Here is a 115,343-nt window from a genome sequence, read left to right as displayed (position 1 = left end):
TACAGTTCGAAAATGCTTAGTTATAATTGGCCGGGAAATGTTGAAGAATTAAAAAATATAGTTAAGCTTATTGTAAATACAGAAATGATGCCTATAGGTTATTTTAATGAAAAAGATTGTGAAATAGTAAAACTATTAGACTTAAATAAAGAGCATTTAAAGTTTGACTATATAGAAAAACAGCATATTTTAAAGGTTTTAAAAATATTTAAAGGCAATATTACTCATGCCGCAGAAATACTTGGAATGCAGCGAAACACCCTATATAATAAAATAAAAAAGCATGAAATTAACATATCTAATTTAGGATAATAAATCTTTTGAGTGAATTTTAGAATTTAGAATATAAGATTACAAGGCGAAAATATAGGGTTATAAGTTTCGAGCTTATAACCCTATATTTTATTCCGCCATTTTCTTTAAAGTTGCTGCCAGAGAATTTAAATTCTGCAAAGCAGCATCCATTTGCTGAATTCTCGATAACTGTTCCTTAAAAGTGTCCGTAGTAGAGGTAATACTTTGGGCAATGCTGTTTACCGAAGTTTCTATTTTTGTAAGAGTATTATTTATTTCATTTATAGATTGACTGCTGGAATTAGATAACTTTCTAATTTCATTGGCTACTACAGAGAAGCCTCGTCCATGCTCTCCTGCTCTGGAAGCTTCTATAGCAGCATTTAACCCTAAAAGGTTTGTTTGAGATGCTACATTTCTTACAAAACTTAATACTTCATCTGTATTCTTTGCATTACTTGCCGCTTCATGTACTTCAGATAAGACCAGATCGTTAGAATGTACAGCTTCTTCTATGCCACAAGAAATTAATCCAGAGGCTTGGGAGATCTCATCTAAAGATTCTGATAAAGTTTTAGATAAACTTAATATTTCATTATATCTTTTTAAACTTTTCACTAGAACAATACTTCCTACTATAGTGCCACGGTCATCTTTTACTGGAATACCTATGGCTTTAATGGCAACTCCAAATACTTCTTTTGGGACTATAAGTGTAAGTGGCTTTTTAGCTTTAATACATTCATAAGCAGCACCACCAGGTCTCAGTGGATCGCCAGGTTTAGCGTTCATATTTATATTTGTACTATTAACTACTTTTATAAAATGGTCTGTAGTTGACATAGTAAAGGCTATTTCATCCTCAAAAAAATACTGCATGTAAGGTATTAATTCATTGAAAGCTTCATGTAACTTGTTTTTGATAATAAGTTCATCCATAATTATCCCCCTTGATATTGAATTATGAAATTTATATAATTTTACAATGCTCATTAAAATGATTATGAAACATATACAATTATATAATATCACAATACTATAACAATTTTAAAATATAATTTAGAAAATGTAGTAACATCTACAGAGGTATACAAATATAATGTTATTATAGAAGCAGATGAAGAGATTTGTAAAAGATACTTAAGATTTAATACTAAATAAAAAAATACAATTTAAAAAATGTAGTAACAATTACAGATGCATATAAATATAATGTTATTATAGAAACAGATGAAGAAATTTATATTAGATTAATACTAAAAGATAATAAGGAGGGAGACTTTATGGGACACAGACATTGTTGTAGAAGGAGACGCAGACATTGTTGTTGTGAATTTGATGGCGGCTTCGGAGGTAGCAGCATAATTTGTCTAATAATTATATTGATCATATTCTGTGGATGTGGCGGAAGACGCTTCTGCTAAAATATATAAATATAATGTTATTATAGAAGCAGATGAAGAGATTTGTAAAAGATACTTAAGATTTAATACTGATAAAGAAATACAATTTAAAAAATGCAGTAACATTTACAGATGTATATAAATATTATGTTATTGTAGAAGCAGATGAAGAAATTTATATTAGATTTAATACTAAAAGATGATAAGGAGGGAGACTTTATGGGAGGCAGACGCAGAGGTTGCGGATTTGATGGATTTGGATGCGGTTTCGGAGGCAGTGGCATAATTTGGATAATAATTTTATTATGCTTCTGCGGATTTGGAGGAAGAGGACGCTGCTAATATTATAAATACGAATATTAGGGAAACGATAATTTCGTTTCCCATTTTAATTTGATAGAATCTCTTCTAATAATTCCAAATCTAAAATAGTAATAGTGTTTTTAACAAAATCTATTATACCTTCATCTTTCATATTGATTAGTTCTCTTGAGAGAGAAGGGCGTGGAATGCCAAGTTGCTCAGCCATCTCTTTTTTTGTGCAGCTTAATTTAATGGTTAATTTTTGCTGAGATTCATATTCTTCCAAAATATAAGATGCTATTTTCTGTCTTATTGTCTGATAAGATATATTTCTCAATTTATTATTCAGCATAAGTATTTTGTTAGATAGAAGGGTCATGAAGTTATTTAAAAATTTTGAGTTTATACTAGATAATTTTAGTATATTTTCTTTGGATATAAACATAACCTTTGAATTTTCAGGAGAGGCAATTGTTGCGGGGTAGGTGCTTCTGTTTGAGAATATTATTACTTCTCCAAAAATATGACCTTCATTAAGCTTGCTTATTGTTACTGTTTTTCCTGATGCATATATTTTTTGAACTTCTACACTTCCACTAAGTACAATTCCAATGCTTGAACAGTTAGAGCCCTCTAATGCTATAATTTCACCCTTAGAATAGGAATTGACTGAGTAATTTATGTTTTTTAATAGCTCTTCAATGTCATCTTCGCTAAAGCTCTTCATAAGAATACATTGTTTCAATATACTTATTAAGTCTTTCATGATATTACCTCCAAATAATATGTATAATGGAAAAGGCTTGAATAAATAATGTATTTATATATAAGGTAACATATGTTACTGACATATATAAGTGTATTTTATTATAATAAAGACAATAAGACAAGAGGAGGAAATTTATTATGATAAGAAAAATTGTAAATATAGATGAATCAAAATGTAACGGATGCGGACTATGTGTACATGCATGTCATGAAGGAGCCATCGAATTGATAGATGGGAAGGCAGTGCTTATAAGCGATGAATACTGTGATGGTCTTGGAGATTGTCTTCCAGAGTGTCCAACTAATGCTATAACAATTATTGAAAGAGAAAGCAAAGCTTATGATGAAGAGGCTGTAGCTCAAAAAATAGCAGAAAGAATGAAAAAAACTGAAGAGAAGCCTTTACCATGTGGATGTCCAGGTACTGCTGCTAAAATGATAGAAAGAAAGCCTTTAAAAGTAGCATCAACGGTAAAAGCAAGTAATAGAAAAGCAAGTTCAGAGGAGTCATTGTCAGAGTTAAGACAGTGGCCTGTACAACTTAGACTTATAAATACTGAGGCACCATATTTAAAGAATGCTGACCTATTAGTTGCAGCAGACTGTACAGCTTATGCCTATGCAAACTTCCATAGTGATTTTATTAAGGATCATATTACAGTTATAGGATGTCCTAAGCTAGATGATGTAAAGTACTATGAAGAAAAACTTGCTGAAATTCTAAGAAAGAATAATATTAAAAGTATCACAGTAGTTAGAATGGAAGTACCTTGCTGTGGAGGAATAGTAAGTGCAGTTAAAAATGCAATGCTTAACTCACAAACAATAGTGCCATATAAAGAAGTAACCATATCAACTGATGGAAATGTAATATAAGGGTGCAAGGCCGAAAATTGACTTACACCCCGGACTATGTTTCCAAGCTTCAGTCCGTTAAGCAGAGAGCCAAAATCGTAGATTTTGTGCGAATCGCTTACTCCTCTGACGTAAAGAAGAGGAGTTTCATATAAAAGTTTTTAAATCTACCTTCAGCTTTGGAAACATAGCCCTTTGTGTAAGCCAATTTTCTAGTTTGGAACCCTATAGAGGTAAACTAGTTTTTAGTTGTTTACCTCTATATTTTATTTTCAAAGGTTCCAAATACTACAGGTTTATAATTTTCAACCATAACTTTGCCTTTACATAATACTGTATGAGGTTTCAAGTCTTTATCTAAGATAAGCAGATCAGCGTCGTAACCCTCCTCAATTTTACCTTTGTTTTTTAATTTTAAGAATTTAGCAGGGGAAGCTGTCAATGGAATAAGGGTTTCTTCCATTGAAATACCTTTGCTTATGCACTCTCTTATTGTGTCCATGTTCGTTGAAGGGGAGCCTATTGACAGCTTTAATAGTTTACCAGTACTATCAAATATAGGCATGCTGCCGCCAGAGTCTGAACTCATAGTAATGCTATAAGGAGATATACCCTCATCAAGTAGGGTTTTATAAACATCAGAAGCATATACAGCATCGTCGCCTTCAGGTTTAATACCAGTAGTTATGTCTACAAATCCTCCATCTTTAGCATACTCAATTGATTGTTTATAAACTAATGGATTTCTGTTTATATGTGTAGGAAGTAAATTGTCATAAGGAATTTCTGAATCCTTAACCATATCCATTACAGGAATAAGCCCTTTTTTCCCATCACCAATATGCATATGTAAAACACCGCATTTGCCTGAGATCATTCCACCAACCCTAGCTTCACTAGCTAAATGAACTAAATCATTTTCTGATGGATGGCTGCCCCTGTGGTCAGATACTGCTATTTCCCCAACTCCTATAATTTTATCCACAAGAACAATGTCGCCTCTAGCACTATCTGTTATTGTTCTTGTAGGCATCTGATAGCATCCAGTCCAGCAAAAAGTACTTATTCCTTCTTCTTCAAGAGCCCTTGCCTTAGCAATTAGGTTGCCCATGCTTCTTGTGGTTCCATCAGTGCCAAGAAGGCCTATACAGGTAGTGATTCCATTCGTAGTAAGGTTTGTCAGTGTAAGCTCAGGAGCTCTTGTAGTAAAGCCACCTTCGCCACCACCACCAGTAATATGTACATGAAGATCTATTAATCCAGGTACTACAGTTAGACCTTCTCCGTCGATAACTTTAATCTCAGGAAAATTTTTATCCGGTAAATTTACTTCAGAAGAAATATAGGCAATTTTATTGTAAAAAATTAAAATGTTTTTTTTGCCTAGAGATTGAGGAGAAAAAACTTCTATGTTTTTTATCAAAATCATTTAGGTTCACCTTCTTATAATTAGATTTTCATTATCATTATATATTATGATAACCTTATATCAATTTTTATGCAAAACTGCATTAGTTTTTTATAATTATTGAGGTATAAGGCCAAAAATTAGCCTATAAACAATAGATAAAGTAGAACTCTTATGTTAAAATATATGTTGGAATTTTTATATATGAAGTTTGGCACTATATAAGTTATAGAAGTTTTTATCCGATCGCTACCATTGCTAACACCCCCATTTTTGTATGAAACTCCTTCTCCTATTCTCGAAGGAGTAAGCGATTCGCACTAAATCAGCACGCTGTGTAAGCGATCATCTCAAAATCAGCACGCTGTGTAAGCGATCATCTCAAAATCAGCACTCTGTGTAAGTGATCATCTCAAAATCATAGATTTTGGATGCCTACTTAAGATTTTGGATGCCTGCTTAAGATTTAGGCTCTCTGCTTAACTGAGGGATAAGCACTGCTACGCGCCTGGATAAGTTCTTCCCCTAAAGGATAACGTATTCTAAGTGCTAAAGACACTAAGAATACTGTTAATAAGGTTCAGATGGAGAAAATCATCCTTATAAGCAAACTCCATCTGAACCTAAGAATCACTTGATAGTACTAGGAGGTAACAGCAGTGTTTTTTGTAGGTATTTTTGGTATAGAAGATAAGAAAAAAGAGATTAAAACTATTAGAAATTTATCCTGTAAAAATTGTGATGGTGTATCTGGACTTACATTGTTTAAGGTATACTCATGTTTTCATATATTTTTTCTTCCCATATTTAGATGGAATGAAAGATACTACTTAGTTTGCAGTTGCTGCAATTCAATATATGAGATATCAAAGGAGAAGGGGATTAGGGCAGAAAGGGGAGAAGAAGAAGCGATTACCTATTGGGATCTAAAACCCATGGAGTATGGTTATTACAATAATAATATTCAGCATAAATGCAAAAATTGCGGCAGAGAGATAGATAGCAATTTTGAATATTGTCCTTACTGTGGAAAAAGGAGAGAGTAGCTAATATTGTTATGTCTACTGTAGTAATTTTAAATAAATTACTAAATAAATTAAAAAATATGTTGACATATGGGGGAAAATAAGATATTATACTTATTGTGCTCAGTAGGGTATATGTAATAAATATTAATAAGGCCCATTGGTCAAGCGGTCAAGACACCACCCTTTCACGGTGGTAACAGGGGTTCGATTCCCCTATGGGTCACCATAAATGTCAATAAAAATTTTGAAATAACTTGATAAGGCCCTTTGGTCAAGCGGTCAAGACACCACCCTTTCACGGTGGTAACAGGGGTTCGATTCCCCTAAGGGTCACCATAAAAAGCTGCAAACACAATGTGTTTGCAGCTTTTTTAAAATTTCAGCTAATAACAAAGATCTTGTTATTAGCTGTTTTTATAGATTTTTAGCAACCTTTATTGCCGCCAGCAGGAATAACATTAAAGCCTTTTCCAAAAATCCCCTTAGTATAAACTATTTTTGAATTATCGAATAGATAAGAAGAATCCGGTTCAATGGCAAATTTTACACCATTAACAGTTACTATTTCGTCTTCTGCACTTGGCTCATCCAGAGCAACTCCTAAGATAGGGCCACCTCATCCAAAACCTCTAACCATTAATCTAACAGCAGATTTATTTTTTTCTTCCAAGTTTTTTACTAAAGCTTCTTTTGTATTATCATCAAAAATTATATTCATAATACAACCTCCTTACATATACGGGGTATAGGTATATTTTTATTTTATTATATTATTTAATCTTCCACCTGTCAATAAAAATATTTAATGAAAATTATTAATATATTTCCTTTAATAACTTTCAATGAAACAATACATAATAATAGATAGCTATACTTATATATTATTATGAAAATTTATGAGAGGTGAAGAAATGAAGAACATATATGCAAAAGAAGTTAAATCAGGAGAAAATGTAAGTTCAACTTTTATGATAATGAAAAAACTCTTTAGAGACAAAGAGAAGACTATTGCTTATATTGGAGATAAATCGGGAGATGTCAAGGCATCAATAGCAGATTCGATGGATATTTTAAAAGTAGGAGATGTTATAAAGGTAAAAGGTGTATTAGAAAACATATTTGAAATAAAAGAATTTAAAAAAATTGAGGAATTTTTAATGGAAGATTATCTTCCTTATGTAAATAGACCAATAGAAGATATAATGAATGAACTGGAAGAAATGTCACAAGAGGAATTTAAAAGTAAAGAATGTATGGAGTTAAATAACTATTTTTTCAGTAATAAAGAGTTTGTAGAAAAATTTAAAAAAGGTATAGGAGGAGTAAGTCAACATCATAATTATATAGGCGGATTAGCAGAGCATACCTTAAATGTAATGTATCTTACTAAAATGCTTGCGTATAGGTATAATGCTAGAAATAAAGAGATTGCAATATTGGCGGCAAAGCTCCATGACATAGGAAAAACGGTAGAGTATTTTGTTGATGGACCTTTTTCTTTTACTTTAAGAGGAGAGATGGAAGGACATATCGTTATAGGTGTACAAATGTTAGAGGAAGCCTTTAGCAATAATCCAGATTTATATAGTGAAGATTTTAAAGAGAGAATTAAAGGATGCGTAGTTCAGCATCATGGAAAGCTAGAATATGGTTCTCCTAAAAAGCCTAATACAGAAGAAGCACATATTGTACACTTTGCAGATCAGGTAGATGCTTTCCTAAATAAAATAGGGCAAATAAGGGAAGGTGTTGAGCCAAATACTTGGTCTGATTACGATAGAAGAATAGAAGGAAAAATATATGTATAAAGACAAGCAAAGTAGCTTGTCTTTAGTTTACAATACATCTTTAATTATTCTTAATGCATTTTTATAGAATATTTTTTCTATGTCTTCCTCAGAAAAGCTATTTTTTTTCAACTCATCTATAAGTTTTCCCATTTGAGATATATTTTCTATTTCGCTTGGAATGTCTATGCCGTCAAAATCCGAACCTAGTGATATAACTTCAATTCCACCAATGTTTTTTATATGTTTTATGTGTTTTACCATATCAGAGATTCTAGCAGGAGAGTTTGTTCCTAAAAAGGATTCTTCAAAGTTTATACCTATTATACCACCTGCTTCGGATAAAACTTTAATCATATCATCTGTAAGATTTCTTGGATGATTTGTGATAGCACGGGAATTAGAGTGAGAGGCTACAAAAGGTTTTTTAGAAAATTTAGCTACATCATAAAAGCCTTTATCAGATAGATGAGATACGTCAATAAGCATACATAATCTATTCAATTCCTCAACTAATTCTATACCAAAAGTAGTCAACCCTTTATTCATATATTCTTCCTTACAATTAGGGAAACCTATTTCATTTGGAAAATTCCATGTTAAAGTAATCAAGCTAACTCCAAGTCTATGAAAATTTCTTAAGTTATATAAACTCCCATTTAAAGCTTCTCCACCTTCAATGGTAATAAAGGCAGATATTTTATTTTCTAAATTATTCTTAATAATATCATTATAATTAGTTGCTAAAGATAAATGTTTCTTGTTTTTATCCAGCTCTATATAAAATTTGTCCAACATTTTCAAACAAGTATCTAAGGGGTTATTAGTCTCTTCTAAATTAATATATAAAGCAAAAAACTGAGCCAGAGAGCCGCCTTTCTTCATTTTTTCTATGTCTACACTTAGATTATTTTTATATAGGTTTGAATCTTTTTCACTTTTTAGTAATTCATGAATAGTATCACAGTGAAAATCAATTACATGCATATTTTAATCCTCCTAAAAATTTTTAAAATCCTATCTAACCTATGATATTCGCTATAATTTATTATATTACTATATTTACATTATAGTAATAGTGATATAAATTTACCTATTTATATAGAGTAAAGATTAAAAAAGCATTGTTACCTATAAAAGGTATTGTTAGTTGACAATGACTTTAGATTTATAGTATTATTATTGTAAACTGATATATTATTAATGGTTTACAATAATAATTGCATTTATGGAGGAGTTATTATGAAAATTAAAACAAGAGATATTATTTTAGTATCAATGTTCGCAGCATTGTCAGCAATAGGAGCATTTATAAAAATACCTATCGGCTCAGCACCTATAACACTTCAGTTTCTATTTGTAGCTTTATCTGGTATTTTATTAGGCTCAAGGCTTGGAGCTCTTTCGCAGATTGTTTATGTTGTAATAGGACTCATAGGTATTCCGGTATTTACTGCTGGTGGGGGAATTTCATATATATTTAAGCCTACTTTTGGATACTTAATTGGATTTATTGTTGCCTCATATGTTGTAGGAAAAATATCAGAGACTACAGATAGACCAAGTTTAAAAAGATTATTTATTGCTACTTTAATTGGCTTAGTAATATCTTATGCAATAGGAGTTCCTTATCTTTATGTTGTGCTTAAATATGTAGTAGGCGCAAAGATAACAATTTATAGCGCTTTAAAGGCAGGGTGTTTAGTTTTCATTCCAGGAGACTTAGCAAAATGTTTAGTAACAACTGTACTTTCATATAGGATAATACCGACTTTAAAAAGAGCTGCGTTAGTATAGGATTTTAAAAGGCAAACATCTTTTGACAGATGTTTGCCTTTTAAAGTTATAGAGATTTAAGGCGTCTTCAAAAAATAACTAGTATATTTTGAATTGCTATTTTCTTTCAGATGCCTAAATATAAATTCTATATTTTATTAGTTAACAATTCAAATATTATGTAAAGTAATATTAAAAGTAAACTAACTTAACAACTTAAAACTATACATAAATTAAATATAAATAAGATAGAAAATAGAGTATTGGATAAATAGCTTGAATAGCATCTTATTTAATGCAATAATATTTATAGAAATTTATAATGAGTAATTAAATAGGGGATTAGATATGAAAATATATATACTACTAGTATTTTCACATATTGTTGGAGATATATTTCTGCAGAGAAATGCTATTTTAAGTAGGCTTCTTAAAGGAGGAGATCTATCAAAATTAAAGAGACAAGCTTTGAAATATTTAGCTTTACATGCAGCATTATATAGTTTACCAATTGGGTTAACCTTGATATTTTTTCAATCATTTAATATATATAGATTTTTAATAATTTTTCTAAGTCATTTTGCTATTGATTATGTAAAATGCTATATGATTAGATATAAAGAGATGTCTTTAGAATTTGTTATAGTTAACCTAATTGACCAGTTGATGCATATTGGAGTACTATTCGTTGTTGTAAATTTATAAATAAGTTTTTAAGATTTGTGATGGCGTTAAATATAAGATAAAATTTAGATATATGGAATATAATATGCAAACTTTTAAGCCTTATATAGATTTCTTAACTATAAAGTTGACTTATTCCTTCATTAGAAGCCTTGTATATCAATGTATTTAATTAAGAATAAGCCAACTTTTAAGCACATTTATCTATATAGAAGTACTAGGCCGAAAGTTAACTTATACCCCGGGATATGTTTCCAAAGCTTCAGTCCGTTAAAAACTTTTAGCCAATCTAAAGCTTAAGTTTTAGACGACCTAAGACTTAGATAAACTCGCTACGCTCAGACACTATCTAAGTTCTAAGGTTGTCTTAAAACTCTTCGCTAAGATTGGCACAAAGTTTTTAAATCTACCTTCAGCCTTTGGAAACATATCCCTTTATATAAGTTAACTTTCGGTCCCGGTCCTATTACCCTATACTAAGGTGTATAATTTCCATTAAGACCTCTTATAGAAACTTCTCCGCATATTACTTCTTCTACAGACCCATCAGGGTATTGAACTATTAGTTCCCCGGTATTGCTTAAATTAATAGCTTTTCCAAAGTGTTCTTGATTTCTTTTTATAATTCTTACTTCTTTACCAATTAAAATAGAATTTTCTCTACAAATTTTTATAGAACTTTCAATGCTATTTTTATGTATAATCTCATCATATAGAGCTTCAAAATTATTTAATAAATTAGTAACTATTTCTTTTCTGTTTACTTTAGTTCCTATTTCACAACTTAGGGAAGTAGCTATGTTCTTTAATTCTTCAGGAAATTCTTCTTTATCTATATTAACGTTTATACCTATACCCATAACTATATAATTTACCTTATTTATTTCTCCACTCATTTCAGTAAGTATTCCACAAACTTTTTTGCCATTCAAGATTATGTCATTTGGCCATTTAATATAAGTTTGTATACCAAGTTCACTAAGAGTTTTAACTACAGCAGCTGCGCCTATTTGAGTTACCATAGCAACACTCTGTGGATCTATGTCTGGTTTCAACACAATAGACATCCAAATTCCTTTATATTTAGGAGATGTCCAAACACGCCCAAGCCTGCCTCGGCCTAAAGTCTGTTCTTCACTTATAATAACAGTACCATTGCTTAAATGATTTGCCAATTCTTTTGCCTTATTATTTGTTGACTCAATGGTCTGAAAGTACATAATATTTTTTCCTATATACTTGGTATTTAAACTATTACTTATTTCTTCAAAGGTCAATAAGTCTGGAGATGATAGTAGTTTATAACCTCTTTTGGAGATAGATTCTATATGGTATCCCTCTTCTTTTAAAGCATTCATGTATTTCCATATAGCGGTACGGCTAACTCCAAGCTTTTCACTTATTAATTGTCCAGATATAAAATTTTTCTCATTCTCTCTGAGCAAATGGAGAATTTTATCTTTCATAAAAACCACCTCTTTATTTTGTCTAATACATTATACTACAAAAAAGTAGAATATGTCTGCAGAGGAATAGAAAAACAAAGGACATACTTTTTTAAGTATATCCTATATCTTGAAGGTAAATACATATTATATATGAATAGCAATACATTATGTTATATATAACAAGGTTTATTGATTGTGTGATAGTTTGGAACGTTTGGTAAATTTGTTGCCGTTTTCATGGGAACCAATTTTTTCACCATTTATTATTCCTATATTAGCACCATCTTTTGGGTACATTTTTCTAAGTTCAGCATTGGATTTTTGGTCTGTCTTTAAGTGGCTTTTATTGTTATCCATTTGAGCACCTCCACATAAATTATATACAATAATAATTTACCCTTTTGGCTTAAAATATATTCTTTTATTTAGGACAAGTTGGTTCTAAAATAGTAAAATTTGCTATAACTTTTAATAAAAAAGAGTTATAATTGTATTAAGGATTTTCATAACTGAATAGGGGGTTTTCTTATGTTAAATGGCAAAAAAATTCGTGAAATTAGATTAAACCTTGGATATACAACCTTGGATATTCAAAATCTCACGAAAGACAAAAAGTATAAAACTTCTATTTCAAAATCTTATTTAGAAGAACTTGAGAGAGGGGATAAGAAAAATCCGAGTTTTGATAAAGTTGTTGTCCTTGCAAGAATACTAGGATGTAAAGTTGATGATTTGATAATAAGTGCTTAGAAAGCTAGTAGGAAATATATTTGTAAAGCTGCAGTATAAAAATAAAATGCAGCTTTATTTTATTAAATAAAAAATCCTTAATAGTATAAAAGATTTTTCAACGGAAAATCTAATATAAGAAGGAGTTGATTTATTATGAGCAAAAATTATAAAAAAGATTCAAAAACAGATTTTGGAGATTTACCAAGTAACTATATTGTTAATGCTGGCAAAAAAATGATTGAAAATAAAATTATTTCAGAACAGATTAAAGAGGATAAGGATGGTAACTGTACTATAGGTGGATATAAAATAGAAGCTAATGCATGCAGTATGTTAAAGGATGATTATAAAGTTTAAATAATTTAATTTTGAGAGAGGGATAAGTTTATGCTTGATGTTTGTTTACTTGGATGTGGGGGAAGCATGCCTGTACCAAATAGATGTCTTACATCTATGATTGTATCCTACAAAGGTAGAAAAATTTTAATTGATTGTGGTGAAGGTACTCAAGTTAGTTTAAAAATTCTTGGTTGGGGACTTAAATCAATAGATGCTATATTATTTACACATTTTCATGCAGATCATATTGCAGGACTACCAGGATTATTGCTCACAATAGCTAATTCAAATAGAATAGATCCTATCACAATAATAGGGCCACAAGGTTTATGGGAGATAGTAAATGGTCTTAGGGTAATAGCACCTGTACTTCCTTATAAGATTGACTTATTGGAGATGCATGGACAAGGAAAGGCTTCAAAAAGTCTTAATGGGTTCAATATAAATATAATATCTGTTCAGCATACAGTACCTTGTTTTTCATATTCAATAGAGGTGCCAAGGGTTAGAAAATTTGATAAAGATAAGGCTCTTAAAAATAAAATACCAGTAACTCTTTGGAATAGATTGCAAAAGGGTGAAGAGGTTCAAAGCGATGGCAGATGGTTTACACCAGATATGGTTTTAGGAGAAGAGCGAAAAGGGTTAAAAATATCTTATTGTACTGATACGAGACCAGTAGAGGAACTAAAGGAATTTATAAAGAATTCTGATCTTTTTATATGTGAAGGTATGTATGGAGAAGATAGCTATATAGAAAAGGCATTAGAAAATAATCATATGCTTTTTTCAGAAGCTGCAACATTAGCAAAAGAGGGAGAGGTTAAGGAATTGTGGCTTACTCACTACAGTCCGTCTTTAATATCGCCAGAAGATTATATTGAAAATGCGACCAATATTTTTCCAAACACAGTATTGGGAGAAGACAGACTTATTAAACATCTAACATTTGAAGACTAAATATGTAGGATTACTAAATCGAAAGTCAACTGACCGCCTAGTAACTCAATATATGCTATGAGAAAAAGAATAAGTCAGTATATTTTATATGACTTACTCTTTTTATTATAGATGAAAGTTTAAATCAATACGAACATTACATAATAAGATTATATAAAAAAGTATTATATTTAAGTATGTTAGAAAGTAAATGCAAAATATAATTAGTATTTATGGTTAAAACGTTCGTAAAAAATGTTGACTTTTAAATAATCCTTTGCTAATATGTACAAGGACAAAAAATTCTACAAAATATTACAAAGGAGAAATTTATGGAATCATATTTTAAACTTAGAGAAAATGAAACTAATATAAAAACCGAAATTTTAGCAGGTATAACTACATTTATGACTATGGCTTATATATTAGTTGTAAACCCAAGCATTTTATCTCAAACAGGAATGAACTTCGGTGCAGTTTTTACAGCTACAGCATTAGCTGCAATTGTATCAACACTACTTATGGGTATATATGCAAAACTGCCCTTTGCGCAAGCGCCAGGAATGGGGATAAATGCATTTTTTGCATTTACAATAGTAATTGGAATGGGACATACATGGCAGTTCGCTTTAACAGCAGCTTTTTTGGAAGGAATTATATTTATTATTCTTACAATATTTAATGTTCGTGAAGCTATAATTGATTCAATACCGGTAAATGTAAAAAAAGCAATTTCTGTAGGAATAGGATTGTTTATTGCATTTATAGGTCTTGAAAACGCAGGTATAGTTGTACATCCTAAGTCAGGAACAATAGTGTCATTAGGAAATGTAACCAGCGGAACAGCATTACTTGCTATAATAGGTGTTATATTAACTGGAGTGTTACTAGCGAGAAATATAAAGGGAGCATTACTTATAGGTATAGTTGTTACAACAATTATAGGTATACCTATGGGAATAACAAAACTGCCAAATGCAGTTTTTAGCATGCCTCCAAGCATTAGTCCAATATTTTTAAAGTTTGAATGGAATCATATTTTTACTGCAGATATGTTTATAGCATTGTTTACTTTATTGTTTATGGATATGTTTGATACAATCGGAACTTTAGTTGGTGTTGCAACAAAAGCTGGAATGTTAGACGAAAAGGGGAATGTTCCAAGAGCAAAAGAAGCATTGATGTCAGATGCTATAGGAACTACGTTAGGAGCATGTTTTGGTACTAGTACAGTGTGCACTTATGTGGAAAGCGCTTCAGGTGTTGCAGCAGGTGGAAAAACAGGACTAACAGCTGTATCAACTGCTGTAATGTTCATGCTTGCTTTGTTCATATCACCTTTATTTCTCATGATACCATCAGCAGCAACAGCACCGGCATTAATACTAGTGGGACTATTTATGTTATCACCAATAAAGGAACTAGACTTAACAGATTTTACGGAAGCTATACCAGCTTTCTTAACAATAATTATGATGCCTTTAGCTTACAGTATCTCTGATGGTCTTATTTTTGGAATAGTATCATATGTAGCATTAAAGGTACTAGTAGGTAAGGGGAAAGAGGTAACAATAACTACTTATATAATAGCAGCACTGTTTATACTTAAGTTTTTCGTATAATCTAGGGAGTAGGCCGAAAGTCAACTTATGTCGCGGGATATGTTTTAAAATCTACCTTCAGCTTTGGAAACATAGCCCTCTGTATAAGTTGACTTTCTAGTTATTTTCTTTATAAAATAATTTAATGTTTTAGTAAGAATTTTTATATAACAAAGACCTGAAAACCGTAGTTTTCAGGTCTTTGTTATATAAGTAGAATTATTCCACAGTATATGCAGCTTCTTCAAGGTATGCTTGTGCTCTAGCATCAGCTGCTGGTTTAATACCTAAGCTGTCTAATTGTGAATAAAGTCTTTCCATAGTTTCCTCTGATTTATAGTAGAATTGACTTTCTCTTATAATAAAGAATTTCCAGCCAACTCTCTGAAGAGTCATACGTCTATTGTGAATTTCTTCCCAGTTTAGTGCATAAGCTGTATCTTCGCTGCAGCAATCTATTGCAAGCCTACTGTTTAATCCCTCAACCACAAAGTCTATTTTGTACTTGCCAATAGTTACATTGGATTTTACATCATAATTTTTACTCCTCAACAGACTAAATATATCCTTCTTAAAACCAGAAACTAATATGTTTTCATCCCTAGAAGCAAATGTATACTTTTTGCTAGAGTCTAAACAGTAACTAAGCAATTCTGCTCTTACACATTTAGGATTTAAATCTTCCAAATCAACAGAATGGAATAAAAACATTTGGTTTTTAGCTCTGCTGGCTGCAACATTGAATCTTCTTATATCAGACTCTTTGGTTAAAGCTGTGAATTTTGCGTTATTAGCTATAACAAGGGATAAAAACATGATATCTCTCTCATCACCTTGGAATGAATAGGCATCTCCACATATTAATTTTCTTTCAATCATTTTTTCAATACCTATTTTTTCTTTAAGCAAGTTCTCGATTAATTCACTTTGTGACTCACCAAGCAGGGAGATAACACCCATAGTCATGTCTTTGTATCTTGGATCATCGCAGCATTCAACTATCTTTTCTACAAGAGCCTCAGCTTCTTTTTCATTTATATTTTTAGAGTTGTCCTTATTGCCGGATACCTTTATTGCATAAACTTCTGGTTTAAAAGTATGCCTATTTTCAGGACATCTAAGAGGTATAATCTCACCTGAATAACATAAGTTATTGCTGAAACCTATAATGTCAGGTGCACACCTAAAGTGTTCCTTAAGCACCAATCTACTAGGGAAAACTCTTAAAGCAGTGTGGTATAAACTTGTTTTTAAATCAAACCATTCTTTGTGAGGTACATCTCTTAGATATCTATGAATAAGGTTTTCCACCATTTCGTTATCTTTTCCTATAGCTTCAGGGCTTATTTGGCATTCATCACCTACAATAACTGCTCGGGTACCTCTTAATAATGCTGTTATTGCAGATATATCACTTTGGCTGCTCTCATCAACTATAACTACATCAAATATATTCTTTTCAAGCTTAATGTTTTCGATTACTTTATTTAACGGCATAATCCAAACAGGAATAACTTCCTTACAGTTTTCCATCTCTCTTTGGGCTAGCTTTCTGTATTTTGCAGCTTGCTTTCCGGTACCTTTACCTATTCTTTTTATAGATTCTAGCCAGGTGAAAAGACTTCTTTTTTGAGATTCAGTAGTTCTCATTATTTGGCTATACCAGGTCTTTTTAGCTACAATCTCTTTAATTAGCATCTTTTCTCTAAGTTTTTCAGCTTCTATATCTTGTTCTATTTGTTCAGGACTCAATTTATAAACTTCATTTAACAGAGAACTTCCTGAACGCCATTTCCATGCTTCCTCCCAATTATTATACAAAAGGTTTAGAGTATTATTTTCCCATTCATTTAATAGCTTTTTTACAAACAAAGGACAGGTTTCTTCTAATTTATTTAAGTATCTATCTATTTGATCACCGGTATCTTTAAGTTCTCTTAACTGCCATAGGTTATCATATAATTTTCTAACCTTTGTTTTGTCATACTCAGCTATCCAATCAGATGCTTCATTTAATAACTCATTATTTAAAAACATTTTCCTTATATTTTCAATATATTTACTCAAGTCTTCATATTCTCTTATATACTTAATAGATTGAAGTCCTTTTAATAGGTAGTTTATTGAATCTTTTTTACAAAGGTTTAATTCGATAGGGAGTTTAATACCTTCTATAAGCTTATTAATTGGATTTACATACTCTTCTTCCCAGTTTATAATAGCTTCTATTTCTAATACATTTTCCGCAATAACATTTAGAAAATTGCTATCAGAATTATTTACGAGTTTTCCACCATATTCTTTAACAGTGTTGTTCCATAAGTTTTTTAAGCTTCTTTCTAAAAGCTCTTTTTCTAAGGATTTATTGAAAATATTACACTGCTCTTTTGATATAATAGGCCTATAATCCACTTCGCAGCTTTCTAATATATAATTTATATTATTATGAAGGAGCTTAAACATAGCACTAGGTTTACCTTTAGATTCTATGTATTTAGAAATAACTTGGAAATCTGTCTGAAGTTTATATATATCTAAATTGCTTGGAATCTTTATGTTATGTGAATTAATAATTTGTTTTATAACATTAATTTGTTTTATGTGGTTGTTTATATTTAATATAACATCAGGCCAGAACTCCCTTGAGACTTCTGTATTATAATAGGACTTCATTATTGATTTAAGCCAGCTGCTTTCAATTTCTTCAATCTTAGCTTTAGCATTAATACATAGCTTCAATAGTTCTTCGAGATCACTATTATTTATACTGATTTTCCATAAGTCTATAATTCTTCTATACTCTTCAATATTTGATTCTAATTTATTCATTTTATCAAGTTTTATATTCAGTTCTTCATAGGATGGAAGCTTGCATAGTATATCTTTTACCTTATTAAGTTTATCAACCTCTATCTTTTTTGTTGATTTCATATGATGAATTAGTCTATTAAATTCTTCTGATGATAAAGGACATTTAGTTTTTATCTGTATTTCATCATCAATCCAAGAACAAACAGAGCTATTTTCTCTTATCCATCTTGAAAGTTCTGTAAGAGTAAAGGTTTCATTTTTATAATTTACAGTTTTATTTTCGAAAGACTCAGCTTCTTTCAAATCATGCATAAGGTTTGCTATGTGTTCTCTACATTTTTTAAGCTCTTCTTCTAGTGGGACAACTTCCTTTAAAAGAGCGTTAGAATCTAAAGATAAATTTTCTGTAATCTTTCTTACAGATTCATCAAGGTCTTTTAAAGCTTTGGCATCGCTACCAAGCAAGCTAATACATAAAGATTTTATTTCATCCGGTATTTTATCAGATAGAACTTTTAAAGCTTTATCTGTCTGGCTGGTAACAAGGACTCTTTTTCCATGGGCCATAAGATGGCATATTAAATTTGCAATAGTATGGCTTTTACCAGTTCCAGGAGGACCTTGAACTACAACACCAAAATTTTGAGCAAGTCTTCTTGTTATTTCTTCTTGTTCTTCGTTGGCTGGAAGAGGGAATAATACATCCTTACCGACAAGATCCCATTCTCTATTATTTAAATTATTTTCTGTAGCACCACTTTCTTTAACTAAAGCTTCCACAGCTTTAGGAATAGGGTTTCCTTCATCTATATAATCTAGTATATTATTTAATTCTGAATCCCAAAGCCTTGTATCGATGTTTCTGAGTATTATGCATGGAGCATTATAAATTACAGGATTAGTAGATATATCTAATGAAGATAAAGATACAATATCTTCATTTACTATATTTGTTATACCTTCTTTGTTTAAACAATTTAAAAGACTTATTGAAATATCGTGAACTTCACTAAGGTTTAGAACATCTACTCCAGAATTTTTTATTTCTAAATTTAAATCTAATATTTTATGTAAATTAGGTAGGTCTAGCCCTTCTAAAATACCAATCTCTAAATTAGTAATATTATTATAAGGAACTAAACTGAAAACAGCATTTCTTGCATCAAAGTTTAAAGACATCTTTGTTGTAAATATAGGGTGAAGTATCTTTTCGTTATTTACTTCCCAGCTTAAAATGCTATGTCCCCAAACTATCTCTAGGTCTTCACTATTTTTTTCTAACGTAGAGTATATTTTAAAAAGGATATTATAAAGTTCACTGCAGTCTTTATTTACATACAGCCAATTCTCATCTTCTTTTTTGCTTAAGATACATCCTTTTTTATTAAGAAGGTCAGTTTCAGCAATTACTTTTTCATATTTTGAAACATCCCGTATTATTTTCTTGTCCATATTTTTAATACTCAGTAAATATAAAAATATGTTTCTTATTTTGTCTTGTGTACTCAAAATAAAACCTCCATTTAATGTAAAATAGAATTACATTTTATTATATCATATATACAGTAATTTTGGAGAAGTATTTGGCTATAATTTGCATATAATTTTATATAGTCAAAGGAAATAAAAACTTAAAGTTACTGATGTGTTTTTCACAATAATTATTTATTATTTTTTTTATAAGTCCTTAGGGTATTGAAATAGATAAATATAAATTGTAAAATTATAGAAAGGACATATGTCATTTTTATTGACATATATAAAATGTAATAATCATTATAAAGAGACTTTAGAATAACATATATTACGAAGAAATTTTATATGATTTAAAAAAAATTGTATTGAACTTTGTCGTAACATGTTGTATATTAAATATGTAAGCGCTAACATATATTATTATTCATATTTTATATTAATTTATGAAATATAAATAATAATAAATGAACTAAATTTCATAATTGGAAATGAGGTATTTAAGTGTCAGCAACAATTAATGATATTGCTGGAAAAGCGGGAGTATCTTTGACTACAGTATCTAGAGTTTTAAATGATTCTGGATATGTAAAAAAAGAAACCAAGATTAGGGTATTAAAAGCAATTGAAGAATTAAACTACACTCCAAGCGCTATAGCAAGAAGTTTATCTAAAAGCAAGACCAATACTATAGGAGTACTAATACCAGAAATAAATAATCAATTTTATGGTGAAGTTATAAAAGGTGTTAGTCAGGTAGCAGATGAATGTGGATTAAATATAATTCTTTGTAATACTGATGAAAATATACAAAAAGAATTAAAAGCTTTAAAGCTTTTAAAAGAACAGAGAATTCGGGGAATAATAATTGCTCCAACATCTGTGGAGGACGATCAGAATGGTGAGTATTTAAAGACAATTGAACAATTAGGAATTCCTGTAGTCTTGTTAGATGGACATGTAAAGCATTCAGATTTTAGCGGAGTTTTTGTTGATAATATAAAAGGCGCATTTGATGGTACGGAAGCACTAATAAAGGCTGGCCATAAAAAAATAGCTATAATTACTGGTCGTATGAATTCTGATGCGGCACAAAATAGGCTAATAGGATATAAAAAAGCTTTAGCTATTAATAATATAGACATTGATGATAAGTATATTCTGTTTGGAGATTATGGACAAGAATCAGCCTATAGATGTACTAAAGAAATAATAGAGATGGAAGATAGACCAACGGCTATTTTTATATCTAGTAATAAAATGACAATTGGATGTGTTAAAGCAATTCGCAGTCATAAGTTAAGAATACCTGAGGATATTGCGATAGTGGGATTTGATAAAGTAGACATACTAAATTCTCTAGGTATGAATATCAGCTTTATAGATGGACCTACAACAGAATTAGGTATAGCTTCTATGAAAATTTTAGTAGAAAATTTAAAGGGCAAACAAGACTCTAAAGTAAAAAATATTACTCTTATACCAAAACTTGTTCTTAAAGGGTCAGAAAAATTTATAGAAAAGTAGATGTGAATTTGAATAGATTCGCATTTTAAAAAAAATAAGTATGTAAACGCTAACATACTTATTGATATAAAATAATTATATTAATTAAAAACTGTTTCTATGGGAAAAATAAAAAATATATTTTTAATTAATGTACTATAAATTTAGATTTTTAGTACTAGAAAAAGAAAAAAATTAAATCTTTTAATAAATTTTATGTGGAAGGAAGGGAGGATACGGCTATTAATCTATTAATTTTTGGTAGATTATGGCAGTGGGTGCATTATGGAGAAAGTAATAGAAATGAAGGGTATAACTAAGGTTTTTCCCGGGACTATTGCAAATGAAGATGTTGATTTTGATTTGCTAAAGGGTGAAACGCACGTTTTACTTGGAGAAAATGGTGCTGGAAAAACCACACTAATGAATATACTGTATGGTTTATATCAACCAGAAAAAGGTGAGGTATATGTAAATGGTCAACTTGCTAAAATAACAAATCCTAACGATGCTATAAAGCTTGGTATAGGTATGGTTCACCAACATTTTATGCTTGTAAATAACTTTACTGTAGCAGAAAATATAGTTTTAGGAAGAGAACCTAAAAAAGGACTTAAAATTGATATTAATAAGGCAATAAAAGATGTTGAAGAAATATCTAAAAAATATGGATTTTCTATTGATCCTAAGGCTGTTATAGAAAATATATCAGTAGGCCAACAACAGAAGGTTGAAATATTAAAAGCTTTATACAGAGGTGCTCAGATACTAATACTAGACGAACCTACAGCTGTTCTAACACCTCAAGAGATTGATGAACTTGCAGTTATAATAGAAAACCTTAAAAAAGAAGGAAAATCTGTAATTCTTATAACACATAAATTAAAAGAAGTTATGAAAATGAGTAATAGAGTTACTATAATAAGACGTGGTAAGGTTACAGGAATAGTTAAAACTTCAGAAACTAATATAGATCAATTAGCTGAGCTTATGGTAGGAAGAAAGGTTAACTTAGTAGTTGACAAAGAACAAGCAAAGCTAGGTAAAGAAATATTAAGAGTTGAAAATTTAGTTGCCAAAGATAGCAGAGGATTAAATGTAGTAGATGGTGTTGATATTACTGTTAATGCAGGCGAAATAGTAGGTATAGCTGGTGTTGACGGTAATGGGCAATCAGAATTTATTGAAGCTATAACAGGTCTTAGAAAACCTGAAAGTGGAAAAGTAGTGTTAAGCGGCAAAGATATATATGGAAAAAGTACAAGAGAAATTATAGACAGCGGTCTAGGACATATACCAGAAGATAGACATAAAAGGGGACTTATATTAAAATACTCACTATTTGAAAATGGTATATTGGGACTTCAACATAAGAAACCTTTCAGTAAAGGTATAGTAATGGATTATAAGGCTATAAGAAAACACTGTAAAAAACTTATAGAAGAGTTTGATGTTAGAACTCCTAGCGACGAAGTTAATGCTTCAGCATTATCTGGAGGAAATCAACAGAAGTTTATAGCAGCAAGAGAAATATCTAAAGATCCAGAGCTTTTAATTGCATCGCAACCAACAAGAGGGGTGGATGTCGGAGCCATAGAATATATACACAAGAGACTTGTACAGGAAAGAGATAATGGTAAAGCAGTACTCCTAGTTTCACTTGAACTAGACGAAATAATGGCTCTTTCTGATAGAATCGCTGTAATGTATGACGGAAAAGTAGTAGATATTTTAGATAGAAAGGATGCTACGGAACAGAAATTAGGTATACTTATGGCCGGAGGAAGCTTAAGCGAAGCAAAAAGAGAGGTGAAAGATGTTGAATAAAGAAAAAACTAATGCAATTAATAACCCTTTAAGTGATTCACTTAAAGCTATCGCTTTCCCTTTATTTTCTATAATTGTTGCTATATTTGTATCAGTATTTTTCGTTATGTGGGCTAAAGGCTATGGAATAACAGAATACTTCTCAGCTTTAGGAGATCTTTTTAGTACAATATGGAATGGAAGCTTTGGTGATACAAGAAAAACACTTGAAACAATGGTATATGTAACACCACTTATATTTACAGGTATAGCTAATGCTATAGCATTCAAATGTGGACTATTTAACATAGGAGTTGAAGGTCAGTTTGTAATGGGCATGGTTTCAGCAGCTGTAATAGGTTTAATACCAGGATTAAGCCCTATAGTACACATACCACTTATAATAATAGGAGGTATAATAGCAGGAGCAATTTGGGCTGGTATACCTGGGTATTTAAAAGCCAAAATAGGAACAAACGAAGTTATTAATACAATAATGATGAACTATTTAGGATTATATTTAGCAAACTACATTATATTAAGATCAAAATTTGCTGTGCAAGGAGAGGCAAATACTCCGCTAATACAAAAGAGTGCGGAACTTTTAAGATTTAGCGGTATGAGCAGAGCAAATATAGCACTTATAATAGGTATATTAGTTGCAATATTTATTTACTGGTTACTTTGGAAAACAACAGTAGGCTATGAAATAAGAGCCGTTGGAATAAACCCACATGGTGCAGAATACGGCGGAATAAATATATCAAAAAATATAATTTTAGCAATGGTTCTATCTGGAGCTATAGCTGGGGTTGGTGGAGCAACTCATATATCAGGTGTGCTGCATCAAGCACAAGACATGATGGCATTTCCGGGCTTTGGATTTGATGGTATAGCAGTTGCACTTCTTGCGAAGAATAATCCTGTTGCTTGTATACCTTCAGCAATTCTTTTTGGAGCACTTAATAGTTCTTCAAAAATGCTTCAGTTGAATGGAATACCAAAGGAAATAGTTTATTTAATACAATCAATAATAATTATATTTGTTGCAACAGACTATATTGTTAAATACTTCTCAGAGAGAAAGAAGAGGAAGGTGTTAATCAATGGATAGTGTTATGATAATTGGATTAATAGCTGCGACTTTAAGAACAGCAACACCTTTAATATTTGCAGGTCTTGGAGGAGTTTTCTCTGAGAGATCTGGAGTTGTTAACATAGGGCTTGATGGTATGATGACAATGGGTGCTTTCTTTGCAGTATTTGGAACATATGTATCGGGAAGTCCAGAGATAGGTGTAATATGTGCAATACTAGCAGGTATGGCTATATCCTTAGTGCATGCATTTTTAAGTATACATTTAAAAGCGGACCAGGTTATATCTGGTACAGCAATAAACCTTTTTTCATCAGCATTAGCAAGCTTTCTTATATTTAAGATATTTAAAAAGGGTGGTCAAACAGATATAGTTGCAGCCCTTCCATATAATATACCAGCTTCAGTAAAGGCTATTCCTATAATTGGGCCATTACTTGCAAGTATAAACTGGTTTGTTATAATAGCAATAATATTGGTATTTGTATCTCACTATGTATTGTTTAAAACTCCTTTAGGTCTTAGAATAAGATCCGTTGGAGAACATCCAAAAGCAGCAGATACACTAGGAATAAATGTTTATGCTATGAGATATTTATGTGTAATAATATCAGGAGCTTTGGCAGGACTTGGTGGAGCTGCACTTGTTGGAGTAACACCAGTATATAGAGAAGGAATGGTAGCAGGACGTGGATTTATAGCACTAGCGGCTATGATATTTGGTAACTGGAAACCATTTGGTACAATGTGGGCATGTATGTTATTTGCCTTCGGAGGATCCTTCCAAATATTTGCGCAAGGTTTCAGCTGGCACTTACCAACTGAGTTCTATTCAAGTATACCATATATACTTACAATGCTTGCTTTAGCAGGTTTTGTAGGAAAAACAACAGCGCCAGCAGCAGATGGTGTACCATACGAAAAAGGACAGAGATAATTTATAAAGCATAGAGCAGCGAGCTCTATGCTTTTTTAAAATTATTTGAAAAATATATAGGAAAGGATGTATTATATATAATGTAGTAAGTTAATTATGGAGATACATTAGCTTATATAAAATAATAATTAGGGTGAAGTTATGAGGGGAAAGAAAGATCAACAAAGAATTTCAAAAAATGCAGTACTATATTTTTATACTATAGCATTTTATTATATATCCTTGGGAGCTTTCAGTATGCTTCAAGGAATATACATAAAAGAGTTAAATTTAGGAGAAGGCTATCTAGGTTTAATATTAAGTTCAAGAATATTAGCTACAGCGGCCTTTTCAATTCCAGCTGCTGTAATTGTTAATCGATGGGGAAAGAAAAAGGCGATACTTCTTGGAGTGTTTTTAGTTCCTGTAACATCAATGCTTCAAGGGTATTTTGAAAACAGCTTATTAATGATAATATTTGCTGTTATACAGGGATGTGCCATGGCCTTTTTAATGGTTGCAGAGGGGCCATTTTTTATGGAAAACGGAACTCCAAATAACAGGCTGAAACTTTTTAGTTATTCTTTTGCGGATAACGTTTTTGCAACTATGGTAGGATATTTTATTTCTGGACATGTTTCTGAAAAGCTGAATATGATTATGGGCTCTATAGTTTCTCTAAAATATTCAATAGTTTTATCTGCTTTGATGGGTCTAGTAGCTTGTATATTTGCAGCAATGATTAAAGATAAGAAAATAGTAGCTCAGAAAGCAGAAAGTAATTTTTATAAGAATGCTGTAAGTCTTATAAAGGAGAAAGGTCCACTGAGATTTATTATATATAACTTTATAATAGGTTTTGGTGCAGGCCTTGTAGTACCATATTTTAATGTATATTTAAAGTACAAGGTAAATACAAGTACAAATCAAATAGGAATAATTATGTCCTTAGCTGAGGTAGCGATGGGAATAGGGGGGCTTATAACCCCTATAATTGCACAAAAACATGGAAAGGTTAAGACTATAATAGTATGTCAAATAGTTTCTGTTCCATTTTTAATGCTTATAGCAGTACCTCCATCATTAATAGTTGTATCCCTTGCATTATTTGTCAGGAATGCTTTAATGAATATGTCCGGACCAATAGTAAATAATATGGCTATGGAACTAGTACAAGAACATCAAAGATCTGTCTTTGCAAGTATAAATAATATATCTAGTAATTTGAGCAGAGCATTAAGTGCTGTTATTGCTGGATTCATAATGAAATATTTCGCTAACGGATATGAGATACCATATTTTATAACTGCTGTTATGTATGTTGCAGCTACATTATACTTTTATAAATCCTTTAAGACCTTTGATGTCAAGGTTAAGAAGCTTTAAATCATAGGGATAAAGCTGAAAGTTAATTTCCTATGATAGAAACCATTAGTTTAAAAGAATTTAAAATTAATATAATAAAAGTATAAACTAGAAGGTGAAAATGTTATATAATATAGCTTGATATAAAAAATACATCAGTAAAAATCAAAGTTACTAAAGGAGCAAAACAATGTCAGATAAAAATATTGAAATGATGAAAAAAATAATTGAAGCAAAAAAGAATAAAAGTTCTCAGCAAGGGGCTTTAAGACCAGAAAAAAATATTGGTGGAAGCAGAAAAGCTATTAAAAGTGGTAAAACAGGTGGCCTTTTTGATAAATAAAAAAACCCATAAAGGGTTTTTTTATTTATCTATTTTTTGTGACTCAATTTTTTCAGCTAATTCATTTAAATAGGTCCATCTTTCAATTGAATAATCAAGTTTCTCAGATAGCTCTTCCTTTTCAGATAATAGTTTTTGAAGAGCGGCATAGTCACTTCCAGCAGAATTTATTTTATTATCGATATTTACAATTTCATTTTCTAAGGTTGATATTATTTCATCTATTTCATCAAACTCTTTTTGCTCTTTATAAGTGAACTTTAATGGTTTGTTCTTTTTTCTTTCTTCTTTATTCAGATTCTTATCTTCCTTTTTGGTGTTATCTTCTTTTTCATAGGCAGCTTCAGTTTTATACTTTTCCATATACTCAGAGTAATTACAAACGTAGTGATCTATATTGCCATTGCCATCAAAAACCAATAATTTTTCTGATACTTTATCTAAGAAATATCTATCGTGTGATACTACAATTACAGTACCTTCAAATTCTTCTAAATAGTCTTCCAGTATGGTTAAAGTCTGAATGTCTAGGTCGTTGGTTGGTTCGTCTAGTATAAGTACATTAGGTGCTTCCATGAGGGTTCTAAGCAATTGAAGTCTTCTTTTTTCTCCACCAGAAAGCTTGGATATAGGAGTCCACTGCATATAAGAATCAAATAGAAAATTTTCAAGCATTTTAGATGCGCTTATGAGTTCACCTTCAGAATTTTTTATGAACTCGCCGCCTTCTTTCACATATTCAATTGCTCTTAAATTTCCATTAACTTCTATACCTTCTTGAGAAAAATATCCTATTTTAACTGTTTCTCCAACTATAACTTCACCGCTATCCGGTGGGATTTTTCCTATACATATATTAAGTAAAGTGGATTTTCCCATGCCATTAGGTCCTATTATACCAACTCTGTCACCTCGAGAAAAAATATAACTAAAATCTTTTATCAATGTACGTTCTCCAAAGCTTTTGCTTATATGGTTAACTTCCATAACTTTTTTACCAAGTCTTGTACTAGAAGCGGAGATTTCTATTCTGTCTTCTACCATATCGACTTTACTGTTTTGAAGCTCTTCGAATCTTTGTATTCTAGCCTTTTGCTTAGTAGATCTAGCCTTGGCACCTCGCTTAATCCATTCAAGTTCTCTTCTTAAAGTATTTTGACGTTTAGATTCAACAGCTTTTTCAAGCTCTTCTCTCTCTAATTTCTTTTCTAAAAATGTACTATAGTTGCCAGTATAGCTATATATGTTTCCGCTATGAAGCTCCCATATTTTATTTGTTACTCTATCTAAAAAATATCTATCATGAGTTATCATAAGAAGAGAGGATTTTCTGTTATTTAAATACTTCTCAAGCCATGCAACGGTGTCGTTATCAATATGGTTTGTAGGTTCATCTAAAATCAACAGGTCTGAAGGTGTAATTAAAGCAGAAGCTAAGGCTATTCGCTTTTTCTGTCCCCCTGACAAAGTAGATATTTTAGCACTGAAATCATATATTCCAAGCTTAGTAAGTATTGTTTTAGCGTCACTTTCTAACTGCCAGGCATTAAATGCATCCATTTGCGAAGTTAGATTTAAAAGCTTTCTTTGAAGCTCTTCATTCTTTTCATCTTGTTCTAAGGCTTTAACAGTACCTTCATATTCTCTTAAAAGTTTCATTACAGGAGTATCATCTTTAAAAATTTGCTCAATAACAGTAGCATTTTCGTCAAAAAAACTCTGCTGAGGTAAATAACTAATCTTTAAATTATTTGAAGAAATTATATTTCCTTTTTCATAGACTTCGTTGCCAGCAATAATTCTAAGAAGAGTAGATTTTCCAGTACCATTTATACCTATAATACCTATTTTTTCACCTTCATTTATCGCAATAGATATGCTATTTAAAAGCACTTTTTCTCCATAGCTTTTATATATATTTTCTAAAGACATTAAATTCATTAAATCACGTATCCTTTCTCGGCTATATTAAAATCAAATACAATATAAATTATTTAAACAACATATATAAAAGTATATTGCTTAAAACAATTTTTTTCAATCAAATCATTATGAAAAGCGTAAATAATAAAAAGGGGTAAAGTCTACCCCTTTTTCAATCTATTGAAATAGCACCTTCAATAGGTTAAGCTTCTATATCTGATATATTTAAAACAGAGTTAATTCTATTTATAAGTTCTAATTTCTTAACGGGCTTTTTTAAATAGCATTTTATTGATAATTTTTTTGCTTCTAGAATGCTATCAAGTGCAACTTTTTCTGTGAGAATAATTATGGGAATATTATTATATTTAGGATTCATTTTAAGATTTTCAATTAGTTTTAATCCATCCTCATTATGTAAAACTAAATCCATAATAATTAAATCAACAGCTATTCCAAATTCCTCTATTTTGCTAAGCATACCCCATTCACTGCCTGCTTCCACTACAGTTGCACCTTCATGCTCAAGCATGATTTTAATTTGAAGTCTTATAGTACGTGAGTCTTCAACAATCAGTATTTTCTTATTGTTAAGCATGTCCGAATCCTCCAATTTAATTCTAAAGTTCAATGCCATTTTGATGGAAAAATTCTTTTATATCCTTTTCTGCTTCATTAAATAATTCATTAATAGTATTAATTCCACAAGTAGCTTGTTCACATTTATTGTTTTTTAATTGGTTATCCAGGCTTAGAGAAGTATAATATATATCTTTTATATTAAGGCTAATTGAAGTGCCTTTAATATTATGAATTATTCTTTCAAGGCTAGCATAATCTTCTTTAGCACATAGAGTTTCACTTTTATATATATTTTCCTTCATTTCTAAAAAGTATTCTGAGTACAAAGTAGATATTGTAGTTAAATCTACTTCCATATCCTTAGCTAATCCTTCAATATCATATCTACAAGATACAGTTTCCATGTGTGCTGTTCCTCCTATAGTTTACTATATTTTATTTTCCATTTATTGAATATGTCACAAAGATTTTGAATCTTTACTGGTTTAGAGATATAATCATCCATACCAGAAGATAAACACTTTTCTCGATCACCTTCCATAGCATTTGCAGTCATTGCAACTATTATAGGGTGATATCCTAAAGTTGGCTCAAGCTTTCTGATAGCTTTTGTAGTATCGAAGCCATCCAACTCAGGCATTTGGCAATCCATAAACATTAATGAATATCTTTGCGTAGATATCTTATCTAGCGCTTCTTTGCCATTGGAAGCAATGTCAACATTAATTTCAAGTTTCTTTAACTGCATAAAGGCAAGCTTTTGATTTATAGGATTATCCTCAACAAGTAAAATTTTACCTAGAGCTTTTTTTTCATAGTTATTATCAATAACAGCTAACTTACTTATTTGTTTAAGTTTTAAAGACTTTAGTATGTTAGCATCCTTCAACTCTTCAGATGGATGTTTTTCTTTAGCTATGTTTAAGTATTCGAAGGTTATATTGAACTTAAAAGTAGTACCTTTACCTAGTGTGCTCTCTAACATTATGTTACCTTTCATAAGGTCAATAATTCCTTTTGATATGGATAAACCTAGACCAGTACCTCCAAATTTTCTTGTTGTAGAACCATCAGCTTGAATGAAAGGTTTAAATAATTTTTCTATTTTATCTGGCTCAATTCCAATACCTGTATCGCAAACTTCAAAATCAACTACAGCATAGCTTTCAGTTATTTTATTTAAAAAAGCTTTAATAATAACTTCTCCGCTATTTGTAAATTTTATAGCGTTGCCTACTAAGTTTAATAGAATTTGACAAAGTTTATCTCCATCACCTATAATTGTTGGTATTTCAGGAGAAACATGTGTTATTAATGAAAGTTTTTTTTCATAGGCCTTAACAGCCATAATGTCGGCAACACTTTTTATAACAGAATCTAAATTAAACTCAAAGTGGTTTAAAGTCATTTTACCAGCATCAATTTTTGAATAATCTAATATATCATTTATTATATTTAATAACAATCTGCCAGCACCCTCTATTGAAGAAACTATTTCTTTTTGCTTATCATTTAGTTGTGACTTTGTAAGTAATTCTGTCATACCAATTACAGCATTCATAGGAGTTCTTATTTCGTGAGACATATTAGCAAGAAAAATACTTTTTGCTGCATTTGCGCTTTCAGCAGAATCTCTTGCCAGTATTAATTGATTTTCAACTTCCTTTAACTCGGTTATATCTTTAAATAACGCTATGCAATAGTTTTCTTCAGGACAATATGCAGATACAAGATAACACTTATTATTTATTGGTGAATTTAATTCAAACTTAATTTTTTCGCCATTAATTACAGTACGACTTAACAACTCTTCCCAGCTAACTATAGAATTTTCGAATTTAAATTTTATATCTTTAGCTTTTTTGCCAATAATATTTCCTTTTTCTATACCAATTATTTCTTCAAAGGCAGAATTAACTTCCATAAATATATAATCAACAGGATTTTTTTCATTATAAACCACTTTACAATAAACAAAGCCGTCAACTAGGCTTTCAAAGAGATGTCTATACTTATGTTCACTTTTTTGTAATTTACGCTGAAATAGTTCTAATGCTTCCAACATAGCATTTGATATATTCATTAAATAACCTAGTTCATCTTGCCTGCTACTTGGAAATCTAATAGACAAATCCTTACTTTTTGAAATTTTTTTTGCGATATCACTAAAGGATTTTAGCGGTGAAAGCACAGATTTTTCTAAAAATATGAAAATGATTAAACACAATATCATAGCGACAACAAATAGAGAAAATGTAAAAAATTTAATACTTGAAACAGCTTGATTATATATTGGTCTAGGAGTAGTAACTTTTAAAAGTAAAATTGGACTATTATTAATATCTTTAATTATTGAATAACCGGAAATTTTATTCTCATCTAAAGCCTTAATAAAGACTTCTTGTCCCTTTTTCAAGTTGCTATAAGCATAGGAAAAGTCTTTAGGTAAAGAATTATTATATATTTTTTTTATGTCAAGAGATAAGCCAGTAGTATGTGATATTCTTTTTATTTCATCATAATTTAGATATTTGCTCATAACAACAAATCCTCTGCTGGTTCCTGAACCATCACTATGTAGTATAGGCTTGGCGGCAACAAGTGAGGGACCCTGAGAAGTCATAATTATTCCATTTACATTATGATCGCTATTAAGACGGTTAAAAAAGTTATCTGATAAAACAATTTTTTTAAAATCATCTGGAATGTCAAAAGGTTTTTTGTTTTCTAAATCATATCCCTTGCTAAAAACGATATTACCAGAATAATTTATAAATATAATTGAATTAATGTCTAATTGAGTAAAGATAGAATCTCCTAAGTTAGAACGAATATACTGATAATTTTTGTCCTCAATAAACTCATAGGTGTCATCCCAATTTGACCAATCACTTACAGAAATATTGAGGGCGACAACATCATCTTTAAGTACACTCATAGCCTCATAAACATTGTTTTGTATATATTCATTTTCAAGATGAGAAAAACCTCTTCCTATAATATTTGTAGAAATAACGTATAATAATAAAATCAAACATAAAAATGTAAAAGATATAATATAAATAGTTTTTTTACGTAAGCTCATTTTTTTCTCCTTGTGAAATACATTGTAAATTAATAATTCTTTTGATTATAATTTATCATATTTTTTTATGTAAATATACTGGTGTATTTGGATAAAATTAATATAAAAAGAGACTATTTTGATTTTGTATGGTACACTTATTTTTGTTAATCCTAATTAAGTAGCAATAATATATGACGTGAGGTAGAGAAATGGTTGAATTAAATTTTAAATCCTTAAATATAAGTGAAGAAATATTAAAATCTTTAGAAATGCTTGGATATAAATATCCATCAGAAGTGCAAGCACAAGTGATACCGCTAGCGCTTCAAGATAAGGACATAATAGTTAAATCTCAGACAGGAAGTGGAAAAACAGGAGCCTTTGCAATTCCTATTTGTGAAAATATAGAGATAGAACAGAAAAGAGTGCAAGTATTAGTGCTTACACCTACAAGAGAGCTAGCTATACAAGTAAAAGAAGATATAAATAATATAGGCAGATTTAAAAGGATAAGGAGTGTTGCTGTTTTTGGTAAACAGCCAATTAGCGAACAAACAAGGCAATTAAAACAAAGAATTCATGTTATTGTTGGAACCCCAGGAAGAACCTTAGATCATATCGAAAGAAAAAACATTGATTTAAGTGATGTAAAGTATCTAATAATAGATGAAGCTGATGAAATGCTAAACATGGGATTTATTGAGCAAGTAGAAACGGTTATAGATGCTTTACCTAGAGATAGAGTTACTATGCTATTTTCTGCAACGATGCCAGAAGAAATTGAAAGGTTATGTCATAATTATATGGTTAATCCCATTAAAATAGAGATAAATCCTGAAAGCCTTACCGCAGAAAAAATACGTCAGGTATACTATGAGGTTGAAAATAACAAAAAGTTCAATCTTCTCAATAAATTGATATATACAGAAAGGCCAGATAGTTGTATTATTTTCTGCAGTACAAAAGACAACGTGGACAGTTTAGTACAAAGGATGCAAAGCAGGGATTATTCCTGTAATAAGTTACATGGAGGAATGCTTCAAAAGGATAGAATAGATACAATTCAAAAATTTAAAAGAGGCGAGTTTAGTTTTTTAGTAGCTACAGATGTTGCAGCAAGAGGAATTGATGTAGAAAATATTACACACATTATAAATTATGATATACCGATGGAAAAAGAAAGCTATGTTCATAGAATAGGAAGAACGGCCCGTGCTGGAAAACAAGGTAGTGCAATAACTTTTGTAACTTCAAGTGAGTATAGATTTTTAAGGGATATTGAGGATTACATTGATTTAAATATAGATAAAGGGGAAATACCTTCTGAAGAAGCTGTAGAGGAAGGAAAAAACACATTTAATAAAAATGCTAAAAATAAGAAACCGATAAAAGGCAACAAGAGTGATAAGCTAAACAAAGAAATCATGAAGTTGTACATAAATGCTGGAAAAAAGAAAAAAATAAGGGCAGGGGATATTGTTGGCGCAATTACTAGTATAAATGGAGTTACAGCTGAAAATATCGGTATAATAGATATTCAAGATAATTTCTCTTACATTGATATATTGGATGGAAAAGGTAAATTAGTGCTTGATGCACTTCAGCAAACTACTATAAAAGGTAAAAATGTTAGAGTGCAAAAAGCAGCAAAATAAAGTGAAACTAAACTTCAGGTGGTATTAGAGCGGATAGCCATTGAATAAATTTACATAAATTAGGAATGATATCAATGAGTTATATATTTGAATTAAAATATATAAAAAAAGTATAACAAAATTTTCTAAATCAAAAAAAATTTACATTTAACTATTGCGCATTATTTGATAATGTGGTACTATGAATGCGTGTGAGTGATTAGATAAAATCTGAGCACAGAAAAAGATTTAATATGGTGAACAACATTTCCTCTTTTCAGGAATTTATTGTTATCAATTTTTAAATCTTATAATTAAAAGGAGGAATGTTGAAATGGCAGATAAGACATTAGTATGCAAAGATTGTGGAAAAGAATTCGTATTTACAGAGGGCGAGCAAGCTTTCTACAAAGAGAAAGGATTCGAAAATGAGCCACAAAGATGTGCTGATTGTAGAAGAGCTAGAAAGCAACAAAACAACAGCAATAGAGGATTCAGAAGATAATACATTTGAATGTATTAACCCTATAAGGTTTAAACCTTATAGGGTTTTTTATATTATGTGTCCAGTTAAGGCATCTGAAAGAAAATAACAAGTCAAAGATGCGACGGATATTTTGTGTCAGACAAGGAGAAAGGTTCCGCAGATAGCCGACCCTATCTAAGGGTTCTGCCGACGCAGTATGACACAAAATAGACTAGTAGATTGACTAGTTATTTTCTTGAAGATGCCTAATAGTAATTTGGTAAACAATTATTGGATTTTGTTAAATATTTAAGAAATTTTAAAAAAGTTATTGTAGTATTAAAAACATTTTTATATAATGTTATTAATTTTTAAATATTGCATTAATTAGCCGTACAATTTCGTAGGCAATACCAGAAGCAATAAGTGGGCCAACAGGCACTCCGCCTAGAAGTGCTACACCTATAATAGATCCTAATATTACTCCAGTTAAAACATCAACACTGCCTTTTAAGAAGCTAACTCCTTGAGCTGCTAGCATGACAACGGCTACTCCTACAATAAATGATACAAGCCCATTAAGATTTAGTAGACTTTTTATGTTTGGAGTAAGTGAATTTTCAGCTTTAATTAATGGAACAAGCATCCACATCATCAAAAATATCATTCCTATGTCTAGAAAGTATTTTTCGATGAAATATATGGATTTTTGGTTATTGATAAGTGATACTACAAATATAACGAATGCTGCAATGGAGAGGTTTTTGTTTTTAGTAACAAAAGAGATGATAATTAGAAAAAATATCACAACTTTATAAAACATCAGTTACACCTTCAAAATGTTGCTTATGCTTATTATATTATTCTAAACTTATAAATTTGTTAACAGAAATTAGAAAATATAAAAAGATAAGTCAATAGATGATGGAGAAAATAACATGTAAAAGTTTTACAGATAAACTGTTATAATAAAAATTAATATATGATATACTGTAATTACAATAATCTAATTTTACTATTGAAATATGGAGATGATAACATGCAAATGTGTTCTATTTGTAATAAAAATATAGCAACTATATATACAGCAAAGATGGAGAATGGTAAGTCCGAAATGATAGGTGTATGCCTAGAGTGTGCTAAAAAAATGGGTATTCCAATTGTTGATCAATTGATGAAACAAAGCGGTATATCAAAGGACGACATTGAAAATCTATCAGAGCAAATGAATAGCATGCTTCAAGATATAAATATAGAAGACATGGGAAGTAACCCATTTTTAAATTTGTTTAACAATTCAACTTCGCCTACAGATATGGACAGCAAAGAAGTCACTGAAGAAAAGAAAGAAAAGTCTTCTAATAGAGATGAATCATCAAATGTTAAAGCAAAAAGCAGTTTCTTTAATAGAAAGAAAAGAAAGCACCTTGATACTTACGGAACAAATTTAACAGACAAGGCAAAAAATAAGGAAGTTGATAAGGTTGTTGGAAGACACAGAGAAATAGATAGAGTTATACAGATACTAAATAGAAGAACTAAAAACAACCCTATATTAATAGGCGAACCAGGTGTAGGAAAAACAGCAATTGCCGAAGGGTTGGCAGTTAGAATAGCAGAAAAACAGGTACCAACAAAGCTTTATAATGCTGAGGTATATTTACTTGATTTAACAGCAGTTGTAGCTGGAACTCAGTTTAGAGGACAATTTGAAGGACGCATGAAGTCCATCATAGAAGAGGCTAAAGATAATGGAAACATTATCTTGGTAATAGATGAAATTCATAATATAATTGGTGCTGGTGAAGCTCAGGGTGGAGCAATGAATGCTGCTAATATACTAAAACCTGCACTTGCAAGAGGAGAAATTCAAGTAATTGGGGCAACCACTTTAGAAGAGTATAGAAAGCATATAGAAAAGGATTCTGCCCTAGAGCGAAGATTTCAGCCTATACTAGTAGAAGAACCTACAGTAGAGGAAACAATAGAAATTTTAAAAGGTATTAGAGGGTATTACGAAGATTACCATAAAGTAAAAATATGTGATGAGGTAATTGAAGCAGCAGCAAATTTATCTGAAAGATATATAAATGACAGATTTTTGCCAGATAAGGCTATAGACGTAATTGATGAAGCAAGTTCAAGGGCTAATTTAAAAAATCAAGGACTTGTGGAACTGCATGCTTTAAAAGAAGAATTAAATGAAATTCAGAACAAAATGAAAGATGCTGCGGACAATAATGACTATGAGAAAGCGGCACAGTTTAAGACAGATGAATGCAGAGTGCAAGAAAAGATAAAGTCTATAGAAAAAGAATGTGCTTTTGTAAATTTAACTATAGAGGATGTTGCATTTGTAATAGAGGCTTGGACTAAAATTCCTGTGCAAAGTATTACTGAAGAAGAAGCAGAAAAGCTATTAAACCTTGAGGAGAGACTCCATAAAAGAGTAATAGGACAGCACCCAGCGATTGTAAGTTTGTCAAGATCAATAAGAAGAAATCGCTTAGGATTTAGAAAAAAGAAAAAACCATCTTCCTTTATTTTCGTCGGGCCTACTGGTGTAGGTAAAACTGAGCTTGCAAGAGCGCTATCCTGCGAACTTTTTGGAAGTGAAGAGGCTCTTATTCGCCTTGATATGTCAGAGTATATGGAGAAACATACAGCATCTAAGTTAATTGGTGCTCCTCCGGGATATGTTGGATATGACCAAGGTGGCCAGTTAACAGAGAAGATTAGAAGAAAACCTTATTCCGTTATTCTTTTAGATGAAATTGAAAAAGCTCATCCTGATGTATTTAATATGCTGCTGCAAATTCTTGAGGATGGAAGGCTAACAGATAGTCAAGGAAGGACTGTACATTTTGATAACTCTGTAATAATTATGACCTCAAATGCAGGAACTAACTTTAAATCTAATGGAATTGGATTTGCAAAGGAAGGCTATAATATTCTAGAAAATCAAGTAAAGGAAGCACTTAAAGAATTCTTTAGACCAGAATTTCTAAATAGAGTTGATGAAACGATAGTGTTTACACCTCTTGCAAAAGAAGAACTGTACAAAATTATTGATTTAATGTTAAAAGAAGTTATTGATGAAGTTAAAGAAAAGAATATTTTCTTAGATATATCTGATGAGGTAAAGGATTATATATTAAAAGTTGGATATGACGAAAGATATGGGGCAAGACCTCTTAGAAGATCCATTCAAAAATACATTGAAGATGAAATTGCTGAACAATATCTTCAAAAGAAATTTAGAGAGGGATCCCATATTAAAGTTGATTTAGAAGATGATAAAATAGTTTTAAGAGTAAATTAATGTATATTTTATGTCCCCGGGTAAATACCGGGGATTTTATCTTATTCGACAGTATGGAGAAGGAGTTTCATATTAATAATATGTTTAGGAGGTGTTATTATGAGTAAGTATAAGATAGGTGTAATTTCTGATACACACGGATTATTAAGACATGAGGCCTTAGAAATGCTTAAAGGGGTTGAGATGATTATACACGCTGGAGATGTAGGTGATCCTGAAATACTCCAAAAACTAAAGGAAATAGCACCAGTAGTGGCTGTCAGAGGCAATTGTGATAAGGGAGAATGGGCATATAAGCTTAACAAGACAGAAGTAATAAAGTTGGGAGAAGTACTTATATATGTGATTCACAATATCAATGATATTGATATAGATTTAGAAGCTGCAGGTTTTAATATTGTAGTAAGCGGGCATTCACACAAACCATTAAATATAGAAGACAATGGCATATTATTTTTAAACCCAGGAAGTATCGGACCTAGAAGGTTTAATCTACCTATAAGTATGGGCATATTAAATATTAATAAAGAGAAAGTAAATGCAAATTTAATAGAACTAGATTCAAATATATAAGGTATTAATAGTTTATCACTACACAAACTAGTATGGGATTATTACGAAGAGAAGGGTATTACTGATGAAAATTCGTTTAGGATACGTATCAATAGCTTTAAATCTTCCTAAGGTTACAGCCTCAAGTACAGTAACCTACACAAACTATGAAAAGCAAAGTAGTGATGAAAAAAAATTAAATAAGCTGAAGCAGGTAACCTTGTCAAACTTGAATGATTTGTATACCATACTTCAATACAATGTTGAAAAAAACATACATTTTTATAGAATAACTTCACAACTTGTACCTTTAGCTACTCATCCTGAAGTTGATAACTGGAATTATAGAAAAATTTTTAGTAGAGATTTTGAGCGAATTGGTAATTTTATAAAAGTACATAATATGAGAGTAGATACACATCCAGATCAATTTAATGTACTCAACAGTATAAAAGATGAAGTTGTAGAAGTGACTAAAAGAAACCTTTGGTTCCATGTAAATCTCTTTGAGGATTTAGATTATTCTGAAGGAAAAATGGTATTACATATAGGAAGTGGCCAAGGTGGCAAAGAACAGTCTATAAAAAGATTTATTAATAATTTTAACAATTATCCAAAAGAAATAAGCAGCAGATTAATATTAGAAAATGATGATAAAACTTTTACCACTAAAGAAGTATTAAAGATATGTAAGGAACTAGAAGTTCCTATGGTTTTAGATGTTCATCATCATAAGTGTAATAATGATGGCGAGTCGATAGGAGATTTGCTTAAAGATATATTCAGCACTTGGAATAAAGAAATACTTCCTCCTAAAATTCACTTTTCAAGTCCAAGAGAAGGTGAATTCGACAGAAAACATTCAGATTATATAAATCCTAATGATTTTATTGAGTTTGTGGAACTAAGTAAGCTTTTAGAAAGGGATTTTGATATTATGCTAGAAGCAAAACAGAAGGATTTGGCATTATTAAAATTAATAGAGGATATTAAGAGTATCAGAAGTAATTGGAAGTGGATAGATGCAACTACAATAGAAATTTAGCTAAAAAAACAATTAATTTGTAAATTATCAATAGAAAGAAATGTTATTTTGTGATATATTTATTTTTAGTGCAATGAAAAATTTAATATAGACGAGAAGGGAGAAAAAATGGAGAATATAACAAGTTCATCAAATTTTATAAGAAATATAGTAGTTGAAGATTTAGAAGCAGGAAAATATAAAGAAATAGTGACACGTTTTCCACCAGAGCCAAATGGCTATTTACATATTGGTCATGCGAAATCAATAGTATTGAATTTTGAGTTGGCGGATGAATTTAAAGGTAAAACAAATTTACGTTTTGATGATACAAATCCAACTAAAGAGGATACAGAGTATGTTGAATCTATTAAAGAAGACGTTAAGTGGTTAGGTTTTGAATGGGATGAATTATTTTTTGCTTCAAATTACTTTGAAGAAATGTATAATAGAGCTGTTCTGCTAATAAAAAAAGGTTTAGCCTATGTAGATGATTTAAGTGCAGAGCAGATGAGAGAGTATAGAGGAACTTTAACTCAGCCAGGAAAAGAAAGTCCATTTAGAAATAGAAGTATAGAAGAAAATTTAGATTTATTTGAAAGAATGAGAAAAGGCGAATTTAAGGATGGAGAAAAGATATTAAGAGCTAAAATAGATATGGCATCTCCAAATATAACTATGAGAGACCCTGCAATATATCGTATAGCTCATGCGTCACATCATAATACCGGTGATAAATGGTGCATATACCCAATGTATGACTTTGCTCATCCACTTGAAGATGCTATAGAAGGGATAACACATTCTATTTGTACATTAGAATTTGAAGACCACCGTCCATTATATGATTGGGTTGTAAGAGAATGTGAAATGGAAAACACTCCTAAGCAAATTGAATTCGCAAGATTAAACTTAACTAATACAGTAATGAGTAAAAGAAAATTAAAGCAGTTAGTTGATGAAAAATTTGTAGATGCTTGGGATGATCCTCGTGTGCCTACAATTGCAGGTTTAAGAAGAAAAGGATTTACACCGGAATCCATACGTAATTTCTGTAAAGCTATAGGTGTTGCTAAGGCTGCTAGTACGGTAGATGCTCAGATGTTAGAACATTTCCTAAGAGAAGACTTAGAAAAGAAAGCACGTAAAACTATGGCAGTATTGAGACCTATTAAGGTTGTTATTACAAATTATCCAGAAGATCAAGTTGAAATGCTTGAGGTACCGTACAGCGTAGATAATCCAGAGTTTGGAAGTCGTATGATTCCATTTTCAAGAGAATTATATATTGATGAAGATGATTTTATGGAAGATCCTCCAAAGAAATATCATAGATTATATCCAGGAAATGAAGTTAGATTTAAAGAAGCTTATTTCATTAAATGTAACGATGTTATAAAAGACGAAAATGGAAAAATTATAGAATTGCATTGTACTTACGATCCTGAAACTAAGAGTGGAACTGGATTTACAGGAAGAAAAGTTAAAGGTACAATTCACTGGGTAAGTGCTAAACATGCAGTACCAGCAGAAATTAGATTATATGAACCTTTAATATTAGATGAAGAGAAGGAAGAAGGATTAACTTTCTTAGATCAAGTTAATCCAAATTCCTTAGAAATACTCCAAGGATTTGTAGAGCCAAGTATGAAAGATGCAAAAGCTCATGATAAATTTCAATTTATAAGGGTAGGATACTTCAATGTAGATCCTAAGTATACTACTGAAGATAAATTAGTATTTAACAGAATAGTATCCTTAAAGAGTTCATTTAAGATAGAAAAATAAAATATAGAATTTCAAACTAGAAAATTGACCTACACAAAGGATTATAAGTATATTCCGAAGTGTAAGTCAATTTTCAGCATTGAAACCTATACTATTTTCCAGGAGTGAAGCTGCAGTATCCGATTTTATCACATTCTTTTTTCATTTGATTCCATAGCGCTGAGTCTGTAAGTGTTTCCATGGAAGAAGGATAAAGAATATGATTTTCTTTATAAATGTGATCTCTAAGGTTAAAAATTAAATATTTAGCTGCTTCATCTAGTGCTTTTTTAAAATGATTGAAATCTATTTTTGATACTTCAAAAGCAAGTTCTCTTATTTCGTGCTTTTTAGCTCTTAACATATCATGTTCCATTCTCATAATCCTTGTAGGACCAGTAACTCCTCTTGATTCTAATTCAGGAAATAACACATTTTCTTCTCTTTTGTGATGATTTTCAGCATCAATTATGTCATTAGCTGTCTTTAAAAGCATATTGAATTCCACTATATTTTTATCATAGCTATTCATCTTTTGTATTTTACTGTTAATTTCCTCTAATAAAGTTAATAGCTTTAATATTTCATCATGTTCTTGAATTAAAGTAGTAAGCACATGATCAGGAGATAGTTTTAATTTAAGCTTATCTAATTCGCTTTTTAAAACTTCCATATGGATGTCACATAGATGTCTTAAATCCTCAGGTTTAGTTCCTTCTTCAATTAATTTTTGTTCTGCTAAAGATAACTCCAATGGATCTACCTTTGAAACCATTTCTAAAGCCTCTGATCTTAGTGATTCTGTAATTTCTTCAGAATTTAATCTTCTTAATAACTCTACTAATTTATCAGTTTTATTCATAATAAACCCTCCTAAAATACTTCCGTACAATTTTTGTCTTTCTTTGCTTCTATTATAAAATTAGAAGATTTTAATTACTGTGATTACAATCAAAATTTTTCTTAATTAAGATATAAGTGTATATTTAAAATAATATTTTATAATGTATCGAGCATATATTAGGAGAAATAATTAAATTATTAGGGGTTAAGCCTGTTTATACAATAAAAGAAAGCCTAGTAATATCAATAACATAAAGCTGCATATTTAAATAAATTTCATGCAGTTTTTATGGTTATTATATTACTGGCTTTTGTATTTTAATAGAAAGGGTATTTATAATGATTTTATAGTTGTTTCTGAAATTGAACAACATATCAGGATCGATCTTTGAATTTGACACAAAAGTTTTGTCTATTGTTTAACAAAAACAACGTTAATAGCTTTGATTAGGGCCTCAACTGTATCTCCTTCTTTAAATCCTGCATCTTCTAAACTCTCTTTAGTCATCACGGACGTAACTAGTGGAGAATTATTTCATCCATCCACAGTCATCTTGATTTGAGCCATTACATTATCAGCTTTAATTTCTTCAACTTTACCAATTAGCTTATTTCTTACACCAGCTTCCATAGCTTTACCTCCTAACAGTATTAATTCCATGTTAGTATTTTCTATGCATAGATAAACATACATAGTTATTTATAATAAGTATAATCATATTTTGTTATTATAATTAAGGATAAAGCTTGAATTGAATAAGATAATCACTAAATATGAAAACTAAAAACAATTAAGAAAATATTAAGATTTAATTTATACTTTATTAACAATAATAAATTTTATGTAATATATAATATTAATTAAGTGTTATATTTTAGAAGGTGAAGTTATGAAAACAACTAATCAAAAGATAAATAGTAAAAGAAAACATACTATTGCAAATCCAGTAGAAAGGAAAAGGGTATTAGTTACAATATCTTTAGGTATTATTTTCTTAATTGCGGCAGTAATAGTTATAAACAATGCAACTGCGAATTATCTGCCTATGCAAAGCAGAAGCTATAGAGAATTATATAAGAATGCTGCATCTATATCAAGAATATTATTTTTCTTTGTTATAGCCATATATCCTGTATTTTGGCTGTTAAGAAATAAAAGTGATAGGATATTGAATTTAATTGAAAGGTTTAATCTTAAACCAATCTTAAGGTTTTTAGGCAAAATATTAAGACAATGGCATGTACCTATAGCTATGATTGGTGTTTTTACTATTCTTATTCATGTTTATATGGTTCTCATATCTGGTTTCAAGTTTAATACAAAATATATCTCTGGATTAGCAGCACTTATAATATTAATTATACAATGTATATTAGGTGTGTTTAAATATAAAGGAATAGGGAGAAAGTGGCATATATCATTAGGTATACTATTCATAGTTTTAATGCTCATACATGGGTAAATGTTTTTAACTGTGATTCATAATAAAAATTATGCTACACAAAATTTTTATTAGAGGACAGTTGACAGAGGACAATTGACAGTGAAGGTGAGTTTTCTTCCTTACGTCAGAAAACTATTATATTTTTTTAGGCTTGTTTTGCTAATGCAAAACGTCGCTTAAGCAGAGAACCCAAATCTTTGATTTGGTGATAATCGCTTATACAGAGTGAGAGTGTACTCCTGCGAAATAAAAGAGCAGTAGTTTCTTTTAAATTAAAGATTTTTCGTAGTATAGCGGAGAAAAATCCTCCTTCACTGTCCTCTGTCAATTGTCAACTGTCCTCTAAAAATTGTGTCGCAAAATTTTTACTTTATGAATTGCTGATAATATAAGTTAACTTTAGAGTTAGTTTCTCTACATTAACCGCCTATAAAAGCTCCTCCATTTACGTGTATAGTTTGCCCTGTAACATATGATGATTCAGGGGATGCCAGATATACATAAGCGGCTGCCAGTTCTACCGGCTGTGCAGGTCTTCCGATTGGAGTATCAGCCCCAAACTTGCCTACCTGTTCTTTGCTAAATGATGATGGAATAAGAGGAGTCCATACAGGACCAGGAGCAATTGCATTTACTCTTATATTTCTACTTATTAATGAAAGTGCTAAAGAGCGGGTAAGTGTAACTACAGCACCTTTTGTTGCTGAATAATCCAATAGGAGTTCGTCGCCAGCATATGCTGTTATTGAAGCAGTATTTATAATACAACATCCTGGATTGAAATGGGGCATAACTGCACGTATCATATAAAACATACTAAAAACATTAGTTTTAAAGGTTTTTTCTAACTGTTCATTTGTAATATCCTCAATACTGTTTTGTGGATATTGAGCAGCGGCATTATTAACTAAAATATCAATCTTTTTGAATTGTTCCATAATTTTTTGAACTGCAGATTTGCAGAAATTATCATCAGTAATATCTCCAGGCAGTAGTAAACATCTACGACCTTTACTTTCTATTAATTTCTTTGTAGCTTCTGCATCCTCATGTTCATCATAATAGATAATGGCTATATCTGCACCTTCTTTTGCATAGGCGGTAGACACAGCTTTTCCTATACCGCTGTCACCACCAGTAATTACAGCAACTTTTCCTGATAACCTATCGGAGCCTTTATAATTGGGATCCTCAAAAATAGGGTTAGGATTCATCAGAGATTCTATTCCAGGTTGCTTATCCTGTTTTTGTTCAGGAACTGATTTAGGTAAGTTTATATAGAATTGATCGTTCATATTGAATAAAGTCCTCCTTGTAACTTAATATAAATAAACAACTTCGAGTTATCGAAGTTGTTTGATTACATTTAGTATTAGTATTTACGGACTTTATCATTCATAAATGAAACTAAAAAATTGGAGGTGTTACAATAGATAATAATTTTGCTGTTTGTTTTAGAGGATTTTTCCATACATGAGGAATCATAGATGGATAATGCATGGAGTCACCAGCTTTTACAACGTACTCCGTTCCATCTACTTCTACAATAACAGCTCCTTCTAATACATAAATAAATTCTTCACCAGGGTGATTGAATTTATGGCCGTGAGCCTTTTCTGGTGGAATAGAAACAATCATCGGTTCCATAGCTCTATCAGAGAACTTACCACTTAATAGGATAAATTCTGAATTTGAGCCTTCCATCTTTAACACATGTTGCTCTTCGGATTTTACATGGAAGTTATTGTTTTGGCAATCTTCAAAAAAGATATTTATAGAAACACCTAAAGCATCTGCTATTTTTTTAAGAGATGTAATAGCTAATGATGATGTCCCATTCTCTACTTGAGAAAGAAAGCTAACTGATAGGCCAGTTTTCTCACCAAGTTCTTTTAATGTTAAATTATTTTTTCTACGCAAATTACGAATTTTTTCAGAAATTTCATTCATCATTTTATCTTCTATGATCATCACAACCTTATCTAAATATAGAAATTTCTAGTGTTACTTTTAAAATAATATCATAGGAAGTAAATAAATTCAATATTTTATATGCATTTAAAAAATAATTATTAATATTAAGTTTGTTAAGAATAGAAAAAACTAAGTTTTAATATAGAATTTTGGTATATTTAAAAAAAATTAAGTAACACTGTAAAAATAACTATGCATTTTAAGATTATTGTGATAATATTAATTTAGAGTTAAAAATATTCCTTTGCATTATGGAATATATGTCAAAATTTTAAATTTTTTTGTTTTTAAAGATGCCATAAGATTTTATTATGTCATAAAATCTTATATTGTAAACGTTTATTGTGTAACTGAATAAGTTTTAAATTAAAAAAGTTATCATGGAATTTAATCAATATCTTGTACTAAATTGAGAAAGACTATAATTAATGAGTTTAAATTATAAATTAGACAAAGCAAAACTTCATAATTACAAAATTAATATGAGGTTTTTAAATATTATCCAATACTAAGGAGGATGTATTATGAATCAACAAAGATTAGGCAAAGTATTAAGAGAGATGGAAGCTAAAGGATTACCACAAATGTTAGTTTCAGATCCTGCAGCTATATTTTATTTAACAGGAAAATGGATTCACCCTGGTGAAAGAATGTTAGCTTTATACATAAACTTAAAGGGAAACAATAAATTGTTCATTAACGAACTATTCCCTGTACAAGAAGATTTAGGTGTTGAAAAAGTATGGTTTAATGATACTCAAGATGCTGTAGAAATAGTTTCAAAATATGTTGATAAAGAGAGCCCAATGGGAGTTGATAAGAACTGGCCAGCTCGTTTCTTATTAAGACTTATGGAATTAAAAGGCGGAAGCAATTTTGTAAATGGTTCAGCTATTTTAGATAGAGTAAGAATGTGTAAAGATGATCAAGAAAAAGACTTTATGAGAGAAGCTTCAAGACTTAATGATTTAGCAGTGGAAAAAATGATTAAAATTGTTCCAGAAGAGCATACTGAAAAGAAAATGGGACAGATATTAGCAGGAATTTATGAAGAATTAGGTGCAGATGGATTCTCATTTGATCCAATTATAGCTTATGGAGCAAATGCTGCTGACCCACACCATGGACCAGACAATTCAGAAGTTAAAGAAGGGGACAGTGTAATAATAGACATCGGATGTGCAAAAGATTCTTACTGTGCAGATATGACTAGAACTGTATTCTATAAGCATGCATCAGATAAAGCTAGAGAAGTATATAACATTGTTTTAGAAGCTAACTTAAAAGCTATAGCAGCAGTTAAGCCAGGTGCAAGATTCTGTGATATCGATGCTGCAGCAAGAGATCACATTGAAGCTGCTGGATACGGAAAATACTTTACTCATAGAACTGGACACTCAATCGGCATCGAAGTACATGATTTCGGCGATGTTTCTTCAGTAAATACTGACAAACTTAAACCAGGAATGATATTCTCAATTGAGCCAGGTATATATTTACCAGGAGAAGTTGGAGTTAGAATAGAAGACTTAGTATTAGTTACTGAAGATGGTTGCGAAGTACTTAACAACTACAGCAAAGAATTAACTATAATAGGATAATAAAAAAGGCTTATTAACAGCATTTATGTTGTGATAAGCCTTTTTTATTTTACAATAAGTTAACAAGTTTGTCATTAAAGTGTCACAGCACAAAGGTAGTATTTTAAGTATATGGGTTTAACAGTGCTCCACAACGAAGAAAGAATAAAAAGGAAGATAAAGGTTAGAATTTATGATATAATTCTGTTTAATAAGGCATATGAAAGAAAGCAATAACATACGACTGATTATTTTTGAGGATGCCTAAATATAGATTAGGAGATTATAAATATGGCTAAAACTATATTAATAGTAGATGACGAAGAAAGAATGAGAGTTCTTATAGAAGCATATTTAAAAAAAGAAGGCTTTAATGTGCTCCACGCAGAAAATGGTGAAGAGGCCTTAACGGTATTTAAATCAAACGCTGTTGATCTTGTTGTACTTGATATAATGATGCCTATTATGGATGGATGGACAACGTGTAGAGAGCTCAGAAGAATTTCCAATGTTCCTATAATAATGCTGACAGCTAAAAGTGAAGATGAAGACCAATTGTTAGGGTTTAGTTTGGGAACAGATAGTTATGTGACAAAACCCTTTAGCCCTAAAATTTTAGCTGCCAGAATAGTAGCTTTATTAAAAAGGGTTTATCCTGAAAATAATAAAGAAATTAACAGTAATGTTTATGATGGATTATATATCAATGAGCAGTATCGTGAAGTAAAAATAGATGATGTTGATGTTTATTTATCGCCTAAAGAGTATGAGCTTCTATGTTATCTTGTAAAAAATAAAGATTTAGTGCTAAGCAGAGAAAAAATCTTAGACTCTGTTTGGGGATTAGATTATTATGGAGATCTAAGAACAGTTGATACTCATATAAAAAGATTAAGAGAAAAACTTGCAGAAAAGGCTTATCTTGTTGCCACCGTTAGAGGTGTTGGTTATAAATTTGAGGTGAAGAAATGAAGATAAGAAACATAAGACTCAAAGATATAGATATTAAAAAAATAAATTTCAAAAAGATAAATCTGAAAAAGATAAATAAGAGCATAACACTAAAGCTGTTTGTAGTAACAGCTTTAGTGTTTATTGTATTTATAAGCAGCACGCTGGCAATTCAATCCTTGTTTTTTGGCCAATTCTATATGTCAAAAAAGAAAAATGATTTACAAAATGGAATGGAAAAGTTTAGAGTTTCTTACAACAAAACTACGGATGAGCAGAAGATAGCAGAACTTATAAGGGACTTTGAGGATACAAATAATGCTAAAATGCTTATACTAAATAGTAATGGTAAATCAAAATTTATAACCAGACCAGGCAGCGAAAAAACAGAAGCCTTAAGACTTAGGTTAATAAATGACATAATAAAAAAGTGGACAATGGATCCAAGTATAATTATAGATATAAAAGCCAGTAACAAACCAGTAACTATTTTAACTGACAAAAGGGGTAACGAAACCCGATATATGATAAGTGCAGTACCAGACAATAGCAAAGATGAAATTATATTCGCGGTAACCTCACTACAACCTGTAAATGAAGCATCTTCTGTAATTAAGGAATTTTATTTTTATTTTTATATTGTAGCTTTATTTTTAATAGTAATATTATCTTTAATATATTCAAACATGGTAACTAAACCACTATTAGAATTAAACGATTCTGCTTCTAAAATGGCTGACCTAGACTTTTCCAAGAAATGCAATATAAAAAGAGAAGATGAAATAGGAAATTTAGCGGATACTCTAAACTTTCTATCTGAAAATCTGAATAAATCTCTTACATCATTAAAAGAAGCAAATTCTAAACTAGAAGAAGACATAGAAAAAGAAAGAAGATTAGAAAAGATGAGAAAGGAATTTGTTGCAGCAGTATCTCATGAACTTAAAACACCTATAAGCCTTATAGGTGGATACGCAGAAGGACTAAAAGACGATATATTTGAAGGTGAAGAAAAAGATTATTATATTGATGTTATAATAGATGAAAGCAAAAAGATGGCAAACTTAGTCGCAGATATGCTTGATTTATCTCAACTAGAATCTGGAAACTTTAAGTTAGTTAAAGAAGAATTCTATATAGATGAACTTCTGAAAACTACAATAAAAAAGTTTGCTGCTGTTTTCAACGACAAAAATATAAAGTTTGATATAAATTTCATTGAGAACACAAAGGTTCATGCAGATTGGAGTAGAATGGAGCAGGTTATAACGAATTTTATTACAAATGCCATAAGACATACAAATGAAGACGGAAGTATAATGGTCAATATGAAACAACAAGAGGATAGAGTTTTGATTTCAATAGAAAACACAGGGGAAAACATCTCAGAGGATGAGATGGATAAAATATGGGATAATTTTTATAAAATTGATAAGTCTAGAACTAGAAAACTTGGAGGCACAGGAATAGGACTTGCAATTGTTAAAAATATTCTTATGCTACACGGCAGCGAATATGGAGTAAAAAATACTGATAAAGGAGTAAAGTTTTATTTCACGCTTAAAAAGGTTTAGTAAATATGTCCACTGATTTTTAATCAGTGGACATATTTTATGTTTTATGTGTATTAGAAGAAGGTAGTTTACGCACCTTTATTTCAGCAGCAATAAGTATGATTACTGGTAATATAACTTGATGTGGTATTGCATAGTAAGGCCATACATTGAAAGCCCAGTCCATCATCTCCATTGTACTTTTAAAGTTAAATGTAGAAAAAAGGAGAGTTAATAATGCTATAGGTGTTGCTAAAAATCTGTAATCATCAATGTTAAGAACCTTTGCTATACCACGACAGACAGCTAACATGTCTATAGTCGCCTTTATAAATATATTTATAATTAACACAATTATTACTGTTGCTTCCATTCTTTCTATAAAGGTGCCAAGTCTTATTATGCTAACAGAGATATATGATGGGAAATAATTGATATTCATAGTATCCGATCCTAAAACTAATACATTTTTTAAGCCATTCACAAGCAGTGTTAATGATCCTATTATTAGTCCATATAAATAAATTTTATAAGATGATTTTTGATTTTCAAGGGAAGAAAAAACCATGGTAAACACAACTGTTTCAGCAAAGGGAAATGAAAGTGCAGAAAATGCTCCAGAAACAACTGGTTGAATACCATTATAAAGTATAGGCAAGAGATTGTTTATATTCATTTGCGTAGATGATAAAATTATTGTAATTAAAATTACAGCTATAACATTTACAATAATAAAAAGCTCACTCCACCGTCCTAATACCTCAATGCCTAATTTAAGAGCAAAAATACATAAAAGTATAAAAAATATCATAGGTACTACTATAGGTGTATCTGGGTATACTACTATATTAGTAAATTCAGAAAAATTTCTTAACACCAACACACCTAAGTAGAATGAAAACCAGATATATATAATACTTAATATTTTACCTATAATATTTCCGAATACAATATGTAAAATATCAAATAAGTCTTTTCCAGGAAAGAGGTATAGAAGTCTGGAATATATCAAAATAACTGGAATAGAAAGTAATGTACCAATAATAATGGCTAACCAAGTATCATTTTTAGCATTTGATGCTGTACCTATTAGTAAAGAACTTCCCAATATAAACATTACTACTAGACAAATGCCTTGTTTATCAGAGACTATTTCTTTATTCATATTCTTCCTCCATATTAATGAAGAATCTATACTTTTATCTAAAAGTATGTTATTTTTTTATAATAGTAAACACTATTTTTTCTATCGCAGAAGCAGGACTAGGTATCTTTACTCCTAAACTAAGTAGAGCACTCAATATTAATGAAATAGCCATAAAGATAATATAAGTTATTACCATATTTTTTTTCCTATTTCGTATCATTGGAATAACTTCTATGATAATAATTAATATATAAGTTAAGGCTATACCTGCTGCGTACATAGTCTATTCTCCTATTCTAATTGGCTTTGATATTTTGCCGCTGCCTTTTATAGTTAAGTCTACGTTAACATTGAATTGCATCTTAGAAAATACCTTTTCATCAGTATAAGGAATGCTTTTCCAGATGTCAGAATGTTGTCTTTTGATAATATCACCAAATCCAAATATATCGCTTTTATAATTTGTTTGAACTTTTTTTAATAGGATTTCTATTCTAGTTTTTAATAATTGCTCCGCATCTTTTTCTAATTTAATTCTTCCAGGCTCATCAATAAAATTTTTAGTGCCTGCTACTTCATCAATGGCCACAACTGTATCAATATTTATGTCTAAAGTAAAGTTTTCGTTTTGGTAAATAGAATTTATTTTAGTTTTGCTTTTAAAAATTTCTAATGAGATATCTGTGCTAGTATTATCCGCTTGTTTTAATATCAATGATCCTTCATGAATCTTATTCTTTATAAATAGTAAATCCATTGTTTCCTCACCATCAAGGTATCCCACTAATTTATCCTGCTTAAATACAGCAGTGCCATAAATTTCAGGAAAGGTAAATTCATTAATTTTTTCAATTTTTACTACTGGAGCTATAGCAGAGGTAGTGTTGCTTGATATATCTCTTCTAAATCTCCAAATATCCATCTGGGGGAATTTATATACTGGATTTTGACTTCTAATTATTTCATTTAGATGAAGAGAAGTAACATCAGTTAGTGGTATTTTTTGTTTTAATACATCACGTGCAGTTATACCATGGCTTATAAGTATCCAAGTATCCTGTCTTGGTTCAGAATCTCTATTAACCCAATCAATTACAGGTACGATTCCATTTGATGCAATATTTTCGTTTATTATTATAACCTTTGTATGCCCCCAATAGATTTTTTTACCGGTTATCAATATTAAATTTCTTACAGCATCAAATATAGTTTTTCCTCGTGCTGAAAAAAGCTGGGAAGATACTTTTGTAGAACCTCTAGAAGGTTCCGTATTGATCAATTCCGCAGTAACTATATAATTGTTGTTATCATCATCTTTATCTATTGAAACTCCTGCAGCCAGCCCTAACTGTTCAACTTCCCTATAATTCCAACAACCTGTAGATAGGAAAACATTACTAATTATATAGATAAATAAAATTGATAATTTAATAAACTTCATATTTTATTTTAAACCTTCTTTATCACTATTTTGGCGTTTTAAGTTATTAGAAATTAATTTTGGCCGTTTTTTCATAAATATTTGTGGTGCTCGAATAGATGTATCCTTTAAGTCTTGAAAGGTAATTGCCCCAGTTCCTGAGTTTAACATAAATGGAATGCCAAAACTCCTAAGAGATGTAAAATACAGGAATACAGCTGTTAAGGCAAAAATATATCCATATAACCCCAAAAATGATGTCATAATTAAAAATATTATTCTAATAGGTACTACTCCGGTAAATTGAGGAATTAAAAAGCTGGAAATTCCCGTTAGCGCAGTAACTATTACTATAGGTGCGCTAATAAATCTTGCATTTACAGCTGCATCACCTAGAATTAATGCACCAACAATACTTACTGCCTGACCAATAGGCTTAGGAATTCTGGTTCCTGCTTCACGGAGCAGTTCAAAGGTGAGAGTCATTATTAATACCTCAACTAAAGTTGGAACTGCAACTCCTTGTCTTGAAGCAGTGATACTTATAAGCAGCTGGGTAGGTATAAGTTCTTGATGGAAGTTTACCAGAGCCACATATAGAGCAGGAGTGCTCGTAGATAGAAAGAAACCGCTCCATCTAATGAGTCTATTAAAAGATGCAAATAGGTAGTTATTATAATAATCCTCGCTTGCTTGAAATCGCTCTAAAAAAATGCAAGGCAGTGTTAGTACAAAGGGAGTTCCATCACACACTATAGCAATTCTTCCTTCAAGCAGCCTACTAACAACAACGTCTGGTCTTTCGGTACTATTTATAGTTTTAACAAAGGAAAAAGGGGAATCCGTAATAAGTTCTTCTATATAGTTAGAATCTATAATGCCGTCAATTTGAATTTTATTTAATCTACTATATAATTCTTGTAATATTTTCTCCTGTGCCAGTCCTTCAATATAACATATACAAATATTAGTTTTTGTGCGGGTGCCTAATTCCTTAAATTTAAACTTTAAATTTGGATTTTGAATTCTTCTTCTAATCAAGGATAAGTTTACTTTTAAACTTTCTATAAAGCCTTCCCTAGGTCCCATAACCACACCTTCAGATAAAGGCTCTTCAATTGATCTAGTTTCAAATCTAATTGTATCTATTATTAATATTTCCTCACAATTATCGATTAATAAAGCGGTACATCCTGAAATTAATGATTTCACTATTTCATTAATATCTGAGGTCTTTTTAATTCTACTGGATTCTATAACATTTTTATATAATATATCAGCAAAATTATTTTGAGCATTTACGATATCTGAGTTCATAATTGGCTTTAGAATATACTGATTTAATGTAGTACTATTAACCATGTAGTCTATATATATCATACAAAATTTTGTTAAACAATTTTTATTGTTTTCAAACTTTCGATATGTTAGTGTATCATCATTAATAAAAATTTGTTTAAAAATGTTGATGTTATCCTCTAAAGACATTGTCAACTTTACATTGTATTGTATATTACCAGAAGCATCTTCAGTTTTTACATTATTACTGTTATTAGACATAAGAACTCCTTTGCTTTTATGGAAAATGTAATTAATTATGCTTTTAATAAGAAGTATTTGTTATTATTGAGTATTTATTCATGTAATTTTAAAGATTAGTTTCCTTATAAACATGGAGCAAACTAGAAGACTTTATCCGATTATGAGTTACGGATAAAGTCTTTTAAAATATTTAGACAGTTATTTTCAAAAAACGTTGTTTAGCTGCTGGCCATGAACTGTAATATGGTATGTTTAAAGCTTCAAAGGTGTGATGAGATATTAAAGGTATACCATTTGAAATTGATGTAACAATAGCAGAGTGAAATTTTACTCCCTTGTTATCCTCGAAAAATACAAGATCACCAGGTTCAACTAATCTTATATTATCAACTTCTAAGCCTTTAGCGCCAGGTTTTTTTGATTCTTGATTAATTCTTAAGAACCAATAAAGTGAATGTGCTACAGCCCATGATACTGACCAAGAATCATCATTTGTATTTGAAGTGCTCTTATTATTGTACCACCAAGGATTACTTGAATTATGAATCATAGGAGCCCCTCCAGCAAGTAAACATTGGGAAATAAAATTAGCACAATCTCCACCTACATTTTGATTAAGTTGAAAGTACCTAAAGGCGGGATTTGGCTTTAATGCGTATTTAACTGCATAGTTAACAGCGGCAGTCCTCGAGTAGAAGTTTTGTCTAAAAAGCATAAAAAGCCTCCTAGTAATTATTTATATTTATATATTATGCTGATTTAAATATATAGTGAAGTTTGAATTAGTAGGAGTACTCGATATGATAGGGAGCACATAAATAATATTACAGAAAATACAACTAATTAGAATAATCTGGTGGTTAAGTGTGGTTATTTACAATTTGTTAATATTGTTGCCACTAAAGTGTAACAAAAAAAAGTTAATATTTATTTAGAGGATTTTTCAAGAGGTGAAGTGATGAATATAAATAAATTAAAAAATAGCGCTTTAATTAATATTTGCAAAGAAAATGCAGATATTGTAATGTTTTTTATATTAATTTTCATAAAAATAATGTTTTATGCTAAACAGATTTCTCCTGAGTATTTATATATTGGAGTAACACATCCAGTGTTTGCATCAGTGCTGGTATTGGTGAGCTTTTCAGTACTTTTCAGGTACAATAAGAGAATAAAGTATCTATATATATTAGATATAGTGATAAGCTTGATGCTTATGGCTGACCTTATGTATTATAGGTATTTTAAAGATGTAATTACTGTAGCATCATTAAAAAATGTGAAATTATTAGGAGGAGTTTCTTCAAGTATTGGAAGTTTATTTAGCATAAAGGACTTACTGTACTTAGCAGACATTGTAATTTTAATACCTTTTGTTAAGAAGTATAAAAATAAAGAAAATATTAAAAAAAGGCCTTTATTAAGTAAGTTTGCTGTATTTAGTATAATGTTCATAGCTGGAGTTACTATAAATGCTAAATCTGTTTATGCTGTTTCAAAGGAACAGCCAACTTTATTAAGTTCCATGAGCAATAGAATATATTTAACTAAATTGATTGGGAATTTAAACTTCCACGCGATAGATGCATACAATTATGTAAGTACAAAAGTAAAAAATTCAAAAAGTTTATCTTCTCAGGAACAGCAGGAAATTAAGAGCTTTTTAGAAAATAATAATAATTCCTCTGGCACTTATTTAAAAGGGGTAGGAGAGGGGAAGAATTTAATTGTTATTCAAGTTGAGGCTTTACAGCAGTTTGTAATAAATAAAAAAGTAAATGGCCAGGAGATAACTCCTAACTTAAATAAATGGTTGAATAAAAGTTTGTATTTTGATAACTATTTTTATCAAGTTGCTGGTGGAAATACTTCTGATGCAGAATTTATGTCAAATAATTCATTGTATCCAGCTCAATCCGGTGCGGCTTATTATAGCTACAGTGGTAATCAATATGATTCCTTGGCAAAAGAGTTGAAGGACAAAAATTATTATACTGCTGCCCTTCATGGATACAATGAAGGTTTTTGGAATAGAAATGTTATGTATAAATCTGAAAAGTTTGATGATTTTTATGGGGAACATAGTTTTAATGTAAATGAAACTGTAGGATTAGGATTAAGCGATAAATCCTTTTTAGAACAATCAGTAGATAAATTGAAGTCCTTCCAGCAGCCTTATTATTCATTTTTGATTACTTTAAGTAGTCATTTTCCATATGATGATGTAGAAGGTTATGGCAATTTTAATGTAGGAGAATACGAAAATACTTTACTAGGAAATTATTTAAAGGGAATACATTATACAGATGAACAATTGGGAATGTTCCTAGATAAATTGGACAAGGAAGGTATAACACAAAACTCTGTTATCGTGCTATATGGAGATCACTTTGGAATTCCTAGAGACAACGTAGAAGAATTATATAAATTTGAAAATATGAGCAATGTGAATGACTTACAGTGGTTTCAATATCAAAAGGTTCCTCTAATTATACATTTCCCTGAGGATGCTAATAAAGGAGTAAATCATACTTACTCAGGACAAATGGACCTTTATCCAACTTTAGCGAATTTATTCAATCTGCCTAAGCAATATATGTTTGGAAAGGATATACTAAACAGTGATAATGGTAAAGTCCTGTTTAGAAATGGTTCTTTTACTGATGGAAATATTTTTTACGTTTCGTGGACAAACACCTATTATGATATTAAGTCAGGGAAACAAATTGAAGAAACAGATGAATTAGCTAGGATGAAAGAGAAATATAATAAGGAACTTCAATACTCCGATGATATTTTAAATCATAACTTGATAAAAGTATTTGAAGCTAATAATAAGAAGTAAATATAGTAATCTTGTTAGAGGATATAAGCTGTGTTATTATATACTAAGAGTATTTAACACAGGAGGATAGGGATAAGCAGACATACAAAATCTATGATTTTGATATGGTCGCTTACTCATTCGACGATAGGAGAAGGAGTTTCATATGATAAAAGCTATTTTGTTTGATTTAGATGGTACACTAATAAATACAAATGAACTTATAATACAAAGCTTCAAATATGCATTTACCAAACTTTTTAATAGAGATTTGCCAAGAGAAGAGATAGTGAAAACCTTTGGTGAACCACTTAGGGACTCAATGGCTAAATACGATGCAGACAAAGCGGATTTAATGGTAAGTACTTTTAGGGTTTACAATGAGAGTAATCATGATGATATTGCCACAATATTTGAAGGTGTAAAGGAAGGCATTGAGCTGCTTAGCAATGCTGGGATAAAATTAGGGGTGGTAACTTCTAAAAGAAGACCTATGACGGAAAGAGGTCTCAAATTAATTAACATATATGATTATATGGACATTATTGTAACGCCTGAGGATACTAAAAATCACAAACCATTAGGTGATCCCGCGCTAAAAGCTTGTGAACTATTAGGAGTTCTACCACAGGAGACAATAATGGTAGGAGACAGCCATAACGATATTCTTTGTGGAAGAAATGCAGGTTGTAGAACTTGCTTGGTTAAATATACGGCGCTTTCATTGGAGGAACTTATGGAACATAAGCCAGATTATATTATAGATAGCATAGAAGATCTAGAAAAAATATGTAAGGATTTAAATAAGAAAGTTGTTTAGTAAGGTATGCTTTAAAACATACCTTACTTTTATAATTTTTTGTAATTTAATATTATGGGTATTGTTAATATCCATGATTGTATGATAGTGCTTTGCATAGAGTGTCATTGAATTAGTAGTTGTATAAAGGGATTCCTTATTACGGATACTAAAACTTAGAGGTGATACTAATGGTAAATAAACGCAAAGTAAAAGATAAAGAGTATGCAAACTTAGGGATAAGAAGAAATGCTAATGGAGATTTTCAGTATATAGATCCTTCTGAAAAAAATAAATCTAAATATGAATCAATAAAAAAATATACGAGATAACAATTGATTTTTGCGGATATATATTTGATATTATTTAGAGCAACCTTAAAAATTTTAAGGTTGCTCTAACATTTAATTAAGGAATTTCATTATAGAAAATAAATTTAGTTTATTATGAAAGTAAATTTTATACTATAAATTTATTCGATGTCTACCGCCACTGGATAACAACTTCTAAGCTTCGAATGGAGTTTAAAACTCCACCTGAAGCTTAGAATCCTGTTAATAATAACATTATTTTTATTATTACAATTACAATTACATATCTAGCAATGGCTGGAGTTTTTTCCTATAGGTTCATAGAGTAATTAAGCTTAAACTGTACAAACTGTAACTATAAAACATATTAAAAAAATAAAAACAATAAAAACAAGGAGGAAGAAAACTATGGCAAATAGAAGTAATAGAGTATTAGTTCCACAAGCTAAGGAAGGATTAAATCAATTTAAAATGGAATCAGCTAGAGAAGTTGGAGTAAACTTAAAAGAAGGATATAATGGAGACCTTACTTCAAGAGAAGCTGGATCAGTAGGCGGAAATATGGTTAAGAAAATGGTAGAAGCTTACGAACAAGGCTTAAAATAATTAATAATAAATAAATTTAAAGGAAACATCTTTATGATTTTATGGATTTTGTGAAAAATCTATGGCATAAGGATGTTTCTTTTTGTATTATTAAATAAATAATTTCTTTTATTTTATTAAGTATAGTAAAGAAGGTTGAACATAATGTTAAAGAATAACAAGAGAAGAATTGAAGAGTTACTTAGAAGTGTTACAGAAAATCACATGGAAAATGATGATTTTAAAGGAATTACCACTGAGGAAATATCAAAAATATTATCTATTAGAAGAAATCTAGTCAGTCAGTATTTAAATGAGCTTGTAGAAGAAAATAAGGCTGTGAAGATTAAAACAAGACCAGTGCTGTTTACTTATATTATAAATAATAAAAATACAATTTTAAATAACGAAAGTGATGATGTTTTTAAGGATTTAGTAGGGTACAAGGGTAGTCTTAGGGACGCAGTTGAAAAGTGTAAAGCTGCAGTATTTTATCCAGGTAAGGATATGTCTGTACTTTTAACTGGGGACAGCGGAGTAGGTAAAAGCTACATTGCAAGTCTTATACATAAATACGCCGAAAAAGAAGGTAAAATAAAAGCTAACTCTCCTTTTATAATTTTTAATTGTGCAGATTATGCTGATAACCCAGAGCTTTTATCGGCTAATCTTTTTGGATATATTAAAGGAAGCTTTACAGGAACTGATAAGGAGCACTTAGGAGCGTTAGAGTTAGCTGATGGAGGATATTTATTTTTAGATGAGGTTCATAGGCTTTCAGCTGAAGGACAAGAGAAGCTATTTGTATTTATGGACAAAGGTGTATTTAAAAGGCTTGGTGAAAGCAAAGCTGAGAGAAGAGCAAATGTAAGATTTATTTTTGCAACTACAGAAAATCCCAAAGAAGCTCTTCTGCAAACTTTCAGGAGAAGAATTCCTTTGGAAATACATATTCCTAAGCTAGACAAAAGACCAATAGATGAAAGAATTACAATGATTTATAAGTTTTTTAAAGATGAGAGTTCAAAAATAAATAAGGATATATACATAAGTAGAAAAATAATAAACTTTATATTATCACAAAAAAATGGTGGCAATATAGGAAGCTTAAAAAATATTGTAAAGCTATGTTGTGCATTGGCTTATAAAGAACAACAAGCTAGGGAAGTAATAAAGATAGATAAAATACATTCAGCTTTGCATGAAGAAAATTTTAATCAAAATATAAAGCAGTATTACTTTGAGGACTATATGAAGGTAAAAAGAGAAGATAAAGATATAAGCGAAATAAATATTTTAGAAATTGATAGATACAATAGATTAAATGAATTAATAGAAACAGTTGAATATTTATGTACTGAATATCAAAAGCATAATATATCAATAAGTGAACTTAGAAAAGGTTTAACTATAGAGTTAAACAGGAGTTTAGATCTTATAGTTTATGAGCAAGAGGATGATAAATGTAATGACCTAATTAATAATATTTATTTAGAAACAGTAGATAATACTCTAAAATTAATAGAGAGCACCTATGGAATAAAATATTATGGGAATACTAGCAAAATTTTAACAAAGTTTTTAATCTATAATAGAAATAATATAATCTCAGCTAAGGATGAAGAAGACTTTAGGAAAGTAACAAGGATTAAAAATATATTAAGAAGGGAAATAAGTAAACCTCTAATAATATCAGAAAAGATAATTAATAATCTAGAGAGTAATTTAGATTGTGAGCTGGATATTAGAATTAAAGTTATTATAATACTATATGTATTTACAATGATGAGCAATGAATCTACATTAATAAATGCTATAATAGTTGCTCACGGATATTCTACAGCTAGCAGTATAGCTAGTGTGGCTAATCAATTATATGGTGAATTTATTTTTGAAGCATTTGATATGCCTATGGAGAGTAGTCCAATAGAGGTGAAAAACAAAATCAAAAATTATATCAGTGAAATAAATACATCCAAAGGAACTATAATACTAGTAGATATGGGATCATTGGTTGATATAAATTTGGAGTTAGAAAAAATTATAGATGGAGATTTAGGTATAATTAATAATATAACAACTAATATAGCTCTTGATATAGCTGGAAGAATCATTAATGGACAAGATGTTGAAAGTATGATTACTGGTATAGAAAAAAGTAATCCATTAATGTGTAAGCTAATAAAGGTAAAGGGTAAGAAAAAAGCAATATTAACAACTTGCATATCAGGTATAGGGACAGCAGTAAAGGTTAGAAATCTTATTAGAGAATGTATAGGGAACGCTGATATAGAGGTTAAGGAGTATGATTATGCTTCATTAAATCTTAAAGGGAAAGATGATAAGGTTTTCTCCGATTATGATGTTAAACTTGTGATAAGTACTACTAAGCTAGAAATAGAAGGAGTAAAAACTATACTTATGCATGATTTGATAAATGATGATTATGATGATACATTATTTGATGTATTAGAAGATGTTACTATGGATAAAAATATTAACAATATAAAACAAGATATAATAAAAATGTTCTCTATGGATAACCTCATATCTAGAATGACTATATTAAATCCAAGAAATATAATCAATGAAGTTGAAAGCATAATACTTGACTATGAAAGAATTTTAGATAAGAGGTTTAACGTAGATTTGAAAATAACTTTATATATTCATATAAGTATAATGATTGAAAGAATAATGTTAAAGCAAGGACTTGAATTTACAGAAGAGGAAAGTAAAAACTATGAAAGCAATAATATTAAATTTGTAAAAATATCGAATTCTATATTTAAAGCAATCAGTAATGAATATAACTTTACTATTCCTGTAAAAGAGATTTATATTATACAAAGCATAATAGAGTCTAAGATAGGTAAATTAAATTTTTAAAAAATAAGACACATGCGATTTGTGTCTTATTTTTTATATTTTTTAGATAGGACAGAAGGATGATTTGTTGACAGATTTTAATATCCATATTATTCCAACCTGTGGAATAAGTATTTTAAACATTTTAAAGGTAATAGATGTGTTTATAAAAAGTTGGCATGATATTTGCTTAATAAATTAATGACAATAGAAAATAAGGATAGGAGAGATATGATGTATAAAATAATGATAGTAACCCATGGAAACATGGCTGCTACGTTAAAAGAAACATTAAAGATGTTCACTAATGATGTAGATCACGTTTGTGCTGTTGGGTTAGATGAAAAAGGAGTAGAAAACTTTAAAGAGAGGTTAGAACAGGAAGTAGCAAAGTGTTATGAAAAAGATAAAGGACTATTAATTTTAGTAGATATCTTTGGAGGCACACCTTTTAATACCTGTGTACTTGAAATAAAGAATAAGTATAATAATGTTGAAATAATCACAGGCGTAAACCTACCAATACTAATTGAAGGGACTTTGTTAAGGGATAGTTGTCTTAAAGATGTAGTTAAAAGTTTACAACAATCAGCAAGGGAATCTATTGTACTATCAGAGGATTTAAAATCTTCAGAAGATGAAGATTAAATATAAATTTAGTAAGGAGGAAAAGAGATGCATATACAATTGTGGCAAATCATAGTTTTATCTTTACTAGGCGGAATAGCTCAGTGGGATGAAACAAACATGAAGATAGGATTTAGAAATCCGGCAATAACAGGACTAATAGTAGGAATCATAATGGGCGATATAAAAACAGGATTACTAGTAGGTGGAACTTTACAATTAATGACTTTAGGAATAGGAAGCTATGGGGGAGCAACAATACCAGATTATGCAACAGCGACAATAATAGCAGGGGCATTAGCAATATCAACAAAGCAAGGATTAGATTTTGCAATAGGAATAGGAGTGCCAGCAGCACTACTTTTAGTTCAACTAGATGTGTTAGCAAGAATGAGTAATGTATTTTTCCAACATAGAGCAGAAAAATATGCAGAAGAAAGAAAGTATGAAAAGATTGAATTAATGAATATATTAGGTTTATCAACATGGCTTATCTCAAGATTTATACCAGTTTTTCTATGTTTATACTTTGGAGAAGGTCTAGTTAAGCAATTATTAGCTGTATCACCAGCATGGTTAATGGGAGGCTTAAAAGTAGCAGGAGGAATATTACCAGCGCTAGGAATAGCATTACTTCTTAAGTATTTACCAATAAAATCATATGCTCCATATTTTATAGTAGGGTTTGTATTAGCAGCATATTTAAATATGCCAATGCTAGGAATAGCTTTAATAGGGTTCGCGGCGGCATTATATAACTTTAAAAAAGTTCAAAATCAATCTACAAATAATAATGTGGCATTAGCATATAAGGGAGGTGCAGATGAAGATGAATAATACAGTAGAGAAAGAAAATAAAAAATTAGATAACAAGGTAATAAATAAAGTATTTACAAGATGGTTCTTGGCATCACAAACAGCATGGAACTATGAAAAAATGCAAGGATTAGGATATTGTTTTGCAATGCTTCCAGCATTAAGAAAGATATATGAAAATGAAGATGAATTAAATGAAGCGGTAAAAAATCACCTTCAATTCTTTAATTGTAATATAGTAACAGGTCAATTTATATTAGGTGCAAACTTAGCTATAGAAGAAGCCGAAGGAGCAAAAGCAAAAGATGCAGTAGCAGCTATAAAGACAGGATTAATGGGGCCTTTAGCTGGTATAGGAGATACTCTATTTGGAGTAACATTAAATACGGTATTTGGATCAATAGCAGCATATATGGCACTACAAGGCAGTGCAATAGGATGTTATTTATGGGTAATGGCAAACATAGTAAAAATTATTATAAGCAAGGGATTTATAAAATCAGGATATAAGCAAGGGGCAAAACTTGTATCATCAATAGGAAATGTTCTTAAAAATGTGGCAGAGTCAGCATCAATGTTAGGTTTAATGGTAATAGGAGGCTTAATACCAACAGTTATAAAAGCAAAGGTACCATATATATACACTTCGGGGAAAGTAAAATTAGTGGCTCAAGAAATGTTAGATAAGATGATGCCTGCATTAATACCATTAAGTATAGTTTTACTAACTTATTGGTTATTAGGTAGAAAGAACATGAATTCAACTAGGGTAATAATATTATTGATTGTTTTATCAATAATTGCTTTTAATTTGAAAATTTTAGGTTAATTGGGAGGAGTAAGAATGAAAGGAATAGTGCATATAAGAATTGATGATAGATTAATACATGGACAGGTAGCAGCTTTTTGGACAAATTCTTTATCTATAAGCAGAATAATGGTAATTAACGATGAAGTAGCAGATGATGAAATGCAAAAGTCGCTTTTAAGAATGGTTGCACCTGCTTCAGTTAGAACTTCAATAATTAATAAAGAAACAGCAGTAAAGAATATACTTGCTGGAAAATATGAAGGACAAAGAGTTTTAGTGATAGTAAAGAATCCTAAAGATTTATGGGACTTAAAAGAAAGTGGATTAGATATCAAGAAACTTAATGTTGGAAATATGGCTGCAAGAGAAGGAACAAGATCTATTAAACGTTCTGTTAATGTGACAGATACAGATATATGTTATTTTAATAAACTTTTAGAAGCAGGTGTAGACATAGATGCTATAATGGTGCCTGATGATAAGGAATGTAAACTGAAAGACTTATTATAATTAAAACCTCAAAATTTGATTCGTAGTTAATAAAAATAAATTTTATTAGGAGATAACGCTATGAGCATAGATTTATCTAAATTAGATACAGAAAAGATAAATAAAAATACTGTAAATATAGATAGAGTTTCTACTGTTGAAATGATAACACTTATGAATAATGAAGATTTTACTGTTGCTGAAGCTGTAAAAAAAGAAGTAAAAAATATAGCAAAGGCTGTAGATATAATTCATGAAAGATTATCAGAGGGTGGAAGATTAATCTATGTTGGTGCTGGGAACTCTGGTAGATTAGGGGTATTAGACGCCTGTGAATGCCCACCAACCTTTGGAGTAAAAGAAGGCATCGTTATAGGAATACTATCTGGAGGTTACGATGCAACAGTTAGGGCCAACGAAGGTTCAGAGGACATTGAAGAAGGAGCTATAGAGGAATTAAAAAGAATAGAGCTTTGTGAAAAGGATGCTATAGTAGGAGTATCAGCTTCAGGTAGAACACCTTATGTTAAGGGAGCCTTAAAATATGCAAAGGAGATAGGAGCCTCTCATATAGCAATAAGTTGTGTAAAAGATGCTGAAATATCTTCATTAGGTCAAGTTGCCATAGAAATAATCACTGGAGCAGAGGTTGTAACAGGTTCCACCAGGTTAAAAGCTGGAACAGCACAAAAAATGGTTTTAAATATGCTTTCTACTGGGGTTATGATAAAGTGTGGCAAAGTCTATGGAAATTATATGGTAGATGTTCGAGCGAATAATAATAAGCTTGTAGAAAGAAGTAAAAAAATAATAATGGAGTGTACCTCTGTGGATAGAGAAAAAGCAGAGAAATATCTTCAAGAAAGCGATAAAAATGTTAAGGTCGCAGTATTTATGATATTGTCTGGGTTAAATAAGCAGGAAAGTATAGAGTTATTAGCTAAAAACGATAATACAATCTATAAAGCCTTACAAGCTATAGGAAAATAAAATATGCAAAGGGCGTAATATAGAGTACGCCTTTTGTTTTTATTATACATTTTTTATGGAGATGGTAAGTATGACAATTATATATTTCTTAATAGCATTAATAGCTACAACAGTTGGTTCCATGGTAGGTCTAGGTGGAGGCGTAATAATAAAACCACTTTTAGATTTTTTAGGCCAGTATAATGTATCTACTATAAGTGTTTTATCTTCAGCTACAGTTTTTGCTATGTCTGTAGTTTCTATTATAAAGCAAATTAGGTATAAGTTTAAAATAGACGTAAAAAGAACTGTGCTAATAGGTACAGGCTCAGTAATAGGAGGAGTTTTAGGCGATAGTATTATGCATATAATTTTAAATGCTACTAATGAAGAGTATGTTGCTTTGTTTCAAAACATAATATTAGCACTTCTCATTATTTTCGTATACGTATATATGAACAATATGGACAAGTATAAAAGTTATAGGATTAAAAATCTGTTTTATTGTATGATTATAGGCTTATTTTTAGGATTTTTGGGATCTTTTTTAAGCGTTGGAGGAGGTCCTATAAATGTTTGTATATTAATTATTTTCTTTTCTATGGATACTAAAGAAGCAGCTGTAAATTCCATAATTACAATATTATTTTCTCAAGGAGCAAAACTTATTAAGATAATAACTACTATAGGGCTTTACAGTTATAATTTAAATATTTTACCTTACATGATAGCTGGAGGAGTTATTGGAGGGATATGTGGAACAAAACTTAACAAGACACTTTCCTCAAATATGATACTAAGAGTATTTAATGTGCTACTATTATTTTTAATACTTCTTAATATATACAATATAGTGAAAATAGAAAAAATATTGATTAGCTAAATAATTTATTATATATAAAAATGTTGACAAGGTTTATATAATGATATATATTATAAATATAGGTGGTACGTACCACACTACCAGTGATGAAATGCACGGGATTTGGAGGTGGATATGAAACAAATTGATAAAGCAAGTAGAATTCCGCTGTATTCTCAATTAATGGATATAATAATTGAGGAAATTGAAACCTCAATGCATGAAGATGACCAGCTGCCTTCTGAAAGAGACATTTGTGAGAAATATGATGTAAGCAGGTCCACGGTAAGGCAAGCCATAACGGAGCTTGAAAGAGAAGGTTACATCTATAAAGTACATGGCAAAGGAACCTTTGTGGCATCAAAAAAATTGGATCAGGATTTAGTTAAATTCTATAGCTTTACCGAAGAAATGAAAAAGCTAGGTAAAAAGCCAGTTTCAAAAGTTTTGATGTTTGAAATTGTAGGTATTAGTAATAAGATAAGCAAAAAGATGAAGATGGAAGAAGGCACTTTGGCTTATAAATTTACAAGATTGAGAATAGCGGATAACATCCCTATGATTGTAGAAACAAGTTATGTTCCATATGATAAGTTTCCTGGAATAACTAAGGAAAACTTAGAAAAAGAGGCATTGTATGATATTTTAAAGAATAAATTTCAAGTTAGCCTTACAATGGCTGAGGAAACATTTCAACCGGTTTTAACAAATGAAGAAGAAGCTGAGAAGTTAGAGATATCTAAGGATTCACCAAGTCTGAAAATAGAAAGATTCACATATGAAAATGATGACATTGTAGAATACACCATAAGCATTGCTAGAGGTGATAAATTTAAATATAGAGTAAGATTAGAAAAGTAATGTAGTATATCAATAATAAAAAAATATTATTGATATACTACAAAAAAATAATTATACTGGTAATGACGTCATTACTTTATTGTCTTCTTTAAATTAATTTGGACAAGCATACAAGTAAATGCAAGTCGGTACTAGTATTTAAGAATCAAAAATATAAATCGAATTTAGTTAAACTGGTAATGATGTCGTAATAACATTATTACCTAAGGCATATAAATAAAATATGAAAGAAAATACAGCTAATATAAAAGAGTAGGTGATTATATGAATAAGCTATTCAATATAGATGTTAATGAATTAAAAAAAGTTGGAGGATATCATACAGCAAAGGAGGTTTACCATCAACCAAAAATTTGGAAAGAAACCTTAGATATAATTAATCTTAATAAAGAGCAAATATCTGCCTTTATAAATGAGAAGCTAAATAAAGATCCAGTAAGAATAATTCTTACTGGAGCAGGAACCTCTGCTTATGTTGGAGATATAGCTGCACCATACCTATCTAGAATTTTAGGAGTAAGGGTAGAAGCAATAGCAACAACTGATATAGTAAGTAACCCAGAAGACTTTTTGAAAAAAGATACGCCGACAATATTAGTATCCTTTGCACGCTCAGGAAATAGCCCTGAAAGTGTTGCAACCTATGACTTAGCTGAACAGTTGGTAAATGATATAAATCAAGTTATTATAACTTGTAACAAAGATGGTGCTTTGGCAAAGAAAGCAAAAGGTAATAATAACAATTTAGTGATACTAATGCCAGAAGAATCAAATGATCAGAGCTTTGCGATGACAAGCAGTTTCAGCTGTATGCTGTTAACAACATTAATTATATTTGATATAAAAAATCTTAATAGAAACACTGTTACTATTGAAAATATTATGACAAATGCTAACAAAATATTAAATACTGAAGTCGGTGAAATATTAAACTTAGTTAAATTAGGCTGTGATAGAGTTGTATATTTAGGATCTTCAGCATTAAATGGACTATCAAAAGAAGCAGCTTTGAAGAATCTAGAATTAACAAGTGGTAAAGTAAATTCAACTAGCGAGTCTGTTTTAGGCTTTAGACATGGACCAAAATCAATTGTTAATGAAAAAACTTTAGTTTTTGTGTTTGTATCTAATGATGAGTACACAAGAAAGTACGATATAGACTTGTTAAAAGAAATATACAATGATAAGGGAAATCATAAGGTGGTTGCTATAACCTACAATAAAGATACTGAAATAGATAAGATAGCGGATAAAGTATTTATCGCAAATTCTGGAGAGCATGAAGTAATTACTGATGCTTTTGGAGCTTTAGATTTTGTTCTTTATGCTCAAATGTTTGCATTTTTTTACTCATTAAAGCTCGGAATATCACCAGACAATCCAAGGCCGGATGGAACAGTCAATAGGGTAGTCAAAGGTGTTACAATACACCAGTATGATAAATAAAAGCTTAATATTAAGGAGGGGATATTATGTCAAATATTTTGTTAACTAGAATCGATAATAGACTAATACATGGACAGGTAGGGGTAACTTGGGTAAACCACTTAGGTGCAAATTTAATAGTAGTTGTAAATGATGAGGTTGCTGATGATGAAGTACAACAAAACTTAATGGATATGGTAGTGCCTGATGTAATAGGTACTAGATACTTTACTCTTCAGAAAACAATAGATGTGATCCATATGGCTTCTGAGAATCAACTTATTTTCATGGTTTGTAGAACACCGCAGGACGTATTGAAACTAGTAGAGGGTGGAGTTCCTATAAAAAAAGTAAACATAGGCAACATGCATTTTAGTGAAGGTAAACAACAGGTAACCAGCACAGTATCACTAGATGAAAGTGATAAAGAAGCCTTCAGAAAACTTCATAAGCTTGGAGTTCAATTAGAAATTAGAAGAGTACCAGATGAAAAGGCAGATGATATACTCAAATTTTTATAATATTAATTAAAGGGGAGGGAATTTATTATGCTTATTCAAGCCTTATTAATTGCTATTTGGGCTGGTATAGCAGGAATAGACTTGTTTGATGGATTGCTGCATATACACAGACCACTTGTTACTGGTTTAATTGTTGGTTTAATCTTAGGGGATGTTCATACCGGACTTGTCACTGGTGCAACACTAGAACTTGTTTGGATGGGTATGGTTCCATTAGCAGGAGCTCAGCCGCCAAACGTAGTAATAGGAGGTATTATTGGTACATCCTTTGCAATATTAACTAAGCAAAATCCAAACGTGGCTGTGGGAATAGCAGTTCCTTTTGCAGTAGCAGTGCAAGGGGCAATAACACTAATATTCACTATATTTTCACCTGTAATGCATAAAGCAGATAAGTATGCAGAACAAGCAGACACTGCAGCAATTGATAGGATAAACTACTTAGGAATGGCATTTTTATTTGTTTTCTACTTTGTAATCGCTTTCTTACCTATATATCTAGGTGCAGAATCAGCTAAAACAATTGTTGAAACCTTACCAGCATGGTTAATTGGTGGGTTATCTGTAGCAGGTGGAATGATGCCAGCTATAGGATTTGCAATGCTTCTAAAAATTATGTTAAAGAAAGAATATGTTGCATTTTTAATAATTGGATTTATATTTGTAACTTATGGTAAATTACAAATACTTCCAATAGCGTTGATTGGAACAGCAATAGCATTATATGACTTCTTCGCAAATAAAAGTAGAGGAGAAAAGGTTAATAAAGGGGAGGTGCATTCAGGTGGAATCTAATGGAAATGCTAATGTAGAAAAAGTTATAACTAAAAAAGATTTAAATAGAATGGCTTGGCGTTCATTATTTCTTCAAGCATCTTTTAACTATGAAAGAATGCAAGCTTGTGGATGGCTGTATAGTTTGCTACCGGGATTAAAGAAAATTCATAAAGATAAAGCAGATTTATCCACTGCAATGAAGGATCATATGGAGTTCTTTAATACACATCCTTTTCTTGTAACCTTTATTATGGGTGTTGTTACTGCAATGGAAGAAGCTAAGGAAAATAGAAATACAATCAGAGCTATTAAAGTTGCAACTATGGGACCACTTGGTGGTATTGGTGACGCTTTGTTCTGGTTAACAGCACTTCCGATATGTGCAGGTATTGGAGTATCCTTAGCAATGCAGGGAAGTATAGCAGGTCCAATCATATTTTTGGTATTATTTAACGCAGTACACTTTGGATTAAGATTTGGATTAATGCACTATGGCTATAACACAGGAACTAAAGCAATTAAAGCATTAAAAGAAAATACTAAACATGTTGCACATGCTGCATCAATACTTGGTATAACAGTAGTTGGAGGATTAATAGCATCATATATAAACTTTAAAACTACTATAGTTATAACAGCAGGTAAAGCAAAGGTTGCTCTTCAACCAGATCTTTTGGATAAGATTTTACCTAATATGCTTCCTCTTGCATATACATTTTTAATGTATTATTTGTTAAAGAAGGGATTTTCGGCAGTTAAACTTGTTGGAGTAACTGTAGTATTTGGCGTAATAGGGAGATTAATAGGAATAGTATAATAAGAAGTTTGTACTAATGCTTCAGTTGATACTATAGTATCAACTGAAGTTAAAAAATATTTGAAGTGAGGTAAGCAGCATGACAGGAATAGTTGTAAGTGGACATGGGAATTTTGCAAGTGGAATTTTAAGTTCATTAGAGCTTATTGCCGGTAAGCAAAAAAATGTAATAGGAGTAGATTTTACTATAAAAGATAATATTGAAAGCCTGCAAAATAAACTTGAAAATGCAGCAAAGGAACTAAGTTCTTGTGAAGGAATATTATTTTTAACGGATATAGCAGGGGGATCGCCCTTTAGAATCTGCGCCCTTTTATGTCAAGAGCTAAAAAATAGCAGAGTTGTAGCAGGTACGAATGTGGGAATGATACTAGAAATCAGCTTATCTAGAGAAGGTATAAGCATAGAAGAATTAAAAAACATGGCGCTGCAGTCAGGAATTAATGCAGTAAAGGCTTTTGAAACAAGAGAGAAAAAACAAGTTAATAATAATGGAATCTAGATTTGGAGATGATCTAAAGTGCTATATGGTATAAAAGGTAAAAGTATTTATTGTGAAAATAGAATTTTAGAAAATGCAACCATTATAATTGAAAACGGAATTATAAAAAAAGTTCTAGAAGAACATGAAAAAAATGATGTGGAAAATGTAATAGATTTAAGTAAATACAGCATTATTCCAGGCTTAATTGATTTACATGTACATGGTGCTAATGGATACGATACTATGGACAGTAATCTTCATTCACTAAATGAAATATCAAAATACTTAGCATCTCGTGGAATAACTTCATTTCTTCCAACTACAGTTACTGAAGAGGTTAAAAAAATAAAACAAGCTCTTATTAATATTAGTTGCTGCATGGATAAAGTTGAAGGTGCTGAAATTTTAGGTTCTTATATAGAAGGACCATATATTTGTAAGGAGCATAAAGGTGCTCATGCGGAACATTTAATAAAGGACTTAGATTTGAAGGAATTAGAAGAATTAATTGAGGCGTCAAAACGTACTGTAAAAGTTATAACTATTGCACCAGAAAAGAAGAATGCATATAAGAGTATAAAATATTTAACATCAAATAATATACAAGTATCAATGGGACATACAAATGCTACCTATGATGAAGCAGCTGGTGCTATAGATTCTGGAGCTAAAGTTGCGGTACACACCTTTAATGGTATGAGAGGTTTTAACCATAGAGAACCAGGGATTTTGGGAGCAGTTTTAACTAAAGATGATGTGTATTGTGAATTAATATGCGATTTAGTTCATGTTCATCCCGCTGCTGTAGATTTGTTATTAAGATGCAAAGATAAAGAAAAAGTAATTTTAATTAGTGATGGAATTCAAGCGTCCGGACTGCAGGATGGTGAATATATGCTTGGGGCATTAAAGGTTAATGTAAAATGTTCTATTGCTAGAATAGAAAGCGGCTCATTAGCAGGAAGCACAACTGATATTTTAACTTGTGTAAAGAATATGATAAAAAAAGTAGGTGTAGAGCCTCTAGAGGCTATAAAAATGGCTTCATTTAACCCAAGTAAATTATTGAATATTGATAAATTAATAGGAAGCATTAGAGAAGGAAAAAAGGCAAATTTAGTTATTATAGATGACAATTTTAATGTAGTAAAAACTCTAATTAATGGCAAAGAAGTATTTACTCGCTAAAGACATATTTAGCTAGGGAGGATTATAAATGAAAGAAATAGTATCTACAAAAAAAATATTGCTTAAGGCCCGAAAGGAAAGGTATGCAGTTCCAGCCTTTAATATACACAACCTAGAGACTATCCAGGTTGTAGTAGAAACAGCAGCGGAAATGAAATCCCCCGTAATCTTAGCTGGAACACCTAGTACATTAAAATATGCAGGTGCTGACTATATAATTTCGATTGCAAAGGCTGCAGCTAAAAAATATGACATTCCTATAGCAATTCATTTAGACCATTTCGAAAATACTCAAACTATCAAAAGCTATCTTGATCTAGGATTTAAATCTGCAATGATTGATGCTTCCCACGAAAGCTTTGAAAAAAATATAGAAATAGTAAAAGAAGTAGTAGAATATGCACATAGACTTGGTGCTACAGTTGAAGCGGAGTTAGGAAGATTAGGTGGACAAGAGGATGATTTAGTAGTTGATGAAAAAGATACTATGTATACTAATCCTGAAAGTGCAAGGGAGTTTGTTGAAAGAACAGGGATAGATTCTTTAGCGGTGGCTGTAGGAACTGCTCATGGATTATATAAGGGAGAGCCTAAGTTGGACTTTAATAGATTAAAGGAAATAAGAGCTCTTGTTAATGTACCATTAGTTCTTCATGGTGCATCCGATGTTCCAGATGACTTAGTTAAAAAAGCCATTGAGCTCGGCATTTGTAAGGTTAATGTAGCAACGGATTTAAAGATTCCTTTTGCTAGTGCTGTTAAAAAGTATTTTATTGAACATCCAGAAGCATCTGATCCAAGACAATATATGATTCCAGGAAAGGTTGCAATGAAAGATGTTGTAATTCATAAAATAAAAGTTTGTGGAAGTGAAAATAGAGCATGATAGCAACAATAACATTTAACCCAGCTATAGATAAGCGTTATATATTAGATGAGATAGTTAAGGGTGAGGTCGCTAGAGCAAAAAAAGTACAAAACACAGCAGGCGGAAAAGGTTTAAATGTAAGCAGAGTAATAAGACTACTTGGAGAAGAAGTCACTGCTACAGGATTTTTGGGAGGATATTCAGGAGAATTTATTTCAGACAAGCTTTTAGAGTTAAAGATAAAAGATAAATTTGTAAAAATAAAAGGTGAAACAAGGAGCTGTTTAGCTATAATTACTAAAGATTTAACTCAGACAGAAATACTAGAGCCAGGTCCTATTGTGGAAGAAAATGAAATAGAAAGATGGGGAGAAGCATACGATGAAATATTGAACAACTCGTCAATAGTATGTGCTTCAGGAAGTCTGCCTAAAGGTATTATGTCTTCTACTTATAAAGAAATAATTGAAAAAGCAAATTTAAAAGGGGTTAAATTTTTATTAGATGCCAGCGGAGAGGCATTAATTCAAGGAATTCAGGGAAAGCCATTTTTTATTAAGCCTAATATAGATGAGCTAAAAATGATTACAGGTGAAAGTGTTAATAATGACAATGATATAATAAAGATAATAGATAAGATACATTCTAGCGGAGTAGAATTTATATTTGTATCCTTAGGTTCAAAGGGATCTCTTATAGGATACAAAGGTAAAAAGTATAGAGTTCAGGTTCCTACGATTAAAGCAGTTAACCCTGTAGGTTCTGGTGATTCAACAGTGGCAGGAGTTGCAGTAGCCTTGCATAGAGGTTACAATATTGAAGATACTATAGCCTTTGCATCAGCTTGTGGTACAGCAAATGCCATGGAAGAACAAACGGGATATGTTAACCTTGATATTGTAAATAAGATAAAAGCTGAGATAAAAATAAATATGTTATAATTTTAAGACAGTTATGAACTGTAGTTAAATGTATATTTAATTACAGTTTTTTCTTTAATATATAAGAAACTTTGATTTTGTTTATAATATTGGTATAATTTAAATATGCAAATTATTCTAGAGAAAAGAGGTGACTAGTTAGTATATAAAGTTTACTAACTAAATATTATGTTAAAAGAATTATTAAAAAAAGATGAAATAGCAGCAATGAAGGCAAAAGAAAAAGCAAAGGTAAGTGTTTTAAGATTAGTGAGCGCTGATATCAAATCCTTCGAAGTTAATGAAAGACAGGACATTTCTGATGAAGGTGTTATAAAAATAATAGAAAAAAATATAAAACAAATAAAAGAAGCCTTAGAGTATGCTAAACAATTAAACAATGAAGAAAAAATAGCAGAAGGAAATTATGCTCTTGAAGTTTTAGCTCCATATCTTCCAAAACAATTAAGTGAAGAAGACGTAGAGGGAATGATAAAAGAAATTATAACTAATGGAAGCTATACAGCAGCAGATATGGGAAAAATAATGAAAGAAATTATGCCAAAAGTTGCTGGTAAATTTGATAGATCAAAAATTAATCCTATGGTAAAAAAATTACTAGGATAATATAAGTGCCAGCCAGGTGATAAGTGACTTAATTTGTTACTTGTCACCTGGCTGTATTTATTTGATTTCAATAAAAGATACTCTATAAGTTATCCTTCAAAATTGTTAACAGTACAGAAGAGATACTCCTATGAATACCGCTAATAAGGCAAACTCTCAGTTTAGATATCTATAGTGAGTTCCGTGCCACGCTGATCAATTTTATTTAAATAGCATCAGATAAATCTTTATACAATATATAATAATACCTAATTGAGCTGCATATATACTTATAGGGGTAATTCTCAAAGAATCGCTTGATAGGAACTAGCAATTCATATAAAAGGAGAAGGGGGATATGGATTTATTACAATTTACTACTGCAGCTTTAATAGTAGAATCACTATGGGAAACTACGAAGATGTTTTGGCAAAATGGTAAGTTTAGCTATGACAAATTAGGAGCAGTGTTATTTGGAGAACTTGTGGCTATTGGAGCAGGTATAGATTTTATGGCTGCAGTTAATCTGCCTATAAAGATACCTTACCTTGGTATGATTCTTACAGGGATTCTTATATCTAGAGGATCGAATTTTATGCATGATATTTTAGGAAATATGAATAATATCCATCAAAAAAACAAAGTGAGATAAATTTAATAAAAATAAATCNNGATTTATTTTTATTAAATTTACAATAATTCTGTTTCGATATCTTGAATTACAGCATCAGTATTTTCTTCTATAAAGTTAAGTACGTTTTGCAGCATGCTATCTGCATGTCTTTTATCAGTACTGACACAAGCAATGCCTATAGCAATAGATTGATGTAAATCGTTGTCATCAACCTCAGCTATGGAAACATTGAATTTATTTTTGGTCTTATCTATAATACTTTTTACTACCATCCTTTTTTCTTTTAGTGAATGAACCCAATTTGCAAATAGATATATTCTAGCCGTACCAATAATCAAATGAATCACTTCCTTTAGTTATTATTATATCCAATTTCCATAAAGCATAAAATAGACATCTGTGGAAAGTATAATAGTTATTACAAAGTGTTTTAAAGGAGCGATTTAATGATTAGAATATTTACAGATTGGCCTGAACAGTTGATCTCTTCCATTTCTATAATAATTGGTGCCATAGTTGGAGGGGTATTTAGTTGGATTATAACTAAAAAATCAACAGATAGAACTATAGAAGTTCAAAACAAAATTTTTGAAGATAACAGAAAGTATACAGAAAAAATTAGAGTAAGAAGAAGTAGGGAATATGCAAATATCATAAGATTAGATATTTGCACAGCATTATTTAATAGTATCAGAATATTAAAAAGTATTAAGAACAAATTTGATATAGATGTATATCCTATACCAATGGATAGAGATTACTCTATCGATGTTGCATATTTAAAAAGTCAATTTCAATTAAGGGAGCTTAGCTATATTTATCAATTATATGGGATAATAGAAAAGTTAAATAAGGATACAAATAAATTTAGATACTTTAATGAAGAAGATTATAATAACGTTAAAATGGGATGTCAGATGTTTTTGAAAAAATTATATGGAGACAATCTTAATAATATACTAGAGTTTGATATAGAAGAGGTTAGTTATGAAGAACTCTATGATAATGAATTGATTAAAGCTGGATATAAAGAGGTATTGAGAAAATTAGATAATATTTGTAATACAGAATGATATAATAAGTACATAATTTCAATAAGGATAAAATTATTAACAGTACAGAAGAGGTATTCCTATAAATACCGTTAATAAGGCTCTGATATCTATAATATAATTAAATTATATAGTTGAAAAATTAAGAACTTTTGAAAACTGTTTTATTTTCAAAAGTTCTTAATTTTACTTTTCTTTGTTTTTATTACCTTTATCGTGGTTATCATGCTTATCATTTTTATCTTCATTGTCTTCATTGTCATAGCCATGCTTGTTGTATTTATCAAGCTTTTTATTTGATTTTTCAAAGTCAGAGTCATCGGTATATTTTTTGTTGTTTCCTAAACCATTATTATTTTTATTTTTGATGTCATTGGCATTATCTGATGCCTTATAATTTTTATTAGAATTTGAATTATTTTTGTCAGTACTTGAGTTATTTTTATCTGAGTTTGATTTGTTTATATTTGAATTATTATTTTTAGGTGAAATATTATTAGTGCTTTTATTAGTCTTATTAAATACAGTAGTTCCGTTGTTGTCAATTTTTGCATTAAGGTTATTCTCTGATAGTTTTTTTTCAAGGCTTGGTAAATCAATTTCTTTTCCAGTTATATTTACTGCAATTGTTTTATCAGCATTAATGTAGTTGTCATTTATATATTTATCTTCTTTAGCTTGGTTCACTACCATTACCAAGGCATCATCTATTTGTGTATTCTTAGTTTTTATTTCTTTTAAAATTTTCTCTCCATCAGAATTCAATGCTTGAGAGGACAATACTCTGTTCCATCTGTTTAATTTGAACTCAATAGAGGGGTTTATACTAATGGTAACTGTAGAAACAGGAGTATAATAAGCATAAGCTTCTCCCCCTAAGCTTAGTACGAAAAATATTAAACAAGCTGCTGTAATATATTTAAACTTTTTTATGTATATAAAAGGAGTGCTATAAACTTTTCCATTGTATTCTCCGCCTACAACAGGTAAAGCCTTGCTTTTATCAATTTTAATTTTTAGGAATTCACCGTCGGGAGTCATTATATAAGCAGCATTTTCTTTAATCTCCATAACTAGTCCATTTTTAATATTCATTACCTTCACCTACCTTTATATTTAAATAAGACCTTATATAAGCATATTCTTTATTAGAAAAAATTAAAATTAAAGCAAGGATGTATCGTCTCCATTTTTCAATGAGTTTTCTATTTGAATTTGTCAGAAGACAAATTTGTTTTACAGGAAGCATTTTTGATTTATGTATATATTCTAAAATAGAAGGTTCATTTGAGCAAATAAAGGCTAAATTCAGAAGGTTATTCTTTGTATCCTTATGTGTAGGAGATGATTTAGCAAGAACATCAAAGGATAAACCATATTTTTTTAATTCATTATTAAATAGCTTTATTTCTTCGAGCCTTCTAATATTTTCTTGTTCAATTTCATAATTAGTCATGGAATTTTTAGCATCTATATATTCAATTTGACTGTTCTCACCATCAAAAGTTAAATAGGGGTTATTTGAATTCTTCCTAAAATAATCTATAAGTGCATTTTTTATAAGAACCTTAGAGTAACTAAAAAAGTTTCCTTTATCTTCAACATAAGATTCACAGGCATTGTTAAAGGCGATTAATGCTACACTGAGTTCATCATCATTTTCCCACTGCAGATTCTTTTTGCAGATATTAGCGGCAACACTATATATAAATTTTTTACTTTTCTCTATAAAATCATTTCTGTTATTATTCAAGTCGTTTTTTAGTATCATCTAACCACCTCACTATATATTACGGTATAATAGGTAAATTTTATGGGGGTATATAAAAAATAATTCCACTGAAGAATTTTTTACAGGTGCCTACCTAAAACAGGGAGATGCCCCGTATAAATCTATGAAAACTATAATTGATAAATAGGCAAGTTGAGCTACTTTTGCAATAATATATAAGAATTTTTAATGGTACCCTTGTAAAATAATAGATACTCACGTAAATGTAAATGCAAAGATTTATCAGATTATAGTTAGTTTAACTGTTTTTATAATAATATTAAAAAAAGAATTATGGTACCCCTATAAAATAGGAAATACTACCGTAAATATGCATGAGAGGATTTTAAAGGAGGAATTTACTATGAAAAAAATAGCATTATTTGTAGCAGCAATGGCTGTATCTCTAAGCATTACTGGAAAGGCCTTTGCAGAGGGAGAAACTGCAAGTTATAAAGAAAGCGCTGGAATAACTCCAGACAACGCAATCCTATATCCAATAGATAAGGCAATAGATAATTTAAAAATAAATATTGCAAGAGGAGATGAAAGTAAGGCAGAGGCGCTAACTGATGTAGCTTTAGAAAGGCTAGGAGAAAGCGAAGTTATGGCTGATAAAGAAAAAACAGAGCTTTCTACAGAAGCATTAAAGGACTATAGTAACAAAATAAATGAAGCACAGGAAAAAGTAGAGGATGCAGTAGATAAAACATCTGTAGATAATGAAGCAGATAAGGAAAAGTTAGCAAAGCTTGAAAGCCTTGAAACAAAAATAACTGAGCAGCAGAAAAAATCAATAGAAGTTTTAAAGAGATTAGAAAGTAAGCTTCCTGAAAAAGCAAAAGAAACAATATCCATGGTTATTGAAATGCAAACAGCTAAGAAAGAGGCTATAGTTGCAGTATTTAATGAAAGAAAAGTGTTAGTAGAAAACAAGCAAGCTGTAAAGAATGCAGAAAAGAAATTAGATGAAGCTAAAAAATTAGGAGATGAGCAAGCTATTAAAGCTGCAGAAGATACTTTAAAAGAAAAACAAGAAGCATATAATGTTCAAAAGGATAAGTTTAAGCAATTAGTTGCTGAGAAGAAAGAAGTAATGAAGAGTGGAGTAGGAAAATTAAAGAAAGCTGCTAAGGAAGATGATAAAAAGAATAGCAGTACAGAAACAGAATCTCAAAGTAAAGATTCAACGGCACAAGCTGGACAGCAGCAACAAGAAACAAGTACTACTACACCAAACAGTACAACTACCACTGAAACAAGCAGTGTTTCAAATGAAACTCAAACACAAAGTACTTCTACTGTAGGTAAATCAAACAAAAGTAAAATTGAACTAAAAGAAAAAGATGAAGATAATGATTCACAAGGAAAAGATGAAAAAAATGATTCAAAAGAAAAGAAAGGTAAAGATGCTAAAGAACATAAACCAGAAAAAGGAAATAAAGGACATGGAGAAGACTAAAATTAATTAAAGCTTAAAACATTTCTTAATATAAACTATTTTATATCTTCAAATTATGTTCAACTAAACTCTAATTGGAGTTTAATTGAACATAACAGAGAGGCTTTGGACCTCGAATAAATTAATGGCAATGATGAAAATATCATTGCCATTAATTTATCAATATGATTTTGCTATGTTTTCAAGTATTTGGGCGCTAGCGGAAAGTTCCTGAAGCAATGCATTTATCTCTTGAAAGGAGGATGCTTGCTTATTAAAGGTATCATTTATATCGGCTATGTTCTCAGAAACATTTGAAACAGAGCTTTGAATTTTTTTAAGTACCTGATCTATTTTTTTTATAGATTCTGCACTAGATGTTGAAAGCTTTCTTATTTCTTGTGCTACAACATTGAAGCCTCTGCCAGATTCTCCAGCTCTTGCAGCTTCTATTGAAGCATTCAAACCTAATAAATTAGTTTGATTGGCTACATTTCTTACAAAACTTATTATTTCATCGGTGTTTTTTACTTCTTCATTAGTCTCTTGAACATTTTTTGTTATTTTAGTATTGGAATCAGCCATAACCTGAACGCCTTCAGATAAGTTATTAGTAGTTTCACTTATTTTATGGAGCGCTGCAGCAAGAGATTTTGATAAATCAGATATTTGATAACTTCTATCTAAATTTTTAACTATAGAAATTGTACCAATGGCAGTTCCGCTGCCATCTATCACTGGAATGGACATTGACTGAACTTCCATTCCAAAGGCCTCTTTAGGAATTCTTCTGCTAAAAACTTTTTTAGTCTTTATAGCTTGATAATCAGAGCCATCCTTTGAAATAAAATCACCAGATTTTACATTTAAGTTAAACTTTTCATTGCCTCGTATTTCTAAGTACTTTTCAGTATCCGATATTGACAATAAAACATCCTCACTAAAAAAGTTTTCAAGATAAGGAGCAAGTACACTATAGGCGTTAAAAAGCTCATTGTCATAGTTGTTTCTCAATTTAGTTTCCCCCCATACAAGAATAAAAATAAAATTTATAAATAATTATCAATATTTTCGAAACTATTTTAATTATATCATTAAAAAAACAAATTTAAATGATATAATTGTTAATTTTAGAAAATTTATGGTTACATACATCATGAACAATTTAACAGCGTAAAGGCTTATCTGATAAAGTTCTTTTTAGTATCAGATAAGCCTCATTTGTATTTCTGCATAAGTAATTTTTAGTTAAGTTGATCAGTTAAACTTTACCTGAAAAGGTAAGTATTAAGAGAACAATATTTAAAATAATAATAGTAGATGCGATTATCCAACCGATTATTTTTGTTGATGTAGTATTAACAAAGCTTCCCATTAAATCCTTTTTGCTACTTATAATCATTAGTGGAATTATAGCAGCAGGAAGCGCAAAGCTCAGTACGACCTGGCTTAATACTAGGGCCTTCATTGGATTGATACCGAGTAAAATAATAATCATTCCTGGTGCCATAGTTATGATTCTTCTTATGTTAATATTAATTTTTAAGTCTACAAAACCATCTAAAAGGCTTTCGCCAGCCATAGCTCCAACTGCAGATGAAGATAGACCAGATGCTAAAAGAGCCATTCCAAAAGCTCCACTAGATAAAGTTCCAAGTAGAGGTTGAAGAGATCTATGAGCTTGTTCAATTGAGTCAACAGCTATTCCCTGTTTATAAAATACTGCTGCTGATACTACTACCATTGCTGCGTTTACGAGAAATGCAATATTCATAGCTATAAAGATATCTATTTTTTCCATTTTAAAGTGCTGAAGTTTTTCTCTAAGTGTATTATTCGTGTTCCTAGGCTGAACTAATGCAGAGTGAAGATAAATAACATGCGGCATAACGGTTGCACCTAGCATGCCTACTGCTATCAATAAGGCATCACCATTTGGAATGGACGGCATTATAGTATGAGATGCCACAGAAGACCATTCAGGCTTTGCGAGAAAAACCTCTAAAGTGTATGCAGCGCATATTACTGCTACTAGTACTGTAATAACAATTTCTACTGCTCTTTGTCCGTATTTTTGCATATTTACGATTAAAAAAGTTAGAAAGATTGTAGCTATACCTGCATATACCAGATCAACATTAAATAGAAGGTATAATCCTAAAGTGGCCCCTAAAAACTCAGCTAAAGTTGTAGCCATGGCAGTAATGCAAGAAATACCCCACAGAAACCAATTAACTCTTTTAGAAAAAACCTGCCTGCACATTTGAGAGAGATTAAATCCTGTTGCAATGCCTAATTTTGCTGATAAAGTTTGAAGAAATATAGCCATTATATTACTCCAAAGTATTACCCATATTAAATTATAGTTGAAGATAGAACCACCAGCTATATTCGTTGCAAAATTACCAGGATCTACATAGGCAACACTTACGACAAATGCTGGACCTAAATATTTTAAAAGATTTTTGATTTTTCCAAGCACACCTATGCTATAGCTACTATTTACTATTATCATTTTCTTTAATTCTGTATCTTCATACATATACTAAACCTCCAATAGAACATAAAATTTATTAGCTTAATTAATGTTAACTAACTTAAATTTACAATTTATCTATAAATTAAATTGTCTGCTGACTTAAATATTAATGGCACTTAAGATAATTAAAGGCAATTAACATTTTTAGTCCAAACTAACTTTTCTAATTTTAGGATATGTATTTATAAAATAAATGTGATGAAATAGTTCTATTTTATATTTTTAATGCATATATTTGTACATGAAATAATATGAACAGAGCAGGTGAAGAAATGGATAATGAAGACTTTTTTACCTTTAGTGAATATATGAAAAAAGAGTATGATACTTTAACTGCATCTATGGAAGATTATTTAGAGATGATTTACAGACTTTCTGAACAGATAGGATTTACACGGATTCATGATCTAGCTAAATCTTTAAACGTGCAGCCTCCGTCAGCAACAAAAATGGTGCAAAAGCTATCAGAATTCAAATTCGTCAATTATGAAAAGTATGGAATAATAATACTAACAGAAGAAGGGAAAAAAATGGGGAAGTATCTGCTTAGTAGACACAATATTATTGAAGGGTTTTTTAAGGTTTTAGGCATATCTGATGGGTTATTAGAGCAAACAGAAAAAGTTGAACACACGATAAGCAATGAAACAGTAGAATACTTCAGAGATTTTATAGCTTTTATACAAGAACGACCAGACATAATTAGTGATTTCGATATGTTCAGAAAAAATGTGAAAAAAAACGAAGAACTTTAATAAAAAATTCATAAATTATTAATACTTTATAAAGTGATATTTAATACTATTTGCTTTAATTGTATGATATAATATTTTTATATTAATCTTGAACTAAAAAATTTATGTATTATAATAGAATACAAAATATTAAGTTTAAGATAAGTTAAAGAAAAGAAATGAGGTTTGTAATCATGGACTTTATAAACAGAAATTTATCAGGAATGTTTAAAACAATAATTATAATAGCAGCAGTACTTATATTTATCAGAATAGTTCCTTGGCTTATAGTAGTAGGAATTGTTGGTTGGGGAGGAATCAAATTAGTAAAGTACATTAAATCATATAAGAACATAAAAACAAGTAAAAGAGAAAAAGTTGATAATAAAAGCAAAGCCTATGAACAAGAAAATTATTATGATTTTTCAAATAAAAATGTTGTAGATGTGGAATATGAAGAAGTTAAAAGCAATTAGAAATAATTAAGATAAGGAAGCTCAAAATATATGAGCTTCCTTTATTTTTTATAATTTGTTCGAAAAATGAGCAACAATTTTGATAAAAGTAAAAAAATACAAGTTTGTAGAGTGAATTTTACAATATTGATTAAAAAACGAACACTAACTCAATGCGGTTTTGTTAGAAAAACGAACAAAAAATAATTTTATATATTGAGAATGGCTTAGTTCCATATTCTTACTGTTGGCACGTATATTGCTAAACAATTTATATAGGTAGCTTGAGTTATATTAAAATTTATAATATAACAATTAAATAAAAATGGGGGTATTTTAATGTTAAAGAAAACTTTAATTATTAATGGTATCAGTAGAACTGTTATTGCTAATCCGGAAATGACTTTGGCAGAGGTTTTAAGAAAACAAATGCTTCTTACAGGTACTAAGGTTGGTTGCGGTAAAGGTGAATGTGGGGCTTGTTCCGTAATAATGGATGGGAAAGTTGTAAGATCTTGTATTGTAAGAATGAAAAGGGTTCCAGATGAAGCAGAAATAATTACTATTGAAGGTGTGGGGACTAAAGACAACCTTCATCCACTACAATTAGCATGGATGATTCATGGAGCTGCACAGTGTGGATTCTGTTCTCCAGGGTTTATAGTATCTGCTAAAGCTTTGCTTGATGAAAATATAAATCCAACTAGAGAAGATGTAAGAAACTGGTTCCAAAAAAACAGAAATGTATGTAGATGTACAGGATATAAGCCATTAGTAGATGCAGTTATGGATGCAGCAAGGCTAATGAGAGGGGAAATAAAGAAAGAAGACTTATGGTATAAGCTGCCTGAAGGAGCAAGTGTTTTAGGTTCAAAGGTTGTTCGTCCATCTGCAGTAGCAAAGGTAACAGGAACCTGGGATTTTGGAGCAGATTTAGGATTAAAACTTCCAGAGGATACATTACACATAAAATTGGTACAGGCTAAAGTTTCACATGCTAATATTCTCTCAATAGATACATCGGAAGCAGAGAATATGCCTGGAGTTTATAAAGTTATAACATATAAAGACGTTCCAGGAACCAACAGAATAAATGGATTGGCATTCCCTTCAAATAAAGGTGATGGTCTAGATAGACCAATATTAAATGATAAAAAGATTTTCCAATTTGGTGATGCTATAGCTATGGTACTTGCAGATACTCCATTCCAAGCAGAAGCTGCTGCAGAAAAAGTTAAAGTACAATTAGAAGAACTTCCAGCATATATGAGTGCACCAGCAGCTATGGCTGAAGATGCTATAGAAATTCATCCAGGAACTCCGAATATATATTTTGAGACAACAATAGCTAAAGGTAATGACACTAAAGATTTAATGAATAAATTAGATTATGTAGTTGAAGATAATTTTTATGTAGGAAGACAGCCGCATCTTCCAATAGAACCAGATGTAGGCTTTGCTTATTTCAATGAAAATGGAAAACTAGTTATACATTCAAAAAGTGTAGCACTTCATTTCCATTCACTTATGATAGCAGATGGTATCGGAATGCCAGCACAGGATGTTCTTATAGTTCAAAATCCTACAGGCGGTACTTTTGGATATAAGTTCAGCCCTACTATAGAAGCTTTACTTGGTGTAGCTGCAATAGTAACAAAGAAACCAGTATACCTTGAATTCAATATGTATCAGCAGATAACTTATACAGGAAAGAGATCACCTTTCTTTATGAACGTCAAGTTTGGAGGCGACAAGAACGGAAAGCTTGTTGCAATGGAAAGTGATTGGTCAGTGGATCATGGTCCATACTCAGAGTTCGGTGACCTACTTACTATGAGGGGTACGCAATTTATAGGAGCTGGGTATGATATAGCAAATATAAGAGGAGAAGGAAGGACTGTTTGTACTAACCATGCTTGGGGCTCAGCCTTCAGAGGATACGGTTCACCACAGAGTCTTTTTGCTTCAGAAGTTTTGATAGATGAATTAGCTGAAAAGGCAGGAATAGACCCACTTGAAATTAGATATCAAAATGTATATAGAGAAGGCTCAACTACGCCTACTGGTTGTGACCCAGATGTTATTTGTTTACCAACTATGATAGAAAAGTTACGTCCATTATACAAAGATGCAAAGAAAAAAGCTGAAGATAAAAACAAAAATAGTGGAGATAAAAAATATGGAGTAGGAGTTTCATTACTTCTTTATGGCTCAGGTCTTGATGGTGCAGACTCTTCAGAAGCTTGGGCAGAAGTGACTCCAACAGGAATAGTTATTGGTAACTCATGGGAAGACCATGGACAGGGTGCTGACATGGGAACTTTAAGTATAGCTTATGAAACTTTAAGACCACTAGGAATTAAGCTTGAACAAATAAAATTAGTTATGAACGATATGGAAAAAACCCCAAACAGCGGACCAGCTGGTGGAAGCCGTTCTAACGTATTAACTGGTAATGCTACAAGAGTTGCCTGTGAAAATCTATTATCTGCTATGAAAAAAGCTGATGGAACTTATAGGACTTATGATGAAATGATAGCAGAAAATATACCAGTAAAAGTTGATGGAAAGTGGACAGCACCTTGTACCGCTTGTGATGTAGCAAATGGGCAAGGTAATCCATTCCCATGTTACATGTATGGGGTACTCATGGCAGAAGTAGAGGTAGATACTACTACTGGAAAAGTTAAAGTAGAAAAGCTCACTATAGTTGCTGATGTAGGAACTGTAGTAAATAAATTAGTAGTGGATGGTCAAATATATGGAGGATTAGTTCAAGGTATTGGTTTAGCATTAAGTGAGGACTTTGAAGACTTAAAAAAACACACTACACTTACAGGTTGCGGTATACCTCAAATTAAGGATGTACCTGATAATATAGAAATAATTTATCAGGAAACTCCAAGACCATATGGACCATATGGTGCTTCAGGAGCAGGAGAAATGCCTCTTTCAGCACCACATGCAGCAATAGTTAATGCAATATACAATGCTTGTGGAGCGCGTATAACTAAATTACCAGCACTTCCAGAAAAAGTTTTAGCAGCACTTAAAAAGTAGACATATAAATAAGCAACATTTAATTTATAAAATAAAAATAATACGACACAAAATTTTTATCAGAGGACAATTGACAGAGGACAGAGGACAGTGAAGGTAAGTTTTCTTCCTTATGTCAGAAAACTAATTTACTTTTTTAGGCTTGTTTTGCTAATGCAAAACATCGCTAATTTATATAAATTAAAGATTTTTCGTAGTGTAGCGGAGAAAAATCCTCCTTCACTGTTCTCTGTCAATTGTCCTTTGTCCTCTGAAAAATTTTGTGTCGCAAAATTTTTGAAAGGTGAATGCTATGGATTTAGATAAGTTATTGAAAAAAGGTGATAAGTGTATTACAGATGCACCTTCAGCTTGCGTAGCTGCTTGTCCTGTGCATATGGATGTAAAGTCATTTGTTGAGGAAATAGAAAAGGGTGATTTTAAAAAGGCTTATAAGGTTATGGCTAAAAAGCTTCCATTTACGAGAATAATAGGCCGAATATGCGATCATCCCTGTGAAGATGTATGCGTTAGAAAAGAACTTGGAGGAGCTATAAATATATCTGAGCTTGAAAAAGTTACAGTAAAACTGGGGGCTTCAACTAATAAAAGAACATTAGCTATGCCTAGGAACGGAAAGACTGTGGCAGTAATCGGTGGAGGAGTAAGTGGAATCACAGCAGCTTATGATTTAGATAAAAAAGGCTATGAGGTTACAATATATGAAAAAAAATCAAGGTTAGGAGGACGGTTATGGGACTTTGAAGGAAAAAATCTTTCAAAGGAGCTTATAGAAGAAGAACTTGAAGTATTAAAAAAAGGAAGCATAAAGATAGAGTTAAATAAAGAGATTGATGAAAAAGAATTGAGTAAGATATTAAAGATCTATGACGCAATCTATATTGGAACAGGCTCTTGGAAGGAAGACATAAATGTAGATTTTAAAACCTTCCAAGTAGAAAACACTTCACTATTTGCAGGAGGAAAGCTTATAAATAAAAATAATTCTATTATATTATCATTAAGTTCAGGGAGAAGAGCGGGCATATCTATAGATAGGTACATTCAAAGCGCTTCAATTACCGCTGTAAGAGAAAATGAAGGAGGGTATGAAACACCTTTAAAAATTACAACAGATGATATAGAGTTAATGCCAGCAGTGAGAAAATATGACTCAGAATATAGTGAAGAAGATGCAATAACTGAAGCAAAAAGATGCTTGAAATGTCAGTGTCTTCAATGTGTAAAAGCTTGTGTTCATCTTCAAAAATATAATGTTACCCCTAAGAAATATGTAAGACAGATAAATCATAATGAAACTATAGTACTTGGAGATCGCTATGCAAACAAAATGATTAATTCCTGTACCCTTTGTGGGCTATGTGGAGAAATATGCCCAGAAGGCATAGAGATGAAGAATATAATAAAAGAAACTCGTGAAAGTATGGTAGAAAGAGAAAAAATGCCAGTATCTGCTCACGATTTCGCATTAAAAGATATGGAATTTAGCAATAGCAGCTATTTTTCAATGATAAAGAATCAGCCTGGTTATGAAAAGGTAAAGTATGTATTTTATCCAGGATGTCAGCTGCCAGCATCTACACCAGAATATATAGAAAAAGTATACAGTTATCTTATGTCAAATATTAAGGATGGTGTAGGTTTAATGTTAGGGTGCTGCGGTGCACCAGCAGATTGGGCAGGAAGACAGGATTTAATGCAAGAGAATATAAGACATATCAAAAATAGTTGGGAGAGCATGGGAAGACCGACTTTCATTCTAGCCTGCTCAAGTTGCTACAGTATATTTGAAAAATATACGCCTGAAATAAACTTGGTATCCTTGTGGGAAACCATGAAAAATCACAAGATTCCTATTAATAATAAAATAAAAGAGAACTATGTTTTAAATGTACATGATGCTTGTACTACTAGATACAATGAAAAAATTCATGAAAGTATAAGAACTATAGCATCTGAACTGGGATATAAAATAGAAGAATTAAAGTTCTCAAAGGAAAAAACCAAGTGCTGCGGTTATGGTGGACTTGTGTATTTTGCTAATAAAGAGCAATCACAGGAATTTATAAAAGATAGAATAAAAGAGAGCAGTAGAGATTACTTAGTTTATTGCTCAATGTGTAGAGATTTATTTGTATCTGAAGGAAAGAGGACTTTTCACATTTTAGATTTAATTTATGGTGAGAATTTGGAGAAAGTATCATTAAGACAAGCTCCTACTTTATCTCAAAGACATGAGAACAGAGCACTTGTTAAAATTAATCTATTAAAGAAGTTTTGGAATGAGGAAATAAATGATTTTACTAGGGTTTCCAGACTAAAGTTAATCATAAATGATAATATACAAAAACAAATGGAGGATAGGTTAATTCTTTTTGAAGATATAGAGAAAGTAATAGCTAATGCACAGAAAAACAGGGAAAGATTTTTAAATCCAGAAACTATGCATTATTTAACCAGGATGAGAATTAGAAATGTTACTTACTGGGTGGAATATGAAGAAAAAGATAAGGAATTAATTATTCATAGTGTTTACAGTCACAGAATGGAAGTAGTGGAGGAATAATTATGAATATTAATAAAGAAGAAAAAACTCCCTGGATTTGTGATAAGTGTAATAAGGAGCTTCAGCTCTCACAAGTAAAGGTCGTCTACCTTGGAGGAAACTTTGAAGTAGAACTTATGCAGTGTCCTCAATGTAAAATGGTAATTATAGATGAAAAGTTGGCACTAGGGAAAATGCTTGAAGTAGAAAAAGGACTGGAAGATAAATGACAAAGAGCTGTAATGCTTATGAAAATAAAAACATGCTTGAGGTTACAGGAACAACCTTAAGACCAGGGGGATTTATCCTAACAGATAAAGCTGTTCAATTTTGTAAATTTTCTGCTAGAGATCAAATAATGGATTTAGGAAGCGGCATGGGAGCTACAGTTAACTATCTTTATGAAAAGTATGGAATGAATACTGTGGGAATAGACCCATCACAAAAATTAATAGCTATAGGAAAGGATAAATATGAAAACATTAATTTGATTAATGGTAGGGGAGAAGAGCTTCCTTTTGAAGATGAAAGCTTTCAAGGAGTATTTGCAGAATGTACTTTATCTCTTATGAATGATTTAAATGCTGTTATAGAGGAAGTATATAGGGTTTTAAAAAATTATGGATATTTCGTAATCACAGACGTATATGCAAAAAATCCTCACTTTACAGATAAACTAAATACATTTTCAATTAATAGCTGCATGAGGGGCCTTCACAATTTAAAAACATTTAGAGAAAAATTAATAAGGCAAGGTTTTGAAATAATGCTTTTAGAGGACTGCAGTTCTATGATAAAGGCACTTATGGTTAAGGTAATATTTTCATATGGTTCTATGAGCGTTTTTTGGAATAAAGCTTCAGAATGTTCTGTAGATGGAGTAGAGTTTCAAGAAATACTTAAAAATTGCAAACCTGGGTATTTTATTATGATAGCTAGGAAAGGGGATAAGGGTTATGAATGATACTGCTTTTCGCATATATAAATTAGCTTCTGCAGGCTTTTGTTGTAGTCAAATAATGCTGAAGCTTACTTTAGAGGAAGAAGAAAAAGAAAATGCAGATTTAATAAGAGCGATAAATGGTCTCTGCGGAGGTATAGGTTTTACTAAAAAGACCTGTGGAGTTCTTACAGGTGGAATAGGGATTATAGGTTTGTATGCTGGCAAAGGTGAGGATAGAGAAGTTTATAAGGAAGATTACAAGACTATGATAGAGGAATATATAGATTGGTTTGAGGAAGAGTTTGAAAGCACAGAATGTGGGGATATAATAGGAATTCAAAGTATTAGTGATGATGTCGGGAATATACACTATCCAATAAAATGCGGAGATATATTACAAAAGAGCTATGAAAAAGTTCAGGAGATATTATACAAACATGGATATGAGTTTGGAGATAGAGATTAGTATGAAGAATGTAAAAGTAATTTTCAGAACTGAAAGCTTATGTCCCCACTGTTTAAAGAAAGTAAAGGCAGAAAAGATTTTAGAAAATAATAAAGTGTACATGGAAAAGTATTGTCCAGAGCATGGGCAGTTTAAAACTATTATATGGAGTGGGAGTACTCCTATGGAAAAATGGGTGAGGAATAAGGAAAGAGCTTATATAAAGAATCCTGCTGTTTCCGGTGAAAAAGGGTGCCCTTTTGACTGTGGCCTTTGCAGTGAACATAGGCAACATACCTGTACAGCACTGATAGAAGTTACTAACCGTTGTAATTTAAATTGCAAATTTTGTTTTGCTGACTCCTCCTGTAATCAAGATGAGGATGTTTCAATAGAAAAAATAAGGTTTTTATATGAAAGAGTTCTAAAATACTCAGGCAATTGCAATATTCAGTTATCTGGTGGTGAGCCTACAGTGAGAAATGATTTGCCACAGATAATAAGGTTAGGAAGGGAACTGGGGTTTAATTTTATACAGGTGAATACTAACGGAATACGCATAGCGCAGGATGAAGGCTATGTTAGAGAGCTTAAGGAAGCAGGATTGGCTTCGATTTTTTTACAGTTTGATGGTACTAATGATTTAATATATAAAAAATTAAGAGGAAGAGAATTGCTGGAGATAAAAATAAAAGCATTAGAAAACTGTAATAAGCATGGCATAGGAGCTGTACTAGTTCCAACCTTAGTTCCAGGGATAAATGTAGATAACATAGGGGAAATAATAGACTTTGCACTGGAGAACATAGCTGTAGTAAGAGGAGTACATTTCCAGCCTGTAAGTTATTTTGGAAGAATACCTAATATTCCAAGGGATGAGGATAGAATTACACTACCAGAGCTTATAGACAAAATAGAAGAACAAACAAAGGGTAAGATTAAGATCAGCAGCATGAAGCCTCCCGGGTGCGAAAATGCTTTATGCTCTTTTCATGGTAATTATATTTACAAGAACAAAAATGAGTTACTAAGCATTACAAATAAATCAAATAACTGCTGTTCAAAAACTGAAAAGGCAGAAGAAGGGGCTAAAAAGGCAAAGGAATTTGTTACACGTAATTGGTCTTCAAGAAAAATAGAAGGCTTTAATGGCAAATTAGATTCTAAAAAAGTGATGAGCTGGGATGATATATTATACAGCGTAAAAAATTATTCCTTTAGTATCTCAGCTATGGCTTTTCAAGATATATGGAACATAGATTTAGAAAGAGTTAAGGACTGCTGCATTCATGTAGTAAGCTTAGATGGAAGGCTTATACCTTTTTGTCTTTATAATATTACAGATGCACAGGGAAACTATATATACAGGGGAATGTGATATGAAGATTACACCTATGGAAAAATGGATGGTAGATAAAATTGGAATTAAGGAAGGCAATAATAAAGAATTAGAACAATATCAATTAAATAAAATAAATGAGGTTATTGCTTATTCAAAGAAATACAGTAGATTTTATAAGGAACATCTGAAGTGCTTTAATGAATTAGATATAAATTCTTTTAAGGATTTTGAAAGTATACCATTTACGCTGCCGCATCATATAAAAAATAATCCCCTTGATTTTTTATGTGTCTCCCCAAAAGACATTGATAGAGTAGTAACCTTAAGAACTTCTGGTACAAGCAGTGAAGAAAAAAGAATATATTTTACGGAGAAAGATTTGCAGTTTACAATTGACTTCTTTAAACATGGAATGAGCTCTTTAGTTGATAGAAAAGATAAAGTATTAGTACTTTTGCCAGGAGAATCTTATGGAAGCATTGGTGACTTGCTACAAAAAGCATTAAGAGAAATAGATATAGAATGTTATGTAAAAGGAGTATTGGTTAAACCAAAAGATGTAGCAAAATTCATACAGGATAAGAATATAAATTGTATCGTAGGAATTCCTATAAAGTTACTTCAATTAAGCAGAATAGAGAGTGAAGCATTTAAAAAGAATATAGAAAAGATACTCCTAAGCACTGATTATGTACCAAAAACTTTAGTAAAAGAAATTACAGAAAAGTTTAATTGCAAGGTTTTTGCCCATTATGGAATGACTGAAATGGGATATGGTGGAGGAGTTGAGTGTGAAGCATTAAATGGATATCATATGAGGGATATAGATTTATATTTTGAGATAATAGATCCGGTTACAGGGAAAACAGTAGAAAATGGTCAGTATGGAGAAATAGTATTTACAACACTTACAAGAGAGGGAATGCCTTTAATAAGATATAGAACTGGAGATATAGCAGCCTTTAGTACACAGTACTGTCCTTGTGGAACTTTCTTAAAAACAATGAGTCCAGTTCTTGGAAGGATAGATAATAGAATTAAGATAGATGAAGATAAGTTTATTTATATGAGAGATTTAGATGAAATTATTCTATCTTTTAAAGCTATAATAGACTATAAAGCTTACATTGAGGAAGGCAACATAATATTTATAGACTTAATTACATTAAATGAGCGAGATTTTCATAAAGTATCAAAGGAAATGATGAGCTATATTAAAGAGATACCAGTAATTAAAGAAGCATTAGTTGAAAATATTATTGAAATTGTATTAATACATTCATTAGAGCCTAGCATAATTAAAAATAGCATGACAAAGAGAAGGATATATGATTATAGAAAGAGGGGTTAATTATGAGAGATATATATGAAGTAATGACTGAGTGTTTGGATAATAAAGAAAGCTTCGTGCTAGCTACTATTTTAGAGAAATCCGGTTCCGCTCCCAGAGAAGAAGGAACAAAGATGATTATAAAAAATGACTTTTCAATTGAAGGTACTATAGGTGGAGGTATATTTGAAGCTATGGCTATAAAGTTATCTTCACAGATTTTTGAAAATAAAGAGTTTATAATTAAGAAATTCGCCTTATCTAATAATGGTGCTTCAGCCCTAGGCATGGTCTGTGGTGGAGAACTTAAATTGCTCTTAGAATATATAGATTGTAATGATGATGAGATGGTATTAATGTACAAAAAGGCAGCAGAACTTAAAAGAAAAGCTATTAATTTTGCATTTATAACAAAAATAGATGAAAAGCAAAAAAACATAAAAGGAACAGATAAATGGATTTGTACAGAAACAGGATTTTTCGGAGAAGAAAACGATATAGCACAATGTATATTTAGAAAAGTAAGAGAAAACTTTAAAAATATAACTTTTCAAAATTTAGTTGCTGAGGGAAAGAAATATTTAGTAGAACCTGTTTTGAATCATGAGGCTGTATATATAATAGGTGCTGGACATGTGTCACAAAAAATTGCAGAAATAACTAAAATGTTAGATTTTAAAACAATTATTATAGATGATAGAGAAGAATTCGCTAATAGAGAAAGATTTAAAATCGCTGATGAAGTAAAAGCAATTCCTTCTTTTGAAGATATATTTAATTATATAAATATTGATAGTAGAAGTTATATTATTATAGTTACAAGAGGGCATGCCTATGATAAAGAAGTACTAGCACGAATGCTTAAAACCGATGCAAGATATATAGGTATGATAGGAAGTAAAACAAAGAGAGATTTTGTTTACAGCTGCCTCTTAAATGAAGGATATACTTCAAAGGACATGGAGAGAGTTTACTGTCCCATAGGTCTTTCTATATCTGCACAAACTCCTGAAGAAATAGCAGTAAGTATTGCAGCTGAGTTAGTTCTAGTTAGGAGATCACATATTAGTGAATAAGGATAACTTTGCAGCTGTAATTCTCGCAGCAGGATATTCTTCAAGAATGAGAGATTTTAAACCTCTTATGAAATTTGGCGAATATACTGCAATAGAAACCATTGTTAATACTTTTACAACTTCAGGAATTTGTAATATTATAGTAGTAGTGGGTCATAGAGGAAAAGAGTTAATAGATGTATTAAAAGACTCGCAAGCTAAATGTATAGAAAATAAAAACTACTCTCAGGGAATGTATTCTTCAGTATTAAAAGGTATAGAGGCCTTAAATGAGAATGTTAGCGCATTTTTTATGCTTCCAGTAGATATTCCTCTTGTGAAAATACACACTATAGAAACGTTAAAAAGCCAATATTTATGCTGTGATAAGGGAATAATTTATCCAACTTTTAATGGTAAAAGGGGACACCCGCCTCTAATAGATTGCAAATACAAAGATATAATATTAAAAAATAATGAATATGGAGGATTAAAAAATATACTTTCCAAGTTTGACGATGATTCTATAAATGTTCCTGTATTTGATAAATTTACAATAATGGATATGGATACTAAAGCAGATTATATAGAACTGCTCAAATATTTTAGTTTAAAAGTTCCAAATAGAGAGGAATGTTATAGTATCTTAAAAATGCATGACGTATCTGATAATGTAATAAGACACTGCGTTAAAGTATCGGAGATAGCCACATATATTTTAAATATATTAAATGAAAAAGGATATAATTTTGATGAAGATCTGCTGTCAGCTGCAGCACTATTACATGACATAGATAGAAAATCTACAAACCATGCCAAAAAAGGAGAAGAAACTTTAAAGAAATTAGGATATGAACATATAGGTAACATAATATCTACACATATGGATATAAAAGTAGGTGAAAAAGAAAATATTACAGAGAATGAAATACTGTATTTGGCAGATAAACTTGTGAAAGAAGATAAAGTTATGCCTCTTGAGTGTAGGTTTGATCGTTGCCTATTGAAACACAAAAATGATTTTGAGGCTGAGGATAAAATAAAACAGAGATATATAGAGGCTAAAAAAGTTATTAGCAAAATTGAAGCTGTAATAGGTAAGAGTTTCGATTATGAATAGAAGTATTTACTTAGTAAGGCATGGAAATATAGATGCTGGACAAGAGAAACGTTATATAGGGGTCACAGATTTGCCTTTAAGTGAAGAGGGAATTATGCAAGCTCAAAGGCTTAAAAAATTTTTTTATAGTATAAATATTGAGAAAGCATATGTAAGCCCTTTAATGAGATGTATACAGACAGCAGATATAATTTTTGAAAATAGAGACATTGAAAGGGTAGTAGTGAAAGAGTTTACTGAAATAAATATGGGGCAATGGGAAGGGAAAACATTTAAATATATAAAAAATTTTTTTCCTAAACAATTTAAAAAAAGAGGAGAAAATATAGATACTTTTGTACCTACAGGAGGGGAGAGTTTTCAAGAGCTTAAAGATAGAGTTATACCTATTTATGAAAGTATTGTTAAAAATAGCTTAGGTAATATAATTATAATTTCACATGCAGGTGTAAATAGAATCATATTGAGCAACCTTCTAGCAATACCTATAAAAAACATATTTCAAATTGATCAACAGTACGGTTGCATAGATGAAATTTATTATGATGATGAATACAAAAACTACCAATTGAAAATGTTGAGATAAAGGGGTGTTAGCATGTCTATAGTTGAATATAAATCTGAAGTTGAGTGTAAATCTGATATAGATTTGTCCCATGAAAGATGTAGACGCTTTAAAATAAACCCTAATCAAGTTTCAAGTAAAAAAATTATATATGACGATACGGAATTACAGAAAAGATTTGCAGTTAATAGAGATTTAATATTGACAGCTACACCATATATGGAGCAGCTAACTAATTTTGTAAAAGGATTTAACTTTTTCGTATTACTTACTGATGGAGAAGGCTGTATATTGAATGCAATAGGAGAAGAAAAAATACTCTCAGAAGCATTTTCTATGAAAATGATACCAGGAGCTTTTATGAATGAAGAGAATATAGGTACAAATGCCATGAGTATGGTTATAGAAATCAAAAATCCTATTCAAGTTTCTGGCAGAGAGCATTTTATCAAAGCATATCATAAATGGACTTGTTCTGCAGCACCTATAAAAGATAATGAAGGAAGGCTTATAGGTGTTCTTAATCTCACTGGATACATTGATTTTGTACACCCTCATACGTTAGGAATGGTTATAGCTGCCTCTAATGCTATAGAAGAAATGCTAAAAGTAAAAAATTACAACAAAGCTCAAAATACGAATGATAGACATATAAAGAATGTATTTAACTCTATTCCCATCGCAATAATAACTTCCGATATAAATGGCAAAATAAAAATTTGTAATGAATGTGCGCTGAAAATGTTTGGTAACAAGGACAAGCAGCTGAGAATATCAGAAATAAAAGACCTTATAGAAGATTGGGATAAGGTGAAAAATGACGCATGCCTAGGGAAAAGCATTTCTCAAGAAGTAAATATAATGGCGTTAAGAAACAAATTTAGATGCCACTTAACTGCCAATCCAATATATAATTCTAGAGAAGAAACTATTGAAATAGTATATGCTTTTGAGGAAATAAAGAAAGTAAAGAAAAAAGACAATGGTCAGGCTTATTATACTTTTAATAAAATAATTGGGGAAGATGAAAACTTTATAAAGGTAATCCAATATGCTAAAAAAATTGCAGATAGTAAATCTACTATCCTCATAATGGGTGAGAGTGGTACTGGGAAAGAAGTATTTGCACAATCTATCCATAACTACAGCAGTAGAATAGACGGTCCTTTTATAGCTTTAAACTGTGGTGCTATTCCTAAACAGCTTATAGAATCTGAACTTTTTGGGTATGAAGAAGGATCTTTTACAGGAGCTAAAAAAGGAGGAAATATTGGAAAGTTTGAATTAGCTGATGGTGGCACTATTATGCTGGATGAGATTGGAGAAATGCCTCTTGATATGCAAACAAGGCTTTTAAGAGTTGTACAAGAAGGAACGATAACAAGAATAGGAAGTTCCAAATCTATACCAGTAGATGTGCGAATAATAGCTGCTACCAATAAGGATTTAAAGAAAGAAGTTGAACTAGGTAGATTTAGAAAAGACCTATATTACAGGCTTAATGTACTGCCTATATATTTACCTCCTTTAAGAGAAAGAAAAAAGGATATACCAATTCTTATAGAATATTTTTTAAAAAATATTTCTCAAAGACTTCATAAAAAGGATATGGTTATACCTAATGAATATTTAAAAAAGATGTTAAATCATAGTTGGGCGGGAAACATAAGAGAATTAGAAAATTTTATTGAATTAATTATAAATACTGAATGTATACCATCTGGTTATTTTGGGGATGATGATTGTGAAAATGAAGCTCTCATTGATATTAATAGTGAATGCCTAAAATTAGAGTATGCGGAAAAGGAGCATCTAACAAAGGTGATAAGAAGATTTAAAGGAAACATTACGCGGTCTGCAGAAGCTCTTGGTATTAGAAGAAACACTTTATATAGTAAAATTAAAAAGTATGAAATACAAATATAAAAGTCATATTCATATAAATAGAAAAAGCTGAAAGTCAACTTATACGCCGGGATATGTTTCCAAGCTTCAGTACGTTAAAAACTTTTAGCCAGTCTAAAGCTTGTGTTTTAGACGACCTAAGAACCTTCGTGAAACTCGCTATGCTCAGACAACTCGAAGGTGCTAAGGTTGTCTTAAAACCCTTCACTAAGACTGGCACAAAGTTTTTAAATCTACCTTCAGCTTTGGAAGCATATCCCTCTGTATAAGTTGACTTTCTAGTTAATTTCTTTATATTAAAATAGTTTTTCTATAATTTTAAAGTAGTGCAATTTTAATTTATATTGCAAAATTTATTGAATGGAGTTATTATAAGTATAAGAATATTGTAAATTTATGTAATTATAATTAATTTATAAAATCTAATATAATAACTTTGGTTATTTTAGTTGTAAGAACATTAGAATAGCCAAAGAATTTTATATCTAGATTTTAGTACTAATGGAGGTTTGGCAATGATAAAGACAGCAATTTTAACTATAAGTGATAAAGGATCACGAGGAGAAAGAGTAGATGGAACAGGAGAAGCTATAAAAAACATCTTAGATTCAAAGGAATATACTATAGAATATTATAAAATAATACCAGATGATATGGATAAAATACAAGAAGAACTTATACAGCTTTGCGATGAACTTAAAGTAAATCTAATTTTAACAAATGGAGGTACAGGCTTTTCAAAAAGAGACGTAACTCCAGAAGCTACAATGAAAGTAATAGAAAAAAATGTGCCAGGCATTGCTGAAGCGATGAGAAGTGCATCCTTAAAAATAACTCCAAAGGCTATGCTTTCAAGAGCAGTTTCTGGAATAAGAGGTGAAACGTTAATTGTTAACTTACCAGGCAGTCCTAAAGGAGCTGTAGAAAACCTGCAAGTAATTCTTCCTGCACTTCCACATGGAATAGAGATACTCACAGGAAAAGCCTCGGAGTGTGCAAGATAGAATGTTAAAAGCTATTTATGCCTTTTCTGTACAGTACAGCGATATATATAACGTGGTAGCAATGTCGATGATTGTATCATTAATATCTACTGCTTTAGCATCTATGATATCTTTAACTCTAGCGATTCCCGTGTCCCTTAAGGATTTTAAAGGAAAGAAGCTTATTTTGAGGATAGCTAATACTCTCATGAGTCTTCCACCAGTACTTATGGGGTTAGTTGTATATTTAATGCTTTCTAAGGAAGGTCCCTTTGGCAATCTTCAACTTTTATTTACACCAACAGCTATGATCATTTCTCAGACATTATTAGTATTACCAATCATATTTGGAGTGGCTGTGTCAGGATTATCTAAAACATCGAAGGAAATAGAGAATACTTGTGTTTCCTTAGGAGCAAATAAAAAGGATGTATATATCACTATAATAAAGGAAAGTAAAATTCAAATGCTTTCCGCAATAACTGTTGGCTTTGGACGAGCTATCTCCGAAGTTGGGGCAGTAATGATGGTAGGTGGAAATATACAGGGCGAGACAAGGGTTATGACAACATATATAGCTCTAGAAACAGGAAAGGGAAATTTTAAAGAATCTTTAATTATAGGTGCGATACTGCTTATAATTTCATTTTTAGTAAATTTCATTTTATATAGATTTCAAGAAAGTAATTAAATATAGACAAATAGGTCAAGAAGGGATATATAATGCAAATAGATATAAAAAATGCATGTAAAGCTTATGAAGGAAATGTTGTATTAAATGTAGCTGAATTTACCTTTAAACCGGGAAAAATATATGCTATACTAGGCCTTAATGGCAGTGGTAAAAGTACTTTATTAAATTGTATTGCAGGCATTTGTAATTTAAGTTCTGGTTACATTGTTTATAACGAAAAATTTAAATTAAAGGACATAAGGAAAAGTATTTCAATAGTAAGTCAAAAACCATATTTGTTTAATTCCTCAGTCCGTGATAATATAGTTAGTGGATTAAGATTCAGAAAAATGAATGTTGATGATATAAATAAGAGATTGACAAAATACACAAACCACTTCTCAATAGATAAGCTTTTAAATAAGAACTGTAAAAAGCTATCTGGAGGAGAAGGAGCAAAAGCCGCAATGTTGAGAACAATAGTACTTGAGACAGATGTTGTATTATTAGATGAACCTACTGCAGCTATGGATGTGGAAAGCACCTTAGAAGCAGAAAAACTTATAAAATCTATAGTAAGCGGCAATAAAACTGTAATAATGGTCACACATGATTTATATCAGGCTGAAAGAGTGGCTGACTATGTAATCTTCATGGATAAAGGAAAAATAATCGAGCATGGAACAAAGGAGAAGGTATTTAAGTATCCCGAGCATCCGCTTGTAAGAACAATCTTAAATAGGGGGAATTGACAATGGATCTAACTCACATAAACGAACAAGGAAGAGCTAAAATGGTAGATGTAAGTGAAAAAGAAGATACTGCAAGAGAGGCGATTGCGGTAGGATCTATATACATGAAAAAGGAAACCCTTGAGAGAATAAAAGAAGGTGGCATAAAAAAGGGTGATGTACTATCTGTTGCACAGGTTGGAGGAATTATGGGAGCGAAAAATACCTCTAATATTATACCAATGTGCCATCCTATAAATATATCTGGATGCAATATAAGCTTCAAGTTAGATTTTGAAAATCTCAAAATTGATATAGAAGCTTCAGCAAAAACGGTAGGGAAAACAGGAATAGAGATGGAGGCCCTTACGGCTGTTTCTATCGCTGCCCTTACAATTTATGATATGTGTAAGGCTATCGATAGAGAAATGACTATATCTAATATAATGCTTGTTAAAAAGAGCGGTGGAAAGTCTGGATTATTTCAGCGCTAAAATTTAAAGATAACAAAAACTTGAGGAGGTTAAAGTCCTAAATGGACTTTAACGGGTAATTTTGATGGCAAAATTGCCCAGTGATCAGACTAAAAGGAGGAGTAAATATGGCAAAGGTTATAGCAGTAAATATAAGCGAAAAAAAAGGTGAAATAAAAATTCCTATAGAAAAGGGCTATTTTAAAGTAAATCATGGACTTGAGGGAGATGCACATGCAGGGGACTGGCATAGACAAGTAAGCCTGCTTGCACAGGAAAGTATAGATAAGATGAATTCTTTGGGAATCATGAATTTGGATAGTGGAAAATTTGCAGAAAACATTACTACTGAGGGCTTAGTACTATATGAGCTTCCTGTTGGGACAAAGCTTAGAATAGGAGAAACACTGATGGAAGTAACTCAGATAGGAAAAGAGTGTCATAAAGGATGCGCTATAAGAAGCCAGGTAGGCGATTGTATTATGCCAAGAGAAGGTATATTTACGAAGGTATTAGAAGGCGGTTTTGTTAAAGCCGGTGATGAAATCGAATTAATTAAATAAGAAACGCAAAGTAAAGCTTCAAAGGTAGAAGTCATTGAAATTATTAATTTCAGGACAAATACCTTTGAAGTTTTTATTTATGTGTAGAAAATTAATCTTAATAGGTATTGATAGAAATAGTTTTTATGTTAATAATTAAATAAAAAAATTAGTGGGATTAAAAATAAAGGTAAACAACTATGGTACGATAATATAATATAGTATAATAAATTTGAGTGACTTTAGTGTTGTATTTTACTTTAAGCTAAAAGTAAAATATTATAGACAACTGGATAAGATGAGAGGATCTATATTATCTGGCTGCAGAAAGGAAGTGTTTAAATGCGATATGTTCCTATTTACTGCTTGCGTGATGGAATGAAACTTGGTAGAAATATTTATTCAAGCGATGGTGTAACGTTGTTATCAAAGGATGTACGACTAACAGATGAGTATATTAAAAGTCTTGAAAAATTAGGAGTTAATGGCGTTTATATAGAGGATACCGTATCCCATGATATAGCAATAAAAAGTGTAATTTCAGATGAATTAAGAGTACAAGCTGTAAAGTCTATCAAAGGAATTTATAACGATCCAACAAATGTTTCTAATAGCATAGCTACTGTTGAAAATTTGGCCAAAAGCATTATTTGTGAAATATTAAATAATAAAAATATAATGGTCAATATGGTTGATATTAAGACTTTCGATGATTATATTTACAGTCATAGCGTAAATGTAGCAGTATTGTCTAGTGTAATTGGAATGGCAATGCACTTAGACAGTACAAAAATAGAAAAGCTTACTGCGTCTGCACTTTTGCATGATATTGGGAAGGTTTTTATGCCTAAAGATATAGTAAATAAGGTTGAAAAACTTACAAAAGAAGAAGAAAAATTATATAGAAGCCATCCGGAAAAAGGTTATAGATATATAAAACAACACTACACTGTACCTGTGACAACTTATGTAGGGATTTTACAGCATCACGAAAGATACGATGGTTATGGCTATCCGGATGGAAAAAGAGGAGAAGAGATTTCAAAATTTGGAAGAGTGCTATGTCTTTGTGATGCATACGATAATTTGGTATCAGAAAGGCCGAATAAAAAGGCATATCTACCTTCTGATGCGATAGAATATATAATGGCTAATAATGGACAAATCTTTGATCCAAAACTTGTAAAGATATTTTTAAGAAGAGTTGCTCCATATCCTTTAGGAACTATTTTAAAATTAAGTAATGGAGAGAGGGCAATAGTTATTGGAAATAATGAAGAATGCTCCACACGTCCAACGGTAAGAAATCTAGAAAATAACACAGTATATGATTTAACTTATGATAAAAAATTAAAGAATGTAACTATTATTGGTGTAGAAAATATCTAAAATTATAGAGTTACTTGGGGATCAGTTTCCTTATAAGAGCTATAATAAATGAAATGCTAAAAGGACAGATTTACATCTGTCCTTTATTTATCATGCAATTTAACCTCAAGTAGGTCTAATATAAACATAAATAGTGGAATTCCAATTAGCAATCCCCATACTCCCATGAAATGTTCTGATGCAATAAGTATTATAAAAGTAAAGAATATAGGTAGATGAACTTTTGCTGACATAAGTTTTGGGTTTAAAATATAACTTTCAAGTGAATGAATTACAGCAATCATTATTAAAACATAAATGACTTTAACAAAGCCGCCTATCTTAAATGCTATAAGGGTTAAAGGTATAAGAGAAACTATAACCCCTGCTACAGGAATTAGACTCAATACAAATATCATAAAGCCTAAAGTAATTAGCTGTGGAAAATGAAGCACCGAAAGCATAATTACTGAAAGTATGGTATTAAAGAATGCTATAAGTATTTGTGCCTGAACAACTTTACCAAAAGAGTTTAAGAAATTATTTCCAAAGAATCTTAAATATCTATATAACCCTGAAATTTTGCTGTTTTCAAACTTTCTTAAAAAACATATAACCTTTCTTTTTTCAAGCATAAAGAATAGGCTTAGCATTATAGCAATAAATACATCAATACTCCATTTTCCTATATTCGTAGCGAATTGGAAGGTTATATCAAATCCTGATTTTAAGTAACTTTTTATATCTACCTGCTGGAACAATGACATCAAATACTTGTGAACAATGTCAGAATTTGAATCAGGAGTAAGATCAATGTCCATGGCTTGATTTATTATATATTTGCTTTGTGTAATAAGTAAAGGTATATATTTAGCTATAATTAATACTATAGAAGCAAATAGTAATGAATAAAGTATTACCGTAATAAGTTTCTCCTTTACAGGGGTAATTCGTTTAAGTTGTTTAATTATTAAGTTTTGTAAGCTGTTCATCAGATAGGTAAAAACAAAGGTTAGCAAGAATAAATTCAACATTGATTTACCTGCATAAAACAGCAATATAATAAATATAAGGGTTAAGAATTTCTTAACGCTATCTTTAGAAAAAAACTCTCTTAAAAAATCCATATGAAATCTCCTCGAAAAATTAGTTTTATGTCTCAAAACAAGTATAATAATAACATAATTTATATAAATTTGCTAATATATAATAAAAAATGTTTTGTAAACTATTTTTAAATTATTATTCATGTATTATAATATTTTTAACAGTTTAAGGAGTTGTTGGCAAAATGAAAATAAATAAATTCTTTCAACACAAAAAAAAGCACGAATTTATGGCATTAGACTTTTTAAAGTATATAGGCCCAGGTTTTCTTGTAACAGTAGGCTTTATAGACCCAGGCAATTGGGCAGCTAATATTGCTGCAGGTGCTGATTATGGATATAAGCTCCTGTGGATGGTTACCTTGGGTACAATAATGCTTATAGTTCTTCAGCACAACGTTGCACATTTAGGAATCACAACAGGATATTGTCTATCTGAGGCAGCCTCAATATACTTAAAGCCTGTTTTTTCTAAGCTCATACTCTTTTCTGCAATAGTAGCTTCAATATCCACAGCTTTGGCTGAAGTTTTAGGAGGGGCAATAGCTCTAAATATGTTGTTTAAGATACCAATCAAAATCGGATCTCTTATGGTATGTATTTTAGTCATTATTATGATTTTTACTAATTCCTATAAAAGAATGGAGAAATTGATTATAGGTTTTGTGTCTCTAATTGGTATATCATTTATATTTGAGCTTACTCTTGTTAAAATAAATTGGATGGAAGCTGCAACGGGCTGGTTTGTTCCCATTATACCTCAAGGTTCTATTGTAATTATAATGAGTGTATTAGGTGCTGTAGTTATGCCCCATAACTTATATTTACATTCAGAAATAATACAAAGCAGGCAGTGGAATTTGGAAAATGAAGAGGTAATAAATCATCAATTAAAATACGAATTTATAGATACACTATTTTCTATGATTATTGGATGGGCTATAAATAGTGCTATGATACTAGTAGCAGCCGCTACATTTTTTACTAAAAATATTAAGGTAACAGAGCTTAGTCAAGCTCAATCTATGCTTACACCTATGCTTGGAAGTATAGCTGCCATAATCTTTGCCGTGGCTTTGCTTTTTTCTGGGATATCTTCCAGTGTGACAGCAGGAATGGCTGGTGGGAGCATATTTGCTGGATTATATAAAGAGCCTTATGATATACATGATAGACATACGGGAATAGGAGTACTAGTAACGATTGTATGTGGCACAGCTATTATATTTTTTATAAAGGATCCTTTTAAGGGACTCATTATATCTCAAATGCTACTGAGTATTCAACTTCCTATTACAATAATACTGCAAATATACTTAACATCTTCTAAAAAGGTTATGGGAAAATACGCTAACAGTAGATTGTCAAAGATAATTTTGAGTATAATTGCTTTTACAGTAATCATTCTAAACATATTATTACTAATTCTATCCTAAACCATATGATAATATAACAGTATGCCTGCTTAAGCAGAGAACTCAAATCTCTGATTTAAAGTGAGTCGCTTACTGAGCGAGTACTCATTCGACGACAGGAGAAGAAGTTTCGTATATTTAAATTAAGAATCCCAAGTTAGAGAGTATATCTAAATAAAGACTAAAATTTATTGGTTCATTAAGGATCACATGGAAATTTTATGAAAATATTTGAATATTGTGATATTAATTGGTTATAATACTTATTGTAAAAAGTCTTGAATGATTTAACGTACAACATGTAAAGATTGAATGCGCTATAAGGGTTATAGCGGCCGATACTTATTAATGTTTTGATATGTTATATATACAGCCTAAATGTTTTATAATACTCTTATATTAGGAATTCCATATAAGTGATTTTGCATATATAGGTTGTAATGAAATTTTCAAGATTTTTTATATATTCCTATAGGATAAGCAGGTGATGATCACACCTGCTTTTTATGTTTTTATTAAATTAATAAGGACAATTTTATATTTTTATGGTAAACTAATCTACAAGAACAACTTAATAAGAAAATTATGAATTTTGTTTTATTTATACTTATAGGGAGTTTCTTTGAAGGGATTGGAGTTGTGTTATGGGTATTAGTGATATGAAAAATGAAGTCTATACTTTTATGAATAAGCTTTACAATGACTTAAAAGAAGAACTTTATTTATGCGGCGATTTAAAGGAAGTTAATGAAACTTTTGATGAAGAGTATATAAACATTAGCGACTATAGTAAGGTATTACAGTCTAATCTTTTGATTAGAAGTCAAAGTGAATTAATGGACAAAGGTTATGATGAAGATAAGATAAAGATTGTGGAAAAAATAGAAGATATGATTGGCGATATACATATTGCTCATATGAAAATTGATGAAAATAAGCTTTATGTTGAAGAGGAAGATAAACCAATTGCTACAGATGGAAAAAATAGCGAAAAGAAGTCAACTAAAACTATTGTTGTAATATCTGGTATACTAATTGGTTTCTTTTGTGGAATCATACTGAAAAGAGATATAATAAATGGAATAATCATGGGATTTATCGGAGCCGCATTTGGATTTGCTGTATATGAGATGTATTTCGCTGGAGATAACAAGAATTATGAAAAGGTAATTAGAAAAGACAGGCTAATGAATAAAAGGCTAGACAAAAAGTATTTTGATATATTGATAGCAGAAAGAAAAAGAAATATAGAAAGTATTTTGATAAAATATATAGATGATTTTAATGATGCTCTGGAGAAGAAAGTTGAAGAGAGTGCTTAATAAAAAACGATAAAATATANNTATATTTTATCGTTTTTTATTTATAAACAAAATTCTTGGCTTCAGGTGGAGTTTGTCTGCAACCACTGGGCAATTCTGCCCGTTAAATGCCATTTTAAAGCTTAGAAGTCTGTTTATCGCATTAAGTTTAAAATAAGTTGATAAAAGATTGGTATAAAAACAGCTGGAAGTAAATTTGCAACTTTTATTTTTGACATACCAAGCATATTAAAGCCTATACCCATAATTAGAAGACTTCCTATTGCGGTCATATCTGTAATAACAGATTGGATTAGAATGGCTTTTAATCCTGAAGCAGCAATAGTTATAACACCTTGATAAAGTAACACTGAAACAGAAGAAAGCATTACACCTATTCCTAAGGTAGATGAAAAAATTATAGATGCTACGCCATCAAGCATTGATTTAGCAAAAAGTATCTTGTTGTTGCCTTGAAGGCCACTTTCAAGAGAACCTACTATTGCCATTGAACCAACACAAAATAAAAGACTGGCAGTTACAAAGCCCTCTGAAATTTTGATGCCTCTGCCTTTAAATTTATTTTCAATTCTATCACCTAATTTTTTTAGTAGGTTATCTATGTCTACTAGCTCGCCGATAAAACCACCTATTACAGATGAAATTATGATAAGCATAACATTAGATCCCTTAATTGCCCCTGATATACCTATGTAGATAACACAAAGAGAGAGACCCTGCATGATGGTATTGCTAATTTTTTCAGGCACACCACCTTTGACTAAGAGTCCAATCAAGCTTCCAACTATAATAGCAGAAAAGTTAACAATAGTTCCTAAAAGCATAAAATATCCCCCCAATATTTCTCTAGTAACAATAATATAAGTTAACTTTCTAGTTACTTTCCTTATATTATGAAATTTTTCTCAATATAATTCTATCAGAAAATTTATATTTGTGGAGAAAAAAATAGTAATTAAATTTTAATTATATACATATTTATAGGTATGGGGTAAGAAATAAAACTTGACTATCGAACATGTGTTCGTTATAATGAAAATATAAATTACCCAAACAAATGATCGGGGGTATACAAATGGACGAATATAATCTTTTTATTAGAATCAATTATAAAGCATCAGAAAATGATAGAGTAATAAGTAGTAATACAAGGGTAAATAACAGTAAGGTTAACTCCAACAAATACCTAATTGGTGGAGGAGTATTAAATAGAAAAGGCGGTACAGTTGTATTTACAGCTAAAAGTTTAGAAGAAGTAAAGCAAGTGACTCAGGACAAGCCATTATTAAAAAATATAGAAATGAATTATAATGTAGCAGTTATTCCAAAAGGAGTTTAATAAAACTAGCAGTTTAGCTGCTAGTTTTATTTTTATATAGTGTCATATATGCATAAATATAATGAATAGATAAAATAAATATATATGCGTCCAGTGTTTATTTTATGACTAAGTTTGTATTATTATTAATATTAATACAAACTTAGTCTTTCTGTTTTTATTGGCTTGAAAGAAAATATATTTTAAAATTAATGTGACGTTATCTAAGGAGTGTAAGCATAATTATAAAATTATATGAAATTTTATTAGGAATTTTTATTTAAATTGTTGCATAATAATAAAATTAATTGTATAATTATAAGTATAGAAAATAATTAAGGGGGCACAAAATTATGAAGAAAATTTCAGCTTTGATAATAACTGCAGTGATGTCTGTATCATTATTTGCAGGATGCGGAAATAATAATAGTTCAAACAACAGTAATTCGCAAAAGGTAGACTCATTACAAAGAGTTAAAAACGCAGGTAAGTTAACTATCGGACTTGATGATTCTTATCCACCAATGGAATTTAGGGATGACAAAAATAACTTGGTAGGTTTTGATATAGATTTAGGAAACGAGTTAGCAAAAAAACTAGGCGTAAAATTGGAAGTAACGACTACAGATTTTAATGGAATTTTGTTAGCACTTAAATCAGGAAAATTCGATGTAATACTTTCGGCTTTAAGCATAACAGATCAGAGAAAACAAGAGATAGATTTTGTTGGACCATACATAGATGGTGGTCAAATAATGATAACTAAAAAGGATAATGATAAAATAAACACCAAAGAAGACTTGAAAGGTAAAGTAGTAGGAGCTCAACTTGGTTCAACTGGTGAGCAAGCAGCTATGAAGGTAGAAGGAACTAAGGAAGTTAAGAGATATGATAAGATTACAGAAGCTTTCCACGATTTATCCATAGGAAGAATAGATTCATTAATAGTTGACGGTCAAGTTGGAGGATACTACATTAAGAAGGATGGCGGCAACTACAAAATATTAAACGAAAAGCTAACAAAAGAACCAGAAGGAATAGGTATAAAGAAAGAGGATAAGGAATTAAAAGAGGCTTTACAAAAGGCTTTAGATGAACTTAAAGCAGATGGTACTTTATCTAAGCTTTCAATGAAGTGGTTTGGATATGACATTTATAAACAATAATTTAAAATAGATTAATATTATTAGAGATCTTGGCAATCTGATTGCTGAGGTCTTTTTGCATGTTTTTGATAGATTTTAACTGTATATATATGTATTCAAAATGAAGATGACTGCAGTATAATGTACGAATATATTTGAACTTTTTAGGTAAATATAAAAGCAAAAAAGGAATATTAGAGTTTATTCAGGGGGTGCTGTATAACATGAATTCCCTTACAAATAACCTAGATGATAATATAAACACAATTTTAGCTAATTCTCCAGCAAATTTCAATGTTGTAAAGAGAGAAATAATAATTAAAGATAATATTAGATGCTTTATATTATATATTAGTAACCTTGCGAAACAAGAATTTATAGAAAATAGTATAATATTTCCTCTGTTATTTCATGTTCAATGTCCAATAAACAACGTTGAGTGTAAGACAGAGTATATAGCGAAAAGATATATAGCATCAAGTGATGTTCAGGTTACGTCGGACCTAAATTTAATATCTATGGAGTTGAAGCGTGGAAAGTGTACAATTTTAATAGAAAATGAGAATAGTGTTATAGTCTGTAAAACCATAGGAGCAGCACATAGAGCTGTTACAGAGTCAAATGTTGAAAAAGTTATAAGAGGTGGAAGAGAAGCTTTTATTGAAAGCTTAGAAATTAATATATCATTAGTTCAACAGGGAATTAGAAATGATCATTTAAAAATAGAGACTTTTATATTTGGGGAAGAAAACCAGATGGATTCAGTTCTTATCTATTTGGATAATGCAATTGATCCTGAGGTATTAAATAATATTCGAAACAGCATGAACCTTGTAAAAGCTAAACAAATATTAGGGCCAGGAATGTTAAGTCAACTAATGAGAATTTCTACTTGGTCAATTTTTCCTCAGGTCAAAACTAGTGAAAAACCGACGAAGGTAATTTCGGACATTCTTCAAGGTAAAGCAGCTATATTAGCAGAGGGAGCCCCTTATGCAATGATACTTCCTGCTTGTTTTGTAGAATTTTTTCAAGATATTGAAGATTATGCAAACAGAATCTTACTTGGAACTTTCGACAGGCTTATCAGGCTTTTAGCTTCAATAATAGTTTTAATTTTACCTTCTGTATACCTTATACTTTTGACTTATAATAGTGAGCTTACACCTCTAAATTTAATAAAAATAATTGTAAGCACAAGGCAGAATATTCCTCTGCCACCCTTTTTAGAGATACTTTTTATGGAGATTTTAGTAGAAATCCTTAGAGAGGGAGGACTTAGGCTTCCAAGCCCAGTAGGTCAAACACTGTCAATAGTTGGAGGTATTGTATTAGGTCAGGCAGCTACTTTAGCCGGACTGGTAAGCCCAACTACACTAGTGGTTGTGGCTATTACTGTTATATGCACTTTTCTTATTCCTAATTATGATATGGCACTTTCTATTAGATTATTGCGCTTTGGAGTTCTTTTAATGACTAATTTCTTTGCCTTTTTAGGACTTTTGGTTGCAATTCAATTAATTATTGTAACATTAATAAAGATGGATTCTTTTGGTGTCCCATATTTTACACCATTTGCTCCGCTTAGATTTAAAGGATTAAAGGATGCTTTTATAAGGTATAAGATAGAAAATTTAAATACTAGAGCTACTGGATTTGAAATAAGCAAGAATAAGAAAAATAAATAATTTTAAAAAGTTATTCAAAATATATCAAAACAATGGAAAGTTGTAGAGGGAAGTACAATGAATATAAACAACAAAATAACTGAATATCAATATATAGCTCTTGTGCATAGTACAATGATAGCAGTAGGAATTTTGTCTGTTGCTCAAAGTGTAACTAATGATGCTCATCAACAGGGATGGATATCGGTTCTAATTGGTGGCGTATATCCTATTGTTGTAGTGGTGATGGCTGCTTACATAGATGAAAAAATGAATCATATTGATTTTTTGAAAATAAACAATGAGATATATGGCAAATTTTTAACCTACGTAATAGTTTTAATTTTCTTTGCAATGTTTCTCTTTTTAGAAGTATCAGTTTTATCTGGTTTTACAAACGTACTGAATTTAACGATTGTAAATTATATCCCAAGGTACATAATATTAATAGTTATTACCCTACTAAATGTATATTCAGTTATATATGGACTTACTAATATAGGGAGATTGTGTGAATTATTTTTTTATCTAATGATAGCATTTGTAGTTTTAATGATGTTCTTTATTCCACGAGGAGACATAAGAAATATAAAACCTATTATTACTTCTTATAAAGATATAATTAAGGCAATACCTGCTACTTTGTATTCATATACAGGTGTGGAAATAAGTTACATTTCTCTATCGTTTATAACTAATAGAAAAAATGCTAAAAAAGCAGGTATAATTGCAGTTTTTACAATAATATTTATATATACATTAAATATATTTATTACTATTCACTTCCTTGGATGGGAGCTAACTTCGAAGGTTTATTATCCTCTTCTTTATTTAGTATCAACTATACATCTACCATTAGTTGAAAATTTTAAAATATTGCTGATATTTTTATGGAGTAGTATTATATTTAGGATTTTAGTCTGTGATCTTTTTGCATCCTCATATTGTTTGTCAAAAGTTATAAAAATGAATTACAGAGGATGCTGCATTATATGTTCTATTTTAGCTTTAGGATTAAGCTACTTTTTTATACCTGAATATAATAGAACCAAAATTTTAGATACTACTACTCCTTACATAGTAATATTTGGAGTACTTTGGGGAGTTATAACTTCAGTATTGGTTCGTTTTAAAAGGAGATAATATGCCATGTTTACATAAAACTAAAGATTAAGATAATTATCTATTAGGAAGTGATAATAATGAAAGAAATAAAAATGCTAGCCGTAATTGTTATAATACCTATCATGCTTTCAGGATGTTACAATATGCGTCCACAGGAAGATTTGGGAATAATAATAGGATTAGGATACGATATAGAAAATCAGGGGGTTGGATATAAATATAAAGATACATCAGAAACTTTTATTTTTAAAGGTGAAAAAAAAATAGAACATGAAGTCTTAAGTGGTAGAAGCAAATCAATATACAGTACTGAAAATGAACTTCAGATGAAGTTTAACAAGAAATGGATAGCAGGTACAGAAATAGTTTACTTAATTGGGGAGGAGAGAGCAAGGTATGGAATTAAAGATATAATAGATGGACAGATAAGAGATCCTATCAGAAGAGAGATAGCAGCTATAGCAGTAAGCCAAAATACGGCAGAAAATGTATATAAATTGGAACCTAAATCAGCATCTACTATAGCGGAAGAACTTCGAGGAATTTTAAGGTTTATTTATATGGATAACTTTTTTCCAATTGATAATGAAGTTTCAGAGTTTTTAAAGATGTATTATCAAGAGGGAAGAAAAGTCGTTATCCCATATATAAATGTAATTGATAATAGACCTCAGGTTACAGGACTTGCGCTATTTAGGAAGGATAAAATGGTTAGAAAAGTTTCCTTAGATGAGGCTAGGTTAATAAATATTTTGAGAAATAATGATGGATTCGGATATCTAGCTATTAACAAACCAGAAAGAAACGAATACTATGAGGCTTATTTTAAAAATAAAAATAAACTTAAAGTGAAGGTTTCAAAAGAGGGTAATAATTTAAAGTATGATATTTTTGTTACTCTTATTGGAGATTTAAAAGTAGATACTATAGATAAAAATCTGATAACTAAAAAAGAGGTTAAAGATATAGAAAAAGCATTTGCAGAAGATTTGCAGAAAAAATTAGAGATCGAATTGGGGAAAATGCAAAAAGAATATCAGACAGACTGGATTGATATTGGAAAATATGCAGCAGCTAAATATGGGAGACAAGGAAACTATGCCAGTGATGAAGCCTTTTGTGATGCTATAATAGATGTACATGTAAATGTCAAAGTAGCTACTATAGGACAAAAGAAAAAATAAATGTTATACTATTTTTAAATAAAATAGTATTTTACATTAGGTTAAGGAAGAATGGGGGAAGGACCTTTGATACATCTTATTAAAGATGAGCTGCAAGGTATCGCTGAAACAATTAAAGCGATAGTTGGCATTGACGTAACAATTATGGATAGAAATTTACTTAGAATAGCAGCAACAGGAAGCCTTAAGGACAAAATAGGAGCATATGGCCCCAAAAACTCAGTATTTGAAAGGTGCGTAAAAACAGGAGAACCTTATCTCATTGAAGACCCTACAACTTGCAGTGAATGTATTACTTGTGATATAAGAGGAACTTGCGATGAAAAAGCAGAAGTATGTTTTCCTATAATTATAGATGATAGAGTTGAAGGCGTTATTGGAATGATTATCTTTGATGAAAGACAAAAAAAGACCTTTCTGGAGAAAAAAGATAGTTATACTGATTTTGATAAGAGGTTAAGTGAGTTTATTTCTTCAAGAATCAGAGAGAAGAGCATTAACAATAAGCTAGAGTATAAATCAAAAGAACTGCTGACAGTAATCGACTCTGTAAATGAAGGAATTATAATCATAGATGATGAAAATAAAATACTTAGTATAAATAAATATATTAAAGAAAAATTTAAGCTAAAAGATTTTGGAATAGTGAGCAAAAACATAAATGAAATACTTCCTGACAAAATAATTGATAAGTTTAGGAAGACAAACTATTGCATAGAAGAAGATCAAGTATCTATTAGTTATAATAATTATAGATATGTGTTTCTCTTGTCAATAAAAGCTATTGAAGTTAATGAAAAGATTTCCGGTGCAGTTATAACCTTTAAGGACTTTAATAAATTACAACAGTCAGTTTTGAAAGCAAGCGAAAAACATTCATTATTTACTTTTGAAAATATTATAGGAGACAGCCCTGCATTTTCTCAAGTTAAAGAACAGGTGAGACTTATTTCAAAGCAAAATGTACCAGTTTTATTATTAGGAGAAAGTGGTACAGGTAAGGAGCTTTTTGCTAGAGCTATTCATTTTGAAAGTGATAGAAAAAACGAAATCTTTATGCCAATAAACTGTGGTGCAATACCAGACAGCCTTGTGGAAAGTGAACTTTTTGGATATGAAAAAGGTGCATTTACAGGTGCCAGCAGCAGCGGTAAGATGGGTAAATTTGAAATTGCAAAGGATGGAACTATCTTTTTAGATGAGATAGGTGACTTGCCTCTTCATATGCAGGTTAAGCTGCTTAGAGTACTTGAGGAAAAAGAAATTGTAAGAGTAGGAGGGTTAAATACTATTAAGGTTAACCCAAGAATTGTTGCAGCTACAAATAAGAATTTATATAAAATGGTAGAACGAGGAGAGTTTAGACAGGATTTATTCTACAGATTGAACGTAATCCCTATTAATATACCTTCACTAAGAGAAAGAGGATATGATGTATTAGAACTTTCGATGTATTTTTTAAATAGATACAACAGAATATACGAAAAAAACATCGAAGGCTTTACTGACGACGCTAAAAATGCTTTGATGGCTTATTCTTGGCCAGGTAACGTAAGAGAATTACAGAATTTAATAGAATATGCTATCAACTTTGAAAAAGAAAAACATATTACGCTGGATACCATAATTAAAAGAATGACCAGTGAAGAGGATATTCTTTTAATTGAAAAAGGATTAAAAGAGATGGTAGCAGAATATGAAAAGCAGATAATCAATAAATTAATTGAGCGTTATGGTGCTGATACTGATGCAAAAAAAATAATCGCTAAAAAACTAGGAATAAGTCCAGCCACATTATATCGTAAGCTTGAAGAATAAAAGCACCTATGCATTTTTCTCAAAAATAATAATTAATTATCATTTTTGAGAAAAACGTTAAAGCAAGGTGTAAACGGTTATATAGAGAAATTCCAATGTTTTCATAAATATAATTCTTATTTTTGAGAAAACTGAAAGGATAATCTGCGTAGTTAAGCCATAAAATCTTTGGCATGATATTTGCTTATTAATAATTATAGATAAAATCTAGGAGGTAATAACAGATGAAAAACAATGAATTATTAGTAAGCATATTAAAGGATCAGGTTGTTCCAGCACTTGGATGTACAGAGCCAACTGCAGTTGCATATGCAGTTGCAAAAGCTAAGGAATTATTGGAAGAAGATGTGGAAACATTAGATATATTAGTTGACCGTAATGTATTAAAGAATGGTAAAGAAGTAGGCATACCTGGAACGAATGAGAAGGGAATAGTAGTTGCTGCAGCTTTAGCATTAGTTGTAGGGAAGTCAGAATATAAGCTTGAAGTGTTAAAAGAGGTAACAAATGAGAGCTTAGAAGAAGCCCTTAAGCTAATGGGAAAAAATATGATAAATCTTGATTTAAAAAAGGATGTTACAGGTCTTTATATTGAAGTAGCTGCAAAAGGTAAAAACAATACTTCAAGAGTAGTTATTAAAAAGACTCACTTAAATGTAGTTCTTCTTGAACAAAACGGACAATGTATCTCAGCTCAAGATGACAAAGAAGAAGCTGCAAAACCATCTTTAAGAGATAGAATCAAAGAATTTACCATTGCTGATTTAAAGGAATTTGTTGATACTATAGAGTTTGAAAAAATCAAGTTCATAAATGAAGGAATTGTTATGAACAGAAGAATTGCTGATGATGACTTAAAATACAATCTAGGTATCGGACTTGGAAATATGTTGAAGAGCGATAAAGAGGATCTAGAGCAAAATGCTAAGGCAATAACTTCAGCTGCTTCAGAAGCAAGAATGGCTGGACATCCATTACCAGTAATGAGTAGTGCAGGTAGTGGAAATCACGGATTAGTTGCTATATTACCTATAGCTATTATTGGAGAAGGAATGAATATAGACAATGAAAAAATAGTTAGAGCGGTAACACTAAGCCACTTAGTTACTGTATATATAAAGAGCTACACAGGAGCATTATCACCAGTTTGCGGATGTGGAGTTGCTGCTGGGGTAGGAGCTAGTGCAGGACTATCATATCTTTTAGGAGGAACTCTTGAGCAAATAGGTGGAGCTATTAAAAACATGATAGCTGGAATAAGCGGAATGATATGCGATGGAGCTAAAATTGGATGTTCCTATAAGTTAGCTATATCAGTAAATGCAGCAGTGGATGCAGCTAAAATGGCAAACAAAAATGTATTTATACCTTCAAGAGATGGTATACTTGATGATTCAGTAGAAAAGACAATACAAAACTTAGGAAGAGTATCAAATGAAGGTATGGCAAATACTGACGATATAATTCTAGATGTAATGTTACAAGGCTGTAAATAAGCAAAATTAAGCTCATAAGCTAAAGAAAAAATCTTTAGTTTATGAGCTTTCTCTATAGGGATACTGGGCCAAAAGTTAACTTATACGCCGGGATATGTTTCCAAGCTTCAGCACGTTAAAAGCTTTTAGCCAGTCTAAAG

General features: G+C 30.8%; 108 protein-coding genes and 2 tRNA genes (1 of these 110 running past the window's edge). 83 read left to right on the top strand and 27 right to left on the bottom strand.

Going from position 1 to position 115,343, the window contains the following annotated elements:
* Positions 1-312: the 3' end of a sigma-54 interaction domain-containing protein gene (locus tag I6U51_RS07765; protein ID WP_343069576.1), read on the top strand. It extends 1,566 nt beyond the left edge of the window; the window shows 312 of its 1,878 coding nt (coding positions 1,567-1,878); its start codon lies beyond the left edge, outside the window; its stop codon occupies positions 310-312.
* Positions 313-402: 90 nt separating this feature from the next.
* On the opposite strand, the gene I6U51_RS25060 is transcribed toward I6U51_RS07765, so the two are convergent.
* Positions 403-1,233, bottom strand: a complete 831-nt coding sequence (locus I6U51_RS25060; RefSeq protein ID WP_211142108.1) for a methyl-accepting chemotaxis protein — start codon at positions 1,231-1,233, stop codon at positions 403-405.
* A gap of 344 nt (positions 1,234-1,577) precedes the next feature.
* On the opposite strand from I6U51_RS25060, the gene I6U51_RS07755 reads away from it, so the two are divergent.
* Positions 1,578-1,718 carry a hypothetical protein gene (locus I6U51_RS07755; protein ID WP_211142107.1) on the top strand — a complete coding sequence of 47 codons (141 nt, stop codon included), beginning with the start codon at positions 1,578-1,580 and terminating at the stop codon, positions 1,716-1,718.
* A gap of 144 nt (positions 1,719-1,862) precedes the next feature.
* On the top strand, positions 1,863-2,039 hold the full coding sequence (locus tag I6U51_RS07750) for a hypothetical protein (protein WP_211142199.1): 177 nt from the start codon (positions 1,863-1,865) through the stop codon (positions 2,037-2,039).
* A gap of 46 nt (positions 2,040-2,085) precedes the next feature.
* Here I6U51_RS07750 and I6U51_RS07745 read toward each other — a convergent pair whose 3' ends face one another.
* Positions 2,086-2,766 carry a Crp/Fnr family transcriptional regulator gene (locus I6U51_RS07745; RefSeq protein ID WP_211142106.1) on the bottom strand — a complete coding sequence of 227 codons (681 nt, stop codon included), beginning with the start codon at positions 2,764-2,766 and terminating at the stop codon, positions 2,086-2,088.
* A gap of 140 nt (positions 2,767-2,906) precedes the next feature.
* Between I6U51_RS07745 and I6U51_RS07740 the strand changes: the two genes are divergently transcribed.
* Positions 2,907-3,644 carry an ATP-binding protein gene (locus I6U51_RS07740; RefSeq protein WP_211142105.1) on the top strand — a complete coding sequence of 246 codons (738 nt, stop codon included), beginning with the start codon at positions 2,907-2,909 and terminating at the stop codon, positions 3,642-3,644.
* A gap of 238 nt (positions 3,645-3,882) precedes the next feature.
* Here the strand turns inward: I6U51_RS07740 and iadA are convergent, their stop codons facing one another.
* Complete coding sequence (gene iadA, locus I6U51_RS07735; protein ID WP_211142104.1) at positions 3,883-5,052, bottom strand: beta-aspartyl-peptidase; 1,170 nt, start codon at positions 5,050-5,052, stop codon at positions 3,883-3,885.
* A gap of 638 nt (positions 5,053-5,690) precedes the next feature.
* Between iadA and I6U51_RS07730 the strand changes: the two genes are divergently transcribed.
* The 4 genes from I6U51_RS07730 to I6U51_RS07715 all read left to right on the top strand — a co-directional run bounded on the left by I6U51_RS07730 (position 5,691) and on the right by I6U51_RS07715 (position 7,867).
* Positions 5,691-6,077, top strand: coding sequence for a zinc-ribbon domain-containing protein (locus I6U51_RS07730; RefSeq protein ID WP_211142103.1), 387 nt, complete (start codon positions 5,691-5,693; stop codon positions 6,075-6,077).
* 133 nt (positions 6,078-6,210) lie between these two features.
* Positions 6,211-6,285, top strand: a tRNA-Glu gene (locus I6U51_RS07725).
* Between the two features lie 35 nt (positions 6,286-6,320).
* A tRNA-Glu gene (locus I6U51_RS07720) sits at positions 6,321-6,395 on the top strand.
* Between the two features lie 575 nt (positions 6,396-6,970).
* Positions 6,971-7,867 (top strand): HD domain-containing protein, encoded by an 897-nt coding sequence (locus I6U51_RS07715; protein ID WP_211142102.1) that lies wholly within the window; start codon positions 6,971-6,973, stop codon positions 7,865-7,867.
* A 27-nt stretch (positions 7,868-7,894) separates the two neighbouring features.
* On the opposite strand, the gene I6U51_RS07710 is transcribed toward I6U51_RS07715, so the two are convergent.
* Entirely contained in the window at positions 7,895-8,833 is a 939-nt protein-coding gene (locus I6U51_RS07710; RefSeq protein ID WP_211142101.1) for a dipeptidase, read from the bottom strand.
* Between the two features lie 255 nt (positions 8,834-9,088).
* On the opposite strand from I6U51_RS07710, the gene I6U51_RS07705 reads away from it, so the two are divergent.
* A complete protein-coding gene (locus I6U51_RS07705) occupies positions 9,089-9,643 on the top strand; it encodes a biotin transporter BioY (RefSeq protein WP_211142100.1) in 555 nt (184 codons plus the stop codon).
* 327 nt (positions 9,644-9,970) lie between these two features.
* Positions 9,971-10,327: a DUF3307 domain-containing protein gene (locus tag I6U51_RS07700; protein ID WP_211142099.1), complete on the top strand. Its 357-nt coding sequence runs from the start codon at positions 9,971-9,973 to the stop codon at positions 10,325-10,327.
* 455 nt (positions 10,328-10,782) lie between these two features.
* On the opposite strand, the gene I6U51_RS07695 is transcribed toward I6U51_RS07700, so the two are convergent.
* Both I6U51_RS07695 and I6U51_RS07690 read right to left on the bottom strand, forming a co-directional pair.
* Positions 10,783-11,772: a biotin--[acetyl-CoA-carboxylase] ligase gene (locus tag I6U51_RS07695; protein WP_211142098.1), complete on the bottom strand. Its 990-nt coding sequence runs from the start codon at positions 11,770-11,772 to the stop codon at positions 10,783-10,785.
* 168 nt (positions 11,773-11,940) lie between these two features.
* Complete coding sequence (locus tag I6U51_RS07690; RefSeq protein ID WP_211142097.1) at positions 11,941-12,111, bottom strand: hypothetical protein; 171 nt, start codon at positions 12,109-12,111, stop codon at positions 11,941-11,943.
* A gap of 171 nt (positions 12,112-12,282) precedes the next feature.
* Here I6U51_RS07690 and I6U51_RS07685 point away from each other — a divergent pair, with 171 nt between their 5' ends.
* The 4 genes from I6U51_RS07685 (at position 12,283) to I6U51_RS07670 (ending at position 15,386) form a co-directional block, all read left to right on the top strand.
* Positions 12,283-12,504 carry a helix-turn-helix domain-containing protein gene (locus I6U51_RS07685; protein ID WP_211142096.1) on the top strand — a complete coding sequence of 74 codons (222 nt, stop codon included), beginning with the start codon at positions 12,283-12,285 and terminating at the stop codon, positions 12,502-12,504.
* Positions 12,505-12,639: 135 nt separating this feature from the next.
* Positions 12,640-12,843 (top strand): hypothetical protein, encoded by a 204-nt coding sequence (locus I6U51_RS07680; RefSeq protein ID WP_211142095.1) that lies wholly within the window; start codon positions 12,640-12,642, stop codon positions 12,841-12,843.
* A 30-nt stretch (positions 12,844-12,873) separates the two neighbouring features.
* The gene (locus tag I6U51_RS07675) at positions 12,874-13,785 is read left to right on the top strand and encodes a ribonuclease Z (RefSeq protein ID WP_211142094.1); all 912 of its coding nucleotides are present in this window, start codon (positions 12,874-12,876) and stop codon (positions 13,783-13,785) included.
* Positions 13,786-14,096: 311 nt separating this feature from the next.
* Positions 14,097-15,386 (top strand): NCS2 family permease, encoded by a 1,290-nt coding sequence (locus tag I6U51_RS07670; protein ID WP_211142093.1) that lies wholly within the window; start codon positions 14,097-14,099, stop codon positions 15,384-15,386.
* 198 nt (positions 15,387-15,584) lie between these two features.
* Here the strand turns inward: I6U51_RS07670 and I6U51_RS07665 are convergent, their stop codons facing one another.
* Positions 15,585-19,685 carry an AAA domain-containing protein gene (locus I6U51_RS07665; RefSeq protein WP_211142092.1) on the bottom strand — a complete coding sequence of 1,367 codons (4,101 nt, stop codon included), beginning with the start codon at positions 19,683-19,685 and terminating at the stop codon, positions 15,585-15,587.
* Positions 19,686-20,153: 468 nt separating this feature from the next.
* On the opposite strand from I6U51_RS07665, the gene I6U51_RS07660 reads away from it, so the two are divergent.
* The 6 genes from I6U51_RS07660 to I6U51_RS07635 all read left to right on the top strand — a co-directional run bounded on the left by I6U51_RS07660 (position 20,154) and on the right by I6U51_RS07635 (position 26,681).
* Positions 20,154-21,176: a substrate-binding domain-containing protein gene (locus I6U51_RS07660; RefSeq protein ID WP_211142091.1), complete on the top strand. Its 1,023-nt coding sequence runs from the start codon at positions 20,154-20,156 to the stop codon at positions 21,174-21,176.
* 264 nt (positions 21,177-21,440) lie between these two features.
* Positions 21,441-22,982 carry an ABC transporter ATP-binding protein gene (locus I6U51_RS07655; protein WP_211142090.1) on the top strand — a complete coding sequence of 514 codons (1,542 nt, stop codon included), beginning with the start codon at positions 21,441-21,443 and terminating at the stop codon, positions 22,980-22,982.
* Positions 22,972-24,075, top strand: coding sequence for an ABC transporter permease (locus tag I6U51_RS07650; protein ID WP_211142089.1), 1,104 nt, complete (start codon positions 22,972-22,974; stop codon positions 24,073-24,075). Before I6U51_RS07655 ends, I6U51_RS07650 begins: the two co-directional genes overlap by 11 nt.
* The gene (locus tag I6U51_RS07645; protein WP_211142088.1) at positions 24,068-24,994 is read left to right on the top strand and encodes an ABC transporter permease; all 927 of its coding nucleotides are present in this window, start codon (positions 24,068-24,070) and stop codon (positions 24,992-24,994) included. Before I6U51_RS07650 ends, I6U51_RS07645 begins: the two co-directional genes overlap by 8 nt.
* Before the next feature lie 141 nt (positions 24,995-25,135).
* Positions 25,136-26,359 carry an MFS transporter gene (locus tag I6U51_RS07640; RefSeq protein WP_211142087.1) on the top strand — a complete coding sequence of 408 codons (1,224 nt, stop codon included), beginning with the start codon at positions 25,136-25,138 and terminating at the stop codon, positions 26,357-26,359.
* Positions 26,360-26,528: 169 nt separating this feature from the next.
* The gene (locus I6U51_RS07635) at positions 26,529-26,681 is read left to right on the top strand and encodes a hypothetical protein (RefSeq protein ID WP_211142086.1); all 153 of its coding nucleotides are present in this window, start codon (positions 26,529-26,531) and stop codon (positions 26,679-26,681) included.
* 21 nt (positions 26,682-26,702) lie between these two features.
* On the opposite strand, the gene I6U51_RS07630 is transcribed toward I6U51_RS07635, so the two are convergent.
* From I6U51_RS07630 to I6U51_RS07615, 4 genes are all read right to left on the bottom strand, one after another.
* Complete coding sequence (locus I6U51_RS07630) at positions 26,703-28,622, bottom strand: ABC-F family ATP-binding cassette domain-containing protein (RefSeq protein ID WP_211142085.1); 1,920 nt, start codon at positions 28,620-28,622, stop codon at positions 26,703-26,705.
* A 184-nt stretch (positions 28,623-28,806) separates the two neighbouring features.
* A complete protein-coding gene (locus I6U51_RS07625; protein ID WP_211142084.1) occupies positions 28,807-29,202 on the bottom strand; it encodes a response regulator in 396 nt (131 codons plus the stop codon).
* A 22-nt stretch (positions 29,203-29,224) separates the two neighbouring features.
* The gene (locus I6U51_RS07620; RefSeq protein WP_211142083.1) at positions 29,225-29,590 is read right to left on the bottom strand and encodes a hypothetical protein; all 366 of its coding nucleotides are present in this window, start codon (positions 29,588-29,590) and stop codon (positions 29,225-29,227) included.
* 14 nt (positions 29,591-29,604) lie between these two features.
* Positions 29,605-32,271, bottom strand: a complete 2,667-nt coding sequence (locus tag I6U51_RS07615) for a CHASE4 domain-containing protein (RefSeq protein ID WP_211142082.1) — start codon at positions 32,269-32,271, stop codon at positions 29,605-29,607.
* 191 nt (positions 32,272-32,462) lie between these two features.
* Between I6U51_RS07615 and I6U51_RS07610 the strand changes: the two genes are divergently transcribed.
* Complete coding sequence (locus tag I6U51_RS07610) at positions 32,463-33,908, top strand: DEAD/DEAH box helicase (protein ID WP_211142081.1); 1,446 nt, start codon at positions 32,463-32,465, stop codon at positions 33,906-33,908.
* 313 nt (positions 33,909-34,221) lie between these two features.
* Entirely contained in the window at positions 34,222-34,392 is a 171-nt protein-coding gene (locus tag I6U51_RS07605; RefSeq protein WP_178908663.1) for a zinc-ribbon domain-containing protein, read from the top strand.
* A gap of 325 nt (positions 34,393-34,717) precedes the next feature.
* On the opposite strand, the gene I6U51_RS07600 is transcribed toward I6U51_RS07605, so the two are convergent.
* The gene (locus I6U51_RS07600) at positions 34,718-35,176 is read right to left on the bottom strand and encodes a DUF441 domain-containing protein (RefSeq protein WP_211142080.1); all 459 of its coding nucleotides are present in this window, start codon (positions 35,174-35,176) and stop codon (positions 34,718-34,720) included.
* A 216-nt stretch (positions 35,177-35,392) separates the two neighbouring features.
* On the opposite strand from I6U51_RS07600, the gene I6U51_RS07595 reads away from it, so the two are divergent.
* The 4 genes from I6U51_RS07595 (at position 35,393) to I6U51_RS07580 (ending at position 41,039) form a co-directional block, all read left to right on the top strand.
* Positions 35,393-37,675: an ATP-dependent Clp protease ATP-binding subunit gene (locus I6U51_RS07595; RefSeq protein WP_211142079.1), complete on the top strand. Its 2,283-nt coding sequence runs from the start codon at positions 35,393-35,395 to the stop codon at positions 37,673-37,675.
* A 99-nt stretch (positions 37,676-37,774) separates the two neighbouring features.
* On the top strand, positions 37,775-38,248 hold the full coding sequence (locus I6U51_RS07590) for a metallophosphoesterase family protein (RefSeq protein WP_211142078.1): 474 nt from the start codon (positions 37,775-37,777) through the stop codon (positions 38,246-38,248).
* A 64-nt stretch (positions 38,249-38,312) separates the two neighbouring features.
* Positions 38,313-39,272 carry a UV DNA damage repair endonuclease UvsE gene (uvsE, locus tag I6U51_RS07585; RefSeq protein WP_211142077.1) on the top strand — a complete coding sequence of 320 codons (960 nt, stop codon included), beginning with the start codon at positions 38,313-38,315 and terminating at the stop codon, positions 39,270-39,272.
* Between the two features lie 108 nt (positions 39,273-39,380).
* Positions 39,381-41,039: a glutamine--tRNA ligase/YqeY domain fusion protein gene (locus I6U51_RS07580; RefSeq protein ID WP_211142076.1), complete on the top strand. Its 1,659-nt coding sequence runs from the start codon at positions 39,381-39,383 to the stop codon at positions 41,037-41,039.
* A 91-nt stretch (positions 41,040-41,130) separates the two neighbouring features.
* Here the strand turns inward: I6U51_RS07580 and I6U51_RS07575 are convergent, their stop codons facing one another.
* Positions 41,131-41,880 (bottom strand): DUF438 domain-containing protein, encoded by a 750-nt coding sequence (locus I6U51_RS07575; protein WP_211142075.1) that lies wholly within the window; start codon positions 41,878-41,880, stop codon positions 41,131-41,133.
* 871 nt (positions 41,881-42,751) lie between these two features.
* Between I6U51_RS07575 and I6U51_RS07570 the strand changes: the two genes are divergently transcribed.
* On the top strand, positions 42,752-43,324 hold the full coding sequence (locus I6U51_RS07570; RefSeq protein WP_211142074.1) for a hypothetical protein: 573 nt from the start codon (positions 42,752-42,754) through the stop codon (positions 43,322-43,324).
* 401 nt (positions 43,325-43,725) lie between these two features.
* On the opposite strand, the gene I6U51_RS07565 is transcribed toward I6U51_RS07570, so the two are convergent.
* Complete coding sequence (locus tag I6U51_RS07565; RefSeq protein WP_211142073.1) at positions 43,726-44,601, bottom strand: SDR family oxidoreductase; 876 nt, start codon at positions 44,599-44,601, stop codon at positions 43,726-43,728.
* A gap of 112 nt (positions 44,602-44,713) precedes the next feature.
* Positions 44,714-45,259, bottom strand: a complete 546-nt coding sequence (locus I6U51_RS07560) for a helix-turn-helix domain-containing protein (protein ID WP_211142191.1) — start codon at positions 45,257-45,259, stop codon at positions 44,714-44,716.
* Positions 45,260-45,804: 545 nt separating this feature from the next.
* Here I6U51_RS07560 and I6U51_RS07555 point away from each other — a divergent pair.
* The 3 genes from I6U51_RS07555 to I6U51_RS07545 all read left to right on the top strand — a co-directional run bounded on the left by I6U51_RS07555 (position 45,805) and on the right by I6U51_RS07545 (position 49,385).
* Complete coding sequence (locus tag I6U51_RS07555; protein ID WP_211142072.1) at positions 45,805-46,881, top strand: M24 family metallopeptidase; 1,077 nt, start codon at positions 45,805-45,807, stop codon at positions 46,879-46,881.
* A gap of 270 nt (positions 46,882-47,151) precedes the next feature.
* Positions 47,152-47,832 (top strand): response regulator transcription factor, encoded by a 681-nt coding sequence (locus tag I6U51_RS07550; protein ID WP_211142071.1) that lies wholly within the window; start codon positions 47,152-47,154, stop codon positions 47,830-47,832.
* Positions 47,829-49,385, top strand: a complete 1,557-nt coding sequence (locus I6U51_RS07545) for a sensor histidine kinase (protein WP_211142070.1) — start codon at positions 47,829-47,831, stop codon at positions 49,383-49,385. Before I6U51_RS07550 ends, I6U51_RS07545 begins: the two co-directional genes overlap by 4 nt.
* A gap of 37 nt (positions 49,386-49,422) precedes the next feature.
* On the opposite strand, the gene I6U51_RS07540 is transcribed toward I6U51_RS07545, so the two are convergent.
* The 5 genes from I6U51_RS07540 to I6U51_RS07520 form a co-directional block, all read right to left on the bottom strand.
* Positions 49,423-50,529: a GerAB/ArcD/ProY family transporter gene (locus I6U51_RS07540; RefSeq protein WP_211142069.1), complete on the bottom strand. Its 1,107-nt coding sequence runs from the start codon at positions 50,527-50,529 to the stop codon at positions 49,423-49,425.
* Positions 50,530-50,578: 49 nt separating this feature from the next.
* Positions 50,579-50,791 carry a hypothetical protein gene (locus I6U51_RS07535; RefSeq protein ID WP_211142068.1) on the bottom strand — a complete coding sequence of 71 codons (213 nt, stop codon included), beginning with the start codon at positions 50,789-50,791 and terminating at the stop codon, positions 50,579-50,581.
* Positions 50,792-50,794: 3 nt separating this feature from the next.
* Positions 50,795-51,952: a Ger(x)C family spore germination protein gene (locus I6U51_RS07530; protein WP_211142067.1), complete on the bottom strand. Its 1,158-nt coding sequence runs from the start codon at positions 51,950-51,952 to the stop codon at positions 50,795-50,797.
* Between the two features lie 3 nt (positions 51,953-51,955).
* Positions 51,956-53,491, bottom strand: coding sequence for a spore germination protein (locus I6U51_RS07525; protein WP_211142066.1), 1,536 nt, complete (start codon positions 53,489-53,491; stop codon positions 51,956-51,958).
* A gap of 172 nt (positions 53,492-53,663) precedes the next feature.
* The gene (locus I6U51_RS07520) at positions 53,664-54,188 is read right to left on the bottom strand and encodes an amidase domain-containing protein (protein ID WP_211142065.1); all 525 of its coding nucleotides are present in this window, start codon (positions 54,186-54,188) and stop codon (positions 53,664-53,666) included.
* Between the two features lie 243 nt (positions 54,189-54,431).
* Between I6U51_RS07520 and I6U51_RS07515 the strand changes: the two genes are divergently transcribed.
* The 22 genes from I6U51_RS07515 (at position 54,432) to I6U51_RS07410 (ending at position 74,553) form a co-directional block, all read left to right on the top strand.
* A complete protein-coding gene (locus I6U51_RS07515) occupies positions 54,432-56,318 on the top strand; it encodes an LTA synthase family protein (RefSeq protein ID WP_211142064.1) in 1,887 nt (628 codons plus the stop codon).
* 145 nt (positions 56,319-56,463) lie between these two features.
* On the top strand, positions 56,464-57,117 hold the full coding sequence (ppaX, locus tag I6U51_RS07510) for a pyrophosphatase PpaX (protein WP_211142063.1): 654 nt from the start codon (positions 56,464-56,466) through the stop codon (positions 57,115-57,117).
* A 170-nt stretch (positions 57,118-57,287) separates the two neighbouring features.
* The gene (locus tag I6U51_RS07505) at positions 57,288-57,428 is read left to right on the top strand and encodes a hypothetical protein (protein ID WP_211142062.1); all 141 of its coding nucleotides are present in this window, start codon (positions 57,288-57,290) and stop codon (positions 57,426-57,428) included.
* Between the two features lie 387 nt (positions 57,429-57,815).
* A complete protein-coding gene (locus tag I6U51_RS07500; RefSeq protein ID WP_211142061.1) occupies positions 57,816-58,013 on the top strand; it encodes an alpha/beta-type small acid-soluble spore protein in 198 nt (65 codons plus the stop codon).
* Between the two features lie 144 nt (positions 58,014-58,157).
* Positions 58,158-60,881 (top strand): sigma 54-interacting transcriptional regulator, encoded by a 2,724-nt coding sequence (locus tag I6U51_RS07495; protein ID WP_211142060.1) that lies wholly within the window; start codon positions 58,158-58,160, stop codon positions 60,879-60,881.
* A gap of 213 nt (positions 60,882-61,094) precedes the next feature.
* The gene (locus I6U51_RS07490) at positions 61,095-61,508 is read left to right on the top strand and encodes a PTS sugar transporter subunit IIA (protein WP_211142059.1); all 414 of its coding nucleotides are present in this window, start codon (positions 61,095-61,097) and stop codon (positions 61,506-61,508) included.
* Positions 61,509-61,535: 27 nt separating this feature from the next.
* Positions 61,536-62,324 carry a PTS mannose/fructose/sorbose/N-acetylgalactosamine transporter subunit IIC gene (locus I6U51_RS07485; protein WP_211142058.1) on the top strand — a complete coding sequence of 263 codons (789 nt, stop codon included), beginning with the start codon at positions 61,536-61,538 and terminating at the stop codon, positions 62,322-62,324.
* Positions 62,311-63,132 (top strand): PTS system mannose/fructose/sorbose family transporter subunit IID, encoded by an 822-nt coding sequence (locus I6U51_RS07480; RefSeq protein WP_211142057.1) that lies wholly within the window; start codon positions 62,311-62,313, stop codon positions 63,130-63,132. Before I6U51_RS07485 ends, I6U51_RS07480 begins: the two co-directional genes overlap by 14 nt.
* A gap of 15 nt (positions 63,133-63,147) precedes the next feature.
* Positions 63,148-63,624, top strand: coding sequence for a PTS sugar transporter subunit IIB (locus tag I6U51_RS07475; RefSeq protein WP_211142056.1), 477 nt, complete (start codon positions 63,148-63,150; stop codon positions 63,622-63,624).
* 60 nt (positions 63,625-63,684) lie between these two features.
* Positions 63,685-64,593 carry an N-acetylmuramic acid 6-phosphate etherase gene (gene murQ, locus I6U51_RS07470; protein ID WP_211142055.1) on the top strand — a complete coding sequence of 303 codons (909 nt, stop codon included), beginning with the start codon at positions 63,685-63,687 and terminating at the stop codon, positions 64,591-64,593.
* A gap of 70 nt (positions 64,594-64,663) precedes the next feature.
* A complete protein-coding gene (locus I6U51_RS07465) occupies positions 64,664-65,455 on the top strand; it encodes a sulfite exporter TauE/SafE family protein (protein ID WP_211142054.1) in 792 nt (263 codons plus the stop codon).
* A gap of 114 nt (positions 65,456-65,569) precedes the next feature.
* Complete coding sequence (locus tag I6U51_RS07460; protein WP_211142053.1) at positions 65,570-66,295, top strand: GntR family transcriptional regulator; 726 nt, start codon at positions 65,570-65,572, stop codon at positions 66,293-66,295.
* A 264-nt stretch (positions 66,296-66,559) separates the two neighbouring features.
* On the top strand, positions 66,560-67,741 hold the full coding sequence (locus tag I6U51_RS07455; RefSeq protein ID WP_211142052.1) for an SIS domain-containing protein: 1,182 nt from the start codon (positions 66,560-66,562) through the stop codon (positions 67,739-67,741).
* Between the two features lie 26 nt (positions 67,742-67,767).
* Positions 67,768-68,241 (top strand): PTS N-acetylgalactosamine transporter subunit IIB, encoded by a 474-nt coding sequence (gene agaV, locus I6U51_RS07450; RefSeq protein ID WP_211142051.1) that lies wholly within the window; start codon positions 67,768-67,770, stop codon positions 68,239-68,241.
* Between the two features lie 27 nt (positions 68,242-68,268).
* Complete coding sequence (gene agaW / locus I6U51_RS07445; protein ID WP_211142050.1) at positions 68,269-69,036, top strand: PTS N-acetylgalactosamine transporter subunit IIC; 768 nt, start codon at positions 68,269-68,271, stop codon at positions 69,034-69,036.
* Complete coding sequence (locus tag I6U51_RS07440; RefSeq protein WP_343069574.1) at positions 69,026-69,835, top strand: mannose/fructose/sorbose PTS transporter subunit IID; 810 nt, start codon at positions 69,026-69,028, stop codon at positions 69,833-69,835. The genes agaW and I6U51_RS07440 overlap by 11 nt, the downstream gene beginning before the upstream one ends.
* Before the next feature lie 79 nt (positions 69,836-69,914).
* Positions 69,915-70,337 carry a PTS galactosamine/N-acetylgalactosamine transporter subunit IIA gene (agaF, locus tag I6U51_RS07435; RefSeq protein ID WP_211142048.1) on the top strand — a complete coding sequence of 141 codons (423 nt, stop codon included), beginning with the start codon at positions 69,915-69,917 and terminating at the stop codon, positions 70,335-70,337.
* Positions 70,338-70,355: 18 nt separating this feature from the next.
* Positions 70,356-71,507 (top strand): N-acetylglucosamine-6-phosphate deacetylase, encoded by a 1,152-nt coding sequence (gene nagA / locus I6U51_RS07430; protein ID WP_211142047.1) that lies wholly within the window; start codon positions 70,356-70,358, stop codon positions 71,505-71,507.
* A 28-nt stretch (positions 71,508-71,535) separates the two neighbouring features.
* A complete protein-coding gene (locus I6U51_RS07425; RefSeq protein WP_211142046.1) occupies positions 71,536-72,393 on the top strand; it encodes a tagatose bisphosphate family class II aldolase in 858 nt (285 codons plus the stop codon).
* Entirely contained in the window at positions 72,390-73,316 is a 927-nt protein-coding gene (pfkB, locus tag I6U51_RS07420) for a 1-phosphofructokinase (RefSeq protein WP_211142045.1), read from the top strand. Before I6U51_RS07425 ends, pfkB begins: the two co-directional genes overlap by 4 nt.
* A gap of 168 nt (positions 73,317-73,484) precedes the next feature.
* On the top strand, positions 73,485-73,922 hold the full coding sequence (locus tag I6U51_RS07415; protein WP_211142044.1) for a GatB/YqeY domain-containing protein: 438 nt from the start codon (positions 73,485-73,487) through the stop codon (positions 73,920-73,922).
* Between the two features lie 337 nt (positions 73,923-74,259).
* Positions 74,260-74,553 (top strand): hypothetical protein, encoded by a 294-nt coding sequence (locus I6U51_RS07410; protein ID WP_211142043.1) that lies wholly within the window; start codon positions 74,260-74,262, stop codon positions 74,551-74,553.
* 38 nt (positions 74,554-74,591) lie between these two features.
* On the opposite strand, the gene I6U51_RS07405 is transcribed toward I6U51_RS07410, so the two are convergent.
* The gene (locus tag I6U51_RS07405; protein ID WP_211142042.1) at positions 74,592-74,873 is read right to left on the bottom strand and encodes a DUF503 domain-containing protein; all 282 of its coding nucleotides are present in this window, start codon (positions 74,871-74,873) and stop codon (positions 74,592-74,594) included.
* 108 nt (positions 74,874-74,981) lie between these two features.
* On the opposite strand from I6U51_RS07405, the gene I6U51_RS07400 reads away from it, so the two are divergent.
* On the top strand, positions 74,982-75,608 hold the full coding sequence (locus tag I6U51_RS07400) for a hypothetical protein (protein WP_211142041.1): 627 nt from the start codon (positions 74,982-74,984) through the stop codon (positions 75,606-75,608).
* A 165-nt stretch (positions 75,609-75,773) separates the two neighbouring features.
* Here the strand turns inward: I6U51_RS07400 and I6U51_RS07395 are convergent, their stop codons facing one another.
* Positions 75,774-76,682 carry an anti-sigma factor domain-containing protein gene (locus tag I6U51_RS07395; protein ID WP_425489754.1) on the bottom strand — a complete coding sequence of 303 codons (909 nt, stop codon included), beginning with the start codon at positions 76,680-76,682 and terminating at the stop codon, positions 75,774-75,776.
* Positions 76,672-77,358 carry a sigma factor gene (locus I6U51_RS07390; RefSeq protein WP_211142039.1) on the bottom strand — a complete coding sequence of 229 codons (687 nt, stop codon included), beginning with the start codon at positions 77,356-77,358 and terminating at the stop codon, positions 76,672-76,674. The genes I6U51_RS07395 and I6U51_RS07390 overlap by 11 nt, the downstream gene beginning before the upstream one ends.
* 364 nt (positions 77,359-77,722) lie before the next feature.
* Here I6U51_RS07390 and I6U51_RS07385 point away from each other — a divergent pair, with 364 nt between their 5' ends.
* Positions 77,723-78,820, top strand: a complete 1,098-nt coding sequence (locus I6U51_RS07385) for a DUF5667 domain-containing protein (protein WP_211142038.1) — start codon at positions 77,723-77,725, stop codon at positions 78,818-78,820.
* A gap of 159 nt (positions 78,821-78,979) precedes the next feature.
* Here I6U51_RS07385 and I6U51_RS07380 read toward each other — a convergent pair whose 3' ends face one another.
* Together I6U51_RS07380 and I6U51_RS07375 are read right to left on the bottom strand one after the other, a co-directional pair.
* On the bottom strand, positions 78,980-79,813 hold the full coding sequence (locus I6U51_RS07380; RefSeq protein ID WP_211142037.1) for a methyl-accepting chemotaxis protein: 834 nt from the start codon (positions 79,811-79,813) through the stop codon (positions 78,980-78,982).
* 247 nt (positions 79,814-80,060) lie between these two features.
* Positions 80,061-81,314: an Nramp family divalent metal transporter gene (locus I6U51_RS07375; RefSeq protein WP_246517171.1), complete on the bottom strand. Its 1,254-nt coding sequence runs from the start codon at positions 81,312-81,314 to the stop codon at positions 80,061-80,063.
* A 296-nt stretch (positions 81,315-81,610) separates the two neighbouring features.
* On the opposite strand from I6U51_RS07375, the gene mntR reads away from it, so the two are divergent.
* From mntR to I6U51_RS07275, 20 genes are all read left to right on the top strand, one after another.
* The gene (gene mntR, locus I6U51_RS07370) at positions 81,611-82,093 is read left to right on the top strand and encodes a transcriptional regulator MntR (protein WP_211142190.1); all 483 of its coding nucleotides are present in this window, start codon (positions 81,611-81,613) and stop codon (positions 82,091-82,093) included.
* Between the two features lie 173 nt (positions 82,094-82,266).
* Positions 82,267-82,548, top strand: a complete 282-nt coding sequence (locus I6U51_RS07365) for a hypothetical protein (RefSeq protein WP_211142035.1) — start codon at positions 82,267-82,269, stop codon at positions 82,546-82,548.
* Positions 82,549-82,866: 318 nt separating this feature from the next.
* Positions 82,867-85,587, top strand: coding sequence for a molybdopterin-dependent aldehyde oxidoreductase (locus tag I6U51_RS07360; RefSeq protein WP_211142034.1), 2,721 nt, complete (start codon positions 82,867-82,869; stop codon positions 85,585-85,587).
* Between the two features lie 292 nt (positions 85,588-85,879).
* Positions 85,880-88,153 (top strand): pyridine nucleotide-disulfide oxidoreductase/dicluster-binding protein, encoded by a 2,274-nt coding sequence (locus I6U51_RS07355; RefSeq protein ID WP_211142033.1) that lies wholly within the window; start codon positions 85,880-85,882, stop codon positions 88,151-88,153.
* 2 nt (positions 88,154-88,155) lie between these two features.
* Complete coding sequence (locus tag I6U51_RS07350) at positions 88,156-88,362, top strand: DVU_1557 family redox protein (RefSeq protein WP_178908706.1); 207 nt, start codon at positions 88,156-88,158, stop codon at positions 88,360-88,362.
* Positions 88,359-89,096 (top strand): DVU_1556 family methyltransferase, encoded by a 738-nt coding sequence (gene trsM, locus I6U51_RS07345; protein ID WP_211142032.1) that lies wholly within the window; start codon positions 88,359-88,361, stop codon positions 89,094-89,096. The genes I6U51_RS07350 and trsM overlap by 4 nt, the downstream gene beginning before the upstream one ends.
* Positions 89,089-89,541: a DVU_1555 family C-GCAxxG-C-C protein gene (locus I6U51_RS07340; protein WP_211142031.1), complete on the top strand. Its 453-nt coding sequence runs from the start codon at positions 89,089-89,091 to the stop codon at positions 89,539-89,541. Before trsM ends, I6U51_RS07340 begins: the two co-directional genes overlap by 8 nt.
* Position 89,542: 1 nt before the next feature.
* Positions 89,543-90,898 (top strand): radical SAM (seleno)protein TrsS, encoded by a 1,356-nt coding sequence (gene trsS / locus I6U51_RS07335; protein WP_211142189.1) that lies wholly within the window; start codon positions 89,543-89,545, stop codon positions 90,896-90,898.
* 1 nt (position 90,899) lies between these two features.
* Entirely contained in the window at positions 90,900-92,213 is a 1,314-nt protein-coding gene (locus I6U51_RS07330) for a DVU_1553 family AMP-dependent CoA ligase (RefSeq protein ID WP_211142030.1), read from the top strand.
* Between the two features lie 2 nt (positions 92,214-92,215).
* The gene (locus I6U51_RS07325; protein WP_211142029.1) at positions 92,216-93,268 is read left to right on the top strand and encodes an XdhC family aldehyde oxidoreductase maturation factor; all 1,053 of its coding nucleotides are present in this window, start codon (positions 92,216-92,218) and stop codon (positions 93,266-93,268) included.
* Complete coding sequence (locus I6U51_RS25315; protein WP_211142028.1) at positions 93,261-94,367, top strand: DVU_1551 family NTP transferase; 1,107 nt, start codon at positions 93,261-93,263, stop codon at positions 94,365-94,367. The genes I6U51_RS07325 and I6U51_RS25315 overlap by 8 nt, the downstream gene beginning before the upstream one ends.
* The gene (locus I6U51_RS07315; RefSeq protein ID WP_211142027.1) at positions 94,360-94,953 is read left to right on the top strand and encodes a histidine phosphatase family protein; all 594 of its coding nucleotides are present in this window, start codon (positions 94,360-94,362) and stop codon (positions 94,951-94,953) included. Before I6U51_RS25315 ends, I6U51_RS07315 begins: the two co-directional genes overlap by 8 nt.
* 12 nt (positions 94,954-94,965) lie before the next feature.
* Positions 94,966-96,858, top strand: coding sequence for a sigma-54-dependent Fis family transcriptional regulator (locus I6U51_RS07310; protein ID WP_211142026.1), 1,893 nt, complete (start codon positions 94,966-94,968; stop codon positions 96,856-96,858).
* Positions 96,859-96,911: 53 nt separating this feature from the next.
* Complete coding sequence (locus tag I6U51_RS07305) at positions 96,912-97,106, top strand: hypothetical protein (protein WP_211142025.1); 195 nt, start codon at positions 96,912-96,914, stop codon at positions 97,104-97,106.
* Between the two features lie 246 nt (positions 97,107-97,352).
* Positions 97,353-97,841, top strand: a complete 489-nt coding sequence (locus tag I6U51_RS07300; protein WP_211142024.1) for a MogA/MoaB family molybdenum cofactor biosynthesis protein — start codon at positions 97,353-97,355, stop codon at positions 97,839-97,841.
* A gap of 1 nt (position 97,842) precedes the next feature.
* A complete protein-coding gene (locus I6U51_RS07295; RefSeq protein WP_211142188.1) occupies positions 97,843-98,511 on the top strand; it encodes an ABC transporter permease in 669 nt (222 codons plus the stop codon).
* 32 nt (positions 98,512-98,543) lie between these two features.
* Positions 98,544-99,245: an energy-coupling factor ABC transporter ATP-binding protein gene (locus I6U51_RS07290; protein ID WP_211142023.1), complete on the top strand. Its 702-nt coding sequence runs from the start codon at positions 98,544-98,546 to the stop codon at positions 99,243-99,245.
* A 2-nt stretch (positions 99,246-99,247) separates the two neighbouring features.
* The gene (moaC, locus tag I6U51_RS07285; RefSeq protein WP_425489753.1) at positions 99,248-99,718 is read left to right on the top strand and encodes a cyclic pyranopterin monophosphate synthase MoaC; all 471 of its coding nucleotides are present in this window, start codon (positions 99,248-99,250) and stop codon (positions 99,716-99,718) included.
* A gap of 107 nt (positions 99,719-99,825) precedes the next feature.
* Positions 99,826-100,260: an MOSC domain-containing protein gene (locus I6U51_RS07280; RefSeq protein WP_211142021.1), complete on the top strand. Its 435-nt coding sequence runs from the start codon at positions 99,826-99,828 to the stop codon at positions 100,258-100,260.
* Between the two features lie 321 nt (positions 100,261-100,581).
* Entirely contained in the window at positions 100,582-101,628 is a 1,047-nt protein-coding gene (locus I6U51_RS07275) for an HD-GYP domain-containing protein (protein ID WP_211142020.1), read from the top strand.
* A gap of 83 nt (positions 101,629-101,711) precedes the next feature.
* Here the strand turns inward: I6U51_RS07275 and I6U51_RS07270 are convergent, their stop codons facing one another.
* Positions 101,712-102,734, bottom strand: coding sequence for an AI-2E family transporter (locus tag I6U51_RS07270; protein WP_211142019.1), 1,023 nt, complete (start codon positions 102,732-102,734; stop codon positions 101,712-101,714).
* 164 nt (positions 102,735-102,898) lie between these two features.
* Here I6U51_RS07270 and I6U51_RS07265 point away from each other — a divergent pair, with 164 nt between their 5' ends.
* Entirely contained in the window at positions 102,899-104,149 is a 1,251-nt protein-coding gene (locus tag I6U51_RS07265; RefSeq protein WP_211142018.1) for an Nramp family divalent metal transporter, read from the top strand.
* 623 nt (positions 104,150-104,772) lie between these two features.
* The gene (locus tag I6U51_RS07260) at positions 104,773-105,450 is read left to right on the top strand and encodes a hypothetical protein (protein WP_211142017.1); all 678 of its coding nucleotides are present in this window, start codon (positions 104,773-104,775) and stop codon (positions 105,448-105,450) included.
* A 134-nt stretch (positions 105,451-105,584) separates the two neighbouring features.
* On the opposite strand, the gene I6U51_RS07255 is transcribed toward I6U51_RS07260, so the two are convergent.
* Positions 105,585-106,274 carry a DUF554 domain-containing protein gene (locus tag I6U51_RS07255; protein ID WP_211142016.1) on the bottom strand — a complete coding sequence of 230 codons (690 nt, stop codon included), beginning with the start codon at positions 106,272-106,274 and terminating at the stop codon, positions 105,585-105,587.
* Between the two features lie 251 nt (positions 106,275-106,525).
* Between I6U51_RS07255 and I6U51_RS07250 the strand changes: the two genes are divergently transcribed.
* The 7 genes from I6U51_RS07250 (at position 106,526) to I6U51_RS07220 (ending at position 115,203) form a co-directional block, all read left to right on the top strand.
* Complete coding sequence (locus I6U51_RS07250; RefSeq protein ID WP_211142015.1) at positions 106,526-106,789, top strand: hypothetical protein; 264 nt, start codon at positions 106,526-106,528, stop codon at positions 106,787-106,789.
* Positions 106,790-107,121: 332 nt separating this feature from the next.
* Positions 107,122-107,934: an ABC transporter substrate-binding protein gene (locus I6U51_RS07245; protein ID WP_211142014.1), complete on the top strand. Its 813-nt coding sequence runs from the start codon at positions 107,122-107,124 to the stop codon at positions 107,932-107,934.
* Between the two features lie 203 nt (positions 107,935-108,137).
* Positions 108,138-109,601 (top strand): spore germination protein, encoded by a 1,464-nt coding sequence (locus I6U51_RS07240; protein WP_211142013.1) that lies wholly within the window; start codon positions 108,138-108,140, stop codon positions 109,599-109,601.
* 57 nt (positions 109,602-109,658) lie between these two features.
* Positions 109,659-110,723, top strand: a complete 1,065-nt coding sequence (locus tag I6U51_RS07235) for a GerAB/ArcD/ProY family transporter (RefSeq protein ID WP_211142012.1) — start codon at positions 109,659-109,661, stop codon at positions 110,721-110,723.
* A 59-nt stretch (positions 110,724-110,782) separates the two neighbouring features.
* A complete protein-coding gene (locus I6U51_RS07230) occupies positions 110,783-111,889 on the top strand; it encodes a Ger(x)C family spore germination protein (RefSeq protein WP_211142011.1) in 1,107 nt (368 codons plus the stop codon).
* 66 nt (positions 111,890-111,955) lie between these two features.
* On the top strand, positions 111,956-113,707 hold the full coding sequence (locus I6U51_RS07225) for a sigma-54-dependent Fis family transcriptional regulator (protein ID WP_211142010.1): 1,752 nt from the start codon (positions 111,956-111,958) through the stop codon (positions 113,705-113,707).
* 224 nt (positions 113,708-113,931) lie between these two features.
* Positions 113,932-115,203 (top strand): L-cysteine desulfidase family protein, encoded by a 1,272-nt coding sequence (locus I6U51_RS07220; protein WP_211142009.1) that lies wholly within the window; start codon positions 113,932-113,934, stop codon positions 115,201-115,203.
* Positions 115,204-115,343 lie beyond the last annotated feature (140 nt).

This window comes from Clostridium aciditolerans, from assembly GCF_016316925.1.
Lineage (GTDB): Bacteria > Bacillota > Clostridia > Clostridiales > Clostridiaceae > Clostridium_AM > Clostridium_AM aciditolerans.
The sequence above is the reverse complement of the archived record's forward strand: the minus strand, read 5'-3'. Positions and strand labels throughout refer to the sequence as shown.

Coding starts and splice junctions, on each gene's coding strand:
- I6U51_RS25060 (WP_211142108.1), bottom strand. CDS start 1,233: ATGGATGAACTTATTATCAAAAACAAGTTACATGAAGCTTTCAATGAA.
- I6U51_RS07755 (WP_211142107.1), top strand. CDS start 1,578: ATGGGACACAGACATTGTTGTAGAAGGAGACGCAGACATTGTTGTTGT.
- I6U51_RS07750 (WP_211142199.1), top strand. CDS start 1,863: ATGAAGAAATTTATATTAGATTTAATACTAAAAGATGATAAGGAGGGA.
- I6U51_RS07745 (WP_211142106.1), bottom strand. CDS start 2,766: ATGAAAGACTTAATAAGTATATTGAAACAATGTATTCTTATGAAGAGC.
- I6U51_RS07740 (WP_211142105.1), top strand. CDS start 2,907: ATGATAAGAAAAATTGTAAATATAGATGAATCAAAATGTAACGGATGC.
- iadA (WP_211142104.1), bottom strand. CDS start 5,052: ATGATTTTGATAAAAAACATAGAAGTTTTTTCTCCTCAATCTCTAGGC.
- I6U51_RS07715 (WP_211142102.1), top strand. CDS start 6,971: ATGAAGAACATATATGCAAAAGAAGTTAAATCAGGAGAAAATGTAAGT.
- I6U51_RS07710 (WP_211142101.1), bottom strand. CDS start 8,833: ATGCATGTAATTGATTTTCACTGTGATACTATTCATGAATTACTAAAA.
- I6U51_RS07705 (WP_211142100.1), top strand. CDS start 9,089: ATGAAAATTAAAACAAGAGATATTATTTTAGTATCAATGTTCGCAGCA.
- I6U51_RS07700 (WP_211142099.1), top strand. CDS start 9,971: ATGAAAATATATATACTACTAGTATTTTCACATATTGTTGGAGATATA.
- I6U51_RS07695 (WP_211142098.1), bottom strand. CDS start 11,772: ATGAAAGATAAAATTCTCCATTTGCTCAGAGAGAATGAGAAAAATTTT.
- I6U51_RS07690 (WP_211142097.1), bottom strand. CDS start 12,111: ATGGATAACAATAAAAGCCACTTAAAGACAGACCAAAAATCCAATGCT.
- I6U51_RS07685 (WP_211142096.1), top strand. CDS start 12,283: ATGTTAAATGGCAAAAAAATTCGTGAAATTAGATTAAACCTTGGATAT.
- I6U51_RS07680 (WP_211142095.1), top strand. CDS start 12,640: ATGAGCAAAAATTATAAAAAAGATTCAAAAACAGATTTTGGAGATTTA.
- I6U51_RS07675 (WP_211142094.1), top strand. CDS start 12,874: ATGCTTGATGTTTGTTTACTTGGATGTGGGGGAAGCATGCCTGTACCA.
- I6U51_RS07670 (WP_211142093.1), top strand. CDS start 14,097: ATGGAATCATATTTTAAACTTAGAGAAAATGAAACTAATATAAAAACC.
- I6U51_RS07655 (WP_211142090.1), top strand. CDS start 21,441: ATGGAGAAAGTAATAGAAATGAAGGGTATAACTAAGGTTTTTCCCGGG.
- I6U51_RS07650 (WP_211142089.1), top strand. CDS start 22,972: ATGTTGAATAAAGAAAAAACTAATGCAATTAATAACCCTTTAAGTGAT.
- I6U51_RS07645 (WP_211142088.1), top strand. CDS start 24,068: ATGGATAGTGTTATGATAATTGGATTAATAGCTGCGACTTTAAGAACA.
- I6U51_RS07640 (WP_211142087.1), top strand. CDS start 25,136: ATGAGGGGAAAGAAAGATCAACAAAGAATTTCAAAAAATGCAGTACTA.
- I6U51_RS07635 (WP_211142086.1), top strand. CDS start 26,529: ATGTCAGATAAAAATATTGAAATGATGAAAAAAATAATTGAAGCAAAA.
- I6U51_RS07630 (WP_211142085.1), bottom strand. CDS start 28,622: ATGAATTTAATGTCTTTAGAAAATATATATAAAAGCTATGGAGAAAAA.
- I6U51_RS07625 (WP_211142084.1), bottom strand. CDS start 29,202: ATGCTTAACAATAAGAAAATACTGATTGTTGAAGACTCACGTACTATA.
- I6U51_RS07620 (WP_211142083.1), bottom strand. CDS start 29,590: ATGGAAACTGTATCTTGTAGATATGATATTGAAGGATTAGCTAAGGAT.
- I6U51_RS07615 (WP_211142082.1), bottom strand. CDS start 32,271: ATGAGCTTACGTAAAAAAACTATTTATATTATATCTTTTACATTTTTA.
- I6U51_RS07610 (WP_211142081.1), top strand. CDS start 32,463: ATGGTTGAATTAAATTTTAAATCCTTAAATATAAGTGAAGAAATATTA.
- I6U51_RS07605 (WP_178908663.1), top strand. CDS start 34,222: ATGGCAGATAAGACATTAGTATGCAAAGATTGTGGAAAAGAATTCGTA.
- I6U51_RS07600 (WP_211142080.1), bottom strand. CDS start 35,176: ATGTTTTATAAAGTTGTGATATTTTTTCTAATTATCATCTCTTTTGTT.
- I6U51_RS07595 (WP_211142079.1), top strand. CDS start 35,393: ATGCAAATGTGTTCTATTTGTAATAAAAATATAGCAACTATATATACA.
- I6U51_RS07590 (WP_211142078.1), top strand. CDS start 37,775: ATGAGTAAGTATAAGATAGGTGTAATTTCTGATACACACGGATTATTA.
- uvsE (WP_211142077.1), top strand. CDS start 38,313: ATGAAAATTCGTTTAGGATACGTATCAATAGCTTTAAATCTTCCTAAG.
- I6U51_RS07580 (WP_211142076.1), top strand. CDS start 39,381: ATGGAGAATATAACAAGTTCATCAAATTTTATAAGAAATATAGTAGTT.
- I6U51_RS07575 (WP_211142075.1), bottom strand. CDS start 41,880: ATGAATAAAACTGATAAATTAGTAGAGTTATTAAGAAGATTAAATTCT.
- I6U51_RS07570 (WP_211142074.1), top strand. CDS start 42,752: ATGAAAACAACTAATCAAAAGATAAATAGTAAAAGAAAACATACTATT.
- I6U51_RS07565 (WP_211142073.1), bottom strand. CDS start 44,601: ATGAACGATCAATTCTATATAAACTTACCTAAATCAGTTCCTGAACAA.
- I6U51_RS07560 (WP_211142191.1), bottom strand. CDS start 45,259: ATGATGAATGAAATTTCTGAAAAAATTCGTAATTTGCGTAGAAAAAAT.
- I6U51_RS07555 (WP_211142072.1), top strand. CDS start 45,805: ATGAATCAACAAAGATTAGGCAAAGTATTAAGAGAGATGGAAGCTAAA.
- I6U51_RS07550 (WP_211142071.1), top strand. CDS start 47,152: ATGGCTAAAACTATATTAATAGTAGATGACGAAGAAAGAATGAGAGTT.
- I6U51_RS07545 (WP_211142070.1), top strand. CDS start 47,829: ATGAAGATAAGAAACATAAGACTCAAAGATATAGATATTAAAAAAATA.
- I6U51_RS07540 (WP_211142069.1), bottom strand. CDS start 50,529: ATGAATAAAGAAATAGTCTCTGATAAACAAGGCATTTGTCTAGTAGTA.
- I6U51_RS07535 (WP_211142068.1), bottom strand. CDS start 50,791: ATGTACGCAGCAGGTATAGCCTTAACTTATATATTAATTATTATCATA.
- I6U51_RS07530 (WP_211142067.1), bottom strand. CDS start 51,952: ATGAAGTTTATTAAATTATCAATTTTATTTATCTATATAATTAGTAAT.
- I6U51_RS07525 (WP_211142066.1), bottom strand. CDS start 53,491: ATGTCTAATAACAGTAATAATGTAAAAACTGAAGATGCTTCTGGTAAT.
- I6U51_RS07520 (WP_211142065.1), bottom strand. CDS start 54,188: ATGCTTTTTAGACAAAACTTCTACTCGAGGACTGCCGCTGTTAACTAT.
- I6U51_RS07515 (WP_211142064.1), top strand. CDS start 54,432: ATGAATATAAATAAATTAAAAAATAGCGCTTTAATTAATATTTGCAAA.
- ppaX (WP_211142063.1), top strand. CDS start 56,464: ATGATAAAAGCTATTTTGTTTGATTTAGATGGTACACTAATAAATACA.
- I6U51_RS07505 (WP_211142062.1), top strand. CDS start 57,288: ATGGTAAATAAACGCAAAGTAAAAGATAAAGAGTATGCAAACTTAGGG.
- I6U51_RS07500 (WP_211142061.1), top strand. CDS start 57,816: ATGGCAAATAGAAGTAATAGAGTATTAGTTCCACAAGCTAAGGAAGGA.
- I6U51_RS07495 (WP_211142060.1), top strand. CDS start 58,158: ATGTTAAAGAATAACAAGAGAAGAATTGAAGAGTTACTTAGAAGTGTT.
- I6U51_RS07490 (WP_211142059.1), top strand. CDS start 61,095: ATGTATAAAATAATGATAGTAACCCATGGAAACATGGCTGCTACGTTA.
- I6U51_RS07485 (WP_211142058.1), top strand. CDS start 61,536: ATGCATATACAATTGTGGCAAATCATAGTTTTATCTTTACTAGGCGGA.
- I6U51_RS07480 (WP_211142057.1), top strand. CDS start 62,311: ATGAAGATGAATAATACAGTAGAGAAAGAAAATAAAAAATTAGATAAC.
- I6U51_RS07475 (WP_211142056.1), top strand. CDS start 63,148: ATGAAAGGAATAGTGCATATAAGAATTGATGATAGATTAATACATGGA.
- murQ (WP_211142055.1), top strand. CDS start 63,685: ATGAGCATAGATTTATCTAAATTAGATACAGAAAAGATAAATAAAAAT.
- I6U51_RS07465 (WP_211142054.1), top strand. CDS start 64,664: ATGACAATTATATATTTCTTAATAGCATTAATAGCTACAACAGTTGGT.
- I6U51_RS07460 (WP_211142053.1), top strand. CDS start 65,570: ATGAAACAAATTGATAAAGCAAGTAGAATTCCGCTGTATTCTCAATTA.
- I6U51_RS07455 (WP_211142052.1), top strand. CDS start 66,560: ATGAATAAGCTATTCAATATAGATGTTAATGAATTAAAAAAAGTTGGA.
- agaV (WP_211142051.1), top strand. CDS start 67,768: ATGTCAAATATTTTGTTAACTAGAATCGATAATAGACTAATACATGGA.
- agaW (WP_211142050.1), top strand. CDS start 68,269: ATGCTTATTCAAGCCTTATTAATTGCTATTTGGGCTGGTATAGCAGGA.
- agaF (WP_211142048.1), top strand. CDS start 69,915: ATGACAGGAATAGTTGTAAGTGGACATGGGAATTTTGCAAGTGGAATT.
- I6U51_RS07425 (WP_211142046.1), top strand. CDS start 71,536: ATGAAAGAAATAGTATCTACAAAAAAAATATTGCTTAAGGCCCGAAAG.
- pfkB (WP_211142045.1), top strand. CDS start 72,390: ATGATAGCAACAATAACATTTAACCCAGCTATAGATAAGCGTTATATA.
- I6U51_RS07415 (WP_211142044.1), top strand. CDS start 73,485: ATGTTAAAAGAATTATTAAAAAAAGATGAAATAGCAGCAATGAAGGCA.
- I6U51_RS07410 (WP_211142043.1), top strand. CDS start 74,260: ATGGATTTATTACAATTTACTACTGCAGCTTTAATAGTAGAATCACTA.
- I6U51_RS07400 (WP_211142041.1), top strand. CDS start 74,982: ATGATTAGAATATTTACAGATTGGCCTGAACAGTTGATCTCTTCCATT.
- I6U51_RS07395 (WP_425489754.1), bottom strand. CDS start 76,682: ATGAATATTAAAAATGGACTAGTTATGGAGATTAAAGAAAATGCTGCT.
- I6U51_RS07390 (WP_211142039.1), bottom strand. CDS start 77,358: ATGATACTAAAAAACGACTTGAATAATAACAGAAATGATTTTATAGAG.
- I6U51_RS07385 (WP_211142038.1), top strand. CDS start 77,723: ATGAAAAAAATAGCATTATTTGTAGCAGCAATGGCTGTATCTCTAAGC.
- I6U51_RS07375 (WP_246517171.1), bottom strand. CDS start 81,314: ATGATAATAGTAAATAGTAGCTATAGCATAGGTGTGCTTGGAAAAATC.
- mntR (WP_211142190.1), top strand. CDS start 81,611: ATGGATAATGAAGACTTTTTTACCTTTAGTGAATATATGAAAAAAGAG.
- I6U51_RS07365 (WP_211142035.1), top strand. CDS start 82,267: ATGGACTTTATAAACAGAAATTTATCAGGAATGTTTAAAACAATAATT.
- I6U51_RS07360 (WP_211142034.1), top strand. CDS start 82,867: ATGTTAAAGAAAACTTTAATTATTAATGGTATCAGTAGAACTGTTATT.
- I6U51_RS07355 (WP_211142033.1), top strand. CDS start 85,880: ATGGATTTAGATAAGTTATTGAAAAAAGGTGATAAGTGTATTACAGAT.
- I6U51_RS07350 (WP_178908706.1), top strand. CDS start 88,156: ATGAATATTAATAAAGAAGAAAAAACTCCCTGGATTTGTGATAAGTGT.
- trsM (WP_211142032.1), top strand. CDS start 88,359: ATGACAAAGAGCTGTAATGCTTATGAAAATAAAAACATGCTTGAGGTT.
- I6U51_RS07340 (WP_211142031.1), top strand. CDS start 89,089: ATGAATGATACTGCTTTTCGCATATATAAATTAGCTTCTGCAGGCTTT.
- trsS (WP_211142189.1), top strand. CDS start 89,543: ATGAAGAATGTAAAAGTAATTTTCAGAACTGAAAGCTTATGTCCCCAC.
- I6U51_RS07330 (WP_211142030.1), top strand. CDS start 90,900: ATGAAGATTACACCTATGGAAAAATGGATGGTAGATAAAATTGGAATT.
- I6U51_RS07325 (WP_211142029.1), top strand. CDS start 92,216: ATGAGAGATATATATGAAGTAATGACTGAGTGTTTGGATAATAAAGAA.
- I6U51_RS07315 (WP_211142027.1), top strand. CDS start 94,360: ATGAATAGAAGTATTTACTTAGTAAGGCATGGAAATATAGATGCTGGA.
- I6U51_RS07310 (WP_211142026.1), top strand. CDS start 94,966: ATGTCTATAGTTGAATATAAATCTGAAGTTGAGTGTAAATCTGATATA.
- I6U51_RS07305 (WP_211142025.1), top strand. CDS start 96,912: ATGTTTCCAAGCTTCAGTACGTTAAAAACTTTTAGCCAGTCTAAAGCT.
- I6U51_RS07300 (WP_211142024.1), top strand. CDS start 97,353: ATGATAAAGACAGCAATTTTAACTATAAGTGATAAAGGATCACGAGGA.
- I6U51_RS07295 (WP_211142188.1), top strand. CDS start 97,843: ATGTTAAAAGCTATTTATGCCTTTTCTGTACAGTACAGCGATATATAT.
- I6U51_RS07290 (WP_211142023.1), top strand. CDS start 98,544: ATGCAAATAGATATAAAAAATGCATGTAAAGCTTATGAAGGAAATGTT.
- moaC (WP_425489753.1), top strand. CDS start 99,248: ATGGATCTAACTCACATAAACGAACAAGGAAGAGCTAAAATGGTAGAT.
- I6U51_RS07280 (WP_211142021.1), top strand. CDS start 99,826: ATGGCAAAGGTTATAGCAGTAAATATAAGCGAAAAAAAAGGTGAAATA.
- I6U51_RS07275 (WP_211142020.1), top strand. CDS start 100,582: ATGCGATATGTTCCTATTTACTGCTTGCGTGATGGAATGAAACTTGGT.
- I6U51_RS07270 (WP_211142019.1), bottom strand. CDS start 102,734: ATGGATTTTTTAAGAGAGTTTTTTTCTAAAGATAGCGTTAAGAAATTC.
- I6U51_RS07265 (WP_211142018.1), top strand. CDS start 102,899: ATGAAAATAAATAAATTCTTTCAACACAAAAAAAAGCACGAATTTATG.
- I6U51_RS07260 (WP_211142017.1), top strand. CDS start 104,773: ATGGGTATTAGTGATATGAAAAATGAAGTCTATACTTTTATGAATAAG.
- I6U51_RS07255 (WP_211142016.1), bottom strand. CDS start 106,274: ATGCTTTTAGGAACTATTGTTAACTTTTCTGCTATTATAGTTGGAAGC.
- I6U51_RS07250 (WP_211142015.1), top strand. CDS start 106,526: ATGGACGAATATAATCTTTTTATTAGAATCAATTATAAAGCATCAGAA.
- I6U51_RS07245 (WP_211142014.1), top strand. CDS start 107,122: ATGAAGAAAATTTCAGCTTTGATAATAACTGCAGTGATGTCTGTATCA.
- I6U51_RS07240 (WP_211142013.1), top strand. CDS start 108,138: ATGAATTCCCTTACAAATAACCTAGATGATAATATAAACACAATTTTA.
- I6U51_RS07235 (WP_211142012.1), top strand. CDS start 109,659: ATGAATATAAACAACAAAATAACTGAATATCAATATATAGCTCTTGTG.
- I6U51_RS07230 (WP_211142011.1), top strand. CDS start 110,783: ATGAAAGAAATAAAAATGCTAGCCGTAATTGTTATAATACCTATCATG.
- I6U51_RS07220 (WP_211142009.1), top strand. CDS start 113,932: ATGAAAAACAATGAATTATTAGTAAGCATATTAAAGGATCAGGTTGTT.